Source organism: Curvibacter sp. GW821-FHT01G03 (genome assembly GCF_059422285.1).
In genome coordinates this window covers 1-111,829 of sequence record NZ_JBWKWP010000002.1, presented here as the reverse complement: position 1 = coordinate 111,829, position 111,829 = coordinate 1, and the positions used below count along the sequence as shown (strand labels likewise).

Sequence of the window (111,829 nt, the reverse complement as noted above, 5' to 3'; positions counted from 1 at the left end):
AGTCCCGAGTGGCTGGACGCGCCTGCAGGCCCCCTCCCGGGGGCCTGCAGGGTCAGAACGCCATCAGCCCGCCAGCAGCCCCGCCAGGTTGAAGCCCAGATCCGCCGCCTGCTCGGGCGTCGGCGACACGCCGGCCTCCAGCAGCTTGCGCGCCGTGAGGTGGTCCTTGGCGGCGTTCACCGAATCGACCGCCACCAGGCGCCCGGCGCGGTACTGGAAGACCGAGAACGGGCCGTCCTCCAGGCTCCCACGCAGCACCGCCTGGTCGGCCCCTTCGGACAGGCCGGCCATCTGCAGCTTGCGGTCGTACTGGTCGGACCAGAACCAGGGGGTGGCCGTGAAGGGTCGCTCCTGGCCCAGCAGCGCCGCCGCGGCCGATTTGCCTTGCTCGGAGGCGTTTTGCACCGACTCCAGGCGCAGCAGCCGACCGTCGGGCAGGCGGCGCGCCGCGCAATCGCCGGCCGCCACGATGAGCGGGTCCGACGTGCGCCCGCAGGCGTCCACCACGATGCCACGGTCCACCGCCAGGCCCGCCTCTCGGGCCAGGGCATCGTTGGGCTGCACGCCCACCCCCAGCACCACCAGACCACACGGCAGTTCGCGGCCATCGGCCAATTGCACGGCCCGGGCCTGGCCGTCTTGCAGCATCAGGCGTTCGATGGCGGCGCCTAACTCCAGCGCCACGCCATGGCGGCGGTGCAGTGCGGCGTACCACTCGGACAGCTGAGGGCTCAGCACCCGGCCCAGCAGGCGCGGTGCCGCCTCCAGCACGGTCACGGCCACGCCCTTCTTGCGCGCGGTGGCCGCCACCTCCAGGCCGATGAAGCCGCCGCCAATCACGACCAGGGGCAAGCCCTCGGCCTGGCACCGGGCCAGGCCGGCAGCGATGGCCACGGCGTCGTCTCGGCTGCGCAGGGTCAGCACATTCGCGGCCTCGGCGCCCGCCAGCGGCAATCGGCGCGGTGTGGCACCCGTGGCCAGCACCAGGCCGCTGTAGTGCAGCGCGCTGCCGTCGGCCAGCCGCACGCGTTGCGTCGCCCGGTCGATGGCCTGCACCGGGCTGCCGGTGCGCAGGGTGATCTGCTTGCGGGCCAGCATCTCGGGCGCGCGCATCAACAACTGAGCCGCCTCCACCTCGCCGGCCAGCCAGGCCTTGGACAGCGGCGGGCGGTGGTAAGGCGCATGGGGCTCGTCGCCGAGCAGGGTGATGGCGGCACTGAAGCCGCCGCTGCGCAGGGCCTCGGCCGCCATCAGCCCGGCCTGGCCGGCGCCGACGATGACGATGTGCGCCCCGGCGTCCGGTGCGCCCGCCTCGGGCCCGGCGCTCACTCCTGGACCTCGGGCAGGGTCAGGGTACCGCCCGCCAGGGCCGGGCTGGCCTTGATCTGGCAGGCCAGGCGGCTGTTGGGGCGCCGCTCGGCGGCCACGTTGTCCAGCATGTCGAGTTCGCCGGCGCTGGGTGCGGGCAAGGCGGCCATCAGCAGGTCATCCACATAGCAGTGGCAGGTGGCGCAGGCGCAGGAGCCGCCGCATTCGCCCAAAATGCCGTCAATGCCGTTGGCAATGGCGGCCTGCATCAGGCTCCAACCGTCAGGCACGTCGACGTCGGTGCGGCTGCCCGAGGCTTCGATGTAGGTGAGTGTGGTCATGGGTGGGCTCCAGGTTCAGCGGGTGCTCAGGTCCAGCACCAGGGGGCTGCGGAAAGTGGACGAAGGCATCCAGGCCAGTTGGTCCTGCATGCGGCGGTACTCGGGCACCACCTGGTGGAACTCTTCAAAGGCGGTTTTGACCGCCAGGCGCGCGATCGCCGTGCCCAGGCAAGCGTGCACCCCACCGCCAAAGCCCAGGTGACCCCGCGGCTTGCGCGTGATGTCGTAGGCATCCGGGTTGGGGTACTGGCGCTCGTCGCGGTTGCCCGAACCATAGGCCAGGCAGACAAAGTCGCCGGTCTTCATGGTCTGGCCGTGCAGGGTCACGTCCTTCATCAGACGGCGGCGGAAGCGCTGGGCCGAGGTGTTGAAGCGCAGCGACTCCTCGATGGCATCGGGCAGCAGGGCCGGGTTGGCCACCACGGCGCGGCGGGCCTCGTCGAAGGTGGCCAGGTTGTAGGCAAACATCATCATGAAACCGCCCAGCGACTCGACACCGGCCATGATCAAGGTCGTGGTGGTCAGCAGCACCTCGCGTTCGTCCAGGCGGTCGCCATCGATCTCGGCCATGGCAAAGTGGCTGATCAGGTCGTCACGCGGCTCGGCGCGGCGCATGGCAATCACCTTGGAGGCGTATTCCTGCATCCAGTTGTAGGCCGCGATGTGCTCGGGGCCCTTGGTGCGGGTGCGGGCATCGCTTTGCACCATCAGCACGGCGTTGTCGCGCACGGTCTGCTCGTCGACGATGGCCTCGTCGCCCATGGGCAGGCCCAGCGCCGCCATCAGCACCTTGACCGTGAACTGCGACGAAACCTCCTTGAAATCGAAGCGTTCCACCCCGCGCAGCTGGCCGAACACCTGGCGCGCCACGGCACGGATGGGCTCGTCCAGCGCCATCAGGTTGCGCTTCATGAAGGCGTGCTGGATCAGGCCGCGCAGGCGGTCATGGCGTGGTGGGTCGGAGCTGCCGAGCGTGGCGCCGGCGCGACCGGGCAGCTCGGTCATCAGGTTGCCGCTGGCCGAGGAATAGGTCTGCCAGTCCTGGCCCGCCGTCACGATGTCGGCATAGCGCGACAGCACCCACATCTGGGCCTCGGGGCTCCAGAAGCAAGGCTGCTCATCGCGCAGGATCTTGTAGTACGGGAAAGGGTCGGCATCGATGGCCGGTGAGTAGGGGTCGAAACTGAAGCTCATGTTGTCTCCTGGGGCACCCGCTGTGGGGCTGGACTGGATTCTGTTTTGACCTGGGGCAAAGCACAGTGGACGGAAGCCGGCCAATACTTGCACTTTTGACGCGCCCTGACTGACATGCCCAACTCGCCTCGCTCACCCGCGCCCGTGCGCCGCCGCTTCAACACGCTGCCGGCCTTTGCGCTGTATGGTGAAGCCGGCAGCCCTGGCGCAGCCTTGCTGCACATCGAATCCATCGAATCCCGCAGCCGCCTTTACGACTGGGAGATCGATGCCCATGTGCATCAGGGTTTGCACCAGGTGCTGTGGCTTCGCTCGGGCTGGGCCGAGGTCGTCTTGGACGAAAGCCGCAGCCGCTGCGTGGGCCCCACGGCGGTGCTGATCCCGCCTGGTGTGGCGCACGCCTTCCGTTTCTCGTCCGACAGCGATGGCCATGTGCTGACCGTCAACGCCCACCTGCTGGCCGAGGGCGAGGCCGCCGGCATGGGGCGGGCCCTGCAGCAATTGTTCGCCCGACCACGCGCCCTGCCGCTGGAGGCCGGCTCGCCCGATGTGTCTCGCCTGCAGCCCCTGTTCGAGGCCCTGCAGGCCGAAAACAGCGCTGACGATGCCGCGGATGCCCCGGTGCCGCTGTGGCTGGCGCGGGCCGTGGTCTGGCGCCTGGCGCAACTGGGCCAGCGCGGCCAGCCCGACCAGCCCGAGGTGGGCAGCCCCCAGGGCGGGCCAGGCGAGAACCGGCCCTCACGCCGGCAGGCCCTGTACACGCGCTGGGTGGTGCTGCTGGAGTCGCACTACCGCGAACACTGGCCGGTGTCGCGCTATGCCGAGCAACTGGGCCTGTCCACCGAGCGGCTGAACCGCATGGTGGCGGCCGAAACCGGGCGCAACGCGCAAGAACTGCTGCACGCCCGCCTGGCCCGCGAGGCCTGCCGCCGGCTGGTGCACATCGCCGCCCCGGTGCAGCGCATCGCCTTCGATCTGGGCTTTGAAGACCCGGCCTACTTCTGCCGCTTCTTCAAGCGCCACACCGGGCAGTCGCCCCGCGCTTATCGCCAGCAGGCTCAGGGCCTGACCGCTCCCGTGTCGGGCGGCTGAACCTCGCGGGCCACCCGCTCCAGGGCGGCGCGCAGCCACTGGTGCACCGGGTCGCTGTGATGGCGCAGGTGCCACACCTGGTACATGGGCATGGGCGGGGTGGCCAGGGGCACCGGGGCCATGGCCAGGCCCAGCAGGCTGTGGCGCGCCAGCAGTGAAGGGGCCGTGGCCAGCCAGTCGCTGCCGCGCAACATCGAGCCCAGCGCGGCCATGCCGGGCACGCTGGCCACGAAGCGACGCTCCAGGCCCTGGCCCAGCATCCATTGGTCGATGTCCAGGGCACGGCGGGGTTCGTACAGCACGGTCACATGGTTGGCTGCCAGGTAGGCCTCGCGGCTGCTGGGCGCGGCCCGCTGGCTGGGGTCGTAGAACACGCCGTAGCGGTCTTCGAACAGGCGCTTTTGCAGGATGTCAGAGCCCTGGGGGGGGCGTGGCGTGATGATCAACTGGCACACCTCGTCGCGCAGCAAGGCCGGGCCGGGCGCGCCCGACTTGATCACCCGCAAGGTGACACCCGGGGCCTGCTCGCGCAGGCTTCGCAGCAGGGGCGGCAGCAGCAGATCGCGCTGCAAGTCATTGGCGGCGATGGTGAAACAGGTGTTGAGCCGGGCCGGCTCGAAGCCGGCCGCCACGCTGAAGGCCTCGAGTTCATCCAGCAGGTGCCGGGCCCGCTGGGCCAGCAGGCCCGCCTGCGCCGTGGCCACGATGCCCCGCCCCGACTTGACGAACAGGGGGTCGCCCACGATGGCGCGCAGCCGGTCCAGGCCGTGGCTGACCGCCGACTGGGTCAGGCCCAGGCGCTGCGCCGCACCGGTCACGCTGCCGGCCTCCTGCACCGTCACCAGCAACTGCAGCAGACGGGCATCCAGGCTCAACCAATCGATTTTGTTCATGAGATGTATGAGTATCCATCTGTTTATCTTTGGCAATGGCCTCGGAATACTCCAGCCCTGACACAGATCAACCGCAGGAGACCCCGATGACCGCCACCAAGCCCCAGATTCCGGGCACCACCTTGTTCGACGGCGACCAGGCCCAGAAAGGCTACGCCTTGAACAAGATGTGCTTCTCGTTCAACAGCGCCGACCAGCGCAACGCCTTCAAGGCCAACGAAGCTGCCTACATGGCCGCCTACGGCCTGAACGAAGAACAGTCGCGAGCCATCCGTGAACGCGACGTGCTGGGCCTGCTGGCTGCCGGCGGCAACGTGTACTACCTGGCCAAGTTTGCCGGCATCCTGGGCCTGGACGTGCAAGACCTGGGCGCGGCCCAGACCGGCATGAGCAAGGACGCCTTCAAGGCCATGCTGGTGGCCCACAACCAGCAACCCGACACCCTGGCCGCCTGAGCCATCCCCCACAAGCACGATCACAACGACAACGGAGAAACAAAATGGCAAAGATTGTTGGTGGCATGACCACTTCCCACGTGCCCGCCATCGGTGGCGCCATGGCCAAGGGCATTCAGAACGAGCCTTACTGGAAGCCCTTTTTCGATGGCTTTCTGCCGGTGCGCCAGTGGCTGGACGACGTCAAGCCCGACATCGCCGTGGTGTTCTACAACGACCACGGCCTGAACTTCTTCCTGGACAAGATGCCCACCTTCGCCGTGGGGGCCGCGCCTCAGTACAACAATGCCGATGAAGGCTGGGGCATCCCCACCCTGCCGCCGTTCAAAGGCGCCACCGACCTGTCGTGGCACATCATCAACCACCTGGTGGAACAGGAGTTCGACATCACCACCTGCCAGGAAATGCTGGTGGACCACGCCTTCACCTTGCCGCTGAAGCTGTTCTGGCCAGAAGGCGAGTGCCCGGTGCTGACCGTGCCGATCTGCATCAACACCGTGCAGTTTCCCCTGCCCAGCGCCAAGCGCTGCCTGGCCCTGGGCAAGGCCGTGGGCCAGGCCATCACCAACTGGGACAGCGACAAGAAGGTGGTGGTGATCGGCACCGGTGGCCTGAGCCACCAGCTCGATGGCGAGCGTGCCGGCTTCATCAACAAGCCCTTCGACCTGAAGTTCATGGACAGCCTGTTCAATGACCCCGAGTGGGCCACCCAGTTCAGCATCCCCGAACTGGTCGAGAAGACCGGCACCCAGGGCGTGGAGCTGCTGATGTGGCTGGCCACCCGGGCCGCCGTACCGGGCCAGGTGCGCAAGGTGCACACCAACTACCACATCCCGATCTCCAACACCGCGGCCGGCACCATGGCCTTTGCCGCCGCGTAAAGCTCGCCGGCCTGCCCGCCGAGTGCGGGCGTTCTGCCTAGAATCGCGGCGACAACCCTCGTTGGAGACTCGAACATGACCGAACGCCAAGCCCGCCCAGGCACTGCGACCCCCAACCGCCGCCAGGCCCTCCTGCAGACCGCAGGGGCCCTGGCGGCGTTTTCATGCGGGCAGGCCGCCCAGGCCCAAGGCAGCTACCCGGCCAAACCGGTGCACTTGGTGGTCGGCTACCCCGCCGGGGGGGCGGTGGACATCGTGGGCCGCACCGTGGGCCAGGCCATGGCCACGCTGCTGGGCCAGCCGGTGATCGTCGACAACAAGCCCGGGGCGGGCAGCAACATCGCCATCAAGTCGGTGATCGACAGCCCGGCCGATGGCTACACCCTGCTGGTGGCCGCCAATGCGCTGGCCGCCAACATGGCGCTGTACCAACCGGCCCCCTTTGACGCCGAGCGCGACCTGGCCCCGGTGGGCCTGATTGGCCGCGTACCGGTGGTGCTGGCCGTCAACCCCGGTGCCGGCTTCGACACCCTGGCCCAATTGCTGAAAGCCGCCAAGGACAAGCCGGGCAGCGTGAACTACGCCACCCCGGGCAATGGCTCGACCCCGCATCTGGCGGTGGAACTGTTCGAGCGCGCTGCCGGCGTGCAATTGGCCCATGTGCCCTATCGCGGCGGCGGCCCGGCCATCACCGATGTGGTGGGCGGCCAGTTACCCCTGGTGGCGGTCAACGCGCTCGAAGCCGTGGCCCAGGTGCGCGCCGGCAGACTCAAGGTGCTGGCGGTGATGAGCGCCAAACGCAGCAGCCTGTTCCCTGAGGCCCCGACCCTGGCCGAATCGGGCTTTGCCGGTTTTGAAGCCTCGGTCTGGTATGGCCTGCTGGCCCCCGCCGCCACCCCCAAGCCCGTGCTGGCCCAGCTGAATGCAGCCCTGCAAAAGGCCCTGGCCCAGAAAGACGTGCGCGACAAACTGAGCGCCGCCGGCGGCGAGGTCGAACCCGGCAGCGCCGACGCCTTTGCCACCCTGCTGCACAACGAACGTGCCCGCTACGACAAGGCCGTCCGCGCCGGGAACATCAAGCCGGATTGAGGCTAGTGCCCATGGGCCAGGCCGCTGGCCCAGGTGACCAAGACGATGCCGAGCCCAAGCCAGAACACCTGGGCCAGGGTCTGGCGGGCCGTGAGGCGCTTTTGCAGTTGCGGGATCAGGTCGGCCAGGGCCACATAGATGAAGCTGCTGGAGGCCACGGTCAGAAAGTAAGGCAGCAGGTCTTCCAACTGCTCGACCAGGAAAAAGCCCACCAGCCCGCCCAGGGCCGTCACGGCGCCCGCCAGCGACACCTTCATCAGCGCCAGACGCCGGTTGCGGCTGGCGCGCCGCAGCACCACCAGGTCGCCCATGTGGTGCGGCACCTCGTGGGCCAGCACGGCCAGCGCCGACACCAGGCCCAGGCGCGGATCGGCCACGAAGGCCGAGGCGATCAGAATGCCGTCGCCGAAGCAGTGCACGCTGTCGCCCGTGATCAGCGACCAGCCGCCGGACAGGCTGGGGCTGGTGTCGTGTGCATGGGCGTTCGCATGGGCGTGAGAGTGGGCATGGGCATGGGCGTGGGAGGCGGCGTGCGCGTGGGCATGCCCTTCGTGGGCGTGCCCCTGCGGGAGCCCCCCTCCATGCGGGTCAGCCTGCGCCGGGTCCGTCGCAGCCGGCCCGTGGTCATGCCCATGTTCATGCCCGTGGTGCCACAGTTCGGCCTTGTCGAGCAGGAAAAAGAACACCACCCCGATCAGCAGGGTGGCAAACAAGGCGTGCGGGCTGGCCTGGCCCTCAAAGGCCTCGGGCAACAGGTGCATGAAGGCGGTGGCCAGCAGGGCACCGGCCGCCAGGCTCAGCAGGTGCTGGGCATTGATGCCGCCACGCCCCGAGTCCACGCCGGCACGCATCAGGAAAGCGGCCACCCAGACACTGCCGATGCCGGCAGTCAGGGTGGCAAGAATGATTTGGAGCAAAGTCATAAGCAATCGTCGGGCGGGGCCGGTCACGGGTCACGGCCGGGCCCTGCGCATCTGGGCCCGGCCCGCCGCATCAGGCAAACCGCTTGCCTGGGCCCGGCAGGCCAACCAGGCCTTGGGGCAGTTTAGCGGCTGGGCCGGCCGGGTTCAGGCCACCCCATGCTGTTTGAACCATTCCAGCATGCGTTTCCAGCCCTCTTCGGCGGCCTCCTTGCGATAGCTGGGGCGATAGTCAGCATGGAAGGCGTGCGGGGTGTCGGGGTAGACCACGAACTGCGAGGCGCGGGCGGCCTCCGGGCCCGCCGCCAGCGCGGTCTTCATGCGCTCCACGGTGTCCAGCGGGATGCCGGTATCGGCACCACCGTACAGGCCCAGCACCGGCGCCTTGAGGCTGGCCACACGGTCGATCGGGTGCTGTGGGGTCAGCTCGCTGGGCTGACCCACCAGGCGGCCGTACCAGGCCACCGCCGCCTTGACGGGTGCATGCGCCGCATACAGCCAGGTGATGCGGCCACCCCAGCAAAAGCCGGTGATGGCCGTCTTGTCGAGGTTGCCGCCGTTGGCACCGGCCCACTTCAGGGTGGCGTCCAGATCGGACAGCACCTGGGCATCCGGCACCTTGGACACCAGCTCGCTCATCAGCCGGGCCATGTCGGTGTACTTGGAGGCATCGCCCTGGCGGCTGTACAGCTCAGGGGCAATGGCCATGTAGCCATGGCGCGCCAGGCGTCGGCACACATCCGCGATGTACTCGTGCACCCCGAAGATCTCCTGCACCACCAGCACCACCGGCAGGTGGGTCTTGCCGGTGGGCGAGGCACAGTAGGCCGACAGGGAAAAACCGTTGACGTCGATGCTCACACGCCCGGCCTCCAGGCCTTCGGCGGTGGTGTGGATGGCCGTCTGGGCCTGCAGCGGCTGCGCTGCGGCCGCATAACCCAGCCCGATGCCCAGTGCCGCCTGCAGCGCAGTGCGCCGACTGGGGCCCGCCACGCCACTCTGGCCGGCCGGCAGCAAGGCCTCGAATTCAGTCTTCAGATCGTCAGACAGCATGAAACGCTCCAGGTGATGAGGTGCAGGTCGATGAGGCATGGCAGTGTAGGCAATTCGCGCCAACCCTGCCGACGATCGGCCTCGGGAAGACGTTCGGTGAGCCCCCTACCCCGGCTTTTTGTAACAATTAATGACAAAGACGTAGACTGAGACACCTGCCCCTCACGCCATGCCAGCCACCTCCAGCCCAGCCCCCACCCCCGACCCCCTGTTGCACCGCCTGGGCAGGCCCCTGATCCTGTGCACGGCCGGGGCCTTGCTGATCCTGGTGGCGCTGGCCCGCTCGGCCTGGCTGTTGGCGCTGGAACACGATGCCGCAGGCCTGGTCCTGTGCGTGCTGGCCATGGTCCTGCCCGGCATCGGGCTGATGTGGCTGTGGCAACACGTTCGGCAGGTGCGCGAGCACAGCCAACAGCAACAGACGGCATTGATCGAGGCCCAGGCGCGCAGTGAACGACTGGAGGGTGCGCTGCGCTGCTTTCCGGACGCAGTGGCCCTGTTCGACGCCCAAGACTGTCTGGTGCTGGCCAGCGACCGCTACCGCAGCATGAACCCGGCAGTGGCCCCTTTGCTGCAGTCCGGCGTGCCTTTTGAGCGCATCTTGCGTGCCGCCGCGGCTGCGGGTGAGGTCGTGGAGGCCGTGGGCAACGAAGAAAACTGGGTGCGCCAGCGCATGAGCCAGCACCAGAGCCTGCGGCAGGACTTTCTGCAGAGCCTGGCAGGCAACCGCTGGGTGCGGGTCAATGAATGCCGTACGCCGGACGGTGGGCTGATCGGCCTGCGCACCAATGTGACCGACTTCGTGCGCCAGCAACAGGCCCTGCAAGAAGCCCGCAGCGATGCGCAGCAGGCCCGCCGCCTGCTGGTGCGGGCCCTGGACGCCCTGCCTGCGGCGCTGGAGATCTTTGACGAGCAAGACCACCTGGTGATCTACAACCGGGCCTTGCAGAACATGTTCCCGCACATCGACTACCCGCGATCGGTGGGGCGCCCTTTTGCCGAGATGGCCGCCGAAAGCTTGCGCCACCATGCGGTGGTCGAGGCCGTGGGCCAGGAAGAACAATGGCTGGCGCAGCGCCTGCAGAACCGTGCCAGCATGAGCAACCGCAGCTTTCTGCAAGAGCTGTCGGGTGGGCGCTGGGTGCAGGCCTACGAGAGCCGCACGCCCGAGGGCTATGTGGTGGCGATCCGGCTGGACATGACCGAACAGGTGAAACAACGCGAGGCCTTGGAACAGGCCCAACTGGAGGGCCAGCGCGTTCGGCAACTGCTGATGGACGCACTGGAGGCCCTGCCCGAAGGCCTGGCCGTGTACGACACCGACGACCGCCTGCTGTTGTGCAACACCCAGTACCGGGTGATGTACAGCGGGCTGGCCCATCTGCTGCAAGCCGGCCGATCCTTCGACGAACTCATCGAATATTCAGTGGCTCACCAGCATTTCGGGCGGGCCCCGCAAAGCGGCGAAACGGCCGAAGATTGGGCTGCCCAGCGCCTGGCCTCACACCGCCAGCCCGGGCCCGCCATGCTGGTGCCGATGCACGATGGGCGCTGGTTCCGGGTGCACGAGCGCAAGACCGCCGAGAAGATGACCGTGGGCGTGCATGTGGACGTGACCGAGCTGGTGCTCAAAGAGCAGCAACTGGCCCATGCCAACCAATTGCTGGCCACGCTGTCGGCCACCGACGGCCTGACCGGACTGCACAACCGGCGCAGCTTTGACGAGGCCCTGGCGGCCGAGTGGCAGCGCTGTGCCCGCCACGAGTTGCCACTGGCCCTGCTGCTGGTCGATATCGACCACTTCAAGCTCTACAACGACCATTACGGCCACCTGGCGGGCGATGATTGCCTGCGGCGGGTGGCCCAGGTGCTGAATGCCGATTTCCGGCGCACCGGTGAGGTGGTGGCCCGCTATGGCGGCGAAGAATTTGTGCTGCTGCTGCCCGGCATCGCGCTGGAGGGCGCCCGCGAGGTGGCCCAGCGTTGCCTGGAGCGCATCCGCACCGAAAACATTCCCCATGCCGCCTCGCCCACCAGCCCCCGGCTGACGCTGAGCATCGGCGTGGCCGCCTGGGTGCCGGACGGCAAAGCCCATGTGCACCAGACGCACCGACTGATCAACGCGGCCGATGCCGCGCTCTACCACGCCAAGCAGAACGGACGAGCCCGTTATGTCCTGGCCAGCGACTTGAAGGACATGAGCGAACCGCCCACCTTGTCAGGCACCGATCACTGACAATGCGCCCCATGCACATCCTGATCACCGGTTCACGCGGCTTCATCGGTCGCACCTTCAAACAGGCGCTTGAGCGGGCGGGCCACACGGTGCTGGGCGGGATCTCGCCAGGCCGCCCACCCGGACCGGGCGAATGCACGATGGACTTTGCCCGCGACACCCGTGCCGAGGTGTGGCTGCCCCGGCTGCAAGGGGTGGATGCCGTCATCAACACCGTGGGTGTGCTGCGCGACAGCCGCAGCCGCCCGATCGATGCGGTGCACCGTGACACGCCCATGGCCCTGTTCAGCGCCTGCGCTCAGGCCGGTGTCCAGCGGGTGGTGCAGATCTCAGCGCTGGGCATCGAGGGCAGTCCGACCCGCTACGCCAGCACCAAACGCGCCGCCGACCAGCACCTGCTGGCCCTGGCCGCCGCCCCCGGTGGGCCCGGCGCGGTGGTGCTGCGCCCCAGCGTGGTGTTTGGCCACGGGGGGGCCAGCAGCGCGATGTTCATGGGCCTGGCGCGGCTGCCCGTGGCGGTGTTTCCGGGCCCCATGCTGACGGCGCGGGTGCAGCCGGTGTCGGTACACGACCTGGCCGAGGCCGTGGTAGCCCTGTTGGGCCCGGCGCTGGACCAGCGCGGCATCATTGAATGCACCGGGCCGGCCCCCCTGAGCCTGGGCGACCTGGTGGCCAGCCTGCGGGCCCAGTCGGGCCACCGACCGGCCTGGGTGCTGCGCCTGCCGGATGCGCTGACCGCACTGAGCGCCCGCCTGGGTGACCTGGCCCCGGCCTCGGTGCCTTGGTGCAGCGAGACCCTGGCCATGCTGGGCAGCGACAACGTGGGTGACCCTGCCCGCTTCGAGGCCCTGCTGGGCCATGCGGCCACCCCCAGCGGCGAGCTGGTGGCCCGGGCCTGGCGCGGCTGAAGAGGCCAGCAGCGCCCAGGGTCAAGGGCTGGTCAGGGACAGGTCATGCGCTGACGTCGGCCACGGGGTGCGACTGCACCCACTGCCGCCACATCTCGGCCATGGGCGCCGGGCGTCCGAACAGGTAGCCCTGCCCCAGGGTGCAGTTGAGCGACCTGAGCAGCTCGGCCTGCTCCTCGGTCTCCACCCCCTCGGCAATCGCCGGCACCTGCAAGCCGTGGGTGATGTCGATGAAGGCCTTGAGAATGGCCGCGCTGCGCGCATTTTGCTGGGCCGCCACCAGAAAGCTGCGGTCGATCTTGATCTCGGTGAAAGGAAACTTGTTCAGGTAGGACAGCGAGGAGTACCCGGTCCCGAAGTCGTCCAGGGCCAGGCCCACGCCCAGCGCCTGCAGTTCGCCCAGCGTGGCGCGCATCACCGGGTCGTCCTCGACCAGCAGGCTTTCAGTGATCTCGATCACCAAGGCCTGGGCCGGCAGGCTGCTGCGCGCCAGCACCTCGCGCACCCGATCGACGAAGTCGGCCTGCACCAGTTGCCGCTGGGACACATTGACGTGCACGATGAAGCCGTCGGCCAGCCGGTGCTCGCGCATCAACTGGGCCACCTCGACAGCCGACTGGCGCATCACCCAATGCCCCAGTTCGATGATCAGGCCAGACTCTTCGGCCAGTGGAATGAACTGGGCCGGGCCGATGGCACCACGCTGGGGGTGCTGCCAGCGCAGCAGGGCCTCCAGGCCGCACAGGGCGCCGGTGTCCAGGCTGACCAGCGGCTGAAAGTAAACCTGGAACTGGCCCTGCGCCAGGGCCACATGCATGTCAGCCGTCAATTCGGCGGCCAGGCGATTGCGCTCCAGCAACGATTCATCAAAATCGACCCGCTGGCCGCGCTCACCCGACTTGGCCTTTTGCAACGCGGCACTGGCAAAGCGCAGCAGGTCGCGCTCGAACGTCTGCCCGCTCGCCTGGGCACTGACCACACCCAGGCTGGCGCCCACCAGCACCTCGTCGGTGTCGGTCTGAAACGGCTCGTTGAAGCAGCCCCGCAGCAGGCGGATGAAAGACTCGGTGCGGCCCTCGTCTGCGGCCCCGAAAAGCACCACCAGGAACTCGTCACCCGAAACCCGCCCCACCAAGGCCTCGTCCGGGCAGATCGAACGCAACCGCATGCCGATCAGGCGCAGCAGTTCGTCACCCGCGCGCGGGCCCAGCGAGGCATTGACGGCCCGAAACCGGTCCACACCGAACAGCAACAGGGTCACGTCACGGTGTTCAGGCCAACGGCAGGCCGCCATCAAGCCTTCGCGGTTGGGCAGGCCGGTGACGGCGTCCAGCAAGGCCATGTCATGCAGCTTGTCCAACTGGGCCCGGATGCGTTGCGACATGGCATTGAAGGCATGGGTCAGGGTGGCAATCTCGTGCACGTGGCTGGCCTCGATCACGGCCGGCGGCGCCTCGGGGCCAGCCGCCAGCAGGGTGGCGGCCCGGGCGGCCTGGCGAATCGGATGGGCGATGCGGCGCAGCACCAGCAGCCCGACCAGCAGGCCAGCGCCCGAGATCGACAGCACCAGCACCAGCGCGAGTCGAGCGGTGTCACGCGCCTGCCCATTGAGGTCGGACTCGGCCACCAGGGCCACCAGGCGCCAGTTGAGACCGCGCTCATCGTGCAACTGGGTGCTGCGGCCAAAGTAGCGCTGCCCCTCCTGCACCACGCTGAACTCTGCCGCATCGGCCCCGCCCAGCGGGCCGAGCGCCTCAAAACTGGCCTTGACCAGGGGTTGATGGCTTTGCGTTGCGGTCAGGATCTGCCCCTTGACGCTCGGTCGGGCCTCCTCCACGTGCGAATAGGCCAGCATGCGCCCTTGCGGATCCACCACATAGGCCAAGGCCGAGGGATGCTCTTGCAACAAAGGCAGATGGCGCAGCAAGGCCGACAGATCGTTGAGGGACACGTCGGTGCCCAGCACCCCCAACAGGCGGCCATTGGCGCGGTACACCGGCGTGGTGGCCGAAATCGAGGTGGAGTCGCCAAAGCTGGAGACATAGACCTCCGTCCAGCGCGGCTGCCCCAGGCGGGCGGCTGGGGTGTACCAAGGGCGCTGACGCGGGTCGTAGCGCTGGATCACGGCCTGCTCAGTCCCGCTGTCGGTGTCGTAACTGATCAGGCGCTGGGCCGTTCGGCGGTCTTTGAGAAAGGTCTGCAGCCGACCGTCGGGGCCGATCTTGATGCCGAAGAAATCACCCTGCTCGGTGCCCAGCTGGATCATGCCGACCTGGGGAAAGTGGGGGCGGTAGATGGACTTGAAGTGACCGCTGAAAAGGGTCTGCACAGCGCTCATGTCGCCGCCGTGGACGAGGTCCTGGCGCGTCAGCAGGTCAGCCATGCTGAGTTGCAAGGTGTAGATGACGTTCAGGTGACTGATCACCTCGGCACGCATGTGATCACTGGTGGCAAACAGGAGGTTGCGGCCACTGGCCTCGATGAGTCGGGCCGAGGTAAGGCGCTGCGCACCGATCAGGATGCCGATCGTGGTCAGCAGCACGCCCCCGAAAGGCAGTGCCAGCGCGACCCACAGCGGCATCCTCCATCTGGACATGACAACTCCTGAAACCCAGTTTCAATCGGCGTCTGGTGCCGAATTGCCCGATAGCAGGCCCCGTTGACACTGATTGCGCCCGATGCGAAATCGATGTTAACAGGCCCTTACCAATGAAACGCGCCAAATGAGCATTTCTCTCATTTTTGCGCGCCCAGCGCCCACCCTGATCTCACTCAGTGGGCCTGGTCCCAGTTATGGCCCACGCCTACCTCGGCCAGCAGCGGCACCTGCAGGCTGGCCACACCGGCCATGACGGCCGGGATGGCCTGGCGCAACCAGTCCAGCTCGGACTCTGGCAGCTCGAACACCAATTCGTCGTGCACCTGCATGATCATGCGGGTGCCGCGCTGCTCGGCATCAAGCAATTTCTGCACCTGCACCATGCTCATCTTGATCAGATCGGCGGCCGTGCCCTGCATCGGCGCGTTGATGGCCGCGCGCTCGGCGCCAGCGCGGCGCGGGCCGTTGGGTGAGTTGATCTCAGGCAGGTACAGGCGACGGCCGAACACGGTTTCGACATAGCCCTGCGCCTTGGCCTGGGCGCGGGTGTCGTCCATGTAACGGCGCACGCCCGGGTAGCGCTGGAAGTAGCGGTCGATGTAGGCGGCAGCGGCCTTGGTCTCGATGCCCAGGCTTTTGGCCAGGCCAAAGCTGCTCATGCCGTAGATCAGGCCGAAGTTGATGGTCTTGGCATAGCGGCGCTGCTCGGTGCTGACCTGCTCCAGGGCCACGCCGAAGACCTCGGCCGCAGTGGCACGGTGCACGTCCAGGCCCTCGCGGAAGGCGTTCAGCAAGGCCTCGTCACCACTGAGGTGGGCCATGATGCGCAACTCGATCTGCGAATAGTCGGCACTGGCGATCAGGCGACCTGCCGGGGCCACGAAGGCCTCGCGCACCCGCCGGCCCTCAGCCGTGCGGATGGGGATGTTCTGCAGGTTGGGGTCGTTGCTGGACAGGCGTCCGGTCACGGCCACCGCCTGCGCATAGTGGGTGTGCACACGGCCGTCACGCGGCAGCGCCAGCAGGGCCAGCTTGTCGGTGTAGGTGCCCTTGAGCTTGGACAGGCTGCGGTGCTCCAGGATGCGCGCCGGCAGCGGGTAGTCTTCGGCCAGCTTCTCAAGCACCTCTTCGTCGGTGCTGCGGGCGCCGGTGGCGGTCTTCTTGATCACCGGCAGGCCCAGCTTGTCGAAGAAGATTTCGCCCAACTGTTTGGGGCTGCTCAGGTTGAAAGGCTGGCCGGCGATCTCGTAAGCCTCGGTTTCGAGCTGCAGGATGCGCTGCCCCAGGTCATGGCTTTGCTGCTGCAGGGTGGGGGCGTCGATCAGCACGCCGTTGCGTTCGATGCGGTAAAGCGCCTCGCTGCTGGCGATCTCCAGCTCGTAGATCTCGCGCAGGCGTGGCAGGGCCTGCAGCTGCGGCCACAACACCTGGTGCACGGCCAGGGTCAGATCGGCATCCTCGCAGGCGTACTGCGAGGCCCGGTCGATGGCCACCTGGCTGAACGGGATCTGGTGCACGCCTTTGCCGCACAGGTCTTCGTAGCTCAGGCCGCTGCGCCCCACATGGCGTTCGGCCAGGCTGCTCAGGCCGTGCGGTTTGTGCACTTCCAGCACGTAGCTTTGCAGCATGGTGTCGTGCACATAGCCCTGCACCTCGATGCCGTGGTTGGCAAACACATGGCGGTCGTACTTGATGTGCTGGCCCAGCTTGGGCCGGCTGGCGTCCTCCAGCCAGGGCTTGAGTCGGGCCAGCACCTCGTCGCGCGGCAACTGGGCCGGGGCATCGGGGTAGTCATGGCCCAGGGGCACATAGGCGGCGGCGCCCTCTTGCACACTGAGGCTGAGGCCCACGATCTCGGCGCGCATGGCATCCAGCGAGGAGGTCTCGGTGTCAATGGAGCACAGCTCGGCACTTTGCAGCAGGGTCAGCCAGCGCTCGAAGGCCGGCCAGTCGAGCACGGTTTCGTAGTGCTCGTTGGCCACGGCCACCGCATCGCCCTCGGCAGCCGGGGCCGGATCGGCGAACAAATCACCAGTGCCACCCTCATCGGCAGGCGCCGAGGCTGGTTTGGAGGATGCCTTGGCCTTGGCCAGGGCCGGCGCGGCCACAGCGGCCCCGCCCAGGTTGCGGGCCAGGCCCTTGAAGCCATATTGCTCGTAAAACGTGCGCAGGGGCTCGTTTTGCGGCGCCCGCAGGGCCAGGGTGGAGAAGTCGGGCAGGCCGGGCACCCAGGCCTGCAGATCACAGTCGGTCTTGATGGTGACCAGTTGACGCCCGGTGGGCAGCCAGCCCAGGGTGTTGCGCAGGTTTTCGCCCGCCACACCCTTGATCTCACCGGCCCGCGCCATCAGGGCCTCCAGCGAGCCGTACTCAGCCAGCCACTTGGCCGCCGTCTTGGGGCCCACCTTGGGGACGCCGGGCACGTTGTCCACGGTGTCGCCCACCAGGGCCTGAAAATCGATCATCAGCGACGGCGGCACGCCGAACTCGGCGGTGACACCAGCCACATCGCGCCTCTTGCCGTTCATCGTGTCAATGATGGTGATGTGCTCGTTCACCAACTGGGACAGGTCCTTGTCGCCGCTGGACACCACCACCGTCAGCCCCTGGCGGGCAGCGCCCACGGCCAGGGTGCCGATCACGTCATCGGCCTCGACGCCGGGCACATCGAGCACGGTCCAGCCCATCAGGCGCACCACCTCGTGGATGGGCTCGATCTGGCTGCGCAGATCGTCGGGCATGGGCGCGCGCTGGGCCTTGTACTCGGGGTAGATCTCGTCGCGAAAGGTGGGGCCCTTGGCATCGAAGATGCACACGGCGTAGTCGGCAGGCACCTCCTTGCGCAGGCTCTGCATCATGTTGATCATGCCGCGGATGGCCCCGGTGGCCGGGCTGCCCGGGTCACCTGGCACGGCACGCAGGTCGGGCATGGCGTGAAAGGCGCGGTAAAGGTAGCTGGAGCCGTCCACCAGCAGCAGGGTGGGCGGGGCGCTGGCGGCATTGCCAGCGGAACCGGTCTCGGCGGTGGCTTGTTCGGCGGGGTCGTGGGCTTCGTCTTGCATGGACGCGATTGTGCATTGCCTACAATCAAGTCCATGCGCGCCCTTACCCTTTCTCTCATTTACCCGCTGGCTGCTGCGGCAGCCCTCCTGTGCGGCCCGCTGGCGCGGGCCCAGGCCCAGGCCCAGGCCCCGGCCACGCCAGCGGCCGCCACGGCACCCGCCGCTCCCGCAGCCCAGAAGGGCGATCAGCGCATCCAGCACATCCATGTCGAAGACAGTGGCAGCAAAGTGGACGAAGTGCGCTACGGCGGCCACACCCAGAGCGTGACCGTGCAACCCAAGGGCAGCCAGTTGCCCGAGTACGAAGTGCTGTCCAACGACGGCTCGCGGGCCCGCCCCCTGACGCTGGAGGGCAACAACGGCCCGCTGGGTCAGCGCGTGTGGAACGTGTTCAAGTTCTGAAACCCATTTTTTCGACCGATGGCTGTATTTACCGAAGTCTCTCGCGAAGAGGCACAGAAACTCATGCGCCGCCTGAACCTGGGCGAGCTGACCGACCTGCGTGGCATCGAGGGCGGCATTGAAAACACCAATTACTTTGCCAGTGCCGAGCACGATGGCGTGGCGAATCACTATGTGCTGACCCTGTTCGAGCGCCTGACGGCCGAACAGTTGCCGTTCTACCTGTACCTGATGAAGCACCTGGCCCAGGCGGGTATCCCGGTGCCCGACCCGCAGGCCGACGCCCGCGGTGAGGTGCTGCATCAGGTGTGCAGCAAGCCGGCGGCCGTGGTCAACCGCCTGCAGGGCAAAAGCCAGTTGGCCCCCCAGGCGGTGCACTGTGCGGCGGTGGGCGACATGCTGGCCCGCATGCACCTGGCGGGGCGCGACTACGATCGCCAGCAGCCCAACCTGCGCGGCCTGCCCTGGTGGAACGAAACCGTGCCCGTGGTGCTGCCCTACCTGGAGCCCGCACAGGCCGACCTGTTGAAGGCCGAACTGGCGTTTCAGAACCACACCGCCGCGTCAGCTGACTTTGCGGCCTTGCCGCGTGGACCAGTGCATGCCGACCTGTTCCGCGACAACGTGATGTTCGACGGTGAGCGCCTGACCGGCTTTTTCGACTTCTACTTTGCAGGCGTGGACAGCTGGCTGTTCGATGTGGCGGTGTGCCTGAACGACTGGTGCATCGACCTGGCCAGCGGCCACCACGACACCGCTCGGGCGCAGGCCTTCGTCGAGGCTTATGCGGCGGTCCGCCCCTTCACGGCGGCCGAGCGGGCGTTGTTCCCGGCCCTGCTGCGGGCGGGTGCCTTGCGCTTCTGGATCTCACGCCTGTGGGACTATCACCTGCCACGCGAGGCCGCCATGCTCAAGCCGCACGACCCGACCCATTTCGAGCGGGTGCTGCGCGAGCGCATCGCTGCCCCTTGGCGCCCCTGAGCCTCAGAGCCCCCCATGAAACTCAACATCGTTCCTGCACGCACCGGCCTTTTGTGGGTCAAACAGGGCATGAGGGCTTTTTTCAAGCAGCCCATCGCCCTGTCTGGCCTGTTCTTCATGTTCATGGCCGTGATCTCGATGTGCACGATCCTGCCCTGGATCGGCAGCGTGCTGGCCCTGGTGCTGATCCCCGGTGCCACCCTGGGCATGATGGCGGCCAGCCATGAGGCCTCGCGCGGGCGCTTTCCGATGCCCACCATCCTGGTGACGGCATTTCGTGCCGGCCACCAGCAGATGCGCTCGATGCTGGTGCTGGGCGCCCTGTACGCGGCCGGCTTTGTGGGCCTGCTGGGGCTGACGGCCTTGCTCGATGGCGGGCAGTTCGCCCAGCTCTACCTGGTGGGTGGGCGCATCAGCGCCGACCTGCTCAATGACGATCGCTTTCTGGGCGCGATGTGGCTGTTCACCCTGGGCTACCTGCCGCTGTCGCTGCTGTTCTGGCATGCCCCGGCGCTGGTGCACTGGGACCACGTGCCCCCCGTGAAAAGCCTGTTCTTCAGCCTGGTGGCCTGCTGGCGCAACAAGGGGGCCTTCACGATGTTCGGGCTGGCCTGGATGGGCGTGCTGACCACCGGGCTGTTGCTGGCCAGTGTGGTGGGCGGCCTGCTGGGCCCGCTGATCGGCAGCACGCTGGTCATGGTGGCCATGCTGGTGCTGCTGGCCATGTTCTTTGCGTCGCTGGTGTTCACCTTCCGCGACTGCTTTGCGCTGCAGGCGCCGGTGGTCGACACCAGCGCCTGAGGCCAGGTCAAATCACGGTCAGCTTGGCCACGCTGAGCGCCAGCCACTTGACGCCGTGGCGCGGAAAGTTGACCTGGGCCCGGGCATCGGTGCCGCTGCCGTCCACCGTGAGCACCTGGCCCTCGCCGAACTTGTTGTGAAACACCCGCATGCCGGCGCGCAGGCCCTGAGGCGGTTCGGCCTTTTGCGGTGGCAGCGGGGCCGGTGCCGCCGCGGTGTAGGACGAAAAATCGGGCAGGCTGCTGCGCGAGCCCCCGAACGATGAACCACCGCCCGAACGGGCCCCTCCGCCAAAACCGCCCCCAACCCCCCCCCCAGAGGGTGCCGAGAACCCCTGCTGCTTGGGCGTGAGCCACTTGAGTGCGGTTTCGGGCAACTCTTCAAAAAAGCGGCTGCGCAGGTTGTAGCGGGTCTGGCCGTGCAGCATGCGGGTTTGCGAATGGCTCAGGTACAGGCGTTTGCGGGCCCGGGTGATGGCCACATACATCAGGCGTCGCTCTTCCTCCAGGCCCTCGTAATCGCTCATCGAGTTCTCGTGCGGGAACAGGCCTTCTTCGAGCCCGGTGATGAACACCGCATCAAATTCAAGCCCCTTGGACGAGTGCACGGTCATGAGCTGCACCGCATCCTGGCCGGCCTGGGCCTGGTTGTCGCCGGCCTCCAGGGCGGCGTGGGTCAGGAAGGCGGCCAAAGGCGACAGGGTTTCGCCCGTCTCGGCATCCGGCGGCAGCGGGTCGTCGGCCTGGATCAGCGGGCGGCTCAGGTCCAGGCCCTGGCTGGCCGGTGACTGGGTCAGGGACTGGCTGAGCGTGGCCACCTGCTGCTCGGCCGACATGGCCACGGCGTCGCGGCCAAAGCCTTCCTGGGTGACAAAGCTTTCGGCGGCGTTGACCAGTTCCTCCAGGTTTTCCAGCCGGTCAGCGCCTTCGCGGTCGGCCTTGTAGTGCTCGACCAGATCGCTCTGCGCCAGCACCAGCTCGATGATCTCGCGCAGGGTCTTGCCCTCGGTCTGCTCGCGCATCACGTCGATGCGGGCCACAAAGGCAGCGATGTTGGTGCCCGCCTTGCCACTCAGGGCGCTGACCGCATCGTGCAGGGAGCAACCGGCCGACCGGGCCGCGTCCTGCAACTGCTCGATGCTGCGCGCGCCAATGCCGCGGGGCGGAAAGTTGACCACGCGCAGAAAGCTGGTGTCGTCGTTGGGGTTCTCCAGCAGGCGCAGGTAGGCCAGGGCGTGCTTGATTTCGGCCCGCTCGAAGAAGCGCAGGCCGCCGTACACGCGGTAGGGGATGCCGTTGTTGAACAGGCCGGTTTCGATCACCCGGCTTTGCGCATTGCTGCGGTACAGCACCGCAATCTCCTTGCGCTCAAAACCGGGTTCGCTGCCCTGATCCCGGATCAGGTTCTTGATCTCGTCGATCATCCAGGTGGCCTCGGCGAAATCGCTGCTGGCCTCGAACACCCGCACCGGCTCGCCCGGGCCCTGGTTGGTGCGCAGGGTTTTGCCCAGGCGCTTCTTGTTGTGGCTGATCAGCTCGTTGGCCGAGTCGAGGATGTTGCTGTAGCTGCGGTAGTTCTGCTCGAGCTTGATCTGGTGGCGCACCTGGAACTCGCGCACAAAATCGGCCATGTTGCCCACGCGGGCGCCACGGAAGGCATAGATGCTCTGGTCGTCGTCGCCCACGGCCAGCACCGCATTGCCCTCGCCGCACAGCATCTTGATCCAGGCGTACTGCAGCTTGTTGGTGTCCTGGAACTCGTCGATCATGATGTGGCGGAAGCGCCGCTGGTAGTGCTCGCGCACGGGGTCGTTGTCGCGCAGCAACTCGTAGCTGCGCAGCATCAGTTCGCCAAAGTCGACCACGCCCTCGCGCTGGCACTGCTCTTCATAGAGTTGGTAGATCTCGACCTTCTTGCGGGTTTCTTCATCACGGGCCTCGACCATGGCCGGGCGCAGGCCATCTTCCTTGCAGCCCGAGATGAACCACTGGGTCTGCTTGGCCGGAAAACGCTCGTCGTCGACGTTGTATTGCTTCATCAGCCGCTTGATGGCCGAAAGCTGATCCTGCGTGTCGAGGATCTGGAAGCTCTGCGGCAGGTTGGCCAGCTTCCAGTGCGCACGCAGAAAGCGATTGCAAAGGCCGTGGAAAGTACCGATCCACATGCCGCGCACGTTCACGGGCAGCATGGCGCCCAGGCGCAGCAGCATCTCTTTGGCGGCCTTGTTGGTGAACGTGACCGCCATCAGCCCGCCCGGCGTGACCTGGCCGGTCTGCAGCAGCCAGGCGATGCGGGTGGTCAACACCCGGGTCTTGCCCGATCCGGCCCCGGCCAGGATCAGCGCGTGCTCAGGCGGCAGGGTGACGGCCTGGCGTTGTTCGTCATTGAGTTGGGCCAGCAGCGGCGAGGCCATCGCGGCGGGCGCAGGGGTGGCGGGCGCCGGCGCGTCGAACAGGGAATTTTGCGGGGACATGGCGTCATTGTAGAAAGCCGCACTCAGGTGGGCGGCGCCGCGCTCAACGGCCGGGGTTGGGCGGCCGGATCGGGTCGAGCACCAGGTCCTTCTGGAAGCCCTGCCAGAGCTCGTCGCGCCGCTGCAAGGCCTGGCTTACCGCCTCGCTGCGGCCCTGGGCCACGGCGCTGACCAGTGCATTGCACAAAAAGAAGGCCGCGGTGTACGAGTCGAAGGGCGAGGCATTGGCGGTGTGCACCTGCAACCAGTGGCTGGCGTGCTCAATCACCGGGGCGGCCGGGCCGTCGGTGAGGGCCAGCACCTCGCAGCCCTGGCGCCGGAAATGCCGGGCCGCGTGCAGCGCACTGGCGGAGTACCGGCGGATGGTGAACACCAGCAGCACATCGGGCGGCTCCACCCACAAGAGTTTGTCGACCACGGCCGGCGCCCCGGCGCTGAGGTCGTGCACGCCAGGGCGGCACATGTTGAGGTGGGCCACCAGGTAGGCGCCGATCGGGGCGCTGTTCTTTTCGGCCATCACGAACAGGCGCCCGCGGGGCTGGCTCAGGCATTCCACCACCTTGGCAAACACCGGCAAGTCAATGCCGTCACGGGTGGCGGCCAGGTTGTGCTGGTCGTGCAGCAAGGCGTCGTCGATGCACTCATGCAGGCTGCGGTGCGCGCCCAGGGTGGCGCTGGCCCGCTGTCCTGCCGAGTGCAGCCGCGTGCTGACCACACCACGCGCCTCGCGCCGCACCTCGGCCAGGCTGGCATAGCCCAGCTTGGCAAACAGGCGCACCACGGTCGAGGCGCTGGTGCCCACCGCGGCGGCCATGGCACTGGCCGAGTCCAGCACGCTGTCGGGGTAGCCGCGCATGAGGCCGTCGGCCAGGGCACGCTCGCTGGCGGTCAGGGTGTTGGCATGGCGCACCAGGCGCTCGGTCAGAAGCATGTCGGTCTCTCAAAAAACAACGGACGGCGGGGCCAAGCATAGCGATGGCATTGCAATAAATATTGCAGTGAATATGATTTGTGAAATATTTATTTCAAACACGCCATGACTCAAGTCCCTTCTACCCCGGCCCAAGCCCCTTCCAATGCCGAACAGCGCCGCCAGGTCTGCGATTGGCTGGCAAGCCAGCGCGGCGAGATGGAAGCCATGCTGGCGCGCATCGTCAACACCGACAGCGGCAGCCGCCAGAGCGCCGGCATTGAGCAAGTGGCCAGCCTGCTGCGTGCGCCGCTGGAGCAGGCCGGCTGGCGCACCGAATGGCTGACCCAGCCCGGCTACGGCGCCTGCCTGCAGGCCGAGCTGCCCGGGCAAGACCCCCAGGCCGCCCCGGTGCTGCTGCTGGGCCACATGGACACGGTGTTTCCGGCGGGCACCGCCGCCGCCCGCCCCTACCGGGTGGAAGACGGCAAGGCCTTCGGCCCCGGCGTGGCCGACATGAAATCAGGCCTGGTGCTGCACACCTGGGTGGCCCAGGCCCTGGCCCGCAGCGGCGGCGCGCCCCGGCCGCTGCGACTGTTCTTCTCGTGCGACGAAGAGATCGGCTCGCCCGCCACGCGCGGCGCCATCCGCCAGGCCGCCCAGGGCTGCCACGCAGTACTCAATGCCGAGCCCGGCCGCATCAGCGGCAATGTGGTGACCTCGCGCAAGGGCTCGTGCGTGACCGTGTTCGAGGTGGAGGGCGTGGCCGCCCACGCCGGCATCAACCCGGCCCAGGGCGCCAGTGCCATCGGCGCGCTGGCGCTCAAAATCGTGGCCCTGCACGCCCTCAATGGCCGGGAAGACGGTGTGACGACCAATGTGGGCCACATCGAGGGCGGCATGGCGGCCAATGTGGTGGCCCCGCTGGCCCGCGCCCAGCTCGACCTGCGCTACACCGCCGACACCAACCTGCCGCGTCTGCTGGAGACGGTGCGCCAGATCATCGAAGCCCCCAGCCTGGAACGCACCCGCGGCCGCATCATCGAACAACACAGCACCCTGCCCATGGCCCCCACCCCGGCGCCGTTGCTGCAGCTGTACCAGCGCAGTGCCGCCGAAGCCGGCTTTGTGGTCGAGGGCGAATTCACCGGGGGTGCGGCCGACAGCGGCATCACCTCGTCGATGGGCATCCCGACCCTGTGCGCACTGGGCCCCGTGGGGGGCTACGCCCACAGCGAACGCGAGTTCTGCCTGCTCGACACCCTGGTGCCCCGCGCCCAGGCCCTGGCACTGACGGTGCTCGGGCTGACCTGACCTGATTTTTAGCCTCTGAACTGGAGCCCACCCCATGAAGCACACCCCCCTGTCTGCACTGCCCCTGATGCCACGCCGCCGCCTGTTGGCCGGTGGCCTGGGCCTGGCCGCACTGTCCAACCCGCTGGCCAGCCTGGCCGACGGCGACAAATACCCCTCGCGCCCGATCAACCTGATCGTGCCCTTCCCGCCGGGCGGGTCGGTGGACGTGATGGCCCGCACCTATGCCGACCCGCTGGGGCGCCTGCTGGGCGTGCCCATCGTGATCGACCACAAACCGGGGGCCGGCGGCTCGATCGGCAGCCAGTTCGTGGCGCGCGCCAAGCCCGACGGCTACACCCTGGTGGTGTCTTCGCAGAGTAGCCACCTGGCCAACCCGCTGGTGCAGCCCAAGCTGGGCTACGACCCGATCAAGGATTTCGAATCGATCGCCATCCTGGGCCGCCAGCCCAATGTGCTGGTGGTACACCCCAGCCTGCCGGTGCGCACCTTCCAGGAGTTTCTGGCCTACGTGAAGGAACGCCCAGGCCAGCTCAACTTCTGCTCGGCAGGGGCCGGCAGCATGGGACAGTTGAACGTAGAGATGCTGATGCTCAACACCGGCATCAAGGCCACCCACGTGCCGTACAAGGGCGGCTCGCCGCTGATCACGGCCATTCTGAGCAACGAGGTGCAGTTTGCCCTGGACAACCTGGTGATCATGCTGCCCCACATCCAGGCCGGCAAGATGCGCGCCTTGGCCGTGGCCTCACCCACCCGACTGGCTCAGTTGCCTGACGTGCCCACCTTCACCGAACTGGGCCACGCCGGGCTGAACCAGACCTCCTGGACCGGGCTGGCCGCGCCGGCCAACACCCCGGCCCCGGTGGTGCAGGCCCTGTACAAGGCCGTGCGCGAGGTGGCCACCAGCGCTGCAATGCAGGACACCCTGAAGCAACGTGGCGTGATCGTCCCCGAGGAAATGTCGCCCAAGGACTTCGAGAAAATGATGGCCGATCGCCTGGTGGTGTATGGCGACGTGGTCCGCCGCGCGAACGTGAAACCCGAGTAAGCCCGGCCCGGCAAGGGCCGGACCGCCTGTGCGACCATCGGGCACTCACCCGACCTGGAGTTGCATCATGTTTCTTCGCGCCCCCGCCCTCGCCGGCCTGGCGGCCCTGACCACCCTGCTGGCGGGTGCCGCGGCCCAGGCTCAATCCACCTGCAGCAGCGATGACCAGGTCAGCCCGCGGGCTGTGCGCGAGCGCTTTCTGTCGGCCCAATGTGCCGACTGCTGGGGCGCGGCGGGATTGCCCATCCCGGCGGGCACCGTGGCGGTGGACTGGATCGTGCCCTCCGCCGAACAAGGCGACGAAGCTCCGCTGTCCGCCGCAGCCACCCGCGACAGCCTGGAGCGCTTGCCCAGTTGGGGCCTCACTGAAGAGGCCGTGCGGCAAAACACATCGGCTGCCCTTGAAAAATCACACGCCCCAGCCCCCCGGCAAGGCCGTCTGCGCGTGGCCCAGGGACAGGCCGTGAACGACTACATCGGAACGTCGGTGCAATGGCAATCGCACCACCGACAAGCAGGTCAAAGCCTTTGGCTGCTGCTGGTCGAAGCCCTGCCGGCGGGCACCGAGGGCTCACCCGTGGCCCGGCTTCTGGTGCGCAACAGCCTGAACCTCGAACTGCCCCGCGCAGGCCAAAAACCCTGGCGCGACCTGCGCGCCATGCGCATCCCTGAGGGAGCCAACCCCGAACGGCTGCGGCTGCTGGGCTGGGTACAGGATGCCCACGGGCGTATGCTGGCCATAAGCGAAACCGTATGCAAAAACGCCCCTGAAAGCGGGGCAGGTCGATAGAATCAATCACCGGGCCCAAGATTCTTGCGCCCGGTTTCTGCTGGCCGGCATCCACGATGCCTGCGCCCATCAGGCCGGTCTCAAGCCAAGCGCTCAATCGTTTTTCAACGACCCTTCTGGAGCTTGGTTTTCTCATGGAAATTTTCGACTACGACAACATCCTTCTGCTGCCGCGCCAATGCCGCGTGGAGAGCCGATCCGAGTGCGACGCCAGCGTCGAGCTGGGCGGACGCCGGTTCCGCCTGCCGGTGGTGCCAGCCAACATGAAGACGGTGGTCAATGAAAGCATCTGCCTGTGGCTGGCGCAGCACGGCTATTTCTACGTGATGCACCGCTTTGACATCGACAACGTGAAGTTCGTGCGGGAGATGCACGAGCAAGGCGCATTTGCCTCGATCTCGCTGGGCGTCAAGGCCCCGGACTACGAGACCGTCAACACCCTGGCTGCCGATGGTCTGGTGCCCGAATACATCACCATCGACATTGCGCACGGCCACGCCGAAAGCGTGAAGAACATGATCGGCCACATCAAGGCCAAACTGCCCACGGCCTTTGTGATCGCCGGCAATGTGGGCACACCCGAGGCCATCATCGACCTCGAGAACTGGGGTGCCGACGCCACCAAGGTCGGCATCGGCCCAGGCAAGGTGTGCATCACCAAGCTCAAGACCGGCTTTGGCACCGGCGGCTGGCAGCTCTCGGCACTGAAGTGGTGTGCCCGCGTGGCCACCAAACCCATCATTGCCGACGGGGGTATCCGCGAACATGGCGACATCGCCAAGAGCATCCGCTTTGGCGCCACCTTCGTGATGATCGGCTCGATGCTGGCCGGCCACGAAGAATCCCCGGGCGCCACCGTCGAGGTGGATGGCCGCCTCTACAAGGAATATTACGGCTCGGCCTCCGACTTCAACAAGGGCGAATACCGCCACGTGGAAGGCAAGCGCATCCTGGAGCCCGTCAAGGGCCAACTGGCCGACACCCTGATCGAGATGGAACAGGACGTGCAAAGCTCGATCAGCTACTCGGGTGGCAAGAAGCTGATGGACATCCGCAAGGTGAACTACGTGATCCTGGGCGGAGACAACGCAGGCGAACATCTGCTGATGTGACAGCGGGCCTGCACGGGCCCGGGCCACACCAAAGGGTAAACCCTTGTATGGGAGGGTGATGTTTGATCGTACTCTGTATACAGAATACATCATCATGCCGCAGCACCTCAGCCCTCTTGCCCCAAGCACCGATCTGGTCGATCAGGTGTACCGACGCCTGATCGACGCGATCGTCAGCGGCCACCTGCCCCCAGGTCAGCGAGTCACCCAAGAAGATCTGGCCAGCCAGTTGGCAGTCTCGCGCCAACCTGTGCTTCAGGCCATGCGCCTGCTCAAGAAGGAAAGTCTGCTGCTCGACGCACCCGGCCGGGGCTTGTTGGTGGCCCCCCTGGATGTACAGCGCGTGACCCAGGCTTACGAGGTACGCCAGGCGCTTGATGGTCTGGCCGCCGGGCTGGCCGCCCAGCGGCGGGCCATTCTGCCGCAGGTGCTTTTCGAGACTGGCCGGGCCGCCGTTGCAAGTGGCAGCATCCCGGCCATGATCGAGGCCGACTGGGCTTTTCACATGGCCTTGTACGAGGCCTCCGGCAACCCGATGATCGCCGACAGTGCCGCCCTGCACTGGCCTCATCTGCATCGCGCCATGGGCCAGGTCTTGCAAAGCGGCAGCCTGGCTGGCGGTGTGTGGGATGAACATCTGGCCATGGCTGAGGCCATCGCCGCGGGAGATGTCGACCGAGCCCAAGCGTTGATTCTTCAACACACCCAGCAAGCCCGCGACCACCTCACTGGACGACTGCACCAGGTGCTTCAACCCAGAGCGACCGAGTCCGTGCCATGAGCCCGCACCTTCGCGAGGCTGACCAAAGGCCACGTCGACAGCCCTTTGACAGCGAAGGTCGTTTCATTTCGTCGATCATCCCAGCTTGGACAACGATCCATGCGTCGATCGAGCCCCTCCCAGCATGAATGCCTCTTGACCCCATGACCTCAGCCCCAATGCCCCCCGTCCAAACCATTGCCGTGCTCGGCATCGGCCTCATGGGCTTCCCGTTGGCTCGCCGCCTTTGCGAAGCCGGCTATGCCGTCCACGTCTGGAATCGCAGCCGCGACAAGGCCGAGCGCGTACAACCCTTTGGCGCAACCGTGCACGACAGCCCTGGCGCCGCAGTGGCCCAGGCGGACCTCGTGGTCAGCATGCTGGAGAACGGCAGCGTGGTCGGCGACGTGCTTTTCCACCAAGGGGCGGCCGCCGCCATGCGCCCAGGCACCCTGGTGGTGGACATGGCCTCGATCAAGCCCGCCGAAGCACGCGACCATGCGGCCCGACTCAGCGAACGGGGCGTGGCCCACCTGGATGCGCCGGTCTCGGGCGGCACGGTCGGGGCGGAACAAGGCACGCTGGCCATCATGGCGGGCGGGCGCGCCGCCGACTACGAACGCGCCCTGCCCGTCTTCAAGGTGTTTGGCCGAGCCACCCATGTGGGCCCCCATGGCGCCGGCCAGTTGGCCAAGCTCGCCAACCAGATGATCGTCGGCATCACCATCGGCGCCGTGGCCGAAGCCCTGCTGTTTGCGGCCAAGGGCGGCGCCGACATGGCCAAGGTGCGCGAAGCCATCGGCGGCGGCTTTGCCGAGAGCCGCATCCTGCAACTGCACGGCCAGCGCATGGTCGAGCGCGACTTTGCCCCGCGTGCGCGCATGTCGGTGCAACTCAAGGACATGCGCAACGCCCTGGACACCGCCCAGGACATCGGCTTCGATGCCCCGGTCACCGCCCTGTTCGAATCGCTCTACGCCAGTGGCATCGAGCACGGCCTGACCGATCTGGACCACTCCGGCCTGTTCGTCGAACTGGCCAGCCGCAACGGCATGACCTGACCCGAATCGGCCCTGAACAAGATTTTTTAAAATTTTTGTTCAAAAGCTTGCAAAGCCCGAATTTTTCCATGCATAATAGAGGTCTTGGCGCAGTGCTGAACAGCAAAGCGGCAAGAAAACAAAGAGTGGGTTCTTAGCTCAGTTGGTAGAGCAGCGGACTCTTAATCCGTAGGTCGAGTGTTCGAGTCACTCAGGACCCACCACTCACAAGCCTTACAGGCACTACAAAGCCCGCTACGCAAACGCTAGCGGGCTTTGTTCTTTTCGGGATCGAAATGAGACACTTTATGAGACGCGTCTCATATCCAGTGTTTTGGGTGAACAAGATCCTTCCGCCCGTCAGATGCCACCCACCCCCATCGAGCCCACGTAAAAAGCCGTCAAATTCCGTGATCTGAAATGCACGAAAAACCGGCCACAGGGCCGCACCAGGGCTTGCGCTGCCCAGGGTAGGCAAGGCCGTCAAAAGAGGTCCATTAAGACCGAGGGCGCGGCGGGGTCTCGACCGCGCGCCGCAGAGTTAGCAAGACCCCATCCAACAAGATCTCGTCAAACCCAAGGGGCTGGCACCCTGCTTTTCAGCCTCGTGACGTTCGCGATCAATCGGCAACCGCCAGTGAGAGGCGCCAGACTCATGAACCCCTAAATTCCCAAACACATCATTTGATGTATAAAACAATATATTTGATGTGCTTTATAAATCAAACAATGTGTAAGATGTCATGTTTTCGCTATGATGGCGACCATGACCTACGAAGAATTCCGGAGGCAGCTTGGTAAGGCTGGGTTGAGCGTGAAAGCGTTTGCTGCGCTCATCAAGCAAACGCCCAACTCGATCACCAACCACGCGGCGCAGGGCGACGTACCGCCGCATTTGGCAATCATTGCTGCATTGATGGGCGATATGGCTGAGGGAAGTACAGATTTCCGAGGGACGCTCGAACGCATCGATTTCGAGTCCAGCAAGCCGCGTGGCGGCGCTACCAAGGGACGATTTGGCAGCAGCAAGCAGTCGGCCCTGGACCTAACATCTAACAACTCAGGTATCTGATGAGTCTCAAAAAATTTACCCGCCCAATCGGAATCGATCTTTTCTCAGGGGCCGGCGGCCTCAGTCTTGGTTTCGAGCAAGCGGGGTTTGACGTTGCGGCCTGTGTGGAAATTGATCCAATCCATGCCGCCGTACACAAGTACAACTTCCCCAAGTGCACGACACTTTGCCGTAGTGTTACGGAACTAAGCGGAGCGGAAATTCGGGCGGCAGCAGGCATCGGAAAGCAACCGGTCCACGTGGTATTTGGAGGCGCGCCGTGCCAGGGATTTTCCATGATTGGAAAACGCGCGCTCGATGACCCAAGGAATCAACTCGTCCATCACTTTGTTCGCCTTGTAGTGGAACTAAAGGCGGACTACTTCGTGTTCGAAAATGTGCGCGGGCTGACCGTTGGAAAACATAGGCAATTTCTTCAGGAAATCATCGAAGCATTCAAGACTCATGGCTACGATGTCCTTGAGCCGTACCAAGTATTAAATGCTGCCGATTATGGTGTGCCTCAAGACAGACGCCGACTTTTTCTGATTGGTTGCAAGAAGGGGCTTCAGCTACCAACGTACCCAAAGTCACGCACAGCCACTACGGTATGGGAAGCCATAGGCGACATCCCAAACGCAGATAACTTTGATGAATTGCTGTCTGGTGACAGCGTCAAGGCGAATTTTAAAAAAGGCTCCACGTATGCGCGTCAACTGCGTGGGCTTGAGTCGGACCCAGACAATTACGCATATGCTCGCAAGTATGAGCCAGGCATCTTGACATCTAGCGCAAGAACCGTCCACACGGAGCTATCGAAGAGTCGATTTCTTAATACCGAGCATGGCAAGACAGAGCCTGTCAGCCGCTTTCTGAAACTTGATCCCAAAGGTGTTTGCAACACGCTGCGTGCGGGTACTGATAGCGCACGTGGCGCGTTTACTTCGCCCCGGCCGATTCACCCATTCGAGCCACGGGTGATTACCGTACGCGAGGCTGCACGGTTGCACTCATATCCTGACTGGTTTCGATTTCATGCGACCAAATGGCATGGCTTCCGAGAGATCGGTAACTCGGTTCCACCGTTGCTTGGGCGCAGTGTGGCATCGTCGATCATCGCGGCGATGGGACATCAACCCGTCAAGCCAACTGAGGTTCTCGAGCGCGGTGACAACCGTCTGTTGAATCTTCTCATGACAGAAGCCGTATCGCTCTTCGGCTTGGAGAAGAGCCCTATCGCGAACCGTCAGAGGCTGGCATCATTGCCTTCTTCTATGGATAGGGATGAACGGATTGCTGCATGACAAGTTCGAAAAAGCGAAGACCAACAAGCAAAACTAGCGAGGACTCCCAAAAGAAGCGTGTGATCCGATCACTATTCGCCGCCCGTTGGGCGAGACGGAATGAGAGTCCACCACCGTCGATGGTGGTCACGCTTTCCGAAGTGCAAGAAGCAATTGAGCGTGCGAACAGAGTTTTGAAAAAACTCGACGCCAAACTGCTGAGCACTCGAAATCCAGCGAACTTCTTCAAGGACATTGTTCGTCGAGAAAAAGCTTACCGCTCCGCATGGCCCTCCAGTGCACTGAGAAGAGGCTTTATCGGCATGCAGGCTAAAGCTGGAAAAGAGGAAAAGGGCACACCAAAATTAGACAGTCCATGTTTCGAATTCGTGAAGGTGACGTCTAGTGATCCCATTGGAGACCTCTACCAAAAGGTTCCGGAATATCGGCGACCTGACGATATCGGTCTAGCTCGAATTTTCGATGTGCAGACTCTTGAGCTGCCAATTGAAGTACGGCGACTACAGCGAGATGATGAAACCTTCCTCTTGCAACTGATTGTCCGCCTGCGCGTAATTGAAACCCATCTGGGCATTGTTTCTCAGAAAAGGCTGGAAAGTCTTACCCACCTTCAAATGGGATTGAAACTGAGAGGAGCTGAGATCGATGCACTTTTTCTTGGCACCATCGGCAATGACTCTCAAAATAGCCAACGCGTTCTCGTTGCCCTCGAAGCAAAGGGAAAATCTGATGACATCCTAAAGAGTCAAATCGAGGATCAGGCACTCGCTGTTCTCAAGCTTGATGCCTTCAAAGAAGGTTTCGATCTAGTTGTGCCGATGGCGGCGAAACTTGTCGCGCCAAGTCGCATCTACGTCGTCGAGTACCGTTTTATCGAGCGGGACAACATCGTAGGTTTGGAGCAAGAATCCGAAGCGTTTTACGAATTCACGCCGCCACTGTCGGGTCTCGGATAGGTCAAGGCGCGCCGGCCGCCAAGTCCGCCTCGCCGCAAGCGCAGACGGTCGGTCTATGGGCACGATGGTCGCGAGAACTACCCTCCCCCACTAGGCCCGGCCGGGCTGACCGTCACCTCGTATTTCTCAAACTGCACCACCTCCTCGCCCAGCCAGTCATTCAGGGCCAGAAAGCGGGCCTGCAGGGGCTCGATCTCATTGGTGGCGAACACCTGGGCCGCGGGCACGATGGCGCCGAAGCCGCCCGTGTTGCTGGGCACGATGCCCAGCAGTTGGGGCGGGATGCGGTGAGCCGCCAGCACGTCGTCGCGGCTCACGTTTTTGATGTTGAAGAAGTCATCCTTGGCGGCCACCTCGCTGACCGGGATCAGCTGGATGCCGTCCTTCTTGCCATTGGGGCTGTACAGGAACAGGTTGCGGAAGTTGCCCGGCCCCTTGCTCTGTTTCAGCGCCTCGCGGATGCCGTCAATGTCACCCTGGCTCTGGGCCGGGTCGCTGATGTACAGAATGAAGCCGGCGTGGCTGCCGTTGTTGAAGTAGCGCCGGCGGAACAGCGTGGCCGACTCATTGAGCCAGGCCGCCTGCAGGGCGCTCAGGTATTCGGGCAGGCCGTACACCTCCTGCTCGATGTCGGCCTCCTGCTGGTGGAACACCCGGCCGGGGTTGAACTCGTGCTCGTCGGCGCCATTGCGCACGAAGAAGTACTTCTGCAGATCCACCCCGCGGCGGGTGTACTTGGCCATCGAATGCGACAGGCCCAGCGTGCCCCCCAGGCGGTTGACCTGGCGCTCCAGGTAAGCGTTGCCGAACACCAGGAAGTCGAGCGCGAAGCGACTAAACACCTCGGTGCTCAACAGGCGGTGCGGCTTGAAGGTCTTGGCCAGGATATTGCGCTTGAAGTAGATCGCGCTGCTGTGGTGGGTGCTCGCCCGAAACGACTTCGCCAAGCCCGCCCAGCTCATGGGCGGCTCGTACCAGCGCCCATTGCTCCAGCACTCCAGGTAGTCCAGCAGCTCGCGCCGATCCATCACCGGGGTGGGATCGCCGAAGGTGAAGGCCTCCATGTGACCGGCTTTGGCCTGGTCGGCGTGGGCGAGCTGCGCCGATGCCTGGGCCGGTATCACCTGTTTCGCCTGTATTTCGTCTTGCATCAAGAAATCTCCATGATCGATTGGGAGGAACTGGTCTCGCCATCCAGCGATTCGTTGTCCATGGCGTGCATGCAGGCCCAGGCCAAGTCGGCATGGCCGGTGACCTCATTGCGGCCCGCGTCGTAGGTGACTTGCCGGCCGCTGGCCGTCATCACCCGTTTGATGGCCATGAAGGCCTGGGCCAGATCCGTGAACCCGGCGTCGAACTCAAGGCGACCCTTGCGGATCACGCTTTGGGCCTTCAGCACCAGGCGCGACTTGACGTCCACGCTGTACTGGTAGCCCTTCACGGCCGGGAAGAACTTCTGCACGATCTGAAACACGCCCTGCCCCATGCCGGTGGTGTCCATGCCGATGAAGGCCACGTTGAAGCGCTGGGTGATCTTGCGGATCACCTCGGCCTGGGCCTCAAAGTCGTTGCCCTTGAATTGGTGGCGTTCCAGCACCCGGAATTTGCCCCCCGGCGTACTGGGCGGGGCCAGCACCACCAGGCCGGCCGAGTCGCCCGACAGTGCCGGGTCGTAGCCCACCCACACAGGCCGATAGCCAAAGGGGCGCACGCTGAAAGGTTTGACGTCCCCCCACTCGTCCCAACTGTCGACCATGCATCGCTGCAGCTCGGCCAGGGGGAACATGCTGAAGCTGTCGTCCAAAAACCCGCACATCAGCAGGTTCTCGAACTCTTCGGTGGAGTACTCCAGCCGCAGCTCGTCAATGTCGAACAGGTTGCAGCCGCCGCGCATGGCGTCGACGATGGTGCAGATCTGCCGCCAGATCTTGTCCTCGCCCGTGAAGCCACCGGCCAGCCGTTCGTGGCTCAAGTCCAGGCTGATCCGGTCTTCCTTGGCCTTCTTGCGGTTAAAGCGCGCACCGCTCCACAGCGCGTAGGCCTCATGCTGAATGCTCGACGGTGTGGAGAAATAGGTTTTCCTCCAATGCTTGTGCATGGCCATGCCCGAGGCGACTTTGTTGAGCTCGTCGAACTTGCGGGTCCAGAAGCACTCGTCGAAATAGAAGTTGCCGTGGTAGCCCTGAGCTGTCAGCGCGTTGGTGCCCAAAAAGTACAGCGTGGCGCCGTTGCTGAGCACGATCGGGTCGCCCGACAGCTCGATGCCGCAGGCCTCCTTGGCGAAGGCGATGATGTACTGCTTGAAGATGTGCGCCTGCGCCTTGCTGGCCGACAGGAAGATCTGGTTGCGGCCTGTTGCGATCGCATCAGCCAGGGCCTCGCGGGCGAAGTACCAGGTGGCACCGATCTGCCGGCTCTTGAGAATGAAGCGCGTGCGCGCCTCGCTGTTGCGAAACCACACCTTCTGGTAATCGAACAGCGAGTCGTGGAAGGCCTCCAGCAGTTGCTCGTGCTGCTCCTCGCTGAAGTGGTTGCGCTCGGGCTTCTTCTTGGGACGGTCGTTGCGCCGCTCAATGGCCGGGTTGAGGTCGGCCTCCTTGGCGGTCTCGGCGTATTTGTGCACCCGGGCCAGGCGTTCGATCTGGCGGCCCAGCAGGTCGATCTCTTTGAAGTCGCCGCCGGTCTTGGTGTCCTTCATGACCAGTTGCACCAGCCGGGTCTCCAGTGCGGCCTCCACGCGCTGCACGGGCTGGGCCTTGTCCCATTCCTCGGCATCTTTCCAGCCCTGCACCGTGCTGCGCGGCTCGCTCAGGTACTCGGCAATCGACGAGATCCGCCAGCCCTGCCAGTACAGGTGCCGGGCATTGCGGCGCTTGTCCGCATCCTGGCCCTGGGCAGGCTTTTGCGCATGCGCCAGGACGGCGATGGGCTTAGGAACGATGACGGCTTCAGGCATGCCGTCGAGGTTAGGCGGCGAACCACTTACTCAACGACTTTGGTTGACACCTCGTTGGTGTAAGGACCAGTTCTACACCCTGGGTTCATTGAACGGCCGACGTCGCCGCGCGACCATGGCAGCTACCCGCAACACACCTCGCAACCATTCCGGAGTAGCAGCCATCATGGCCCCAAAATCCAAACTTTTCCGCGTCGCCACTGAAGGCGCCACCACCGACGGCCGCGTGATCCAGAAGGACTGGATCACGCAGATGGCGGCCAACTTCGACCCCAAGAAGTACGGCGCCCGCGTCTGGCTGGAGCACTACCGCGGCATCGCGCCCGATGGCCTGTTCAAGGCCTACGGCGATGTGATCGCGGTGGAGGCGCGCCCGGTCGAAGACGGCAAGCTGGCCCTGTTCGCCCAGATCGAGCCTCTGCCCGAACTGGTGGCCATGACCAAGGCCAAGCAGAAGATCTACACCTCCATCGAGGTGAACCCCAAGTTCGCCGACACCGGCGAGGCCTACCTCACGGGCCTCGCCGTCACCGACAGCCCCGCCAGTCTGGGCACCGACATCCTGGCCTTCGCGGCGCAGAACCCCAAGGCCAGCCCCCTGGCCGGCCGCAAGAGTCACGCCGAAGCCCTGTTCTCCGAAGCCATCGAGGTCGCGCTGGAATTCGAGGAGGACAAGCCCGAGGACCAGGGCCTGGTCACCAAGTTCATCGCCTCGGTCAAAAGCGTGACCGAAAAATTCAACGGCAAGGCCAAGGGCGACGACGCCCGGTTCTCTGCCGTGCTCGAAGCATTGGAAGAGGCCGGCACGGTGATCGCCGACCAGGCCGAGAAGCACGCCACCCTGCAAGCCGACCACGACAAGCTGTCCAAAGCCTTCGCCACCCTGCAGGGCCAGCACGCCGAGCTGGTGACCAAGCTCGGCACCACGCCCGAGCAGCAACACAGCCAGCGCCCGCCGGCCACCGGCAACAGCGGCCGCATCCAGACCGACTGCTGATCAGCCGCAGCTTCCCCACCTCAATCGCATCAACCCGGAGCCCCTCCATGCGCAATGAAACCCGCCAGGCCTATGCCGAACTGCTGAGCCAGATCAGCCGCCTGAACGCCGTGGCCGATGCCACCAAGCAATTCACCGTCTCCCCCAGCGTCCAGCAGAAGCTGGAGAGCAAGATTCAGGAGTCTTCGGACTTCCTGAGCCGCATCAACATCTCGCCCGTCACCGAGATGCAGGGCGACAAGCTGGGCCTGGGTGTGTCCGGCCCGGCTGCCAGCCGCACCGACACCACCAATAAGGACCGCCAGACCCGCGACATCAGCGGCCTGGATAGCCGCGGCTACCAGTGCGTGAAGACCAACTCGGACACGCACATCACCTATGCCAAGCTGGATGCCTGGGCCAAGTTCCCCGACTTCCAAACCCGTGTGCGCGACTTGATCGTGCGCCGCCAGGCGCTGGACCGCATGCTGATCGGCTGGCATGGCATGAGCATTGCCGCCGACACGGACCTGGCCGCCCACCCGCTGCTGCAGGACGTGAACAAGGGCTGGCTGCAGCACCTGCGCGAAGATGCCCCGGCCCGGGTGATGGGCAGCGGTGCCGCCAACGGCGTGATCAAGATCGGTGCCGGCGCGGGCTCCGACTACAAGAACCTGGACGCGGCCGTGTTCGATGCCGTCAACCTGCTGGACCCGTGGCACCAGCAAGACCCCGACCTGGTGGTGATCATGGGCCGCGCGCTGCTGGCCGACAAATACTTCCCCTTGGTCAACGTCAACCAGGCGCCCAGCGAAACCCTGGCGGCCGACATCGTGATCAGCCAGAAGCGCGTGGGCGGCCTGCAGGCCGCGACAGTGCCTTACTTCCCCGATCACGCCATGCTGATCACCACCTACGACAACCTGTCGATCTACTGGCAGGAGGGCGCACGGCGCCGCCGCATGGAAGAAAACCCGAAGCGCGACCGCATCGAGAACTACGAATCCTCGAACGACGCCTATGTGGTCGAAGACAACGGCCGCGCCGCGCTGGTGGAAAACATCCAGCTCGTGGCCTGAACCCGGGGAGGCACCGCACCATGACGACGCCCGCCCGCCGCCATCAGATGCGCGTGCTCGCCGAGCAGGCCGCTCTGGCCACCCCCAACGGGGGCCAGGTCGAAGGCTCAGCCTACGAGCTGATGCTGGCCCAGCTCTACGAGCACCGCCGCACCCTCAAAGCCATCCAGTCGGTGGAGCGCAAGATCGAGGCCAAGCGCACCATGCTGGCCGACTTTGACGCCTGGATCGATGGCGCACTCGCCGGTGGCCAGGGTGGCCAGGACCTGGTGCTCACCAGCGTCATGGTCTGGCACTTGGACGTGGGCAACTGGACGCGCGGCCTGCAGATCGCCGAATACGTGCTGCAGCATGGCCTGGCCCTGCCCGACCAGTACAACCGCGACACGGCCACGCTGCTGATCGACGAGACCAGCACCGCCGCCCTGGCCGGGTCCCTGACCGGCCCCGACGCCCTGGTGGTGCTGGCCCGGGTCGACCAGATGACGGCCGAGCGCGATGCCCCCGACCAGGCGCGCGCCAAGCTGCACAAGGCCATCGGCTACGCCCTGATGGGCAAGACGCCCACCACCGAGCCCGACATCACCACGCTGGACCCGGCCCTGGCGCGCCGCGCCATGGACCAGCTGCAACGCGCCCACCAGCTCTTCGGCCAGGTGGGCGTCAAAAAAGACATGGAACGCCTGGAGCGAAGGCTGAAGGCCTCGCCCGGCCCCGACTGAGCGTACCCCGCACCCTGGCGGCTCGGGGTGCCGTTGGAGCTGGCCCAGGCCCACCCCTGAAGCACCCCGACCACCGCCACCTATTTCTGAATGCCCACCATGAGCTTTCTGGCCACCACATCCCCACCCACGCCCACCAATGAGCCCAAAGTCGAGAACGACCCGTGGTTTCCGGAGATCGACCTGGGCGCGCTGCGCGCCGCCTGCCGGCTCGATGGCACGGTCACCGTGGCCCGCCTGCGCGAGGCCGCCACAGCGGCCATGCTGAGTGTCAACCGCGAACTGGCCGCATTCAAGCTGGGGCACATCGCCTGCGGCCACGGCACGTTGGCGGACATCCCGGCTGATCAGATCGGCCGATCCAGCGTGCTGGTGCTGCACTACCGCCGCGCCGTGTACAGCGCGGTGCAGGCCGAGCTGGTGGAGGAATACCGCGACATGGACACCACGGGCAAGGGCGACAAGAACGCCGACGCCATGGAGCCCCGCGCCGACACCCACCGCCGAAACATGCGCTGGGCCCTGAGTGACCTGTTGGGCCAGCCGCGCACCACCGTAGAGCTGATCTAGAACATGTCTACCCCCACGCTCCCTCACTCCGTGTGGTCGCTGCCCCCCAAGGGGGCCCAGCCTTGCTTGGGGCGGCCCGGCGCCGCGGCTGTATGACCACCACGCTGCAAGTCATGGCCCGCGACGGCGACACGGTCGACCAGCTCTGTTGGCGGCACCTGGGGCGCACTGCGGGTGTCACAGAAGCCACGCTGGCCGCCAACCCGGGCCTGGCAGCGCTGGGGCCGCGCCTGAGCGCCGGCACGCTGGTCGACCTGGTCATCGTGGCCACCCCCACCCAAGAGACCGTCTCGCTTTGGGACTGAACACCATGAACGATCCGAAGGCCCCGCGCCTCATCTTTGACCCGACCATCAACCTCGGCCACGTGCTCACGTTCGCCGGGTTCATCGCCACCGGCTTCGGTGCCTACAGCACGCTGGACAAGCGGGTGGCCATGCAAGAGCAGAAGGCCCTGATCGCCGAACAAAAGGCGTCTGAGCAAGACCAGCGCAACAGCGAAGTGCTGCGCGAGATCAAGGCCGATCTGAAAGACGTCCGCCGCTCGGTGGACGACGTCAACCGCAACCTGTCCCGGAGCCGCCCATGAGCCTCAACAACCACCTTCACCACCACCCGCGCCTGCGCGCCATCTTCAACCTCGACGCCTGGCTGCTGATCGTCATCGGCCTGGTGCTCTTCGGCGCCCGCACCCCGCTGCAGGCCTCGGCCGCCGGCATCAACCTGCCGCTGCTGGCCACCGTGCTGCAGCTCTCGGGCTTCATGTTCTGCATGGCCGGCCTGCAGGTGCTGCTGAGCCTGCTGGTCTGGCCCCAGATCAGTGTGGGCGAGCTGCTGCAGCACGCTGTGCAGCAAGGCGACTTCGCGGCCGGCGTGATCCTGCTGGGCCTGTTCATCTACAACGGGCTGTGCATGCTGGCCTTTGTGCTGTGGGTGGGGGCCAGCATGGGTGGCGCTGTGGGCTTGGGGGTCGCTGGATGATTCCGCCCAATGCCCCCGCCATCCTGGCGCTGCTGCAGGCCCTGCTGCCAGCGTACTGGCCCGCCATGCCTGCACCCAGCTTCCTGGCGGCCCAGATCGAGCAGGAGACCTGCCCCAGCCCGCAGCACCGCATGTGCTTCAGCGAGCGGGCCGAGCTGCGCACGGCGCGCGAGTACGGCTTCGGCTTGGGCCAGGTCACGATCACCTCGCGATTCAACGTGTTCGAGGAGGTCAAGCGCATGCACCGTGACCTGGCCGACTGGCGCTTCGAGGACCGCTTTGACCGCCGCCGGCAGTTGATCGCCCTGGTGGTCAAGGACCGGGCGCATTTTCGGAGCTGCAGCGCCCTGATGGCCGACGCGCCGGCGGCGCTGGCCTGCACCGCGGCCCAGTACAACGGCGGCGCTGGGGGATTCCTGGCAGATCGGCGCCTGTGCAGCAACACCTCGGGCTGCGACCCGCGCCAGTGGTTTGGCCACATCGAGCACACCAGCACCAAGGCCAAGACCGCAGTGGCCGGCTACGGCAAGAGCTTTTTTGAGATCAACCGCGAGTACGTGCGCAACGTGATGCAGGTGCGCCGGGCCAAGTACTCCCCCTTGATGGATGCCACATGAACGACTTCAAACAGAACGCCCTGGCTTTGGCCCTGTCCACCCTGCTGGTGGTGGGCCTGAGCCTGCTGACCTACCAGCTCGGCTTTCAGCGCGGCGAGATCCGGGCCCAGAACGAAGCGCAAGCCCGTGAAGCCCAGATCAACGCCGACCACGCCGAGGCCCTGGTGCGCGCCACTGCCCGCGAGCAGGCCACCGAGCGAAGCCTTCGGACCGAGCTGTCCGAGCTGCAAACCCGCCTTAACCTGGATGCCCAAAATGCAAAACAAATCAGTGATCGCTCTGCTGCTGCCGTGCGCTCTGGCGCTGTGCGCCTGTCAATCCCCGTCGCAAGTTGCCCTTCGGACGGTGGAAGCCACCCGGGCACAGGTGCCGGATCTGCCAGCGGAGATCGGAACCAAGCGCGTGCCCAACTTGCGCCTGAGTATGGACTTGCTCTTACAGCCATCGCCGACGATGGAGACGACAGCATCCGGCAGCTCAACGCCTGCATCGACGCCTACAACGCCGTGAAGGTGCGCCTGAACGCAAAGCCCGAAGGTTCGTCCCATGCTCAAGCCCGGTAGCCTGCGCGCCCACATCGAGGCAGCCGTGCCCGATCTGCGCACCAATCCCGACAAGCTGTCGGTGATGGTGCGCTCGGGCCGCTTGATCTGCACCGGAACCGGCTCGCTGTCGTTTGAGTACGCCTACACCCTGCAACTGGTGGTGCTGGACTACGCCGGCCACGCCGACGCCGTCATGGTCCCCATCCTGGCCTGGCTGGCCCTCAACCAGCCCGAGGTGCTGGACAACCCGGATCTGCGCGACAAGGCGGTGCGATTCGAGGTCGAATTCCTGAATGCCAGCACGGTGGATCTGTCGATTGAGCTGGACCTGACCGAGCGCGTCCTCGTCAAGCCCAGGACCAGCCAGCCCGGTGCCTACGACATCCGCCACGTTGGGGAACCACCCCACCCTGCCTGGCCACAGCAGCGCGAAGAGTGGAGCCTGTACGTGCGCGACGAGTTGGTGGCGCAATGGGACCATGACCCCCGGCCGGTGATCTGACCATGAGCGAACTGAAAGCCCTGGAAGGCTGGGTAGCCCCGCTGCTTGATCGGCTTTCTGATGGAGAGCGGCGCAAGCTGGCCATGGCTGTGGCGCGAGATCTGCGCGCAGCCAATGCCGCCAGCATCCGAGCCCAACAAACCCCAGATGGAGAAGCCTGGGAAGCCCGCAAACAGCCCGCTAGGAACAAGCGGGGGGAGATCCGTCGCAAGGCCCAGGCAGGCAAGGCGGGCATGCGGATGTTTCAGAAGATGGGGGCGGCCAAGAACCTCAAGGCCATGGCCACGCCTACCGAGGCCGTGGTGGGATTTGTGGGGCGGGCCGAGCGGATCGCTCGGGTGCATCAGTTTGGTTTGAGCGACCAGGTGATGCCTGGAGGACCTATGTACCATTACCCTACTCGGGAGTTGCTTGGTATCAATGCAGCTCAAATTCAGCGTATTCAGAACCTGCTAATTTCGCACCTAGGAGCGACGTGATCTTCGAATTTCTTTCAGGGGCTTTCAGAGAGCTAATCCCGGGCGCCACGCTTGTTGGCCTCGCAGTTTTCTTATTCAGAAACTGGATAATTGAACGACTCAAGGCGAATCTGAAAAACATCTACGACAAAGACCTTGAAGACCACAAGGCAGAGATTTCAAAAGACATTGCAGCCATTTCACACAAAAATGCAGAAGAACTGCAAAAAATAAAACTCAATCTCGACAGAGAGCTAGAGAAAGTCAAACATCAACACGGCATAGACCAATTAAGAACCTCTCTATATTTTGAAAATCAGAGAAATGCACTGAGCGAAATTCTAGTAAAGATCATTCACATCAATGAAACATGGTGGAAGGAAGGATATTACGAAGAAGTTGGCTTGACGCATGGAGCTCCAGAAGATCGAAATGATTTAAAAGATCTTTATGCAAAGCACAGGCTTTTCCTGGATGAAGAATGCTGCATGGCTATTGAAATAGCCATGCAAACATACCAAGAATCCCTTCCCTTCGGAAACGATGGCGAGCCCAACTTACGCTACCCCAACCCTCAAGACTCATACGAATACATTCAATATGCAACACCACGAATAGCCGCACTATTTCAAAAAAAGCTTGGTTTGGCATCCGACACCAGATCCATAAGGCAGTTAGCGCTATTAGACGCCATACGCATCTTAAATCAATACCATTTCAAAGCACTTGATTTACCAACCCAAGGCTCTTTGAGTCACAACACTGCCGACGGTCCAGCCGAAGCAGTGAGAAAAGGTGAGCAGCACTATGATTTTTTACTCGAAAAATGCATTCAATTTCAAAGCCTACTACAGAATAATGCGACCTTCTTCCACGAAGCAGAAGGAAGACTAACCCGTCTCATAGCGATACTCAAAGACAATTAGAAATTCAACTGGGTGTAACGAACAAAAATACACCCTGATTCTCGTGCATTAAATACCGCACCCCGGCACCATCAACCGGGTGCAAAAACCCCTCACCCAACCCGAATCTCCCTACGAGCTCAATCGCAAGATTGAGAACATCGTGCGCCTTGGCTCCGTCGAGCTGGTGCGCCTGGGCAAGCCCGCGCGCTGCCGTGTGCGCACCGGCGGGCTGCTGAGCAACTGGGTGCCGTTTTTCTCGCTGCGCGCCGGCGGCCAGGCCGGGCGCACTTGGTGGCCGCCGGTGGTGGGCGAGCAGTGCGTTCTGCTGTGCCCCGGTGGCGATCTGCTGCAGGGCGTGGCCCTGGCCGGCCTGTTCAGTGACGATGCCCCCCAGGGCAGCGAAGACCCCCACCAGTTCCTGCAGGAATGGTCGGGTGACGACTTCATGAGCTGGCTCGATGGTGAGCTGCTCATCCAATGCGCCACCGCCATCACCCTGCAGGTGGGCGACCAGCGCCTGCGCATCACTCCCGAATCCATCCGGGCCACGCCCGACATCCTGGCCGACACCATCAGCCTACGCCATCACCACCACGGTGGCGTGCGGGCGGGTGACCAGGTTTCTGGGGAGCCGCAATGAACCGCACCACCGGCGCCGCCATCACCGGCATCGAGCACCTGCGCCAGTCCGTGACCGACATCCTGACCACGGCCATCGGCACCCGCGTCATGCGCCGCGAATACGGCTCGCTGGTCCCCGAGTTGGTGGACCACCCCGACAACCCGGCCACCCAGGTGCGCCTGTTCGCGGCCATCGCCAGCGCCCTGATGCGCTGGGAGCCCCGCCTGCGCCTGACCCAGTTGCACTACACGCGCACCGAGCCCGGCAAGGCCGTGATCACGCTGGACGGCCTGTACCTGGAGCCCAGCACCAAGCAGCCCCAGGTGCTGAGTCTGAGCGTTCCCCTCACCCTCGTTTCTGGAGCTGCGGTATGAACGCCCAGGACCTCACCACCTTGCCGGCCCCCAATGTGGTCGAAGCACTGTCCTTCGAGGCCATCCTGGCGGCTGAGCGCGCCGACCTGCTGCAGCGCTACCCGGGCGTGGCCGATGTGATCGACCTGGAGAGCGAGCCGCTGCAGAAGCTGCTGCAGGCCCACGCCTACCGCGAGCTGCTGTACCGCCAACGCGTCAACGAAGCCACCCGGGCCTCCCTGCTGGCCTTTGCCACCAAGGGCGACCTGGACCACAAGGGCGCCTTCTACGGCCTGGAGCGCCTGGCCGGCGAGACCGACGAGCGCCTTCGCCTGCGCATTGGCCTGCGCATCCGCGCCCTGGCCGGCAATGGCACTCGCGAGCATTACGAGCTGATCGCGCTGAGCACCTCGCTCAACGTGCGTGACGCCCTGGCCACCCAGCCCCAGCCGGGGCGGGTGCAGGTGCTGCTGTGGATTGACGATGCCAGCCTGGCCGACGTCACCGCGCTGGCTGTGCTCAACGCCGAGAACGCCGAAGGTGCCCGGCCGCTGGGCGTGCCCGTCACGGTGGCCGTAGCCCAGCCCCGGCCGGTCAACATCAGCGCCCGGATCTGGCGCGAGGCCTCGGCCCCGTCCGACCTGGTGGCTCAACTGCGCACCAGCCTGCCGCTGGCCATGGCCACCTATGCCCGCCTGGGCCGTTCCGTGCCCCGGTCCTGGATCACCACCCAGTTGCACGTCTCAGGCGTGGCCGCGGTGCGCTACGTGGACAACCTGCGCCCGACTGAGACCACCACCCTGGCCGCCGATGAATACCCGGTGGTGGGCGTGCTCGAACTCACCGACGAGGGGATTTCCTGATGGCCACCACGACAACAACCGCGATCACCACCGTGCTGCCACCGGCCTCCACGGCCCTGGAGCGGGCCATCGACCAGGGCATGCCGGCCTGGGATGGGCTGGCCGAGGCCATGGCGCCCACCGGGCCCCGCTTGGTCGACGCCTACCCGGTGGCCTTCTACCCTTGGCTGGCCGCCGAATGGGGGCTGGCCGACTTCGCCCGCTACTTCGACAGCCTGGCCTCCTTGCTGGAAGCCGGCCGTCCCTGGCTGCTGGAGCGCGGCACCGCCGCGGCTGTGCGCCGGGTGCTGGGCTGGCTGGGCTTCGACCAGGTGCTGATCGAAGAGGACGCCGCCTACCTGCACATCGATCTGGGCCGGGCCGCCAGCCCCGCCGAGATGGGCGAGATCGCCCGCGTGGTGCGTTCCAGCATTCCGGCTCAAATCCGCTTCTATCGGGTGTTCCACAGCTACGACCTGCGCCCCATCACCTTCGACGGTGGCCAGGCCCTGGACGTGGGCCTGCTGGACAACGATTCGGGCGTCTGGGTCAGCACCGACACCGGGCCCGACCTGAAGGCGAGCTTCGCCACCCTGCAGGCCCGGGGGGTGAACCCTTGGCCCCATGGACAGATCGAGGCCTCGGCCACATCCGTGCACGCCCTGACCATGCCCCGCGGCGACCGGGTCGAGCTGGACTCGTGGCGCCTGGACAGCTACGTGGTGGTCGACACCTACAGCGGGGTTGGCGCCATGTTCACCGGCACCTGCGCGGCGCCGGTGCGAGGCGTTCCGCACGGGGTCGCCGGCACCGTGCACCTTGAATCGCTGGCTTGGCCTGCCATTGACCCGCTCGACAACCGTACCGACGCCCACGCCATCGAGATCTCGAGCCCCATGCCAGCCCCGCGCCGCTGGGTCGGGCCTTGGGACGCCAGGCCCTGGCGCACCTCCATTGATTCCAAGCACACACAGGACTGACCACCATCATGGCAACCCTTCAAGAATCCGGCCGCATCGCCCTGGCCATCGCCGTCGCCGGCCAGCCCATCCACCTGGCCTGGGGCCACGGCTCACCCGCCTGGGATGACGCCCCCCAGCCCGAGGGCAACACCAACGCTGGCCTGGTCGATGAGATCGGCCGCCGGGCCTCCACCCAGGTGGGCTACTGCCGACCCGACGCCAATGGCGAGATTGAGCTAGCCACCGGCCGCTACACCTTGTCGGCCGAGCCGACTACCTACGTCTACGTGAAGTTCGTCTTCGCGTTTGCCGAGGCCGCCGGCGAGACCATCCGCGAGCAAGGGATCTTCCTGGGCACCCAGGTCAAGGCCGGCCTGCCTGCGGGGCAGCGCTACTTCCTGCCCCCAGATCTCGCCAGCCCCGGCCGCCTGTATGCGCTGGAGCGTGTGCCCGCCTTCCCCCGCAATGGCGCCACCCGCCAGATGTTCGAGTACGTCCTTCCTTTCTGACCATGATCATTTACAACCGATTCGACCCGGCCAAGCGCTACAACCGTGTGCTGTTCAACGCCGAGCGCGTGCTGCAGTCGGCCGAGCTCAACGATCTGCAAGACGCCCTGATCCACCGGGCCAAGTCCGTGTCCGATGTGCTGTTCAAGGATGGCGGCATCGTCGAAGGTGCCGGCATCGTCGTGAACTCAGGCACTGGCGCCACGCTGTGCGAAGCCGGCAGTGTCTACGTTGACGGCACGGTGCGCCCGGTGCCCGCCGGCCAGCTCCAGATCGCCACCGTGGGCATCGTCAATGTGGGCGTGTACCTGCAGGTGGCGGTGGTGACCGAAGAGCAGGACCCAACACTGCTCAACCCCGCCGTGGGCACCAGGGGCTATCAAGAGCCCGGCGCCTGGCGCGAGCAGGTGACCCTGGCGTGGGGCTTCAAGGGCGACGGCCAGACCGGCACCTTCTATCCCATCTGGGCGGTGGAGGATGGCTCGGTGCGCGCTCGTGAGGCGCCGCCCAACCTCGACGCCATCACCCAGGCTCTCTCGCGCTACGACCGCGACAGCACCGGCGGCACCTACGTGGTGCGCGGCCTGGAGGTGGTGGCGGGCCCGGATCTGCCCACCGGCCAGCAGGTCTACACCCTGGCCGAGGGCGCGGCCCGCATCAGCGGCCGGGGCCTGGAACTGCCCGCCTCGCGCCGCGTGGTGTACGACGCCACGCCCGAACTGCTGGCGATCGAGGACGAGCCCCACGCCTCGACCACCGAAGCGCTGCAGCACATTGCGTTCGATCGCACCCCGGCCGTCGGCACGCTGACGGTCAAGATCACCGTGCGTAGCACCCACGACATCATTCACGGCGGCTTCAACGGCGCGGCCGACCCGCTGCCCGACACCAGCGTGCTGCTGGTGGAGTCGGTCAAGCAGGGTGCGACCACATTCAACAAGGACGTGAGCTGGAAGCTCACCGCCGGCCAGATTGACTGGAGCCTGGCCGGGGCCGAGCCCAATCCGGGCAGCACCTACCAGGTCACCTACCAGCACATCATCACCGCCCAGGTGCAGAACCTGACCAGCACGGGCTTTGACGTGGCCGGCGCCCTGGCTGGCTCTCTGATCCTGGTCAGCTACCAGCAGGCCCTGCGCCGCTACGACCGCCTGTGCATGGACAGCGACGGCAACATCACCTGGATTCGGGGCGTGCCGGCCGAATGGAGCCCGGTGGCCCCCACCGTGCCGCAGAACTGCCTGAGCCTGGCCACCGTGTACCAGAGCTGGGACAGCAACCGCCGCATCGACCAGGATGCCGTGCACATGGTGTCCATGCAGGAGCAGGCCGGCTACAGAGCGCTGCTGCGCCGCCTGTTCGAGGATCAGGCCGAGCTGCGCCTTGCGCTGGACATCTCAGGCCGCAACAGCGGCATCAAGAAAGGGCTGTTTGCCGACCCCTTCCTGAACAACAGCATGCGCGACGCGGGCGTGGCCCAGACCGCCGCCATCTCGGGTGGCGCGCTGCGCCTGCCGATCGCCATCACCGTGCACCAGTTGGGCCTGGGCATCATCGAGCGCCAGGCGCTGCCTCATGGACACCGGCCGGCCCTCTCGCAGACCATGCGCACCGGACAGATGCTGGTGAACCCCTATTCGGCGTTTGACCCCCTGCCCACGGACCTGGTGCTGAAGCCCGCGGTGGACCGCTGGACCGACGTACAGACCCTTTGGGCCAAGCCCCTGGAGCGTCAGTTCTATCTCAGCGGCATCGGGGTGGGCTCGGTGACCAGCGTCAGCAGCGAGATCGACACGCTGCAAGAGACATCGACCGAGCTGGAAACCCTGCGCCAGATCGAGGTGCAGTTCGAGAGCCACTTCGGCCCCGGCGAGACCGTGACCGCCATGACCTTCGACGGCATCGCGGTGCACCCGACCGCCCTGAACGGTGGCGCGCTGGCGGCCAATGCCCAAGGGCTGCTGCAGGGTAAGTTCACGATTCCTGCCAACGTGCCCGCCGGCACCAAGGAAGTGACGCTCACGGGCTCGGGCGGCAACCACGCCACGGCCTTGTTCACAGGCCAGGGCACCCTGGTGCAGCGCGAGTTGCAGCAGGTCACCAAATACTGGTACCAGGCCTTTGTTGACCCGCTGGCCCAAACGCTCACGCTGTCGACCACGACGCATTTGACCGGGGTGGACCTGCAGTTTGTGGCCAAGGGCACCAGCACCGTGCTGGTCCAGTTGCGTGAGGCCGAGAACGGCTTTCCCACGCCTCGCATCCTGGTGGAGAAGCGCCTGCAGCCGGCGGACATCGTGCTCGACGGCCGCACCCGCGTCACCTGGTCGCCCGTGCTGGCCGAGGCCGGCCGGGAGTACTGCCTGGTGCTGCTGTGCGACGACGCCAGCACTGCGGTGGCCGTGGCCGAGCTGGGCAAGTGGGACACCACGGCCGGGCGCATCGTCACCAGCCAGCCCTACCAGGTGGGCGTGCTGCTTTCCAGCAGCAATGCCAGCACCTGGACCGCGCACCAAGACCGCGACCTCACGTTCGAGCTGCTGGCGGCCGACTACAGCCAGACCGAGAGCCTGATCGACCTGGGCACCGTGGATGTGGTCGACACCACCGACTTGCTGGTGCAGGCCTGCGTGCACCAACCCTCGGCCGCCTCGAGCTGCGTGTTCCGACTCACGCTGGACAACGCCAGCGTGATCGAGGCCGCGCCTGGCCAGGTGGTGACCTTGGCGACCCGGTACACAGGGCACGTTCAGGTGTCTGCGCGCCTGCGCGGTGCGGGTTCGCTCGGCGCCATCCTGGAGCCCGGCATCCAGTTGGTGGTGGGCTCATTGCAGACCGCTGGCAGCTACATCAGCCCCCTGGTCAATGGCGGCGGCCAGGTCAGCGTGCGCGTGGTGCTCGAGGCGGATCTGCCCGCCGGCAGCTCGCTCACGCTGCACGCCCAAACCCAGAACCAGACCCAGGCCGCCGGCGCCTGGACGCCTGTGCCCTTTGTGAGCAGCAGCCCCCAAACCGCCGGCGTGATGGAGCTGGTCTACCAGCTCGACAACTACGCCGCCGACAAGGCCCGCCTGCGCCTGAGCCTGACGGGCACCCACGCGGCCCGCCCGGCCATCACCAACCTGCGCGCCGTGGTGCTGTGACACAGGCAAGAGAGACCCAGAAATGAGCCAACCCATCAACGACATCACGCCCAACCTGGGCCTGGCGCTGCCGCACCCGGCCAACGACGCCGACGTGGACATCATCCGGCTGCGCAACATGATCCAGACGCTGGACGCGGCCATTCCGGCCTTGCTGACCAACGCCATGGGCAATGTGCTGACCAGCCTGCATGCCGAGCTGCAGACCGTCATTGGCGCCCTGAACACCGTGGCGCCGGCCGGCAGCGCACTGAGCACCGCCCAGTGGACCAATGCGCGCGCCGTGCTGCTCGATCGCCTTGATGCGGCCATCACCAGCCGCGCGCCGGCCGCCACAGCCCTGTCCACCGAGGTCTGGACCAATGCCCTGGCCCAGCGGGTGGCCGCCATCCCGACCAAGAACGGCGGGGCGCTCCGGTACCAGGAGTTCACCAGCTCGGCCCTGTTCACGCCCAGCGCCGCGCTGCTGGCCAATGGGGGGCAGGTATGGGTACAGGCCCTCGTTGGTGGAGGCGCAGGGGGGGAAGCTGGCTACGCCGGTTATGACGCTTACAGCAACCCCTATGGAAGCGCTGGTCGCAGCGGTGGCGGTGGCGAGGTACTGCTGAATCGCCTGGTCACGGTAACAGGGCCGGTCAACGTGACCATTGGATCGGGCGGCGCGGCTGGCACTGGCGTGACGAACAACATTGGCAATCGAGGAGCCGACGGGGGAGCGTCGTCTTTCGGCGCTTTGCTGACTGCAGCAGGCGGTCGCGCAGACGGCACATCGGGCAACGGCAATGGTCCCATTAACTCCAATATTGGCATGCCTGGCCTGCCGCTGGCGGGCTTTGGGGGAAGCATGAAAGGTCCCGGCGCCATGGGTGGCGCTGCTGGAGGACCTCCCTTCTATTTGTCCGGTGCATCCCTCTATAGCGGGGACAACACGCCCACCCGACCCAACCAGGGATGGGGTGGCAAAGGGGGCAACTCGACCCAGCCCTGGGCCGCAGGCCTCGCCGGGCAAGCCGGCTACTGCCTCATCTGGTGGCTGGAGTAACAGGACCATGCAATACGCACTCATCAAATCTGACAGCACCGGCCTGGGCCGGGTGCACAACGTGATCGTGGCCGATGCCGAGTTCATTGCCCACATTGCCCCCGACTGGGATCACATCGAGGCCCTGGACACGCTCCACGAGCAGGGCCTGGGGGTGGGCATTGGCTGGGGCTATGACCTGGCTGCAGGGGAGTTCATCGCCCCACCGGCGGCTGCTGCGCTCGAGGACCAGCGCCCCACCATCGTGGTGACCGGTATCACGGCCGACGCTGGCCATTCCGCGCACCTGGTGCTCAAGGGCCTGCGCGAGGTCACCTGCCTGGTGGGCACCGAACTGCAGGCCGAGGCCGAACTACGGGTGGGGCTGGCGGGCGCATTGCTGCCCCTGGATGACACCTTTCGCATGCCGCTGCGCTCACGCGACGGCCGCGAGCGGGTGCTGCTGGGCACCATGACCCAGGGGCGGATCCGGTTTCGGGTGACGCTGCCCGAGTCGGGTGTCTGGAGCGTCACCGAGGACGCCATCAATGAGGCCATCCCGCCCGAGCACCGCATGGCATTTGCCGGTCTGACCATCTACGTGGTGGAGGCCTGACATGGGTGGCTGGATCTTGAGCATCCTGATCGGCCTGGACCAGCTCGCCAACACCGTACTGGCAGGCGAACCCGACGAAACCTTGTCATCGCGCGCCCACCGCATGCGCGAGAAGGGCCTGCCCGTCTGGGGCTGGACGGCCCGCGCCATCAACACCCTGTTTTTTTGGCAGACCGACCACTGCCGAGAAGCCTTCGAGGCCGAGCAGCGCCGCCTGCAACAGCCCCCGGCGCTGCGCAACTGACCGCCGGATCTCCCTCTTTCAAAGTTTTTCAACCTGGAGCCATCAATGTCTTCTGCCAACTACCACCACGGCGTACGCGTTACGGAAATCTCTGCCGGCCTGCAGGCCATCACCATGATCTCGACGGCCATCATTGGCCTGGTGGCCACCGCGCCCGACGCCGACGCTACCGTGTTCCCCCTGAACACCCCGGTGCTGGTCACCAAGATCAACACCGCCATCGACAAGGCCGGCGTGCATGGCACCCTGGCCCCGGCCCTCACCGCTATCAGCGAGCAGACCCGCCCCATCCTGGTGGTGGTGCGCGTGGCCGAGGGCCAGGGCGCCGACCCCCAGGCCAAGCAGGCCGACCAAGACGCCAAGGTGATCGGCACCAGCGTGGGCGGGCACTACACCGGCCTGCAGGCCCTGCTGGCGGCCCAGGCCCAGCTCGGCGTGAAGCCCCGCATCCTGGGCGCGCCAGGCCTGGACAGCGAGCCCGTGGCCGACGCCTTGGTGTCGGTGGCCCAGAAGCTGCGCGGCTTTGGCTATGCCGCAGCCCACGGCGAGGATGTGAGCGGCGCCACGGCCTACCGCGACCTGTTCGGCGCCCGCGAGCTCATGCTGCTGTGGCCCAACTGGAAGAAGTTCGACGTCAATGCCGCCGGCATCGTCGAAGCCCCGGCCGTGGCCTATGCCATGGGCCTGCGCGCGCGCATCGACCAGGAATATGGCTGGCACAAGACCCTGTCCAACGTGCCGATCAACGGCGTGCAGGGCATCAGCCGCGACGTGCATTGGGACCTGCAGAGCCCCGACACCGACGCGGGCCTGCTCAATGCCGCCGGCGTCACCACGCTGATCCAATCCAGCGGCTACCGCTTCTGGGGCAGCCGAACCACCAGCAGTGAGGAGCTGTTCGCCTTCGAGAGCGCCACGCGCACGGCCCAGGTGCTGGCCGACACCATGGCCGAGGGCCACATGTGGGCGGTGGACAAGCCGCTGCACCCCAGCCTGGTGAAGGACATCCTGGAGGGCATCAACGCCAAGTTCCGCGAGCTCAAGAGCGGCGGCTACATCCTCGACGGCAAGGCCTGGTACGACGAAGAAGTCAACACCACCGCCACCTTGAAGGTCGGCAAGCTGCGCATCGACTACGACTACACCCCGGTGCCGCCCCTGGAAGACCTGGGCTTCCAGCAGCGCATCACCGACAGCTATTTCAGCGACTTCGCCGTGCGCGTCGGCACGGGTCTGTAAGCCCGCAGCACCTTTTCAACCCCTGATCACTGGAGAACCTCATGGGACTGCCCAAGAAACTCAAGAACTTTGCCCTGTTCGTCGACGGCGTGAGCTATGTCGGCGAGACCGAAGAGGTCACCCTGCCCAAGCTCACCCGCAAGATGGAGAAGTACCGCTCGGGCGGCATGAACGGCGAGATCGAGCTGGATCTCGGCTCGGAAGCCATGGAGATGGACTGGAAGGCCGCCGGCTGGATCTCCGACATCCTCAAGCAGTGGGGCGTCACAACCCACAACGGTGTGCTGTTGCGCTTCGCCGGCATGCTCCAGTCGGATGATTCCGAATCCGTCGACTCGTTGGAGGTCGTGGTGCGCGGCCGCCACAAGGAATTTGACCCGGGGAAGGCCAAGGGCGGAGACAAGACCGAGATCAGCATCAAGTCGGCGATCAGCTACTACAAGCTCACGGTCAATGGCACCGCACTGATCGAGATCGACGTGGTGAACATGATCGAGCTGGTCAATGGCGTGGACCGCATGCAGCAGGTGCGCGCCGCACTGGGCATTTGATCCGGGCATCTGATGCCCATCCCGGGCGGCCCCTGGCGGGCCGCCTAGCCAACCATCACCCAATCTCCGAAAATCCCATGACCACCCCTGAATCCACCACCGCCGCCACCCCCACCGCCATCCCTGCAGCCCAAACCGACACCGCCGTGGTGCCCCTGGACACTCCGATCCAGCGAGGCGAGCAGACCATCAGCTCCGTCACCCTGCGCAAGCCCAAGGCCGGCGAGTTGCGCGGCCTGTCGCTGTCGGCCCTGATGCGCGTCGACGTCGACTCGCTGCAGGTGCTGCTGCCGCGCATCAGCTCGCCCACCCTCACCAAGTTCGACGTGGCCAACCTCGACCCGGTCGACCTGGTGGCCCTGGGCGGGGAGGTGCTCGCTTTTTTGCTGCCGAAGGGTCAGGTGCAGGCCTTCCTGAACGCATAGAGGGCGCCATGGCCGATCTGGCCGTGGCATTCCACTGGCCGCTGTCGGAGATGACCCCGATGACGGTGTCCGAGCTGATGGCCTGGCGCGAGCTGGCCATCGAGCGCCTGACCCCTGAAGACTGACCCCAAGGAAAACTCAACATGGCTGCAGACATGCTGCGCCTGCGCGTGGTGCTTGACCTGGCAGACCGCGCCCTGGCCCCCCTCAAACGCATCACCCAGGGCAGCAAGGCCACGGCCCAGGCCCTGAGTGCAACACGCAAGGAACTGCGCGACCTGAACGCCCAGCAAGGCGCCATCGACCGCATGCGCGCCCTGCAGCAGCAGCTCGCGGCCACTGGCCAGCAGACCAAGGTGGCCACCGTGATGCTCGGCCAGTTGCGCCAGGAAACCCCGGCCACGGCTACCGAGCAGCGCAAGCTGGCCCAGCAGATCGCCACCGCCGAGAAAGAGCTGCAGCGCCTGAACGCCACCAGCGACACCCAACGCCAGCGCCTGATCGCCGTGCGCCGGGCCATGAAAGAGATGGGCATCGGCAACGTCACCGAGGCCGAGGCCCGGCTGCGCGGCCAGATCGACGCCACCACCCGCTCGGTGGAACGCCAGCAGGCCCAGCTCTCGCGCCTGGCCAAGATCCGCGAGACCACCGCCAGCCAGGGCATGAAGGCCGGCCTGGTGGTGGGCGCCGGCGTGGCCATGAACGCAGCCGGCCGCAAGGGGATCGACATCGGCATGGCGCCCGTCAAGGACTTCGCGACCCATGAGGACGCCATGCTGGGCATTGCCCGCCAGGTGCCGGGCGCCCGAGATGAGATGGGCCGGCTCACCGAGGTGTACCGCCAGGCCGAGCTCCAAGTGCGCGAGCTGTCGGGCCAGGTGCCCCTGGCCACCACCCAGATCGCGGCCATGATGACGGCCGCGGCCCGCATGGAGGTGCCCACCGACCAGCTCAAAGAATTCACGCTGATGGCCAGCGAGATGGCCACCGCCTTCGACGCGGTGCCCGACCAGGTGACCGAGTCCATGGGCAAGGTGGCGAAGAACTTCAAAATCCCGCTCACCGAGATCCGGGGCCTGGCCGACTCGATCAACTACCTGGACGACAACGCCATCAGCAAGGGGGCCGACATCATCGGCTTCCTGAACCGCACCTCGGGCGTGGTGTCCACCGTGGCCATGTCGGCCAAGGATGCCGCCGCCCTGGGCAGCACCTTGCTGACCCTGGGTGAGCGCGAAGAGACCGCCAGCACGGCCACCAATGCCATCGTGCAAAAGCTGGCTGCGGCCACCAAGGGCACCAAGAAGTTCCACGCGGCCCTGGCCGAGATCGGGCTGAAGGACACCGCCATCCAGAAGGGCATGGCCACCGACGCCATGGGTACCCTGACCCAGGTGCTGAGCGCCATCCAAGCCTTGCCCCAGGACAAGCGCATCGGCGTGATGGTCGAGCTGGTGGGCCTGGAGCACAGCGACACCCTGGCCAAGCTGGTTGACAAGCCAGAGGAGCTGACCCGCCAGCGCGAGCTGGCCAACGGTGATGCCGGCAAGGGCTCGATGGCGCGCGAGGCCGCCGCCCGCAACGCCACTCTGTCGGCGCAGTGGAAGATGGCCGAGAACCGGGCTTTCAACCTGAAGGCGCAGATCGGAGAGGGGCTGAAGCCGGCGCTGATCGAGCTGATGGATGGCATCAACCCCGTGCTCGAGCGCACCTCGGCCTGGGTTTCTGAAAACCGCTCCCTCGTCTCTGGCGTGCTCAAGGTGGTACTGGCCGGTTCTGCTCTGCTGGCCGTGCTGGGCGCCGTGCTGATTCCGGTCGGCCTACTGGCTGGCAAGTTCATCCTGATGCGCTACCTGGTCACCACGCTGGGTGTGAAGCTGTTCGGCCTGGGGCCGGGCATGGGCCTGCTGTACAAGGTCGGCTTCATGGCTGGGCGGGCATTTGGTGTGCTGGGCCCCATCCTGACTGGCGCCGGCTCGGCCATCGCGCGACTGGGGGCCCTGATGCTGGCCAACCCAATCGGCATCGCCCTCACGCTGATCGCCGTGGCCGCCTTCATGGTCTGGCGCAACTGGGACGGCATCAAGGGCGGGCTGATCGCGATCTGGGAGACCCTGTCGGGGGCCGTGAGCGGCTGGTGGAACAGCATCAGCACCGGTGGCCAGGCTGCGTGGCAGTACGTGGTGGACCTGAAGAGCCGCTTCCTGCAGGCCGGCGCCGACCTGATGGCGGGCCTGACCGATGGCATCACCAGCCGGCTGGCGGCCGTGCGCGACACGATTGCCGGCGCGGCCGACTCGGTGGCTCAGTGGTTCCGCGACCGCCTGGGCATCAAGAGCCCCAGCCGGGTGTTCATGGAGGCCGGCGGCTTCATCAGCGAGGGCACCGCCCTGGGAATCACCGGTCGCCAGGACCTGGTGCGCCGCGCTGTGCTGGCCATGGCGGGCACGGCCGTGGCCGGTGCCTCCATGGCGGCCGATAGCCTTGGCGCTGACGCTCAGCCCCTGGTGCTGGCCCAGCGCCCAGTGATGGCAGCCCGCCAGGCAGGTGCGGGTGGATCTGCAGCAGCCGCACCGCCCAGCAGCCACCAGATCACGATCAACGCCACCCCGGGCATGGACCCGCAGGCCATCGCCCGCGCCGTGTCGGCCGAGCTGGACCGGCGCGATCGGGCGGCCCGGTCGCGGGTGCTGTCCAGCATGAGCGATATCGATTGAGGAAGCCACCATGATGATGAGCCTCGGCCAGTTCGTGTTCAGCCTGAACACCCTGGCCTTTGAAGAACTGAAGCGACAGACCACCTGGCGCCACCCCAGCAACGCGCGAGTCGGCCAGCGCCCGGCCCGGCAGTTTGTGGGGCCAGGCGATGACCTGATCAACCTGACCGGCGTGCAGGTGCCCGAATTCATGGGCAAGCGCCAGTCGCTGCCCCAGTTGCGCGACATGGCCGACAGCGGCCGGGCCTGGGCCATGGTGGACGGCGCCGGCGGCGTGTACGGCGCCTGGGTGATTGAGGGCATCAGTGAGACCAGCTCGGTGTTTGTGGCCCAGGGCGTGCCGCGGCGCGTTTCGTTTGACCTGAGCCTGGCCCGGGTCGACGACTGGATGGCCGACGCCAGCGGGGGCGTGAACCCAGACGAGACCTGGCCCGTGGATTGGTGGATCTGATGGCGGCCATCCCTTACAAAGACCGGGCGCCCTACCGCGCGCCAGACTTCAGCCTGACGATTGACGGGCGCGACATCACGCCCACCATCGACGCCCGCCTGATCAGCCTAGCCTTGAGCGAATGCCGGGGCAATGAAAGCGACCAGCTTGATCTGGTGCTGAACGACAGTGACGGCGCCGTGCGCCTGCCCCCGCGCGGTGCCGAGATCGCGCTGCGCATCGGCTGGGCCGGCCAGGCCCTGGTCGACAAAGGCCTGTTCATCGTGGATGAAGTGGAGCACAGCGGCTCGCCCGACCAGGTGCACATCCGTGCCCGTGCCGCCGACATGCGCAAGAGCCTGCGCATTCGCCGCGACCAGAGCTGGCATGCCACCACCCTGGGCGACATCGTAGGCACCATCGCAAAGCGCCACGACCTGCAGGGCCGTGTAGACGAGGCCCTGGCGAGCGTGAAGATCGCCCACATCGACCAGACCGGTGAAAGCGACCTGCACTTCTTGACCCGGCTTGCCACCCAGCACGACGCCGTGGCCACCGTCAAAAAGGAGCGCCTGGTGTTCCTGCCCATCAACGGCACGCGCAGCAGCTCAGGCCAGCCCCTGGTCAAGGTCACGATCACGCGCCAGGACGGCGACCAACACCGCTTTCACATCAGCGACCGCGACAGCTACAGCGGTGTGCGGGCCTACTGGCACGACGCGGGTCGGGCCCGCCGGCGTGGTGTGCTTGTGGGCAAGCAGGGTCATGAGAAACGGTTGAAGGACACCTACGGCAGCGAGGCCGATGCGCTGGCCGCCGCGCGTGCTGAGATGAATCGCATTGCGCGCGGCGCCGCCAACCTGGAGCTGAGCCTGGCCGTGGGGCGGCCTGAGTTGATGCCTCAGACGCCTGTCACCGTGAAAGGGTTCAAGGGCGATATTGATGCGACGGATTGGCTGGTGGTGCGGCTTGTGCACCAGCTGGGAGATGGGGGGCTTACCACGCGGGTGGAGATGGAGACAGGAACAATACCTAAGGATGCTGTCGAAATGGAACTTGACTCTGAACTCAAAGCGGCGACAGATAACAACTGATCAGACCTCAATCCTAGACTAAGCGTCCCCAGCTGATTCTTAGTTGTGCTGCGCAAGATCCAACGTTGAACCGCACCCTGAGACGTTTCGACCGCTTTAAAGATCACACACGTTGCGGCGGCAAGTCTAGCGTGTAGGCTATAGTGTTTGAAAAAAATGGACTCACAGATCACCATGTGAAGAAAGAGAAGCACACGGCATTCCATTGGCGGAGGAAAAACGATATGGCATTCAGCAACGACAACGGTGGATTTTCTTTTTCTTGCGAAGACGCAAAAATGTCAATTTGCGCGAGTACATGGAATACTCGCCTATCTCAGATTGGAAGCGATACAGGCCCAATTTACATAATGACTGGAGCCCTTCCTGATGTTGAGTACATCTCGCGAATAGTCGGCAAACGACCCAGAGACATTTCCATCATTGCAAATACACGTGCTTCTTTAGAAGCACAGCAATTAAAGTCTAGGTTTCAGCTAATACGTATCGCTTTACACCAAAAGACAAATGCAAAGGTTGTACTAGTTGCACCAGGGACTGTCTGGGTTGCCAGCGCCGACTTCGGCAAGACAGATCAAATTGAGTCAGCAGTTGGCCTCCATTCGACAACCGCCTACAAAATGACTCTGGAGTCTCTCTTCAACCCGATGTGGGCACAAGCGACCGAGATTTCCTGAGTATTTAACCTCGTCAATCGATCAGCGCCCCAAACAAGGCCGACCTTGACTCGAATACGGGGCGAACGTCATCTATCACACATAAATAAATTATCGCATGCCGGAATCTTTTTTTGATCTACCAAGACGCCTAGCTTCCAGAGTCGGAGAATTTTTCTCATCCAAACTCACGTCAGGAGAGCAGCGCTTCATTTCATCATTTTCCAATCGATGGCTTTCGGTCGCATGGATTTTTATCGCTGCATCTGTTCCAATTTTGATTATTCAAGAAGTCGTATCTGCGCAACAGTATGCCAATGGATTGCCTCAATCCGAGAGCTCGGGATACCTAAAAGACAATCTAACCACACGGCTAAACTTCAACCCAACACTCGACAAGGCCATAGACAGTCGCCTTATACACTCAACCTTGCTAGCAGAATACCTAATTAAAATAACAGCACATCGCACCGAAGACGGAATATCATTCGATTACGAGAATTTAGTAACGTATCGCTACGATACAATGATTGCACTATCAGGATTATGGTTAGTACTTCTCTACGCCTTAAGAATCATTGGAGCAAATAGAGAAGGCCATTCCAGAAAAACAGACCCCCAAAGCCTCGCAAATTCAAAAGAAATATCTCAATTAAATAAAGACACAATCTCACTCTCCAAGGCCACCGACAATACATCCGTCTTAAAAGATGAGGTGCAGTTTGCAAGAGATCGCGCACTAGATATCTATCAGCGCTCCTCAATAATGCTAGTTTCCGGTATAGCCATGGCATTTGTAGGTGTAGGAGCCTTCTACGCCTCTCTTCCTACAATTGGAGCCGACACAAAGACAGAAGCGTTCTTTATGCAAAGTCTTAGGCCGACGGCGATGCTAATTTTCGTGGAGGCAGTCGCTTGGTTTTTGCTTAGGCAATATAGGTCACTTTCAGATGACTATAGGCGCTTCCATCGTATGGCTCAACGTCGAGCAGATTTTCTTGCTGCATTTATGACAATCAATCAACCGAATACATCTGATGCAGCCGTACTCGTTTTAACTACCCTTTTGCAAGAACCCACAACCCTTGTATTGAAGAGCGGGGAATCAACCGAAATGCTTGAGGAAAGCAAAGCGGCCACCATTAATCCAATTTTCGAACTTGCAAACTCCGTCCTGCAGCGTGTCCCAATGCCCAGCGCAAACGACAAAAGAGACCCGACCTAAATACACAAACCTTCCGAAATCCCATAGCAATGTTCTAGTATTGATCGATTAAAGATCGAGGAATTCGTGATGCAACAGTTAACCGGATTTCTACTTAACGCAACAGCGCAAATTAAGCCGGCATACTTTCAGATAGAACTCGATGGCGGAGATCCAGTCTACCGAGAGCGTGTCTATTGCTACGAACTCTATCATCAGATTCGATGCCAATGGCCCACCGATACCCCGTTCTATTTGAACGGCGAACTCGATAAGGTGGCCCACCCTATCCTCCGAATGCTTGGTGCAGACTACGCCAAACCTGACTTATTAGTTCATTGTCCTGGAGACATGGGCAGTAATAACACAATCATCGAGGTCAAGTCTGCAAACGCTCAACGACGCGAGATCAGAAAAGATCTAAAAACACTTGCACTCTTTCGCACCGAGGTCAATTACAGACGAGCGATCTATCTAATATTTGGATTTGAGGCTCTAGCAGCTGCAGATCGGGTCTGCCAAGTTGCAAAGAAAATGGGTGATCTTCCTCTGATCGAACTATGGATACACACCAATCCTGGCGAACCCGCTCAAATCTTGCATTCCGATATTTCGTCAGTTCAATAGAAAATTCAATCTAAACGCCGAATTATCCTACGGCTCAGAAATATCCATGGTTAACTCAAATTTAGCACGGACACATTTCACAAAGCGAGGCATTAATTAACAACCCATCCCGCCTACAGCCCACATGTCATTTCATAAAACCTGATTTGCGGCCATGCAAATCAATCACAAAAGAATAAGACATGTAGACTCCCAAACAAATCAATTTCAAAATACCAAAATCAAATAAATCTCACGAGAGACCACACCATGCGAGAGCCACTAATACGAATGGATTTTTTTGAAACATACTACTATGCCAACATTATTCACAACGTGCTCAACGACATCACACCATATTTGCGCAATTTAAACAATTGGCATGAAGACAGAGAGTCATGGGTATTCCTTCAAGCTTTCCCCAAGTGGAGTGTTTTACACGATTTTGCGAATTATGTTATTGAAAATTTAATATACGAACACCTTGAGAAATCCACTATTGACACGACCCCCTATAATTCTCGGTCAAAATTATGGATTGATCAAGCGCTAAAGCACCATGAAATTGACACCCAAGGATTTCACGCTTGGCTAAAAAAAGAAGGCATTGATATTTCAGACTCAACAGAAGATATTGTTCACGACTATTATGCAGAACTAAGGCTTACAGGTGAACTTGATGCCCTACTGGAGCGCCTGACTCAAGAGGTTTTCCATATTTTATTTGGGAATCGAACCCTTCTTTCAAACCTAAACAGCTATATCGCCAACATCGTTGGACAAATAACAAAAATGGATTTAGCAGCAGAGGAGCAGGATTGGCTCCAAAGCGATGGTATTCCGACCAGAGTTCACATTCCAGAATGGGCAAAAAAAGCGGTATTCTTCAGAGATCGAGGAATGTGTTCGGCATGCAATACGGACCTCACCGGGATCGTTTCAATCAACAAAACCGAGCACTACGATCACATGATTCCGCTGGCCGAAGGAGGCATCAATGACGTCACAAACCTTCAGTTACTTTGCAGTACATGCAATTTGAGGAAGGGCCGCCGCATGATTCCAACATCTTCTAGATATCAGTCGTGGTACTCCAGTGACGAGTAAATCCGCATAAAACCACACTACTCCGTGGTCCCTCTCGCTGAAGATCGTCAGCGAAAATCCCTCCACCTTGCCCTCTGACGCGGCTTTACCAAGGGCCCTGAACATCTGGATCTACTTCCAGCTTTCACCAAGCTCTGCCTCACAGACGAACGGCCAGCCTTGATCGGGACTACCGATCCCACACAGGCACCCCATCCACCAACCGACACGCCTTCGCCACGTCATTGACCATCTCGATCACGCTGCCTAGTGAGTAAGCCTCGCCTTGGTAGTGACACAGCCATGGATCGGCGCCGCCATCTCGCTCAGCAGCCAGATGCCATCCAAAGCCCCCCACAGACAGCAGCAAGCCGACGCTCAGAGCGCCCAAAAAAAAGCATGCGCGTCACCCTGACTTCGGGCCGACATCGGTATCACCAACTTTTGAATGTTGGTGACAGCATCCCCCGTCACCACCTGGCCGGCATCCCGGCGAATCTCAACGCTCCGACTCAAAATCGTCTCCCAGCTCGAAGCGAGCGCCATCGGCCCGCTGCACCAGAAGATCATCTGATCATTTGCGCTTCTTTGCAGAGCTGAAACTGAAGCTGACGGGGGCGCTGAAGGTGGCACCGCCTTCGATCTGTTGGTGAACGTCACCACCGATGACCACGCGGGGTCCATCGGATCGAGACGAATCACCGCCGGTCTGGGCGAGAACGGAAACAACGTCTCGAACGCTCATCTGCCGACTGGGATTGGCGCGTCGGTAGTTCTCGACCAATGCGACCTCCTCATCGGACATCGTCGTCTCGAACGGGGTCGACCTACGGCCAGTGAGCACGTAAAGCACATCAACCCCGGCAGCAGCAGCACGAGCCAGAAAGTCCCCCTTGGGAGCGGAAACACCGCGCTCCCAATCTTGGGCGGTGCGCGCAGACGCCTCCCCTAGATCTGCAAATGCAGGTTGGGAAAGCCCGAGACGCTCACGCTCTTCGCGCAAGCGGGCGCCGATGTTCACACGGATTTCTTCGCTCATCTATTGCAACACGCAGATTTCTGCCTTAGACTTCGGCTCACAGTGAAATTCTTCCTTACACAAAGGATATCGCACGCAATGTCCTCCCAAGTCCAAGCAGCACGCCGCGCCCCGCGAGGCGTCGTCACCGAAAAACCTATCCCCATTCGCTTGCTGCCCGCAGAGCGTGCTGAGGTTGAGGCCTTCGCCCAAAGTGAGTCGCGGTCGCTGGCCTCGTTCTCGCGCCTGATGTTGCTGCGCGGCCTGGCCGACTTTCGCAACAAGAACGCCGCAACCTCGAACTGACCAAAGGTTTCGCGTGCCCAACGACTGGTTCACCCTTAACTCGGCGCCGATGCTTTCGGTTGACTGGGTTTTACCTCTTGCGGAGATGGCCTCATGAGGATGCGTTGCCCCCATTGCAAAAGCAAAGCCTACATCCGCAACAGCGCTCAGGTGACCGAGCTGACACGCAGCGCTGTGGCGGTGTGCACCAACTGGGAATGTGGCCATACCTTCGCGGCCATCATTTCGGTGTCGCACACCATCAGCCCGAGTGCGATTCCAGACCCCTCGGTGATGCTGCCGATCAGTCGGCACGCCCGCAGATCGCTCATTCAGCATCAGCTGAACACCATGCCCTCGGCTGACTACAAGCCCACCCTCACCCCGCCGACCACGCGCGACTTGTTCGAGCTCGACCCGAGCCCCGGCTAAGCCCTAGCCGCCCCGCCCCCTTCCTGTTGTTTCGCCCCTGCGGTGCCTGTTCGGAGGCCCTGCGGGACTTGCTCACCCTGAAGAAAGGAAAAGTCATGTCCATTGCCCCCATCGAGGCCCCTTGCGCCTCGCCAGGCGCCCAGTCGTTTGGCCGCGCCGTGGCCCACGGGTCTGTCTTGCGCCCCCATGAGAAGCCCGCAGAGAAGAGCCTGCTGCAGGTGGCCGCGTTCAAGAGCAGCCTGCCAGACGTGCCGGCCAGCGTGCAGCTAAATGCCTGGGGTGGTGCGTTCTCGGCCATTTACGTGGTGACGGCCGACGAGGCTGAAGAGATCGCCTCGCAATTGCGGGCCGCTGCCGGCCGGGTGCGCGGCATGAATGCCGGGCTGGGTGTGCGGAGGGCAGCATGAATACATCCGCACAAGATCCACTGGCGGCACTTGATCGCCTGTGGCAAACAGCCCAGGGATGCCATGGGGGCGCGAAGGTGTGCGCGGCCCTGTTGCTGGGCCTGTACAACGGCCAGCGCTTCCGCTTCGATTTGACCGACCTGCGGCTGCTGGACGAGCGCCACCTGAATGACTGCCTGGCGGTGCTGCGCATGGATGCGCGCCCGAGGGCCGAGGTGCACGACCTGCTGAACCGCCTGCATGGCGTGAGCGACATGGGCGCCCGGTTTGAGCACCTGGCCTACGACTGGTGCATGAAGGGTGCCGTGAAAAAGGCGGCACTGCCCCCGCTGGAACGGAGGGCGTCATGACCTTTCGCGTGACCCACTTCGACATGCACCACCGCCGGCGGCGTCTGATGGTGCGCGGCGCTGGCAACCGGCTGCAGGCCCTGGCCTGGGTGGAGCAGCTTTACGGTGATGCCTGGTATGTGGCGGCAGTTCGGGTGCTGGGGGCCGCCTGATGGGCACTGTGGCTTCACCCTCGGCGGAAAGCGCCGGCGCGACGCCGGCGCCCAGGGCGCTGCCCCACCGCCGCCGCTTGAACGAACTGCGCGACGAGTTTGTGCAGCGGGCCAGCCAGCAGCGCTGGTCGGATGCCGAGTCGCGGGAGTGGGCTCGGCTGGAGCATGGCCTGCGCATGTCGCTGCTGTTGCTGGCCGGGGTGGATGGCGAACTGTCCGACCTGTCGCACCGCGACTGGCGTGAGCTGCCCGAGGCCGAGCGCATGGCGATCAAGCGCGAAGCGCGGGCCGCCCGGCAGGGCTTTCAGACGCTGCACGCACTGACGGGGCTTTGGTGATGGCTCGGCATGTGTACATGGACTGGTATGCCGTGGAGCAGCAGCAGGCTCGGCATCTGTCCGCCCGCATCAAGGCCGAGGTACCAGCCCAGTGGGGCCGCAGCATCGACGCGATGGCGATCCGACCGCCATCGGACCCGGTTTGGCAGCGCTACTCGGGCTGGCTGGATCGCCTTCAGAAGTTCCGCACCGACCACCGCGAGGTCATCACCTGGAACATGCCCGACGTGGAGGTGTGCCAGCGCGCCGAGACCGTGGCCAATGAAATCGGCGAGCTGCTGAGCCTGTGGCCCACACCGCTGAGCATGCCCGAGCAGGCCCAGTTGGTGCGCCAGGTGTGCAAGGCGCTGGGCGTGGAGCCGCCAGCAGGCGACACAGCGGCTAGCCTGGTGGAGCGCGGTAAGTCGCTGTTCTGGTGGCGGCAGGTGTTGCGCAAGAAAGTGGCGCGGCTCTTAGAGCACGGCTTCATCAAGCAGGGCCTGGTCAACTTCCGCGACGGGGCCTATGTGTCGAACGAGGCGGTGGAGCGTCGCCTGCTGCAGCTCAAGCGCAATGAAGCGCTGCTGGCCAAGTGCCTGGTGCGCAATGAGGCAGGCCAGGTGTACACGCTGAAAGAGCTGGCGGCCGTGTCGGTGGCCAACCCCGAGGTGCGGCGCGGTGAGCTGATGGCGCGCATCCGGGGCTGCGAAGAGTTTGCCGATACAACCGGCCACGTGGGCACGTTTGCCACGCTGACCTGCCCGAGCCGGTTTCACTCGGCGCTGTTCCCGGCCAAGGGCAGCCGCCAGCCGCCGCGGCGCAACCCCAAGTACGAAGGGGCCAGCCCCCGGGATGCCCAGCTTTGGCTGCGCACGATGTGGGCCAGGTCGCGGGCTGAGTTTCAGCGCGAGGGGCTGCAGGTGTATGGCTTCAGGGTGGCCGAGCCGCACCACGACGGCTGCCCGCACTGGCATGCCCTGCTGTGGACAGACAGCCCCCAGGCCATGGAGCGGGTGCAGTTCATCCTGCGCAAGCATTGGCTGAGCGAAGACGGCACCCAGCCTGGCGCCCGAAAGAACCGAGCCCACTTCAAGCCCATGACCCGGGGCGGCGCGGCCGGCTACATGGTCAAGTACGTGGCCAAGAACGTGGTGGGCGGCCAGCTTGGCGAAGACGGCCAGCACCTGGACGCACCTGGTGGCGACCAGCTCGACATGTTCAACGTGGACTCGGGCGCCGTGACCGGTGCGCAGCGGGTGGAGGCCTGGGCCTCGCTGTGGCGCATTCGGCAGTTCCAAGCCATCGGGCAGCCCCCGGTGACGGTGTGGCGCGAGATGCGCCGGGTGACGAAGGACCAAGTGGAGCACGCCCGGATGACGGGCGAGCCGGTGGCTTGGCGCACCTGGGGCGCTGTGCACCGCCACGGCGAAGAGCAGGCCAGTTGGAGCCGCTACATGCATTGCATGGGCGGGGTATGCCGCAAGCGCACCGAGTGGACCCTGCAGGTGGCCAAGCGCTGCACCGAGGCCGTCAACCAGTACGGCGAGACCGTGCCCAAGAAGGTGGCCGTGGGAGTTGAGATGCCCTCGGGCCGCTGGCTGGTGTCTCGCAGGCAGCTGTGGAAGCGCGTGGTGGAGGGGCGTCAAAACCCCGAAAGCCGCGCCAGCATGGCGCGGCCTTGGACTGGTTTCAATAACTGTACGGCCCGCCTCACCGGCGAGCTGCGCCGGGCCTTTTTGGGCTGCGGGCGCCACGAAATCGAGGACTGGACCACCCCTGCGGTGCCGATCCAGCCCGCCACCGGCCTCGGCCGGGCCCCTTCCCTGAGTTTCTGAACGACGAATCCATCACAGGAGGTATGACCATGCCCGCAAAACCGACCCTGCCCCGCCTGGGCATTGCCGACAAGGCCTTCCGGTACCGCCCCGCCGTGGCGACGGACATCCGCAAGACCTTTGCCCGCCTGAAGCGCGAAGCGGCCGAAGCCCAGCGCCTGGCCACGACAGCCCTGGCGCTTGAGCTACCCGACACCGTGGTGGCCCTGCCCGCCCGTGCCAGTCGAGGTGCTGCATGAGCCGCGCCACTGCCATCCCCCGCCCCCATTCAACCTAACGCTCTGTGGAGAAGAACATGAGCCCTCAAACTGCGACGGCCACCAGGCCGCTGATCATTGCCCTGACGGGGCGCCCCGACGTGGGCAAAGACACCGTGGCCGAAGTGCTGGCCCCGGCGCATGGCTTTGCCCGCATCGCCTTTGCCGACGCCCTGCGCCGCGAGGTGGCCGAAGCCTGGCGCATCGACATGCGCCTGCTAACGCACCGCCCCACCAAAGAAACCCCGCTGCCGGCCCTGGCCGCCGGCATGTGCAGCGACCCGGCCTTCATGCGCTGGGTGGCCGATGGCGGCGACAGCCTGACCGAGCCACGCAGCCCCCGCTGGGTGATGCAACGCTGGGCCAGCTACAAGCGCCGGTTTGTGCCCTGCTACTACGCCACCATCGTGAAACGCTGGATCGAGCGCCAGGTGGGCACGGGCTGGACCCGCATCGTGGTGACAGACCTGCGCGACGTGGTGGAGGAGCACATGCTGCGCAACCTGGGCGCCAAGGTGGTTCGTGTGCACCGCCCGCAGGTGGCCACGCTGGCGGCCGACACGGCCAGCCATGTGAGCGAGCGGCACTACACCATTCCGGCGGATGCGGACATCGTGAACGATGGGTCGCTGCAGGCGCTGGCGGAGAGCACGCTGGAGCTGGTCAAGACCCTGACCCACTACGAAACAACCGCAGCTCAGGGGGAGTTCTGATGTGGCTCCATACCCCCTTCACTCCATCGAGCTCTGTGCAGGCGTCGGCATGCTCGGAGAAGGCGTCCGCGCCGCATTCGCTCATCTTGGGATCGAGCACCGAACCGTTTGCTACGTGGAGCGGGAAGCCCCTGCCGCCAGCCAGCTTGTCACGCTTATGGAAGCGGGAGCCCTTGATCCGGCGCCTGTCTGGTCTGACCTGCTCACCTTCGACGGCGCAGCTTGGCGCGACTGCGTGGATCTCGTCATTGCGGGCTTCCCGTGCCAGGACCTCTCCATTGCTGGCCGCCGGGCTGGCCTGGACGGGAAGCGCTCAGGGCTCTTCTTCCGGGTTCTCGACATCGCCGACGCTTGCGGTGCGCGGGGCCTCGTTCTGGAGAACGTCGCAGGCATCGCTACTGCCACCGCCTCCGTTGTGGACGAAGCCGAAGGGGCTCTCGAAGAACGCGCCGCCGCCCGCGTCCTGGGAGAACTGGCCGACCGCGGGTGGCATGCGGAATGGATCACTTTGTCAGCAGCCGATGTGGGTGCCAGCCATGGGCGGGCCCGGTGGTTCTGCTTTGCCTGGCGCATGGAGCACCCCTTGTGCGCACGATGGGCGCAGACCCGGGCCGGATCTGAGGTCCACCCAGGGTGCCAATCTGAACCGGGAGGCGTCGACCTGGATGACGCCCAGTGTTTCAAATTCTCAAGGGAACCAGTACACGCGAGACCAGGGGGCTGCAGGTGCCGAGCGGCTGACGCTGACGGGCCAGGCAATGAACTGGACCACGCCTTCAGCGTCGGACGGCGATCGAGGCGGCCGGATGACGCCGGCCATGACGGGCAGCTCGCTGACCCAGCAGGTGGGGTCATGGCCCACGCCAACGGCGCAGGACTGCGAGCAATCCGGCGGGGCGATGTGCACGGCAACCGGGAGACGGGGGCAGTCACTGTGGCACGCCGCGACCGCAGAATGGCCGACCCCGGCCAGCAGGGATTTCCGGACGCCAAACAGCCAGGAAAGCCAGGCGCGCCGCCAGCACTCCGGCGGCGAGCAGCTTCCGAACTTCGTGGAGCACCACTTTTCGCACCCGGTCCTATCGACCCTCGATGGCCGTCCATTGTCGCCAACAGGCCGGACCTTGCCCCGGCGGTTGAACCCGGCGTTCGCATGCTGGCTCATGGGATGGCCTATCTGGTGGACGAATCCCGCACTCACCAGCTCCGTCAGGTCGGAAATGGCGTCGTACCGCTGCAGGCTGCAGCAGCACTTGTGCAGCTTCTTCGGCGCGCAGGATTGGGAGCCAACTCATGACTAGCTCCACCCTGCCCTTTCTCACAGATGCGGAGATCGCCCAAATCTGCGAACCACTCCGCCTTCCTGGGGCTCAGTGCCGGTATTTGAAGAAACTCGGACTGATGGTCAACACCAAACCAAACGGGCGAGCTTTGATCGCCCGCAGCGAGTTTGAACGAGTCCTCGGTGCGGCTCGCTTCGGCGAGCCGCAGGGCAACGCCCAACTGGGCCCCAACCCTGCAGCATTGAAAAACTACCTGGAGAGCCGAAAGAATGGGCCGCAAGCGCAAAGACGGTGATCCACTGGGGCTGGCAGGAACGCGGCTGACCTTCAAAAACAGTGCTTTCTACTATCGGCACCGCGATGGGCGCTGGGAGCGCGTTGGCACCGACCTGAAGACCGCAAAGGAGCGAGCGGTCCTCTATAACGATCCGGCGGGGGTGTACGGAACATTGGGGTATTGGCTGGATCGCTTCCTGGTCGAGTGTGCCGAACGCGTCAAAGCCGGCACCCTCGCGCCGCGCACGCTCTCGGACTACAAAAAGAACTGCGAGCCACTGAAGGCCTTCTTCGGCACCATGCTGCCGGAGCACGTCCAGCCGGTCCATGTGCAGAACTACCTGGACATCGGCCAAAAGGAGGGGCGGCCCGTTCGGGCAAACAGAGAAAAGGCCTGCTTGAGCTCTTGCCTGAGCTGGCTCATGCGCAATGGGCACTCGACGCTGCAGGTGAATCCTTGCATGCAGGCCAGCGGAACGAAGGGCAACCCCGAATCAAAGCGCGAGCGCTACGTGACGGGTGAGGAGTACATGGCAGTCTTCAATGCGGCCGGCATCCAGGTGCGGCTCTTGATGGAGCTGACATATCGGACGCTCCAGCGGCCAGAGAGCGACATCATCCTTTGGACGCCCGCCATCCTGGCGCGAGACCCGCACTCCAAGCAACGCATGCTGGACTTTGAGCAGGGAAAGACAGGGCGCCGGATCAAGATTCGCCTGAGCGAGCGCCTGGAGATGCTCATCCTGTCGGCAGCGGGCGCAATTCCGCGCCTGGATCAACCCCTTGTGCACAACCGCCGGGGAGAGGCCTATGGGTACAGCGGAATCATGTCGATGCTGACTGCGGCCATCAAGCGGGCCAACAAGGCACGAGCAGCAAATGGCCTGAGCCTGATCCCTGCCTTCGGGTTCCGGGATCTGAAGGGCAAAGGGGCCACGGACATGTGGCGTGCAGGAACGCCCATCGAGCAAATTCAAATGCTGTGCGGCCACGCCGACAAGGGCACCACCGAAAAGTACATCAAAGCACGGTGGAGCGAACTGGCCGAGCCTAACGAAGTGGCCATCTTGTGAGTCTCATATACAGTGTTTTCAAAAAATTCTCCGCAGGCAAAACCGAACAGGGTGAACTTGGCGAATATGAGACAAACGGGATTGGAAACCTAGAATTCATGCGGCCTGGCGGCCCGTTTAGGCTGGGGCCTCTTAATCCGTAGGTCGAGTGTTCGAGTCACTCAGGACCCACCACTCACAAGCCTCACAGGTAACCTCAAAGCCCGCTTCGGAAACGACAGCGGGCTTTGTTCATTCTGGCTTTGCCGCAAGACCAGAATGCGATCCCCCCACCCAATGACAACCGATCTTGCGTGCTGCAAACGCTCACAGTGGGTTCGCCAAGTCACAAAAACATTACATGCCGTTACCACGATCGTCATTGAAAAGCAGCCGTTCACGACGATGATTTCGGCTCTCCCTGCTTCAACGAAACCCACTTTCAAGGAGCATGTCCATGAGCTTGAACACTGAGCCAACGCTGGTGCCAGCCGGCCTCCCCACTGTTGTACTGGCACGCCAGGTCGGCGGCCCCGAGCTGGCCCGCGCCGTGACGGCTGAATCGCCCGAAGAGCAAGGCAAGGCCTTGTCCCTGTTGATCGGTCAGGTGTATGAATCCGCCAGCCCGCCGCTGAAGGCACGCCTGCTGCAGCGCATGATCGCCCCGCTGGGCGTGCTGGCCACCGTGGCGGTGGCGCATGGGGCGTTTGCGCGCCTCAAACTGCAGACAGGCTGGCAGGATCTGCAAAGCCTGGGCCCGGAGTTGCAGAAAATCAGCGCGGATGACGTGGTGGCCCTGGCTGACCGCGTGCAGCTGGTGGGCACCGACGCCCTGCTGCGCCTGGCCGATGTGATCGGCAAATCGCCGGTGCTGGCCTCCTCGGCCGCGGCCGCGCTGCTGATGACCTTGCTGATCCGCAAGGCGCAGAACACCTCACTGCTTGAAGACTAGGGCCTGTTAACAGGCCCTAGACTCAGCCCCACCTCGCCCCAAGGCCCGAGCCGGCCCTGGACAGTCACCCCACCTTCCGGCGCCCACAGCAGCCCTGTGCAGGAGCCCGCGGTCACGATCTGGCCAGCCCGCAGTGGCAGCCCCCGCCGGGCCGTGTGCCCGATCAGCCAATCCACCAGCCGGCGCAGGTCTTGCGCCGGGTTGCCGCCCACCGTGCGGGCCACCGTCTGGTCGTTCCAGCACAGGGTGGCGCTCAGGGTCCGCAGATCGGGCTCGGGGTCGGCCGGGCCCAGTGCACATGCCGGCCCCAGGATCAAAGCGCCGTGGCTTTGCAGGTCGGCCAGCCGCACCAAGGCCGGGCTGGCCTGCCCCAGGGCCAAGCGCGAGTCCACCCACTCGATGGCCGGCAGCACCGCATCGAACACCGTATTCAAAGGGGCATCACCCAGCCCCTGCTGCTGGGGTGGCAGGTCGCGCGCCACGCGCAGGGCCAGTTCCAGCTCCAGGCCGCGCAAGGCGCCTCGGGGTGGGCTCAGGGCCAGGCCTGAAGCCAACAGGCCGGCGGCGGGCAGGGGTGCACAGATGGGGTTCTGGGTCGGGCCGGCTGCGCCCACTTTCCAGCCCCCTACCGGGCCGAGCCAGCGCAGGCTCTGGTCCTGCACGGCATAGGCAGCGGCCGCGTCGGGCAAAGCCGAGGCATCGCAGACCGGGCCACTGACCCGGGGCTGGCCGGGCTGACGGGCCTGCCACAAAGCCTGGGCCAGGGCCGCTGGCGTCATGCCGGGACCTCGGCGGGTTCGGGCTCCAGGCCCGGCGGCCAGAGGGGCCCTTGCCGCAGATGGGGCTCCAGTCGAGCAGACAGGGCCAGCAGCGCGGCATCAGCACCGGCCGGGCCGATCAATTGCAGGCCACAGGGCAGCCCATCCACCAGCCCTGCCGGCAGGCTGATGGCGGGCAGGCCGGCGGCATTGGCCAGGGCGGTGAACACCGCATGCCCGCGCGGGCCCACGGGCTGCCCATCGATCTGTTCGGGGTGGCTGACGCCCAGCGGCCAGGCCACGCAGGCAGTGCTCGGGGTGAGCACAAAGTCGACCTGCTCGAACAGCGCCCGCATCGTCTGCTGCAGCACATGGATGGCCGCCAGCAAGCGAAACAGGCTTTGCGCCGTGCCCTGGCGCCCGGCCGCCAAGGCAGCCTGCGCCACCGGGCCGGCCAGGCTCAGGTCCGCCGGTGCCGGCTGCCCGGTGCCCAGCCGGGCCCAGGCCACAGGTGTGTCCAGCAGCCAGGCCAGGCCCACCCCATTGAGGCTGGGCCAGTGTTGGTTCAGATCGTCGGCCAGGTCGAACGACGTGGGCTGCACCAGCTCATGACCCAGCGCCTGCAAGCCCTCGGCCACCTGGCCCAGGCGCTCACGCACCCCGGCCTGTACCGGATGCTGGCCAAAACGGGGCAATACCAGGATGCGGGCTGGTCGGGCGGGCGGCTCAGGCACAGCGGCCTTCACGCCACCGGCCAGCACCTCCAGCAGGGCCTGCAGGTCGCGGCTGCTGCGTGCCAGCCCGCCCACCACCTCGTAGTCCAGAAAGATCTCGGGCAGGCCGCCTGCCCGCGGCACCCGGCCCGCCGAGGGTTTGAAGCCCAGCACCCCGCAGTGGGCGGCCGGCCGGCGGATCGAGCCACCGCCGTCGGTGGCCAGCGCCAGCGGGCCCACGCCGGCCGCCACGGCGGCCGCAGCGCCGCCCGACGAGCCGCCAGGCGTTCGGCCCAGGTCCCAGGGGTTGTGGCAGGGGCCGTGCAGCAGGTTGTCAGTGATGCCTTGCATGGCAAATTCGGGCAGGTGGGTCTTGGCCCATAGCACGGCACCGGCGGCGCGCAGCCGGGCCACGGGCAGTTCGTCGGCCGGGCGTGGCAGCTCGGGCAACAGGCGACTGCCCCAGCGGGTGGGCCAGCCCTGCACATGCAGGTTGTCCTTCACCGTGACCGGCACACCGTCGAGCTCACTCAGAGGCTGGCCCCGGGCCCAGCGCCGGGTGCTGGCCCGGGCTGCGGCCAGCGCGCCTTCAGGATCACGCCAGATCAGCGCATTGAGGCGATCGCGGGTGGCCGCATCCCGCGCCAGGCAGGCCAGCAAGGCCTGCTCGGGCGTGAAGTGACCCGCCCGGTAACCCGCCACCAGCGCGGTCGCGTCCAGGCGCCAGAGCGCTTCGCCAGCCATCAGAGCCAGCTTGTTCGGATGGGGCCGCTCATTGCGGCAGATCGCCCGCGGGGCGGCCCAGCCACTTCACGGCCAGGCGGTCCAAGTCACCGCTCTTCTTGGCCTCCAGCAGGATCTCGTTGACGCGCAGGCGCAGCTTGTCTTCGCCCTTGGCCAGACCGATGTAGTTGGGTGAATCCTTGAGCACGAACTTGTATTCGGTGCCCAGTTGCGGGTTGCGCGCCATCATGGCGCCGGCCACCTGGGCACTGGTGGCAATGAACTGGGTCTGGCCGGCCACAAAAGCCGAGATGGTGGCGGTGTTGTCCTCGAAGCGGCGCACTTCGGCGCTGGCCGGGGCCACCTTGGTGAGTTCGGTGTCGTCCACCGAACCCCGGGTCACGCCGATGGATTTGCCGGCCAGGTCGGCAGGCGCCTTCAAGGCCTGGGTCTTGGGACCGAAGACGGCGATGAAGAAGGGCGAATAGGCCACGGTGAAGTCGATCACCTTTTCGCGCTCGGCGTTCTTGCCCAGGGTGGAGATCACCAGATCGGCCTTGTGGGTCTGCAGGTAGGGCACGCGGTTGGAGCTGGTGACGGGCAGCAGCTCGGCCTTCACGCCCAACTTGTCGGCAATCAGCAGGCCCACATCAATGTCCAGGCCCTGGGGCTTGAGGTCGGTGCCCACAAAGCCATAGGGCGGAAAGTCGGTCGGAATGGCCAGGCGCAGGGTCTTGTTCTTCAGCACCTCGTCGAGGGCGTTCTGGGCGTGGGCGCCTTGCAGCAGGCCCAGGGACAGGGCCAGCGCGGAGCCGGCCAGTGTGATCAGCGATTGGCGTTTGCAGGGAATCATGACGGGTCCTGTGGTGGTGGGTCTCAAAAGATCACCGCCATGCAAGATGTCTGCCTGCCCTGACAGGCCTGTCCAGATGCCCTGGTTTGGTGCAAAACCGGGCCACCCAGGCTGGCCGCGCCACAAAACAGGGCGATCCCTGGGCCTTGCCAACCCGCCGCGCTCAGAGCGCCAGCAAGGTCTCGCTGCCGTCCAACGCCACCACCGTGGGGGCCGCCCCGGGTCGGATCTCGATCGGCGCGCCATGGTATTGGTCACGCGGAAACTCCAGGGCCGAGGGGCCGAACACCTCGCGAACCACGGCAATCTCGTGCATCAGCGAGGCATGGTCTTCAGGCGACAGGATGAATCGGGGGTACTGGTTCTGGTGCTGCTTCCAGTGCGACTGAAGAGCAGAGTTCATGGCTTCGTAAAGGCTGGGCATCCGTGTATTGTGCCCGCCCATCAAGTCTGTGCCGGCGGCCTGGCGCTCGTCCAAGCGGCACAAGGTTGCCAATGGGCCAGCCACACCAGAAAGTCGGCCGCGGGCATCGGGCGCGCAATCACGTAGCCTTGGGCCAGCTCACAGCCCATGTCGATCAGGCGGCGGCCCTGCTCGATGTGCTCCACCCCTTCGGCCACCACCTGGCGGTTGAAGGCCTTGGCCAGGCTGATCACCCCTTGCACGATGGCCAGGTCCTCCTCGTCCACCAGCATGTCACGCACAAAGCTCTGATCGATCTTGAGGGTTTCGGCCGGCAGGCGCTTGAGGTAGGTGAGCGAGGAGTAGCCGGTGCCAAAGTCGTCCACCGCAAAGTGCACCCCCATGTCGCGGCACTCGCGCATGACCCGAGAGGCCTGGTGGATGTCCTCCAGCGCGCTGCTCTCCAGCACTTCCAGCTCCAGCCGGCTGGGGTCGACCTGCGGAAAGTCGGCCAGGCAGGCCCGCAGATGGGCGGCAAAGCCGCCTTGCAGCATCTGACGGGCCCCGACATTGACGCTCAGGCCCAGGACCAGGCCCTGGCGCGACCACTCGTCCAGTTGGCGCAGCGCCTCGCGCAGCACCCAGTCACCCAGGGCGTCCTCCAGGTCCTGGCCGATGACCAAGGGCAGAAAAGCCGGCGGGTGCAGCAGGCCGCTGCTGGGGTGGTGCCAGCGCAGCAAGGCCTCCACGCCCACCACCGCGCCGCTGCGCATGTTGACCTTGGGCTGGTAATGCAACTCAAGCTGGTGCTGGTCCAGGCCCAGGCGCAAGGCCGCCAGCACCCCGGCGCGGCTGCGCATGCGGGCGTCGTGCACCGGGTCGAACAGGTGGTAGCGGTTCTTGCCCATCTGTTTGGCCTGGTACATGGCCTGGTCGGCATGGCGAAGCAGCTGATCGACATCGGAGTCGTCCTGCGGGAACAAGGTGATGCCGACGCTGGCCGACACCTGCAGCAACCACTCACCCACCCGCAAGGGGGTGGCACAGGCCAGCAGCAGGCGATCCACCAAGGGCAGGCAAGCCTCGGCCCCGGGCAATTGGCCCAGCACCACCACGAATTCATCGCCCCCCATGCGCGCCAGGGTGTCGGACTCGCGCAGGGCCATCTTCATCTGGGCCGCCACCGCCACCAGCAGCGCGTCGCCCACATCGTGGCCATGGCTGTCGTTGATGGCCTTGAAACCGTCCAGATCCAGGTACAGCACCGCCAGCGCCTGGCTGTGGCGACGGCTGTGGGCCATGCTCTGGCGCAGGCGGTCGGACAGCAACAGGCGGTTGGGCAGGCCGGTCAGGGCATCGAAATGGGCCAGGTGCTCCAGCCTCTCCTGCTGGACCCGCATCGAGGTCACATCGGCAAACAGCGCCACGTAGTTCTGAGGCTGGCCAGCGGCATCGTCGACCCGGCTCACGGTGAGCAGGCCGGCATAGGCCTCACCTGTCTTGCGCCGGCTCCACACCTCGCCCTGGCATCGGCCCTGGGCCTGCAGATCGGACAGCAGACGCAGCACCACGTCCGGACCATCCCGCCCGGAGCGCAGAAATTGGGCCGTGCGGCCCAGGGCCTCCTCACGCGCGTAGCCGGTGATGCGCTCAAACGCCTGATTCACGTCCACCATGCGCCCCTGCGGGTCGGTGATGACCACCCCCTCATTGGCATGGGTGAACACGCTGGCCGTCAAGCGCAGTTGCTCCTCCAGGCGCTGCTGGTGCGAGATGTCGCGCACGATGGTGGAGGCCCCCGAGACGCGGCCCAGGTGATCGCGCACCGGCGAGATGGTGACGGACACGGCCAGGCGGCGCCCGTCGCGGTGGCAGCGCTGGGTCTGGAAATGCGCGATGCGCTGACCCGCCGCGATGCGCCGCAGGAACTCGGCCTCTTCGCCCTGGCGGTCGGGGGGCAGCAGGCGCAGCATGGGCTGGCCAATCATCTCGTCGGCCCGGTAGCCAAACAGTTGCTCGGCCGACGCGTTCCAACTGGTGACAATGCCTTGGGTGGTCTTGCTGATCACCGCGTCGTCGGTGGACTCGACAATCGCCTGGAACAGTTGGGAGCGGTGCCACAGCTCGACGCGCTCGCTGATGTCGCGTGCAATCTTCGAAGCCCCCACGATGCGCCCCTCAGCATCGCGGATCGGCGAGATGGTGACCGACACCTGCAAGCGGCGCCCGCTCTTGTGCAGGCGCACGGTCTCGAAGTGGTCCACCCACTCGCCCTGCACGATCTTCTCGAGAATGAAGCTTTCTTCGTTCTGGCGCTCGGGCGGAAACAGGCGCAACAGCGGCTGGCCCAGCATCTCGTGGGCCGCATACCCGAACAGGCGTTGCGCCGCGGGGTTCCAACTGGTCACGATCCCATCGAGGGTCTTGGTGATGATGGCGTCGTCGCAACAGCGCAGCACGGCCTCATAAAAAAGGGCCGGGTCGTCGGATCGGGTATCGCAGGAAGGCATGCACGCTCCCTCAAGCAGAGTGACAAAAGCGCCAGCCCGGCTCCAGCTTTTCTGCGGATACCTGTCCGCCAGAATAAGCCAGCCCTCCCAAGCTACGCATTGCAAGGCCGCTAACACGTCAACATGTGCCGGCCATTCTTTCAACACCCCATTGTGAGCGCAAATCGGTTTTTGTGGGCAGGGGCTAGGCCCTGCCCCAGGCGCGCCAGAAGCCTCAACTGCCGAGCGCAAAGCCCGTGTCGAAGGTGCTCCTGGTGTCCAGGCGTTGGCGGATCAGGCCGGCCTCAAAGTAGAAATCGGCGGTGCGCTGCTGCTCAGCCACCACGGTCGCGTCGATGGCCTGCCAGCGGGTCTGGCGGCGTTCGAACTGCAGGCGGGCGGCTTCGGCCGGAATGCCGATGATGCGCGCCAGGGTGTCGCCAAATTCGGCCGGGTGCTGGCTGGCCCAGCGCTGCGCCCGGGCAGAGCGCTGGGCAAAGTCCAGCAGCACGGCGCGCTTGTCGCGCAGTGCGGTGTCGGTGGCGGCCAGAAAGCTCAGGCCGCTCCACAGGCCGCGCCCGCTCACCAGCACGCGGGCGTGGCCGCCCGTCTCGGCCAGGGCGGTGTAGGGCTCCCAGGTGGCCCAGGCATCCACCGCCCCGGTGCTGAGCGCCAGCTTGGCTTCGGCCGGCGGCAGAAAGCGCCATTGCACGTCCTCGCTTTTCAGGCCCACCGAGGCCAGGGCCTTCAGGGTGACAAAGTGCCCGATCGAACCACGGTTGGTGGCCACGCTGCGGCCCTTGAGGTCGCGCGCATCTTTGAGCGCTGAGTTGGGCGCCACCAGCACCGCCGTGCCGTAGGCGTCCGAGCGGTTCACAGCAAAGGCCTTGACGCGGCTGCCCGCGGCCAGCGAGAAGATCAGCGGTGCATCGCCAATCGGCCCCAGGTCCACCGCCTGGGCATTCAGGGCTTCGGCCAGGGGCGCCGCGGCCGGGAACTCGGTCCACTGAATGTCATAGCCCAGGCCCTTGAGTTCGCCTGCGGCCTCCAGCAAGGCGTGCAACCCGCCCTTCTGGTCACCGGCCTTGAGCAGCGGGCGGCTTTGCGCGCGCACCGGCAGGGCCGGGCCCGTCAACAGCCCAGCGGTACCCGCCAGGCCCAGCCACTGGTGAAAACGACGACGATGCATGGTGAGCTTCCTCTGACAAAGAAAGCCTGGATTGCAGCAGTGCCCTGGACGATGCACAACGACGCGTTTCGCACAACGATATGCAGGCCGTTCAGGCCGGCGCGCCCGGGATGGGCAGCGACTCGAAGCCCCGGAACTCCTCCAGCGAAAAGCTGGTCTGCACCTGCCGCACGCCGGGCAGGCGGTGCAGGCGGCGCTGCAACAGGGCCGAGTAGGCGTCCAGGTCAGGGGCCACCACCATCAGCAGAAAATCGGCCGAGCCCGTGACGCCATGGAACATCACCACCTCGGGGATGCTCAGCACCGCCTGCACAAACTCGGCCGAGCGTTGCTCGTTCTGGAAGTCGATGCTGATGCTGACAAAGGCCACCACGCCATAGCCCAGCTTGCGGCGCTGCAGGCGGGCGTGGTAGCCCTCGATCAGGCCCAGTTCCTCCAGCCGGCGGATGCGGCGCCAGCAGGGCGACTGCGACAAACCCGTCAGTTGGGCCAGGTCACTGGTGGTCAGGCGGGCATTGCCCTGCAGGGCACGAAGCAACTGCCGGTCGGTTTCATCGAGCTCAATTTGCATGAATATTCCACCAATCAATTATTAACGGGTATTTTTATCCACAAATCAAATTTTTGTTGGATTGAACAAAGAGCGGCAACACAATTGACGCACAAAGCAACTTTCAACCAAGACAAACTGCCATGAACCCAAGCCAGTCCGCCCTGATGTCCCATGTGCCCGCTTTCCCGGGCGACCCCATCCTCTCGTTGATGGAGGGCTTCCAGGCCGACCCGCGCCCCAACAAGGTCAGTCTGAGCATCGGCCTGTACTTCGACGAAAACGGCCAGGTGCCGCTGCTGCCCTCGGTGCGCCGAGCCGAAGCCGCGTTGATGCAGCACAACGGCCCCCGCTCCTACCTGCCCATCGACGGTCTGCCCACCTACCGTGCGGCGGTGCAACGCCTGATCTTCGGTGCCGCCCACGAGGCGGTGCTCAGCCAGCGCATCGCCACCCTGCAAAGCCCGGGCGGTTCGGGCGCCTTGAAGGTGGGTGGCGACTTTCTGCGCCGCTACTTTCCGGACAGCGGCCTGTGGCTCAGCGACCCCAGCTGGGAAAACCACCGCACCATTTTCGAAGGCTGCGGCTTCACGGTGCAGAACTACCCCTACTTTGACGCACTCACAGGCTCGGTTCGCATCGAAGACATGCTGGCCAGCCTGAAATCCCTGCCTGAGCGCAGCATCGTGCTGTTGCATGGCAGCTGCCACAACCCCACCGGCGTCGACCTGACTCAAAGCCAATGGCGGGCGGTGATCGAGGTCCTGCAAAGTCGCAACCTGATCCCCTTCATCGACCTGGCCTACCAAGGCTTTGGTGACGGCCTGGACGAAGACGCCTTCGCTCCCCGTGCCATGGCCGAGGCCGGCCTGACCTGCCTGGTGGCCAACTCGTTCTCGAAGAACTTCTCACTGTACGGCGAGCGCTGCGGCGCCCTGAGCGTGGTCTGCCCCGATGCGGCCACCGCCGAGCGGGTGCTGGGCCAGCTCAAGGCCACGGTGCGGGCCAACTACTCGACCCCCCCGATGCACGGGGCCCAGGTGATTGCCCAGGTGCTCAACGAACCTGAGCTGCTGGCCCTGTGGACGGCCGAGACCACGGCCATGCGCACCCGCATCCGTCGCATGCGCGAACACCTGCACGCCGCGCTGAACCAGCGCTTCCAGGGCCGCCGCTCGTTTGACTACCTGCTGAGCCAGCGCGGCATGTTCAGCTACACCGGGCTGAGCGCCGAGCAGGTGGACCGCCTGCGCGCCGAGCATGCGGTGTACCTGGTGCGCTCGGGTCGTCTGTGTGTCTCGGGCCTGACCGATGGCAACCTGGCCCACGTGGCCAACGCCATCGCCGCCGTGCTGGAAGCCGCATGATCCAGCCCAGCGTCGACGTCAACGCCGACACCGCCCCGGCAACGGCCTGCCTGGCCGAACTGCTCACCGCGCTCGGCCCTCAGGGCGTGCGCCTGGGTGATGAGGTCGAGCTGCCGCGCTGCACCGACTGGAGTGGTCACCCGCCCGTGCGCCCGCTGGCCCTGCTGCGCCCCGCCAGCACGGCCGAGGTGTCGGCGGCCCTGGCCATCTGCCACCGCCACCGCATCGCGGTGGTACCGCAAGGCGGGCTGACCGGCCTGGCCGGTGCAGCCGTGCCGGTGGCCGGCGGGGTGACGCTGTCTCTGGAACGCATGAAAGGCATCGATGAGGTGGACAGGCGGGCCGCGACGATGACTGTGCAGGCCGGCGCCACGCTGCAGGCCGTGCAGGAAGCGGCGGCCGAAGCCGGTCTGGCCTTCGGGGTGGACCTGGGTGCGCGCGGCAGTTGCCAGATTGGTGGCAACCTGGCCACCAACGCCGGTGGCAACGGCGTGATCCAGTTTGGCATGATGCGCGAACAAGCCCTGGGGCTGGAGGTGGTGCTGGCCGACGGCACCGTGCTCGACATGCTGCGCCCCATGATCAAGAACAACACGGGCTACGACCTCAAGCAACTGTTCATCGGCTCCGAGGGCACGCTGGGGGTGATCACACGCGCCATGCTGCGCCTGCGCCCGGCCCCGTTGGCGCGCGCCACCGTGCTGCTGGCCCTGCCCGATTTCGAGGCGGCCATGGCCCTGCTGGGCCGCTTGCAGGCGGCCTTCCCGGGGGCCCTGGCGGCTTTCGAGCTGATGTGGCGTGACTTTGTCGAGCTGTCGCTCGCCTGGAAAACGGCGCCCCCACCCTTTGCCGAGCCGCACGCCTTTCTGGCCCTGGCCGAGGTCACAGGCGCAGACGAAGCCCTTCTGCAGCAGGCACTGGAAGAACTGCTGGCCCAGGCCCTCGATGAGGGCCTGGTGGTGGACGCGGTGCTGCCGCCCTCGCGCGCCCAAGCGGCAGCGCTGTGGCGCATCCGTGAAGCCACGGCCGAGTTTCCGACCCGCATGCAGCCCATCAATTTCGACATCAGCCTGCCCCTGGCGGTGATCGGCGAATTTGCCCAGGCCTGCGTGGACGCCCTGACGTTGCGCTGGCCCGGGCAACACAGTGTGCGCTTCGGCCACCTGGGCGACGGCAACCTGCACCTGAGCACCGACGCGCGCTCGCTGGGCGGGCTGCCGTTTGCCGAGGCCGAGGCGGCGGTCGAAGAACTGGTCTACGGCTTGCTAGCCACCTACGGGGGCAGCGTGTCGGCCGAGCATGGCATCGGCCTGCACAAAACGCCCTACCTGGGCCTGAGCCGCAGCCCGGCCGAACTGACCGCGATGCGGCAGATCAAGCAGGCCCTGGACCCACTGGGCCTGATGAACCCCGGCAAGATTTTCTAGGAGCGTGTTCAATGCCTCCCTCGTGCGAGACATTGAACACGCTCTAACAACAAAAGCACCCACCCCCTCGAAAGGAAATCCATGAACCGCCACCACTTCCTGCTCGGCGCCCTGGCACTGGCCCTGACCAGCACCACCGGCGCGGCCCTGGCCCAGAGCAATGCCAGCATCCGCATCCTGGTCGGCTTTGCCGCTGGCGGCAGCTCGGACATGATTGCGCGCCAGTTGGCTCAGGGCCTGCAACAGGAGCTGGGCCAGCCGGTGGTGGTGGACAACAAGCCCGGAGCGGGCGGCCAGATCGCGGCCCAGTTGCTCAAGGCCGCCAAGCCCGACGGGCAGACCCTGTACCTGTCGAACAGCCACACCATGGCCATGATCCCGTTGACCGTGCTCAACCCGGGCTACGACGCCGCCAAGGACTTCGCCCCCATCGGCCTGGTGGCCGTCAACCCCGATGTGTTCGTGATCAACCCCAGTGTGGTCGGCAACCCCAAGGCGGGCTTGAAAGAGTACGCGCAATGGGCCAAGGGCGGCCCCGACCGTGGCAGCGTGGGCGTGCCGGCCCCTGCGAGTGCGCCCGACTTTGCGGTGGGTATCGTGGCCAAGGCCCTGGACGCCGACCTGCGCTCGGTGCCCTACCGCGGCGATGCCCCCGTGGCCCAGGACGTGATGGCCGGCCAGATCAGCGCCGGCATCGGCTCGGTGGGCGCCATGCTGCAACCGGCCAAGGCGGGCAAGGTGCGCATCGTGGCGGTCAACGGCACCAGCCGGCTGGCCCTGCTGCCCGACGTGCCCACCTATGCGGAACTGGGCATCAAAGGCTACGAAGAAATGATCTACACCGGCCTGTTCGCCCCAGCCGGCCTGCCGGCCGATCTGGTGCAGCGCTACAGCACCGCCCTGGCCAAGGTGGTCAAGTCGGAGGTGTTTGCCGAGAAGCTGGCGGCCCTGGGCATCAGCGCCGCCAGCAGCAGCCCGGCCGAGCTGGCCGCCCGCGTGGCCCACACCCACAAGGACTGGACGGTGATGGTCAAGAACGCTGGCTACAAGGCCCAGTGATCGCCCCCGTGAACGACCAGCCCTTCCCCCCACGACTGGCAGCCCCCGAACTGGGGCTGGCCGAGCGCGAGCAGGCGTATTCGCCCAGCTCGTGCATCGGCGGCGACTACCGCCCCTTTCTGCAGCAGTACCAGCAGCGCAGCGACACAGCCCGGGCCCTGCCCCACCAGGAGCATGCCTACGGCGGCCTGCCGCGCCAGCGCCTGGACCTGTTCCTGCCGCCGCTCACCCAGCCGGGCAACCAGCCGGGCAGCCGAGCGCCCGCCCTGCTGGTGTTCATCCATGGCGGCTATTGGCAGGAGCTGTCCAAGCACAGCGCCTGCTTTGCCGCCCCGGCCTGCCTGGCCGCGGGCCATGCCTTTGCGGCCGTGGGCTACACCCTGGCGCCGGAAGCCACGGTCGAGCAGATCGTCCAGGAGTGCCGCACAGCCCTGGTCTGGCTGCACCAGCATGCGGACCGACTGGGCTTTGACCCGGCCCGCATCGTGGTGGCCGGAAGCTCGGCCGGTGCGCACCTGGCCGCCATGTGCGCGCTGCGCAGCTGGCCGCACGAGGCCGGCCTGCCCGCCGGGGCCGTGCTGGTGTCGGGGGTGTACGAATTGGCCCCGCTGGTGGGCACCTCGATCAACACCGCGCTAAGCCTGACGCCCGACAGCGCCAGCCGCGTGAGCCCGCTGCACTACAGCCTGGCAGGCTTTGCCCACACCGTGCTGGCCTGGGGCGAGATCGAGACCACGGAGTTCAAACGTCAAAGCCGCGCCTTCGGGCAGGCGCTGCAGGCCCAGGGCCTGCCCGAGGTGCCCAGCCTGGAGGTACCGGCCCGCAACCACTTCGACGTGGTGCTCGACCTGTGCGAACCCGGCACGCCACTGGGCGACGCCACGCTGTCCCTGCTGGCCCGGGTCTGAGCCCCTTCAATTCCCCTTCACCACTCCGAACCTGCCATGAGCAAACAAGTCATCGACATCGGCCTGCCGCCGCTGAAGCAACCTTTTTCGTGGGCCGTGCAAGGCGCCGGCATCGTGTTCACCGCACACGGACCGGTGCAGGCCGACGGCAGTGTGTTCACTGGCGACATTGAAACCCAGACCCGCCTGACCTTCGGCAACCTGAAAAAGGCCGCCGAAGCCGCAGGTGCCACCCTGGCCGATGTGGCCCAGGTGCTGATCTACATGACCGACGTGAAAGACATGCCGGTGATCGACAGCATCTACCGCGAGTTTTTCGAAGCCCCCTACCCCAACCGCTCCAGCATGGGCGTGAACGCCCTGGTGGTGCCGGGCATGAAGATCGAGATCGTGGCCTACGTGCTGGCGCCGCCCAAGGCGTGAGCACTGAGCGCATGGGCCACTCTGTCGCGGAACTCCTCTTCGCTGACCACGCTCAGGCTGGCCGATCCACACCCCACTTCCCTCGCCAGGGCCTGTCGCCAGCGCTGCTGCAGGCCTGTCGGCTCACGACCCCGCTCGGCCTCCAGCCACCAAAGGCCGGCGACCGCGCCATCCACCCCGGGGCGCACCACGGCCTCCACCCCGGCTGCCCTCAAGGGCGGGGCCAATTGCCACCAGTCGTCTGACAGCAGCACGTCCAGCGGCACAGCCTCCAGCCTCGGCAAAGGGCTTTGAACCTCGCTCAAGAGCAAAACCTGGCCTTGCAGGCTCCACTGGCACCCCGAATCGTGGAACAAGGCCTGTGCCTGTGACGGGTCGGTGCTGTTGGTCCAGCGTGGCAACACAGGCCCGCGCCAGGCCCGGGGAAGGAGATGAGCCCAAGCGCTGCGCCCCGGGTGATCATGAAAGAGGTACTCCAGCCGGGCCACGCCCACCCAAACACGCGCCAGCAGTTGCTGGACCGGCTGGGGCACACCGCCCTCCAGGCCGGGCTCTCGGCACGCCCAGCCCAACAGCTCGAGGGTGCCCTGTCTGGGCGGCAGCAGACCCAGCTGCCAGTCGGAGGACAGGGGGTTCTCACAGATCAGGAGGTGGGTCATGGTCAGTGCGGGGGCCAAGGGCCGGAGGTGGGATGCGGGTGTCGACTGCACAGAATCAGGCGCACCCATGAACATCACACTCTAGGCACTGAAATGCCCCCACCAAGCCCAAGTCCCCATGACAAACGACCTTCGGTCACATCTGTCGCCCTGAATGCACTCACGTGGCGCCCCAGGGCACTGGCGCACTCAGGCAGCACCACGGCCCACGGGCTCAGTAGGTCCCGGGGTAGGCCCCGCCATCGGGCAGGATGTTCTGCCCCGTGAGGTAGCCCGCGTGCACGCTGCAGAGGAAGGCGCAAATGGCACCGAACTCAGCCGGGTTGCCGTAGCGCCCGGCCGGGATCTGGGCTTGCTGGGCGGCACGGATGGCCTCGATGGGCTTGCCGCTTTTCTTGGCGGCAGCGCCCAGGGTGCCGGCCAGGCGGTCGGTGTCGAACTTGCCGGGCAGCAGGTTGTTGAGGGTGACGCCGCGGGCCGCGATCGAACTGCGCGCCACCCCCGCCACAAAACCGGTCAGGCCGCTGCGAGCCCCATTGGACAGGCCCAGGATGTCGATGGGCGACTTGACCGAGCTGGAGGTGATGTTGACGATGCGGCCAAAGCCGCGCTCGGCCATGCCGTCGATGGTGGCCTTGATGAGCTCGATGGGCGTGAGCATGTTGGCATCCACCGCCTTGATCCAGGCCTCGCGGTCCCAGTCGCGGAAGTCGCCGGGGGGTGGGCCGCCGGCATTGGTGACCACGATGTCGAAGTTGACCCCGGGGCCGCCGGGCACGGCAAACAGCGCGGCGCGGCCTTCGGGCGTGGTGACGTCGCTGGCCACGCTCAGCACCTGGGTGGCCGATGGCCGCAACGAATCGCCCAGCAGGCCCGCCGTGGCCACCTGCAGGCCTTCGGCACCACGCGCAGCGATCACGACGTTGACGCCCTCGCGCACCAGGGCCTGTGCGCAGCCCAGGCCCAAGCCTTTGCTGGCCCCGCAGACCAGGGCCCATTTGCCGGCAATTCCGAGATCCATGTCTTGCTCCAATGAGGTGAGTGTTCAGTTGGAGGCCGATGATACGGCTGGTAACCATCTCCGCGCTGGCCAGGGTGATCCGCCCTGGCAGCGCAGGCTGTCATCAGCCCCGGCGCTGTGCGCCCCGGGTCACGACAAAGATGCCCGCCATCACCAGCACCGTGCCCGCCGCCACCCAGGCCGTGAAGGGCTCGCCCAGGATCAGCACGCCCATGAGGATGGTGGACAGCGGCCCAATCATGCCGGTCTGTGCGGTGAGGCCGGCGCCGATGCGCTCAATGGCCATCATCACGATCAACACGGGCACCGCGGTGCACACGGTGGCATTGAGCACCGACAGCCACAGCACCTCGGGCGCCACCAGGGCGGCCGACCAAGGGCGCAGCACGGCAAACTGGAGCAGGCAGCACAGGCAGGCCACCGAGGTGGCCAAACCCACCAGGCGCAGCGAGCCGATGCGCTTCACCATCTCGCCGCTGTAGACCAGGTACAGCGCATAGCTGACCGCACTGAGAAACACCAGCAGGGTGCCCCAGGCGATCTGGCCGCCTTGCAGGTTGACCTCGTGGCCAAACACCAGCAGCACACCGCAATAGCTGACGCCCATCGCCACCACCTGGCGCACCGTGATGGGCTTGCCATACAACACCCGCCCCAACAGCAGCACCAGGGTGGGGTTGAGGTAGAGGATGAGCCGCTCCAGGCTGGCACTGACATAGGCCAGGCCGGCAAAGTCAAGAAAGCTGGCCAGGTAGTAGCCGCTGATGCCCAGCCCCAGGACACCGAGCCAGTCGCGCCCGCTGAGGGCGGCTGGGCGCACGGCCTGGCGGTAGGTGGCCCACCAGGCCATGGCCAGGAAGATGGGCAGCGCAAACAGCATGCGGTACATGATCAGGGTGACCGCATCGACACCGTGCCGGTAGGCCAGCTTGACGATGATGGCCTTGCCGCTGAAGGCGATGGCGCCCAGGCTGGCCAGGGCCAGGCCGCTCGCCATGCGGCGCGAGGCATCGGGGGCATGGGAACGCGTCATGGCCGGCCCAGCCGTGCACCTGCGTCACCATGCAGGATCGAATCAGGCCCGGCCCTCAAAAGCCAGCCGCCAGACCGTCGCGGCGCGGGTCGCTGGCCACCACGTAGCCTTCCACCTTGGGGTCGCCCGCACGCCAGATGAACTGGCCGGCACCGAAGTCCTGGTAGGAGTCGTTGATGACTTCCATCACATGGCCGCGCTCGGACAGGCCCTGCACCGTGTCGGCCCGCATGGCGGCCTCGACGTTGATCTCCAGGCCGGCGTTGTAGCGCCAGCGCGGGGCGTCGCAGGCGGCCTGCGGGTTCTGGCGATAGTCCAGCATGCGCACCAGGGTTTGCATGTGGCCCTGGGGTTGCATGTTGGCGCCCATCACGCCATAGCTCATGACCGGCTGGCCATCCCGGGTCAGGAAAGCCGGGATGATGGTGTGGAAAGGCCGCTTGCCGGGTGCCACCAGGTTGGCCGGGTTGAGGGCCGAGGCGTCGAGGCTGAAGCCATGGCCGCGGTTTTGCAGGCTGATGCCGAACTCGGGTTCGACGCAGCCCGAACCGAAGCCCATGTAATTGCTCTGGATGAAGCTGACCATCATGCCGTCTTCGTCGGCCGCCGTCAGGTAGATGGTGCCGCCCTTGACCGGGTTGCCCGCGCCAAAGTCTTGCGCCTTCTTCATGTCGATCAGCCGGGCGCGCGAGGCCAGGTAGGCCGGGTCGAGCATCTGCTGGGGCGTGACCTCCATGGCCGAGGGTTCGGCCACGTAGCGGTACACATCGGCGAAGGCCAGCTTCATGGCTTCGATCTGCAGATGCTGGGAGTCAATGCCGTCCACCGCCAACGAGGCGATGTCGAAGTTCTCCAGGATGCCCAGGGCGATCAGGGCCGCGATGCCCTGGCCGTTGGGCGGGATCTCATGCAGGGTGTAACCACGGTAGTTCTGGGCGATGGGCTTCACCCATTCAGGCCGGTACTCGGCAAAGTCGCGCGCCGTGATGCTGCCGCCATGGCGGGCCGAGAAGCGTTCGATGGCCTCGGCGATCTGGCCGCCGTAAAAGGCCTGACCCTTGGTTTCGGCAATCGCGCGCAGGCCGCGGGCCGCCGATTGAAAGCGGAACAGCTCGCCCACCTGCGGTGCCCGGCCCCAGGGCAGGAAGGCATCGGCAAAGCCGGGCAGGCCACGCAACTCAGGGGTGGCGGCGGCCCACTTCTGCTGTACCACGGTGGGCAGCAGGTAGCCACGCTCGGCGATCTCGATGGCAGGCTCCATGAGGTCGGCAAAGGGCAGTTTGCCGAAGCGCTCGCTCATGGCCACCCAACTGCTGACCGCGCCGGGCACGGTGACGGCATCGAAGCCGCGCTTGGGCGGGTTCTTGGCCTCGGCGCCGTACTTGGCCTTGAAATAGTCGGGGGTCCAGGTCTGGGGCGCGCGGCCCGAGGCATTGAGGCCGTGCAGTTCCTTGCCGTCCCACAGGATGCAGAAGGCATCGCTGCCCAGGCCGTTGCTGACCGGCTCGACGATGGTCATCGCGGCGGCGGCCGCCACCGCAGCGTCCACCGCATTGCCGCCCTTCCAGAGCATGCGCAGGCCGGCCTGGGCCGCCAGCGGATGCGAGGTGGACACCACGTTGCGGGCAAACACCGGCAGACGGGTGCTGAGGTAGGGGTTGGCGTAATCGAAGTTCATGGGTTCGCGCCTTCAGGCAGGTGGCAGGGGTTGAGGAATCGGGGTGCGATGCGGGCCGACCCGGCTTGACCGGGCAGTCAAAAATTATCGCACCGCCGGAGGGTTCATGCCGCTGACGGGGGATCGCGCCACTGCGGCGCCAGCAGGCGCGTGGCCTGGCGTGCCGCCTGCAGGTGGGCGCGCATTTCGCGGTGGGCGGCCAGCGCGTCGTGCGCGAGGATGGCCTCCACCACGCGGCTGTGCTCCTCGTACGACTGCACCAGGCGATCGAAGCGGGTGAACTGGCCGCGCCGAAAGGGCTTGACCCGGGTGCGCAAGGCGCGCGCGGCCTCGGTCAGATGGGCGTTGTGGGCCCCCTCAAGCACCAACTGGTGCAGCCGCAGATTGGCCTGATCGTAGGCTTCCATGTCGTGAGCCTGCATGGCCAGGCGTCCCTGGGCATGGGCCTCGGCCAGGGCCTGGCGTTGCGCCTCGTCCATGCGCAGGGCGGCATACCGGGCGCAGGCCGACTCCAGTTCGGCGATGGCCTCGAACATCAGGTCCAGCTCGGCCGCGTCCAGCCGGCGCACCATGGAGCCGCGGTTGGGTCGGTAATCGGCCAGGCCAGTGGCCACCAACTGTTTGAGGGCTTCCCGCACCGGAGTGCGCGAGACCTGGTAGCGCGCGGCCATGGCCTGTTCGTCCAGGTGCTGGCCCGGTTGCAAGTGGCCGAGCACGATGTCATCGGCCAGCCGCCGGAAGACCTGTTCAGCCAGGCGCCCACGCGGCACGCCGGACAAGGCGGCTACCGGCTCGGTGTGGGCCTCGGGCAAGGCTTCAGACATGGCGTGAAGCCCGGCTCAGTAGCCGATGGTGGTGAGGTCCTGGAACCAGTGCTGGGCCTGCACAAAGTGCTTGATCCTGGGCGAGTGGGCATGCGGATTGGTGTCGTGTACCACCCACAGCATCAGGGCCTGGTCGACCAGGGTCTCATGCAGGGAGGCCAATAGCTTGTCCTGCGTCTTGGTGTCAAACGTGGTACGGATCTTGTCGATCGTGGCGTCCACCTGCGGATCATTCAGGCCGCCCCAGTTGACGCCGTTGGGCGCGATGTAACGGCTGTCCATGAAGCGCGTCAGGGCATAGAACGGGTCGGCCGTGACATAACCCAGGTTGATGGCGCTGATGCCCTTGCCGGCGTTCATGTCGGCCTTGGCACCGCTGCGCCAGTGCAGGTAGAGGTTCTCCAGTTCGACCACCTCGAACTCGATCTGTACCCCGATTTCGGCCAGGCTTTGCTGGATGAACTCGTTCATGGGCAGCGACAGCATCTGCCCGCTGCCCCCCTGCGCAATGATGACCTTGGCCTTGAGCGGCCGGTTCTTGCCATAGCCGGCCTGAGCCATGAGAGCACGGGCCTGCGGCAGGTCGTACTTGATGTCGAAGTGAGGTTTGCCGAACCAGGGGCTGCTGGGGTCGAGTTGCCCCCGGGCCACCGAAGCCTGGCCGTTGAGCAGTTGCACGATGGCCTCGCGGTCGATCGCCAGGTTGACGGCCTTGCGCACACGCACATCGCCCCAGGGCGAGCCGGGGTAGGTGCTGAAGTGGTAGGGCCAGACGTGGGGGGTGACATTGCTCACCACCTTGAAGCCCCCCTTCCGGAGCTGGTCCAGCGCATCGGGCGGCGGCGTTTCGATGACGTCGACCTGGCCGTTGATGAGGGCGTTGGCGCGGGTCAGTGCGTCGGGGATGGGCATCAGCACGATGCGGTCGGCATGGGCCAAGCGGGTCTTGTCCCAGTAGCCCGGGTTGCGCACCAGCTCGGCGCGTTCACGCGGCACCAGTTTGTCGAGACGGAACGGACCGGTGCCCGAGGGCTGACTGGCCACCTTGTTCCAGTCGCGGCCCAGTTTGTCCCATTGCGTGGGGCTGCCAATCAGGAACCAGGGCAACTGGTAGGGGAACAGGGCATCCACGTCCTTGGTGGTGATTTCGACCGCGTAGTCACCCACCTTGCGCCAACTGGCCACCGAGGGGATGCGCGGGCGCACCTGCGCGGCCTGCTTGGCATCGTATTGAGGCGATTTGTCGCTGAGCACCTTGTCGAGGTTCCAGACCACCGCGTCGGCGTTGAACTCGGAGCCATCGTGAAACTTGACACCCCGGCGCAAGGTGAAAACCCATTTGCGAGAGTCCTTGGCATCGACCTTCCATTCGGTGGCCAGGCCAGGGATCAGCTTGCCTGGTCGGCTGCCGATGTTGGCCTCCCAGGCAATCAGCGGGTCATACAGGGTGTGCCCGGTGAACTGATAGGCCCCGGCCCCACGGTCAGGCTGGCCGGTGGTGAGCGGAATGTCGGCCATCGACATGCCGTAACGGACCACGGTTTCAGCCCATGACCCGAAACACGCGCTGCCTGCGCTCAAGGCCACGGCGGTGTTCACGGCCAGACGGCGCCAGCGCGCCCAGACATGGGGACGGCCGGCAGGGGATGCGGATGGCATGGAAGGCACTCCTCAAGTGTTGGGAATGCAGAGGTTCAGCATGCACCGTGCCAGGCCGGCCCAGCCCGCCCATGTATTTGAAACAAGCCGGCGGCAAGCGGCTTGCAGGGCATTTGTACGCCGATTGCCAAACCGGCGTCGCTGCACCGGCCGCAGACCGGGTCACCCCCGCGGTGCATGCACCGGATTCAGGCGATGCCGGCGGCGGACCCTGCACGGCCCTGGCGCCGGATCGACCTCAATCGGTGCTGATGCGTCGCTCGACGATGATCTTCTTCCACTTGGCGGTGTCAGCCGCCACCATGGTGGCCAACTGTTGCGGTGAACCGGTGACGGCCTCGATGCCCATGCGTTGCAGCTTGTCCTTGACCTCGGGGTCGGCCAGGGTCTGAGCGGCTGCGGCGTTGATCCGTTGCAGCAGGTCGGCCGGCAGGCCCTTGGGGCCGTACAGACCAAACCAGGTCGTGGACTCGTACCCAGGGAGCACGTCGGCAATCGGCGGCAGCTCGGGCGCCAATGGGCTGCGTTTGAGCGTGGTGATGCCCAGCGCACGCAGGCGCCCGTCACGCACATGGGGCATGCCGGTGGGCAAGGAATCAAACAACACGTCGAGCTTGCCGCTGACCAGGTCAGGGATCGCCAGGGCAGTGCCTTTGTAGGGAATGTGCACGATGAACAGCCCGGCCTGCGCCTTGAACAACTCGGTGGTGAGCTGCACGATGGTGCCGTTGCCGCTGGAGGCGTAGTTGAGCTTGCCCGGGTTCTTGCGCGCCAGCTCGATCCACTCTTTGATGTTGCGGGCGGGAGAGCTGTTGGGCACCAGCATCACGCTGGGCGCGTTGCCGACCTGCGCGATGGGCGTGAAATCACGCACCGTGTCATAAGGCAGGCGGGCCCCCAGGGCAGGGCCGATCGAGTGCGTGCTGGAGGTGGCCAGCAACAGGGTGTAGCCGTCGGGGGCCGCCTTGGCGACCAGATCTGAGCCGATCGCACCGCCTGCGCCGGGGCGGTTCTCGATCACCAGCGAGCCGCCCAGGCGCTCACCGAGTTTCTGCGACAGGGCCCGGGCAAAAAGATCGGTGGCACCGCCGGCCGGAAAAGGCACCACCAGGCGCACCGGCTTGTGGGGATAGCCCGTCTGAGCCCAGGCGCCCGAAGCGCCCAAACCAGTGGTGGCCAGGGCTGCCGCCTGGCCGATCAGGTGTCGTCGTTGCAAGAAAAGCTCCCGATGGAATGATGAACCCGGCCCGAGGCGGTCCGACTCAATGGCCGTCGCTGCCCACGATGCGGTGGTGCAGCCGCCGCAGCGACCACCATACTGCCAGCAACACCACGGGAATGGCCAGCGCGGTGGTGGACTCCACGCTCCAGGGCCAGCCCACCTTGGTGGCGCCCTTGGCCACGTAGCCCAGCAGACCAACGATGTAGTAGCTGATGGCGGCCACCGACAAGCCCTCCACCGTGGACTGCAGCTTGAGCTGCAGGCCCTGCCGCTGATTCATGGTGGTGAGCAGGTCCTGGCTGCTTTGTTGCTGCTCGATCTCGACCCGGGTGCGCAACAGGTTGCTGATGCGCGAAACCCGCTGTGACAGCGCATCCTGACGGCGTGCGGCCCATTCGCAGGTGCTGCGGGCCGGGGTCAGGCGGCGCTCCATGAATTCGCCAATGGTCTGCATGCCCGCCAGCCGTGATTCGGCGATGTCCTGGATGCGCTTGTCGACCAGCTCGAAATACGCGGCACTGGCCGAAAAGCGGCTGTGGGTGAGCGCGTACTGGCTCTCCACCTGGCCGGCCAGGCGGGTCAGGCGGTCCAGCAGTTCAGGCTCGTCCTGGCGGGCTGCCACCCGGATCGATTCGGCCAGGGCGGCCAGTTCGCGGTCGACCACCGACAAGGCAGCCCCTGCCTCACGGGCCACCGGCAGGCCCAGCAGGGCCGCCATGCGGTAGGTCTCGATCTCCAACAAGCGCTGCACCAGGCGACCCAAGCGGCGCGGCGACAGACTGCCGGCCAGCAGCAGCATGCGCGAAAAGCCGTCAGGGTGGATCGCAAAGTCGGTATAGACCTCGCCATGCCCATCGGCCACCTGAGAGGCCACCAGCGAATCCTCATGGAACAAGCGGCGCACCCGCTCCTCGGGGTCGCCCGCCGAGGCGGGTTGCACGATCAGGTGCACGGCACAGAAAGAACGCCCAGGCAAGCCAGCCAGCCACTCCTGCGGCGCCAGCCCGACCGCCGTGGGAGGCTCGGTGCGGTCCAGATCGGCCAACTCCAGGCTGCGGCTGAAGCTCCAGCTGACAAATTCGGTGTGCAGCTCCCAGCGCAACCGCCAGGGGCCCAGATCGGTGCGCAAGTGGGTGGTACTGGCGTCGGGCAAGGCCTGGTGGTGGTTGCGCAGCAGGGCCGCCAGGTGCTCACGGCTGGCCTCGCGTTCGCGGGCATCACAGGCCATGACCAGGTGCGAGATTACCAGCGGCGCCTGCAAAGCCTCCGGCGGGCGAGCGTGGATCTCGTTGTGCAGCGCCACGCGCTGGGGATGTTGCGAAATGGGAAAGGGCAGCTTCATGCGTCTCTCAGGGTTGGCCGGCCCGGCCGGGACAGCCGGCATTGTGACGCATGCCAAAGGCTGGCCTTCCACGATCCGCCCCGCCCAGAAAAAACGGCACCCGAAGGTGCCGTTTGAACTTGAGGCCCGGAAGCCGCCAAAGGCGGGCTCGCCGAAGCAGCCGGGGTCAGTCTTCGACGAAGGCTTCCTCGCGCTTGTTCTTGACCGCAGGCAGCAGCACGATGATCAGCAGCAGCAGGGCAGCGGCCAGCAGACCAGCCGACAACGGACGGGTCACGAACACGCTCCAGTCGCCACGCGACAGCAGCAGCGCACGGCGCAGGTTTTCTTCCATCATCGGGCCCAGGATGAAGCCCAGCAGCAAGGGGGCAGGCTCCACACCCAGCTTGTTGAACAGGTAGCCGATGAAGCCGAAGCCGCCCACCATCCAGATGTCGAAAGTGTTGTTGTTGGTGGAGTACACGCCGATCGCGCAGAACAGCACGATGGAGGGGAACAACCAACGGTAAGGCACGGTCAACAGCTTGATCCAGATGCCGATCAGCGGCAGGTTCAAGATGATCAGCATGGCGTTGCCGATCCACATCGAGGCAATCAGGCCCCAGAACAGTTCGGGGTTGCTGGTCATCACCTGCGGGCCCGGCTGGATGTTGTGGATGGTCATGGCACCCACCATCAGCGCCATCACGGCGTTGGGCGGGATGCCCAGCGTCAGCAGCGGGATGAAGGAGGTTTGTGCACCGGCATTGTTGGCGGCCTCAGGGGCTGCCACACCGCGGATGTTGCCTTGGCCGAAGGGCACTTCACCCGGGCGCAGCTTGGTCTTCTTCTCGATGGTGTAGGCGGCAAAAGCAGCCAGCAGCGCACCGCCGCCGGGCAGGATGCCCAGGGCAGAACCCAGCGCCGTGCCACGCAGCACAGCCGGGATCATGTTCTTGAAGTCTTCCTTGTTCGGGAACAGGCCTTCGACCTTGGCGGTGAACACTTCACGGTCTTCGTCCGACTGGGCGAGGTTGGTGATGATTTCGCCGTAGCCGAACACACCCATGGCGATGGCCACGAAGCCGATGCCGTCGGTCAATTCAGGGATGTCGAAGCTGAAGCGGGCCACGCCCGAGTTCACGTCGGTACCGACCAGACCCATCAACAGGCCCAGCACGATCATGGCCACCGCCTTGAGCAAAGAGCCCGAGGCCAGCACCACGGCGCCGATCAGGCCCAGGATCATCAGCGAGAAGTATTCGGCCGGGCCGAACTTGAAGGCAACTTCGGTCAGCGGCGGCGCGAAGGCGGCCAGGATCAAGGTGCCCACGCAACCGGCAAAGAACGAGCCCAGGCCCGCCGCAGCCAGCGCCGGCCCCGCACGGCCCTTGCGAGCCATCTGGTAGCCGTCGATCACGGTCACCACCGACGAGGATTCGCCCGGCAGGTTGACCAGAATCGCGGTGGTGGAGCCACCGTATTGAGCACCGTAGTAAATGCCGGCCAGCATGATCAGCGCAGCCACCGGGGGCAGCGCGTAGGTGGCGGGCAGCAGCATGGCGATGGTCGCCACGGGGCCGATGCCAGGCAGCACACCGATCAGGGTGCCCAGCAGACAGCCGACGAAAGCGTAGATCAGGTTTTGGCCCGTGAAGGCAACGCCAAAACCGAGCGCCAGGTTATTCATCAAATCCATTTTTTGTACTCCTCAATGCTCAGCCGGTGATGAAGCTGGGCCACACCGGGAACTGCAGCTTGAGCAGGACCACGAAAGCCAGGTAGCTGCCAATCGCCAGGATGGTGGACAGACCGAGCACACCCTTGAGGCTGAACTCATTGCCCGCCAGGCTGGAGATGATGACCAGGGCGTAGATGCCGAGGATCATGCCCATGGCCGGCAAACCAATGCTGGGCAGACCGCCGAGCAGGATGCCGAACACGAAGTTGGCGGCCAGGATGAAGAACAGGGGCTTCCAGGCCCAGGCACCGATCTTGTCGCCACCTTCGGTCTCGACCACCATCGCCTTGAAGGTGATGACAGATCCGATCAAAGCCAGCAGGATGCCCAGCATGAGGGGAAAGTACCCAGGACCCATGCGCGCACCAGACCCCACGCTGTAAGTCGTGGCACCCCATGCGAACGCGACACCGACCCCCATGAACATGAGGCCGGAAAAAAAGTCTTTTTGACTTTTGATTTTCACGAAGTATCTCCTCGAAAGAATTTTTCGACTGGGCGATTGTGGTGGCTTTCACGAAGCTGTCAGATGTGGATATCACCTACCAAGTCACTGACGCAGCGCAAATCTGGAGCAGCGGCAGCCCAGAAAAGCACAAATCCAAGGGAAAACCCAAATTGACTAAACAAGCGTCACCACAACGCTCCATCCAAACAAAGGAAAACCCTGCTACCAGGGAGTAGCAGAGCACGATGCGCAGGCTTGTGGGGGCGGTCATGGCCCCGACCGGCCCCTCAATCCAGAGGGGGGGTGGTGCTGAGCACTTCTTCGAGCGTGGTCAGGCCTTCGGCCACGCGCAGCGCTCCGGCCAGGCGCAGCGGCCGCATGCCATCGCTGACGCCCTGGCGGCGCAGCGCATCCAGGCTGGGCTCACGGTTGACGCGATCCTTGAAGGCTTCGCTGATGGAGAGCAGTTCGTACAGGCCCATGCGCCCCATGAATCCCGTCATGCGGCAGTCCACGCAGCCCACGGGCTTGTAGGGGCGGTAGCCACCGCTGGCATTGATCTTCCAGGGCTTGACGAAGTCGGCCAGGGTCTCGGCGCTGAAGGCCTCGTCGGGCACCTTGCACTGGCGGCACAAGGTGCGCACCAGGCGCTGGGCCAGCACCCCCAGCACCGTGGCGTTGAGCAGGTAGGGCGGCACGCCCAACTCCATGAGCCGGGTGATGGCCGAGGGCGCGTCATTGGTGTGCAGGGTGGAAAACACCAGGTGGCCGGTGAGGGCCGCCTGGACCGCCATGTCGGCGGTCTCCAGGTCACGGATTTCGCCCACCATGATGATGTCCGGGTCTTGCCGCATGAGCGAGCGCAGGCCCTCGGCAAAGCTGAAGTCGAGCTGGGGCTGCACCTGGGTCTGGTTGAAGGCAGGCTCGATCATTTCGATCGGGTCTTCAACGGTGCAGACGTTGACCTCGTCGGTGGCCATCCGCTTGAGCGTGGAATACAGCGTGGTGGTCTTGCCCGAACCCGTGGGCCCGGTCACCAAGATGATGCCGTAAGGCCGGCGCGTGAGCTGCTCCCAGCGTTGGGCGTCGTGGGCCGAAAAGCCCAGGGCGTCCAGGTCTTTGACCGCCGTGTCAGGGTCGAAGATGCGCATCACCATCTTCTCGCCGAAGGCGGTGGGCAGGGTGGACAGGCGCATTTCCACCTCATCACCCCGCGGGTTGCGGGTCTTGATGCGACCGTCCTGCGGGCGTCGGCGCTCGACCACGTCCATGCGACCCAGCAGCTTGACGCGAGCCACCATGGCGTTGAGAACGCCCATGGGCATCTGGTAGACGGAGTGCAGCACGCCATCGATGCGAAAGCGGATCACGCCCTGCTCGCGCCGGGGTTCCAGGTGGATGTCGCTGGCACGCTGGTCGAAGGCGTATTGCCACAGCCAGTCGACCACCCGCACCACGCCCTGATCGTTGGCATCAAGCTGCTTGTTGCTGCGGCCAAGTTCGACCAGTTGCTCGAAGCTCGCCGCGTTGTTGCTGGCCCCCGCCTTCTGCGCGGCACGCACCGATTTGGCCAAGGCGAAAAACTCGGCGGTGTAGCGGTGAATCTCCAGCGGGTTGGCCACCACACGCCGAACCCGGCGCCGGGACTGGCGTTCGACTTCGCTGATCCAATCGGTCACAAAGGGCTCGGCCGTGGCCACGACCACCTCGCTGGCAGTGATCTGCACCGGCAGCACGCGGTGGCGCTCGGCGTAGGCGGCGCTCATGGTCTCGGCCACCTTGCCCACGTCGACGCGCAGGGGATCGATGCGAAGGTACTCAACCCCGGCGCGCCCGGCGATGTACTGGGTGAGCTCCTCCAGGTCCAACGGCCGGCCGTTGGAGGCCCTCAGCATGGCCACGCTGGCCAGACGCACCAGAGGATGCTGTGCGCTTTCAGCCTGCGAACAGCGTGCCACGGTGCGCTCGGCCTGCTCGGCCGAGATCACGCCGTCGGCCCGCAGCCAATCGACCACCCGCCGCCAGTCGAGCAGACCGATGTAGGGAATGGTGAGGCCGGCGGACGGGGGGACGCTGGAAGGTGGGGTGGCGCTGGCGGAAGGGGGCGCGGTGGCACTCATGACGGCTGGGTTCCGGTGATTCCGCCAGGTTTGGCGGCGCAACCGCCAGCATAACGCGCCCGGCGGCCACGCGGGCCCTGGCACGGCACCGGTTCACCAAGCTGATTCGAAGCCTTTGCAAAGGCGTTGTCGCGGGCCTGCACCGGCAGGTGCCAGGCCCAGGCCAAGACGCTCAGGCAGAGCGGCGTGACACCAGCGGCTTGAACACGCGCAGCCACTTGGTGGCCGGCAGGCCCCAGCGGCTCTGGATCAGCTCGGCGCGCTCCAGCAAGACTTCGCGCTTGGGGCGCGACGGCGTGCGCTGGGCCAGCACCACGGTGTTGCCTTCGCGGGTGGGCTTGAAGGCCCAGATGGCGTCAGCCCCAAAGGCCTCGACCATTTTCTCGACGCTGCGCTCGTAGCTGGAGGAGCGACCGAACAGGTTCACGGTCATGCAGGCGTCTTCGCTGAGCAACTGACGGCAATCGGCATAGAACTCGGCGCTGTCAAGGACCGGAGCGGCCGCCTCATGGTCATACAGGTCGACCTGAAGGGCATCGACCACGCCGTGCCACATGGGGTTGCGGATTTCCTCGGCGGCGTCGGCGATCACCACGCGCAGCTTGCTGTCGTCGGGCGGCAGCTTAAACCAGCCGCGGCAGGCATGCAACACCTGAGGGTTGAGTTCGATGGCCGTGGTGGTGACCTTGAGCTTTTTGCGGCAGAACTTGGTCAGCGTGCCGGCGCCCAGGCCCAGTTGCATGGCATGGAAGCGCGTCAAGCGGGCCGGGTCGGTGAACAGCAGCCAGGCCATCATGCGTTGCACGTACTCCAGTTCGATGTCGTACGGGGCGTCCATGAGCATGGTGCCCTGGATCCATTCGGTGCCCAGGTGCAGACTGCGCACACCGTCCCAGTCCGAGAAATTGACTTCAGGCAGTTCGACGGGGGTGGGGGTGGATTTGCTGCGGGCCATGGCTGTGCGGGTGAAAAACGGTGCAGCACTGTAGCAGGCCCGCCCAGCGCATGAAGCGCAGGCAGCCGGCACTCAGAGCAGACCGGCCGACTCGAAGGCCTCGCGCCAGGCGGCCAGCTTGTGCGCCAGGGTCTGGGACGCATTGGCCGGGCTGGTGGACGGCAGGCGCCACACCGGCAGCCCCAGCGCCAGGGTGTGCCGGGCATGGCGGTAGCTTTCGCCGCCGTTGTGGGCGATGGCGCACAGGCAGGGGCAACGCTGACGCAGGCTGGCCAGGTCATTGACCAAGGGCTTGCGGATGGCGCTGTCCAGGCTGCCTTCGCGTTCACACGAGGCATAAACATCCCACAGCCCCAGGCCGCGCCGCTGCAGTTGCTGCAGCCGATCGGGGTAATCCAGTGCGACCAGGTCGCATTGCCACAAAGTGGACAGGATCTTCCAGAACTGGTTTTGCGGGTGCCCGTAATACTGCTGCTGGGCCAGTGAGCGGGCACCCGGAAAACTTCCCAGCACCAGCAGGCGGGTTTCTGGCCCCAGCACCGGGGGCAGGCCTGTGAGGCGCTCGCTCATGGCGCGGCCCCGGCCAGCAGGGCTTCGAGTCGGGGCAAGGCCGAGCAGGCATTGCGCGTGGTGGCCGCGGCCAGTTCGGCCAGGGGCAGGCCCCGCAGGCCGGCCAGCACCTCCGCGATGCGGGGCAGTTCGGCCGGCGTATTGCGGCCCTGCGGCAGGCCGGCCGCACGCTCGGCCGCCGTGCGGTACAGCCAGTGCGGCGGAATGTCGGGCGCGTCAGTCTCCAGCACCAGCGAATCCAGCGGCAGTTCGGTGGCCAGGCGTCTCAGTTGCAACGCCCGGTCGTAGGTGAGCGCCCCGCCGAAGCCCAGCTTGAAGCCCAGGTGAACAAAGGCCTCGGCTTGCTGGAAGCTGCCATTGAAGGCATGGGCAATGCCCCGCCAGGCCCCCGCACCGGGCCCCCCGATCGAGCGCAGGGCGGCCAGCAGTGCGTCTGCCGACCGGCGCACGTGCAGGATCACCGGCAGATCGAACTGCCGCGCCAGGCGCAACTGAGCCCGGTAGAAATGCTGCTGGCGCGCCATGTCCAGGCCCGGCACAAAGCCGTCCAGGCCGATCTCGCCCACGGCCACCAGGCGCGGGTCGGCCTGCGCGACCTGCAGGGCCTGGGCCAGGCGGTCCAGGTCAGAGTCGGCCGCCCGTGGGGTGTAAAGGGGGTGGATGCCCAGGGCATAGCTGTCGCCGTGCCGGTGGGCCAGGCAGCGCACCGCCTCGAAATGGGCCACCTCGACCGCCGGCAGCACGCAGTGCCCGACCCCGGCGGCCCGGGCCTGCTGGCGCACCTGGTCGACATCGGCGGCCAGTTCGGGGGCGTCAAGGTGGCAATGGGTGTCTAGCCAGAACAACATGGACCCGATGATGCCTGAAGCGCCAGGGCTGCACGGCCTCCCCGGGCCGTGCAGCCGACGGCAAACCATGCTAAGGTTTTGCCCAGGCGTCGGCACCGTGCCCATGCCCCAGGACACAGGTGACCCCATGCGCAGGCCCGCCTTGTACATCCCACCCCGCCCTCCCGCCGCCGCCACGGCCCGGGAGCCCGTGCCGGTCGACGCGCCCCCCTCTCCACAAGAGCCTTCGAGCCAGGCCCCCCAGGCCACCGATACGACCGCACAACACCCAGACCCCCCCGCCAACCCAGCCACCCCATCCGCCCCTGCGCGACAAGCCCATTGGCGCACCCGGGCGCCGGCCTGGATCAGCGCCGCCGCCCTGCTGTTTGCCGGCCTGTTGCTGGGCTGGCAACTGGCACCCCGGCCTCGCCCATTGACGCAGCAGGACATCGATGCCGCGGTGCGGCACAGCCTCGAAACCCAGCCGCTGCGTTCAGCCGTGGCACTGGCCGCAGAGCGGGTGGCGCCCTCGGTGGTTCGGGTCGTGGGTTTTGGCCACGAACGGGCCGAACGCCCCGCCCACCAAGGCAATACGCGAGGCCGTGAAGAACGCGAAGGACATGAGACCAGCGTCGGCACCGGCGTGGTGCTGGTGGACAGCGGCCTGATCCTGACCAACCTGCATGTGGTCAAAGGGGCCGAACGCATCGGCCTGGTGTTCAGCGATGGCTTGCGCGCCAGCGCCACCCTGGTGGCCACCCGACCCGCGCAGGATCTGGCGGTGCTGCAGGCCAGCCGCGTGCCCGATGACCTGGTGGCCGCCACCCTGGCCAGCAGCGGCAGCCTGCACCCGGGCGACACCGTGGGGGTGATCGGCTTTCCGTACGGCATCGGGCCATCGGTGTCCGCAGGCGTGGTGTCGGGGCTGGACCGCGAATTTGATTCGCCTCAGGGACGCCAGACACTGAACCACATGATTCAGTTCGATGCGGCAGCCAACCCGGGCAACTCAGGTGGGCCCCTGTTCACGGCCCAAGGTGAGGTGGTGGGCATCGTGACGGCCATCCTCAACCCCGGTGCGGCCAAAACCTTCATCGGCATCGGCTTTGCCGTACCGATCGAGAGCGCCGCCACGGCGGCCGGCATGCCCCCTTTCTGAAGCCCCCTGCCAGAACAAGGAACCCGCCCATGGATGCCCCGCCCCCAACGCAGACCGCGCCCGGCGCCGACACCGCCGCCCTGATGGAGCAGATCCTCTACGAGATCAAGCGCGTGGTGGTCGGGCAGGACCGGTTTCTGGAGCGCGTGATGGTGGCGCTGCTGGCGCAGGGGCACTTGCTGGTGGAGGGCGTGCCCGGGCTGGCCAAGACCCTCACGGTGAAGACACTGGCGCAGACACTGCATGGCCAGTTCAAGCGCATCCAGTTCACGCCTGACCTGATGCCAGCCGACCTGGTGGGCACACGTCTGTTCAACCCGCGCAACGGGGAATTCAGCACCGCCCTGGGCCCCGTGTTCACCCACCTGCTGCTGGCCGATGAGATCAACCGCGCGCCGGCCAAGGTGCAAAGTGCACTGCTGGAGGTGATGCAAGAGCGCCAGGTGACCCTGGCCGGCGAAACCCACCGGGTGCCCAGCCCCTTTCTGGTGATGGCCACCCAGAACCCGATCGAGACCGAGGGCACTTACCCCCTGCCCGAGGCCCAGTTGGACCGGTTCATGATGAAGGTGCACATCGGCTATCCGAGCGACGAGGAGGAGCTGGCGATCGTTCAGCGGGCGATCGCCCCGCCGGTGGCCGTGCGGCCAGTCGCCAGCATGGAGGCCCTGGTCGCGTTGCAAGCCTGCTGCCGGCAGGTGTACCTGGACCCAGCTTTGCTGCAGTACGCCGTGCGACTGGTGTCGGCCACACGGCAGCCGGCCCAACACGGTCTGCCCGAGCTGCAGGGGTGGCTGAACGCCGGGGCCAGCCCCCGGGCCACGATCGCGCTGGCCGAGGGCGCACGGGCACTGGCGCTGATGCGTGGCCGGCGCTACGCACTGCCTGAAGACCTGACGGACCTGGCACCCGAAGTGCTGCGCCACCGGCTGACCTTGTCCTATGAAGCCCTGGCCGAGGGGCACAGCCCCGACAGCCTGATCAACCGGCTGATGGGCCGCATCAGCCCGCCACCCCGAGCCCTGCAGCATGACGACCCACGCCCTGGATCGATCTGACACGGCTGCGCCCTTCGGGCCCCGGCCAGCCCAGATGAAGCTGGACTGGCCTGCGCTCAAGCGGCTGCAGGGCTGGCGGCCCGGGCCGTATCTCAGCCTGCTGCGCGGCAGCGGCCTGGATCTGGCGGACCTGCGCGAATACCAGCCGCACGACGAGGTACGGCACATCGACTGGAACGCCACGGCCCGCCTGCACACCCCCCACGTGCGCCTGTTCCACGAAGAGCGCGACATGAGCGCGTGGTTTGTGCTGGACCAGAGCCGCTCCATGCATTTCGGCTCGGGCCGCCACAGCAAAGCCCGCCTGGCGCAAGAGCTGATCTGGGGTTTGGCCCTGACCTGGCTGGAGCACGGCCACCGGGTGGGCACACTGACTTTCAATGAGTTCGGCCCTCAGGGCCTGCGACAAAGCCCTCGCGCTCTGGGCGGACGCCAGGGGGCCGCGCAGTTGCGCCATGCCTTGGACCAGGGGCCAGACAGCCGCCGCCCTGCAGGCCCACCCGCCAGCGCTGCAACGCGCCCCCAGGCCCTGGCCCGAGCGCTGCACCGGGCCGGCGCCACGCTGCACCGGCGGAGCACGGTGCTGGTGCTGAGCGATTTCCAGGAGCAGATCGACTGGGAGCGCCCTCTGGGACGCCTGGCCCAAAAGCACGATGTGGTGGCCCTGCAGCTGCTGGACCCACTGGAGCAAGCGCTGCCGGATCTGGGCCTGCTGCACCTGCGGGATCCTGAAAGCGGCATGGCCTTGTGGGTGGACAGCCACGACCGTGCCCTGCGCGAGCGCTTTGCCCAGGCCGCGGCAGAACGCGGTGTGCGCCTGCGCGAGGCTTTTGGCCGCGCCGGGGTCGACGCCCTGGCGTTGAGCACGGCCGCTGATTGGGCGGCCGAGTTGCGGCGCTTTGTGCGCTTGCGCAGAGGCCTGACTGCCGAGGCCCCCAGACCTCAGAACCGATGGCCTCAGGCGGAGGCCCCCACATGAGCTTTCTGTGGCCCCAGATGCTGTGGCTGCTGGCCTTGTGCCCGGTGGCCGTGGCGGCTTACGTGTTGCTGCTGCGCCGCCGGCGTGCAGCCACCCTCTACCCGGGGCTGGGCCTGCTGCAACAGGCCATGGGGCCGGGCCGGCGCTGGCGGCGGCACTTGCCACCCGCCCTGCTCTTGCTGGCCTGGGGTTTGTTGCTGCTGGCCGCCGCCCGTCCGGTGGCGCGGATCAGCCTGCCCAGCGAACAACAGACCCTGTTGCTGGTGATGGATGTGTCGGGCAGCATGCGCGCCACCGACGTCAAACCCAACCGGCTGGTGGCGGCCCAGGAGGCGGCCAAGGCCTTCATCCGCAGCCTGCCAAGGCCCGTGCGCGTGGGCATCGTGGCCTTTGCCGGCAGCGCCCAGCTGGCCCAGGCCCCGACCCGCAACCACGAGGACTTGTTTCAGGCGATCGATGGCTTTCAACTGCAACGGGGCACGGCCACCGGCAATGGCTTGGTGGTGGCGCTGGCCACTTTGTTTCCCCAGGCCGGCATCGATTTGGCCCATTGGGGGGCCGGCACCATCACCGCAGCCCCACTGGGCAGCCCGGAGGCCACCAGACCACAGCCCTGGCAGCCTGTACCCGCAGGCTCTTACACCACGGCGGCAATCATCATGTTGACGGACGGCCAGAGGACCACGGGGGTCGATCCCCTGGAGGCCGCCCGCCTGGCCGCAGAGCGCGGGGTGCGCGTATACACCGTGGGGGTGGGGACGGTGGATGGCGATACCGTGGGATTTGAAGGCTGGTCAATGCGGGTGCGACTGGACGAGGAGACGCTGAAGGCGGTGGCAGCGCGCACCCAGGGCGAGTACTTTCATGCGGCTTCGGCCGAGGCCCTGCATCAGGTCTACGAAACCCTGGGCTCACGGCTGGCCCTGGAAACCCACGAGACCGAGATCAGTGCCTTGCTGGCCCTGGCAGCGGCGGCACTGGTCTTGCTGGCCTCGGGTTTGTCCTTAAGCTGGTTCGGCCGCGTGGCTTGAAACCCACTGTTCCTGACTGAGGCAACGCAAGCCGCACTGCGAAACCGGTGCCAGGCCCCACTCTGACGCCCCATAGCGCGAAGTTGGGGCTAGACTGTGTTTTTCTTTGTCACAAGTGGAATCCGCCATGACCTCAGAAGCCCAACGAGAGATCGACGAGCGCACCAACCTGACCAGCACCAACAAATTTGAACTGCTGTTGTTCCGCCTGGGCAAGGATGCTCATGGGGACAGGTCTGAGCTGTTTGGCATCAACGTGTTCAAGGTCAGAGAGATCGTGGAGATGCCCAAGATCACCGCCATCATCGGGGCCGCCAAGGGTGTGCTCGGGGTGGTGAACCTGCGCGGCCAGGTGATCCAGGTGATCGACCTTCCGTTCATCGTGGGATGCCAGCCGGTGACCGGTTTGAACATCATGCTGGTGGCCGAGTTTGCACGCCACACCATCGCGTTTGCGGTGGAAGCGGTGGAAGAGATCGTGCGCCTGGACTGGACGCAGGTGCTGGCGGCCGAGGGCAACGCGGCCTCGGGCATGGTGACCAGCATTGCCCGCCTGGACGGCGATGTGGACAACACCCGCCTGGTGCAGGTGCTGGATGTGGAAGCCATCCAGCGTCGCGTCAGCCCCACCCCCGATCAGGAAGTGAACCCGGGCACCATTGGCCCCTCGCTCAACCTGCGCCCTGGCAGCGTGGTGCTGGCAGCCGACGACTCGCCCATGGCCCGCACGCTGATGGAAAAGAGCCTCGAAGCCATGGGAGCCCCCTTTGTGATGACCCGCAGCGGCAAAGAGGCCTGGGAGACGCTGCAACGCATCGAGGCCGATGCGCGCAAGGAAGGCCTGACGATCCGCGACAAGGTGGCCCTGGTGCTGACTGACCTGGAGATGCCCGAGATGGACGGCTTCACCCTGACGCGAAACATCAAGCAAGACGTGCGTTTCAGCGGGCTGCCGGTGGTGATCCACTCCTCGCTGTCAGGCACGACCAACGAGGATCACGTGAAGAGCGTGGGCGCCGATGCCTATGTGGCCAAGTTTGCCCCGGCCGAACTGGCCCAGGTGTTGCGCTCCGTGATGAGCCGCTGACCCTCACGAAAGGGCCAACGGTCGCACCCTTGCATCAGACTGTTTGAATCTTGCCGATCTGACCCAGGTTACCGGGGGTTGGTATCTACCTTGTCGCGGCTGCCACAACAGCCGCCCCACGCCCATCCTGGCGCGGGCTCTCACCGACACTGAGGACTTGGCCCATGCCCCCCGCAAAAAAAGCTGCAAAAAAACATGTCTGGCCCTTGTGGGGCCTTTGCCTTTTGAGCAGCGCTCTCTTGAGCGCCTGCAATGACCAGGGCTCCGACGCCCCGATTGGTGGCACGCTGAGCGGGCTGCCCAGTGGCCAGCAACTTGTGCTGCAAAACAATGCCGACGACGATCTGACGCTGACGCGCAACGGTGAATTCCGCTTTGACACGCGACTGAAGGCTGACGAACGCTACAACGTCAGCGTTCTCACCCAGCCTGCCGGCGTGAACTGCAGTGTGAGCAGTGGCAGTGGCAAGGTGAACAGCCGAGGCGATGGGGTATTTGCCGTGAAAGTGGCCTGCGATACCGGCCTTTCGCTGGGCGGCACCCTGGCCGGGCTGCAAGCGGGCACCAGCGTGACGCTGAGCACCAACGGTCTGTCGCTGTTGCTGGCGCAGAACGGCTTCTTCCAATTCAAGAACTCACTGCCCGCGGGGACACCTTATCAGGTGGTGGTGGCTCAGCAACCGCTGCAAGGCAAGTGCAGCGTGAGCAATGGCAGCGGCAACATTGTCGCGGGCAAGCTGTCGCTGGTGAATGTGGATTGCCAGTGACGGTCTGAGAAAAAGAGGTCAAGCCCCACGTTCAACGGTCGATAACCGTGACAGGCGCCAAGCCGGTCGGCAGCTTTGATGCCCCGAAATGCGGGGTGATTGCCCCTCTTTTCAGAAGATCCCGCGGAGGCGAAGAGCAGACCATGGAGGCACGTGTTCCTGCGTCATGACCGCGCTCACCCGGGGGTGACGGGTGAAGCAGACCCCACGGTCAATGCCATGAATATTCTGAGACTTCGTATCCGGCCTGATGCTCCTATCAACCTACATGCCCCACTGATCCGACAGGCACCCTCCGTGGTCACGGTCAGCCACCGCGTTCAAGCCTCAGCCAACCAGGTTCAAGGCCAAGAGGTGAGCGAACCGTCGCCAGCAGCGCCGTCTGTGAGCGCCCATGGCGGGCCCGACGCCCTGTCCGCAGCCGCCTGAGGCCCCGTACCGGACCGGGTCAAACTCACCCTGGCCCACGGCGCTCGCACCCATGACCCGTGACCAGCGGCAGTTGCGATGCGACTTAAAGTGCGAATCGCTCGCGCATGGCCTCAGCGAAGGTGACGCTGCCACAGAGTGAAAGGGTGACGGTGCGACGCACCCGCTCTTCGCCGGGGGCCTCTTCTGAAACCACCAGTCCTGGGGTGTGAAGGTTCACGGTCAGGCTGTGCACGGGCTGGGTCTCGCACCAGGCCTGCAGATCCACGTCCCAGTCACCGCCATGGTCCAGAGGCCTTTCAGGGCCAAAGTGGTCTCGCGCCCATTTCAGCACCGCGGCGATCTCGGCCAGTACCAGGGGCAGTTGCTCGGGCCAGACCGATGCCATGGCGTCGAAGGTGCCCCCTTCATCGGTGTCTTCGCTGCAATCGAAATCCAACCAGTCCAGCGTCATGCGGGCACCTTGGTGGCCTGGCCCGTGCGCTCCTCGGCCAGGCAACCCCGAACCAGGCGCATTTGGCGGGCACAGCGTGCCGCCAGGGTTTCGTCGTGGGTGACCATGACAAAGGCGGTGCCCTGATCGCGGGCCAATTGCAGCATCAGCTGGAACACCTGCTCGGCCGTACCCCGGTCAAGGTTGCCTGTGGGTTCGTCCGCCAGCACACAGGCGGGTTGGGCTACGAGGGCGCGGGCGATGGCCACGCGCTGTCTCTCGCCGCCAGAAAGCTCCGCCGGTCGGTGGTGCAAGCGATCGGCCAAGCCCACCGCCTCAAGCATGCGGCGCGCCGCCTCGGAGGAGACGGCTGCGGCTTCACGGCGGATGCGCAGGGGCATGGCCACGTTGTCCAGCGCGCTGAACTCAGGCAGCAAGTGGTGGAACTGGTAAACAAAGCCCAGGTGCCGGTTACGCAATCGCCCCTGGGTGGCAGGGTCGAGTTGCGACAGGGGTTGGCCCATGAGGCTGACCTCACCGGCGCTGGGCGCATCGAGCCCGCCCAGCAAGTGCAACAGCGTGCTTTTGCCCGAACCGGACGCGCCGACGATGGCCACGGTGTCGCCAGCGCGGATGCTGAGGTCCACGCCCTGCAGCACCGACACATCCAGCCGGCCTTCGGTGAAACGCTTGCTCAGGCCCCGGGCTTGCAGCACGGTGTTGGAGAGGGTTGGATCACTCATAGCGCAGGGCCTCGGCAGGGTTGACCCGGCTGGCACGCCAACTGGGATAGAGGGTGGCCACAAATGCCAGCATCAGCGAGATCAGGGTAATGGGCAGGATGTCGCCCTGCTGCGGGTCACTGGGCATGCGGCTGATGAGATAGATGTCCTTGGGCAAAAAGCTGGCGTGGAAGGCTTGCTCGATGGCAGGTACGATCACATCAATGTTGCAGGCAATGGCCAGGCCCAGCACCAGCCCCGCCAAGGTGCCGATCACACCCACCATCGCGCCCTGCACGACAAAGATGCCCATGATGCTGGCCGGACTGGCGCCCAGCGTGCGCAAGATGGCGATGTCGGCGCGCTTGTCGGTGACGGTCATGACCAGGGTGCTGACCAGGTTGAAGGCGGCCACGGCCACGATCAGGGTCAGGATGATGAACATCATGCGTTTTTCAAGCTGAACGGCCGCGAACCAGCTCTTGTTCTGGCGCGTCCAATCGCTGATCAGCAGATCCCCACTCAGGCTGCCGGCCAGTTGCTGGGCCACCTCGCGGGCCTGGTGAAGATCGCGAATGCGAAGGCGAATGCCGGTGGGCCCCTCCAGGCGAAAGATGCGCTGGGCATCTTCCATGTGCAACATGGCCAGGGTGGAGTCGTACTCATAGTGACCGGAGTCGAAGGTGCCGACCACGGTCATCTGTTTGAGGCGGGGCACCACACCCGCGGGCGTGACCTGGCCTGAGGGGGCGATCAAGGTCACCGGATCGCCTGTACGCACGCCCAGGCTGCGGGCCAGGTCGGCGCCAAGCACGATGCCGAATTGCCCAGGCACCAGGCGTTGCAGCACGTCTTGCTTGAGGGCGGAGTCCATGTCCGCGACTTCCGGTTCACGCGCGGGGTCGATGCCGCGCACGATGGCCCCTTTCATGGTGTCGCCCCGGGCGAGCAAGGCCTGCACAGCGATGAAGGGTGCTGCGCCCAGCACCTCAGGATGGCGTCTCGCCTCCTGGAGCGTCAGCGACGGATCGGGCAGCGCGTCACCCTGGGGGGTGAAGATCTCGATGTGTGCCACCACGCTGAGCATGCGGTCACGGACTTCCTTCTGGAAACCGTTCATGACCGACAGGACAATGATCAGGGCCGCCACGCCCAGCGCAATGCCCAGCATGGAGACCCCGGAGATGAATGAGATGAAGCCGTTGCGCCGTGTGGCACGGCCGGCGCGGGTGTATCGCCAGCCCAAGGCCAATTCGTAAGGGATTTGCATGGAGCCGAGATTGTGGCATCCCGGACAATACACCCCATGTCAGAACAGAATATCGCTAGCCGTATGGTGCGGCTCATCGTGCCCTATGCGCATTGCTCCGCCGAAGGCGCCCAACAGGCGCTTGGCCCCAGGGAGTTACCCAACCTCTATCAGTTGAGCCGACTGCTGAGCCCAGGCACCCGCCACGCTCCAAGTGAAGACAGCCCCACACTGCCTCATGAATGGGCCTTGGCCCAGGCGATGGGCTTGCCCGAAGGCACCTCGCTGGATGCAGCGCCCACACCGTGGGCCGCCTGGGACGCCCTGCAGTGGCTGGGGCCAGCCACCATGGAACATGCCTGGAGCTGGATCACCCCTTGTCATTGGCAGGTTGGGAGCAGCCACATCGCCATGAGCGACCCGCAGGCCTTGGGGCTGGGCGAGGCCGAGTCGCGTGCCCTGCTTGACATCTTGGCGCCGTTTTTCAAAGACGACGGCATCGAACTGCACTACAAGAGCCCAGAGCGGTGGTTGGCCTGTGGTGAAGTTTTTCGAAAGTTGCATGCGCCCAGCCTGGATCGGGTGATCGGACGCTCGATTGACGCATGGATGCCTCAGGGCCCCTCTGCAAACCTGCTAAGGCGCTTGCAAACAGAAACCCAGATGCTGCTGTACACGCACGCGTTCAGCGAGGCACGCCAGGCGCAAGGTGCGCCAAGCATCAACTCCTTCTGGATCAGTGGCTGTGGCGCCCTGCCCCAGGGATGGCAGGCGCCGCAGGCTGCGCCACAGGTATTGGATGACTTGCGCAGGCCCGCGCTGGCAGGGGACTGGAACGCCTGGACAGACGCCTGGAGGCAATTGGACGCCGGACCGATGGCCCAATGCCTCCGCATCGCAAGCCAGGGTATACCGATAGAACTGACGCTGTGCGGCGAGCTGGCTCTGCAAAGCTGGCATGGCCCGCGCAATGGTCTGCTGTCCAGGTTGGCAGCTCGCTGGCAAGGCACAACTGCATTCAGGCAGGCGCTGGAGTCACTATGAAAATACTCGAACGAGATATCCCTCCTCGCGCCTGCTGGGCCCTGGAGCAAGCCGGCATCCACCCACTTTTGGCACGCCTTTATGCGGCCCGGGGTGTGCAGAACAAGGAAGAACTGGACGATGGGCTGGCCCATCTGCTGCCGCCGCATACCCTCAAAGGGGCTCAAGAGGCCGCACAACTTCTGGCTGACGCCATCGCAGCGAACATGAGCCTGTGCATCGTGGCCGATTACGATTGTGACGGCGCCACGGCTTGTGCGGTAGCCCTGCGTGGCTTGCGTGCTTTGGGGGCGCAACGCGTGGATTACCTGGTGCCCGACCGGGTCATTGATGGTTATGGCCTGACCGCGCCGATTGCGGAGCGGGTGAAGGCCATGGGCGCCGATGTGCTGATCACGGTCGACAACGGGATTGCCAGCATGGAAGGGGTCGCCCGCGCCCGAGAACTAGGGCTTCAGGTCTTGATCACCGACCATCACCTGCCGGCCGCCGAAACGCCGGATGCCCATGTCATCGTCAATCCAAACCAGCCCGGATGCGACTTCGGCAGCAAATCCATGGCGGGTGTTGGCGTCATGTTTTATGTGCTGTTGGCCTTGCGAGCTGAACTCCGCCGCCGTGGCGCGTATGTGGAGCGTCCTCAACCCAAACTGGATGACCTGCTCCCCCTTGTGGCGCTCGGCACCGTGGCCGATGTGGTCAAGTTGGACGAAAACAACCGGCGATTGGTCGCCCAAGGTCTCAAGCGGATTCGTGCAGGGGTCATGCCAGCGGGCGTCGAGGCCTTGTTTCGCGCCGCAGTGCGTGATGCGCGCAAAGCAACAACCTTTGATTTCGGATTTGCACTGGGCCCCCGCATCAATGCGGCGGGCAGGCTGTCCGACATGACGGTTGGCATCGAATGCCTGGTGACAGACAACGCCGGTCGAGCCGACGAACTGGCAAAATTGCTCGATAGCATCAACCGCGAGAGGCGTGACATCGAGGGTGGCATGCGTGAACAGGCCTTCGCAATCGCTGAAACTCTTTTTGAAGAAGGCCAGGCCGCCCCTTCAGCCATCAGCGTGTTCGACCCCGACTTCCACGAAGGCGTGGTGGGCATCGTGGCCTCTCGCATCAAAGACAAACTGCATCGCCCAACGTTCGTGTTTGCGGCGAGCGCGGCGCCAGGCCGGGAGCACGAACTCAAGGGATCAGGGCGGTCGATCCCCGGCTTTCACTTGCGCGATGCACTGGATTTGGTGGCCAAACGCCACCCTGGTGTCTTGTTGAAATTTGGCGGTCATGCAATGGCGGCCGGGTGCTCAATCCCCCGATCCCACTTCGACACCTTTTCACAGGCGCTGGCCCAAGTGGCAGATGAGTGGCTTGACGCAGCCACCTTGACCCGCCGTCTGGATACCGATGGCCCGTTGGCGCCGGAATACCGACGCACCGATGTCGTCGACACCTTGCACCGTGAAGTATGGGGTCAAGGATTTGCACCCCCTACTTTCAGCGAAGAACTGGAGGTGGTGTCACAAAGGCTGGTGGGGGAGAAGCACCTGGCCCTGAAATTGAAGCACCAGGGTGATGCCGTGGATGGCATTTGGTTTGGGCATACCGAGCCATTGCCCAAACGAGTCAAGCTCGCGTTTCGGCTGGACGCCGATGAATGGCAAGGCGTTCGCAGGGTTCGCTTTCTGGTCGAAGGCGCGGAGTTCTGACTGCGCCGCGTCTCGGGCTCATTCAGCCTCAACAGGCCTGCGCCATAGCTGGGTGGCCTGCATGGAGCGAGATCAGCGCTCCACATCACAGGCAGGATAAAGAGGCCACACCAGTTGCATTGGCCATGAATACCTAATGGCACCAGGATCGGCTGCGGGGCGAGCCAATTGATGCACGTTCGCCCCAGAAGGCCGTCTGCTGGGCCGAGGGTACGTGGAGCTGACGGGGTACGCGCAGGCGCTGAGGCTGTGATCGGAGAGGACAGCGGCAAGCGTTGGCCCT

The 111,829-nt window shown here is 65.3% G+C and carries 113 protein-coding genes and 1 tRNA gene; 77 read left to right on the top strand and 37 right to left on the bottom strand.

From position 1 onward, the window contains the following. Positions 1-63 precede the first annotated feature (63 nt). From AC07VS_RS02705 to AC07VS_RS02695, 3 genes are read right to left on the bottom strand one after another with little or no spacing between them, the layout of a single operon-like run. Positions 64-1,329, bottom strand: coding sequence for an NAD(P)/FAD-dependent oxidoreductase (locus AC07VS_RS02705; protein ID WP_494750176.1), 1,266 nt, complete (start codon positions 1,327-1,329; stop codon positions 64-66). After that, positions 1,326-1,649: a 2Fe-2S iron-sulfur cluster-binding protein gene (locus AC07VS_RS02700; protein WP_492346734.1), complete on the bottom strand. Its 324-nt coding sequence runs from the start codon at positions 1,647-1,649 to the stop codon at positions 1,326-1,328. The genes AC07VS_RS02705 and AC07VS_RS02700 overlap by 4 nt, the downstream gene beginning before the upstream one ends. Before the next feature lie 15 nt (positions 1,650-1,664). Then, positions 1,665-2,843 (bottom strand): cytochrome P450, encoded by a 1,179-nt coding sequence (locus AC07VS_RS02695; RefSeq protein WP_492346733.1) that lies wholly within the window; start codon positions 2,841-2,843, stop codon positions 1,665-1,667. 114 nt (positions 2,844-2,957) lie between these two features. Between AC07VS_RS02695 and AC07VS_RS02690 the strand changes: the two genes are divergently transcribed. Next, the gene (locus AC07VS_RS02690; RefSeq protein ID WP_494750175.1) at positions 2,958-3,935 is read left to right on the top strand and encodes a helix-turn-helix domain-containing protein; all 978 of its coding nucleotides are present in this window, start codon (positions 2,958-2,960) and stop codon (positions 3,933-3,935) included. Here AC07VS_RS02690 and AC07VS_RS02685 read toward each other — a convergent pair. Then, positions 3,902-4,828 (bottom strand): LysR family transcriptional regulator, encoded by a 927-nt coding sequence (locus AC07VS_RS02685; protein WP_492346731.1) that lies wholly within the window; start codon positions 4,826-4,828, stop codon positions 3,902-3,904. The two genes, AC07VS_RS02690 and AC07VS_RS02685, sit on opposite strands and share 34 nt — an antisense overlap. An 86-nt stretch (positions 4,829-4,914) precedes the next feature. On the opposite strand from AC07VS_RS02685, the gene AC07VS_RS02680 reads away from it, so the two are divergent. From AC07VS_RS02680 to AC07VS_RS02670, 3 genes are all read left to right on the top strand, one after another. Then, entirely contained in the window at positions 4,915-5,283 is a 369-nt protein-coding gene (locus tag AC07VS_RS02680) for a protocatechuate 4,5-dioxygenase subunit alpha (RefSeq protein ID WP_492346730.1), read from the top strand. 44 nt (positions 5,284-5,327) lie between these two features. Beyond that, a complete protein-coding gene (locus AC07VS_RS02675) occupies positions 5,328-6,164 on the top strand; it encodes a class III extradiol dioxygenase family protein (RefSeq protein WP_494750174.1) in 837 nt (278 codons plus the stop codon). 75 nt (positions 6,165-6,239) lie between these two features. Then, positions 6,240-7,253, top strand: a complete 1,014-nt coding sequence (locus tag AC07VS_RS02670) for a Bug family tripartite tricarboxylate transporter substrate binding protein (RefSeq protein ID WP_494656321.1) — start codon at positions 6,240-6,242, stop codon at positions 7,251-7,253. 2 nt (positions 7,254-7,255) lie between these two features. Here the strand turns inward: AC07VS_RS02670 and AC07VS_RS02665 are convergent, their stop codons facing one another. Both AC07VS_RS02665 and AC07VS_RS02660 read right to left on the bottom strand, forming a co-directional pair. After that, entirely contained in the window at positions 7,256-8,176 is a 921-nt protein-coding gene (locus tag AC07VS_RS02665) for a ZIP family metal transporter (RefSeq protein WP_494750173.1), read from the bottom strand. 144 nt (positions 8,177-8,320) lie between these two features. After that, positions 8,321-9,226: a dienelactone hydrolase family protein gene (locus tag AC07VS_RS02660; RefSeq protein ID WP_494750172.1), complete on the bottom strand. Its 906-nt coding sequence runs from the start codon at positions 9,224-9,226 to the stop codon at positions 8,321-8,323. A gap of 169 nt (positions 9,227-9,395) precedes the next feature. Between AC07VS_RS02660 and AC07VS_RS02655 the strand changes: the two genes are divergently transcribed. Together AC07VS_RS02655 and AC07VS_RS02650 are read left to right on the top strand one after the other, a co-directional pair. After that, the gene (locus tag AC07VS_RS02655) at positions 9,396-11,462 is read left to right on the top strand and encodes a sensor domain-containing diguanylate cyclase (RefSeq protein WP_494750171.1); all 2,067 of its coding nucleotides are present in this window, start codon (positions 9,396-9,398) and stop codon (positions 11,460-11,462) included. Between the two features lie 11 nt (positions 11,463-11,473). Then, positions 11,474-12,370, top strand: a complete 897-nt coding sequence (locus tag AC07VS_RS02650) for an NAD-dependent epimerase/dehydratase family protein (protein ID WP_494750170.1) — start codon at positions 11,474-11,476, stop codon at positions 12,368-12,370. 43 nt (positions 12,371-12,413) lie between these two features. Here the strand turns inward: AC07VS_RS02650 and AC07VS_RS02645 are convergent, their stop codons facing one another. Next, the gene (locus AC07VS_RS02645; protein ID WP_494750169.1) at positions 12,414-14,966 is read right to left on the bottom strand and encodes a bifunctional diguanylate cyclase/phosphodiesterase; all 2,553 of its coding nucleotides are present in this window, start codon (positions 14,964-14,966) and stop codon (positions 12,414-12,416) included. A gap of 176 nt (positions 14,967-15,142) precedes the next feature. Next, positions 15,143-18,031, bottom strand: coding sequence for a DNA polymerase I (polA, locus tag AC07VS_RS02640; protein WP_494750168.1), 2,889 nt, complete (start codon positions 18,029-18,031; stop codon positions 15,143-15,145). A 33-nt stretch (positions 18,032-18,064) separates the two neighbouring features. On the opposite strand from polA, the gene AC07VS_RS02635 reads away from it, so the two are divergent. From AC07VS_RS02635 to AC07VS_RS02625, 3 genes are read left to right on the top strand one after another with little or no spacing between them, the layout of a single operon-like run. Then, positions 18,065-18,433, top strand: a complete 369-nt coding sequence (locus AC07VS_RS02635; RefSeq protein WP_494750167.1) for a hypothetical protein — start codon at positions 18,065-18,067, stop codon at positions 18,431-18,433. 18 nt (positions 18,434-18,451) lie between these two features. Next, entirely contained in the window at positions 18,452-19,414 is a 963-nt protein-coding gene (locus tag AC07VS_RS02630) for a homoserine kinase (RefSeq protein WP_492346720.1), read from the top strand. Between the two features lie 15 nt (positions 19,415-19,429). After that, a complete protein-coding gene (locus AC07VS_RS02625; protein WP_492346719.1) occupies positions 19,430-20,215 on the top strand; it encodes a BPSS1780 family membrane protein in 786 nt (261 codons plus the stop codon). 7 nt (positions 20,216-20,222) lie between these two features. Here the strand turns inward: AC07VS_RS02625 and AC07VS_RS02620 are convergent, their stop codons facing one another. Both AC07VS_RS02620 and AC07VS_RS02615 read right to left on the bottom strand, forming a co-directional pair. Then, positions 20,223-22,688 carry a UvrD-helicase domain-containing protein gene (locus AC07VS_RS02620; RefSeq protein ID WP_494750166.1) on the bottom strand — a complete coding sequence of 822 codons (2,466 nt, stop codon included), beginning with the start codon at positions 22,686-22,688 and terminating at the stop codon, positions 20,223-20,225. A gap of 43 nt (positions 22,689-22,731) precedes the next feature. Beyond that, a complete protein-coding gene (locus AC07VS_RS02615; protein WP_494656311.1) occupies positions 22,732-23,619 on the bottom strand; it encodes a MurR/RpiR family transcriptional regulator in 888 nt (295 codons plus the stop codon). Between the two features lie 105 nt (positions 23,620-23,724). Here AC07VS_RS02615 and AC07VS_RS02610 point away from each other — a divergent pair, with 105 nt between their 5' ends. The 10 genes from AC07VS_RS02610 (at position 23,725) to AC07VS_RS02565 (ending at position 32,976) form a co-directional block, all read left to right on the top strand. Further along, on the top strand, positions 23,725-24,912 hold the full coding sequence (locus AC07VS_RS02610) for a M20 family metallopeptidase (RefSeq protein ID WP_494750165.1): 1,188 nt from the start codon (positions 23,725-23,727) through the stop codon (positions 24,910-24,912). 34 nt (positions 24,913-24,946) lie between these two features. Then, positions 24,947-25,963 (top strand): Bug family tripartite tricarboxylate transporter substrate binding protein, encoded by a 1,017-nt coding sequence (locus tag AC07VS_RS02605; protein WP_492346715.1) that lies wholly within the window; start codon positions 24,947-24,949, stop codon positions 25,961-25,963. 67 nt (positions 25,964-26,030) lie between these two features. After that, a complete protein-coding gene (locus AC07VS_RS02600; protein ID WP_494750164.1) occupies positions 26,031-26,753 on the top strand; it encodes a hypothetical protein in 723 nt (240 codons plus the stop codon). Positions 26,754-26,887: 134 nt separating this feature from the next. Beyond that, positions 26,888-27,865: a GMP reductase gene (locus AC07VS_RS02595; RefSeq protein WP_494656308.1), complete on the top strand. Its 978-nt coding sequence runs from the start codon at positions 26,888-26,890 to the stop codon at positions 27,863-27,865. 94 nt (positions 27,866-27,959) lie between these two features. Beyond that, positions 27,960-28,646 (top strand): GntR family transcriptional regulator, encoded by a 687-nt coding sequence (locus tag AC07VS_RS02590; protein WP_492346712.1) that lies wholly within the window; start codon positions 27,960-27,962, stop codon positions 28,644-28,646. Between the two features lie 158 nt (positions 28,647-28,804). After that, positions 28,805-29,686, top strand: coding sequence for an NAD(P)-dependent oxidoreductase (locus AC07VS_RS02585; protein WP_492346711.1), 882 nt, complete (start codon positions 28,805-28,807; stop codon positions 29,684-29,686). Positions 29,687-29,813: 127 nt separating this feature from the next. Then, positions 29,814-29,889, top strand: a tRNA-Lys gene (locus AC07VS_RS02580). Between the two features lie 542 nt (positions 29,890-30,431). Next, positions 30,432-30,737, top strand: coding sequence for an XRE family transcriptional regulator (locus tag AC07VS_RS02575; protein ID WP_494750163.1), 306 nt, complete (start codon positions 30,432-30,434; stop codon positions 30,735-30,737). Further along, positions 30,737-32,020, top strand: a complete 1,284-nt coding sequence (locus AC07VS_RS02570) for a DNA cytosine methyltransferase (RefSeq protein ID WP_494750162.1) — start codon at positions 30,737-30,739, stop codon at positions 32,018-32,020. The genes AC07VS_RS02575 and AC07VS_RS02570 overlap by 1 nt, the downstream gene beginning before the upstream one ends. Positions 32,021-32,139: 119 nt before the next feature. Further along, on the top strand, positions 32,140-32,976 hold the full coding sequence (locus tag AC07VS_RS02565) for a hypothetical protein (RefSeq protein ID WP_494750161.1): 837 nt from the start codon (positions 32,140-32,142) through the stop codon (positions 32,974-32,976). A gap of 77 nt (positions 32,977-33,053) precedes the next feature. On the opposite strand, the gene AC07VS_RS02560 is transcribed toward AC07VS_RS02565, so the two are convergent. Together AC07VS_RS02560 and AC07VS_RS02555 are read right to left on the bottom strand one after the other, a co-directional pair. Then, a complete protein-coding gene (locus tag AC07VS_RS02560; RefSeq protein ID WP_494750160.1) occupies positions 33,054-34,127 on the bottom strand; it encodes a phage portal protein in 1,074 nt (357 codons plus the stop codon). Then, entirely contained in the window at positions 34,127-35,932 is a 1,806-nt protein-coding gene (locus tag AC07VS_RS02555; protein ID WP_494750159.1) for a terminase ATPase subunit family protein, read from the bottom strand. Before AC07VS_RS02555 ends, AC07VS_RS02560 begins: the two co-directional genes overlap by 1 nt. Positions 35,933-36,098: 166 nt before the next feature. Between AC07VS_RS02555 and AC07VS_RS02550 the strand changes: the two genes are divergently transcribed. From AC07VS_RS02550 to AC07VS_RS02395, 32 genes are all read left to right on the top strand, one after another. Continuing rightward, entirely contained in the window at positions 36,099-36,929 is an 831-nt protein-coding gene (locus tag AC07VS_RS02550) for a GPO family capsid scaffolding protein (RefSeq protein ID WP_494750158.1), read from the top strand. A gap of 47 nt (positions 36,930-36,976) precedes the next feature. Beyond that, positions 36,977-37,987 carry a phage major capsid protein, P2 family gene (locus tag AC07VS_RS02545; protein WP_494750157.1) on the top strand — a complete coding sequence of 337 codons (1,011 nt, stop codon included), beginning with the start codon at positions 36,977-36,979 and terminating at the stop codon, positions 37,985-37,987. 20 nt (positions 37,988-38,007) lie between these two features. After that, positions 38,008-38,709 (top strand): phage terminase small subunit, encoded by a 702-nt coding sequence (gene gpM / locus AC07VS_RS02540; RefSeq protein ID WP_494750156.1) that lies wholly within the window; start codon positions 38,008-38,010, stop codon positions 38,707-38,709. Between the two features lie 99 nt (positions 38,710-38,808). Continuing rightward, complete coding sequence (locus tag AC07VS_RS02535; RefSeq protein ID WP_494750155.1) at positions 38,809-39,279, top strand: head completion/stabilization protein; 471 nt, start codon at positions 38,809-38,811, stop codon at positions 39,277-39,279. A 92-nt stretch (positions 39,280-39,371) separates the two neighbouring features. Then, on the top strand, positions 39,372-39,584 hold the full coding sequence (locus tag AC07VS_RS02530) for a tail protein X (RefSeq protein WP_494750154.1): 213 nt from the start codon (positions 39,372-39,374) through the stop codon (positions 39,582-39,584). A 5-nt stretch (positions 39,585-39,589) separates the two neighbouring features. Then, on the top strand, positions 39,590-39,868 hold the full coding sequence (locus AC07VS_RS02525; protein ID WP_494750153.1) for a hypothetical protein: 279 nt from the start codon (positions 39,590-39,592) through the stop codon (positions 39,866-39,868). Further along, positions 39,865-40,260: a hypothetical protein gene (locus AC07VS_RS02520; protein ID WP_494750152.1), complete on the top strand. Its 396-nt coding sequence runs from the start codon at positions 39,865-39,867 to the stop codon at positions 40,258-40,260. Before AC07VS_RS02525 ends, AC07VS_RS02520 begins: the two co-directional genes overlap by 4 nt. Continuing rightward, positions 40,257-40,877 carry a hypothetical protein gene (locus AC07VS_RS02515; RefSeq protein ID WP_494750151.1) on the top strand — a complete coding sequence of 207 codons (621 nt, stop codon included), beginning with the start codon at positions 40,257-40,259 and terminating at the stop codon, positions 40,875-40,877. The genes AC07VS_RS02520 and AC07VS_RS02515 overlap by 4 nt, the downstream gene beginning before the upstream one ends. Further along, positions 40,874-41,440 (top strand): lysis system spanin subunit, encoded by a 567-nt coding sequence (locus tag AC07VS_RS02510; protein WP_494750150.1) that lies wholly within the window; start codon positions 40,874-40,876, stop codon positions 41,438-41,440. The genes AC07VS_RS02515 and AC07VS_RS02510 overlap by 4 nt, the downstream gene beginning before the upstream one ends. Further along, the gene (locus AC07VS_RS02505; RefSeq protein ID WP_494750149.1) at positions 41,424-41,924 is read left to right on the top strand and encodes a phage tail protein; all 501 of its coding nucleotides are present in this window, start codon (positions 41,424-41,426) and stop codon (positions 41,922-41,924) included. Before AC07VS_RS02510 ends, AC07VS_RS02505 begins: the two co-directional genes overlap by 17 nt. 2 nt (positions 41,925-41,926) lie before the next feature. Beyond that, positions 41,927-42,403: a phage virion morphogenesis protein gene (locus AC07VS_RS02500; RefSeq protein ID WP_494750148.1), complete on the top strand. Its 477-nt coding sequence runs from the start codon at positions 41,927-41,929 to the stop codon at positions 42,401-42,403. Beyond that, complete coding sequence (locus tag AC07VS_RS02495) at positions 42,400-43,308, top strand: hypothetical protein (protein ID WP_494750147.1); 909 nt, start codon at positions 42,400-42,402, stop codon at positions 43,306-43,308. Before AC07VS_RS02500 ends, AC07VS_RS02495 begins: the two co-directional genes overlap by 4 nt. Positions 43,309-43,387: 79 nt before the next feature. Next, a complete protein-coding gene (locus AC07VS_RS02490; RefSeq protein WP_494750146.1) occupies positions 43,388-43,930 on the top strand; it encodes a phage baseplate assembly protein V in 543 nt (180 codons plus the stop codon). After that, a complete protein-coding gene (locus tag AC07VS_RS02485) occupies positions 43,927-44,286 on the top strand; it encodes a GPW/gp25 family protein (protein WP_494750145.1) in 360 nt (119 codons plus the stop codon). The genes AC07VS_RS02490 and AC07VS_RS02485 overlap by 4 nt, the downstream gene beginning before the upstream one ends. Continuing rightward, positions 44,283-45,128, top strand: a complete 846-nt coding sequence (locus AC07VS_RS02480; protein WP_494750144.1) for a baseplate J protein — start codon at positions 44,283-44,285, stop codon at positions 45,126-45,128. Before AC07VS_RS02485 ends, AC07VS_RS02480 begins: the two co-directional genes overlap by 4 nt. Further along, positions 45,128-46,087, top strand: a complete 960-nt coding sequence (locus AC07VS_RS02475) for a phage tail protein (protein WP_494750143.1) — start codon at positions 45,128-45,130, stop codon at positions 46,085-46,087. Before AC07VS_RS02480 ends, AC07VS_RS02475 begins: the two co-directional genes overlap by 1 nt. Before the next feature lie 8 nt (positions 46,088-46,095). Next, positions 46,096-46,578 carry a BW3TFN family phage tail fiber component gene (locus AC07VS_RS02470; RefSeq protein WP_494750142.1) on the top strand — a complete coding sequence of 161 codons (483 nt, stop codon included), beginning with the start codon at positions 46,096-46,098 and terminating at the stop codon, positions 46,576-46,578. Positions 46,579-46,580: 2 nt separating this feature from the next. Next, a complete protein-coding gene (locus AC07VS_RS02465) occupies positions 46,581-49,721 on the top strand; it encodes a DUF4815 domain-containing protein (RefSeq protein WP_494750141.1) in 3,141 nt (1,046 codons plus the stop codon). Between the two features lie 22 nt (positions 49,722-49,743). After that, positions 49,744-50,763 carry a hypothetical protein gene (locus tag AC07VS_RS02460; protein WP_494750140.1) on the top strand — a complete coding sequence of 340 codons (1,020 nt, stop codon included), beginning with the start codon at positions 49,744-49,746 and terminating at the stop codon, positions 50,761-50,763. A gap of 7 nt (positions 50,764-50,770) precedes the next feature. Next, entirely contained in the window at positions 50,771-51,358 is a 588-nt protein-coding gene (locus AC07VS_RS02455; RefSeq protein WP_494750139.1) for a hypothetical protein, read from the top strand. A 1-nt stretch (position 51,359) separates the two neighbouring features. Then, positions 51,360-51,602 carry a hypothetical protein gene (locus AC07VS_RS02450; protein ID WP_494750138.1) on the top strand — a complete coding sequence of 81 codons (243 nt, stop codon included), beginning with the start codon at positions 51,360-51,362 and terminating at the stop codon, positions 51,600-51,602. 45 nt (positions 51,603-51,647) lie between these two features. Then, a complete protein-coding gene (locus tag AC07VS_RS02445; RefSeq protein ID WP_494750137.1) occupies positions 51,648-52,841 on the top strand; it encodes a phage tail sheath protein in 1,194 nt (397 codons plus the stop codon). Between the two features lie 41 nt (positions 52,842-52,882). Then, complete coding sequence (locus tag AC07VS_RS02440) at positions 52,883-53,392, top strand: phage major tail tube protein (RefSeq protein ID WP_494750136.1); 510 nt, start codon at positions 52,883-52,885, stop codon at positions 53,390-53,392. 77 nt (positions 53,393-53,469) lie between these two features. Then, positions 53,470-53,817 carry a phage tail assembly protein gene (locus AC07VS_RS02435; protein WP_494750135.1) on the top strand — a complete coding sequence of 116 codons (348 nt, stop codon included), beginning with the start codon at positions 53,470-53,472 and terminating at the stop codon, positions 53,815-53,817. Between the two features lie 8 nt (positions 53,818-53,825). Then, entirely contained in the window at positions 53,826-53,942 is a 117-nt protein-coding gene (locus tag AC07VS_RS02430; RefSeq protein WP_494750134.1) for a GpE family phage tail protein, read from the top strand. Between the two features lie 18 nt (positions 53,943-53,960). Next, the gene (locus AC07VS_RS02425) at positions 53,961-56,534 is read left to right on the top strand and encodes a phage tail tape measure protein (protein ID WP_494750133.1); all 2,574 of its coding nucleotides are present in this window, start codon (positions 53,961-53,963) and stop codon (positions 56,532-56,534) included. Between the two features lie 10 nt (positions 56,535-56,544). Then, complete coding sequence (locus tag AC07VS_RS02420) at positions 56,545-56,985, top strand: phage tail protein (RefSeq protein ID WP_494750132.1); 441 nt, start codon at positions 56,545-56,547, stop codon at positions 56,983-56,985. After that, the gene (locus AC07VS_RS02415) at positions 56,985-58,058 is read left to right on the top strand and encodes a phage late control D family protein (RefSeq protein WP_494750131.1); all 1,074 of its coding nucleotides are present in this window, start codon (positions 56,985-56,987) and stop codon (positions 58,056-58,058) included. Before AC07VS_RS02420 ends, AC07VS_RS02415 begins: the two co-directional genes overlap by 1 nt. 224 nt (positions 58,059-58,282) lie before the next feature. After that, entirely contained in the window at positions 58,283-58,735 is a 453-nt protein-coding gene (locus AC07VS_RS02410) for a hypothetical protein (protein WP_494750130.1), read from the top strand. 97 nt (positions 58,736-58,832) lie between these two features. Beyond that, positions 58,833-59,939, top strand: a complete 1,107-nt coding sequence (locus AC07VS_RS02405; RefSeq protein ID WP_494750129.1) for a hypothetical protein — start codon at positions 58,833-58,835, stop codon at positions 59,937-59,939. A gap of 69 nt (positions 59,940-60,008) precedes the next feature. Further along, complete coding sequence (locus AC07VS_RS02400) at positions 60,009-60,545, top strand: hypothetical protein (RefSeq protein WP_494750128.1); 537 nt, start codon at positions 60,009-60,011, stop codon at positions 60,543-60,545. 249 nt (positions 60,546-60,794) lie between these two features. Then, the gene (locus AC07VS_RS02395) at positions 60,795-61,631 is read left to right on the top strand and encodes an HNH endonuclease (protein ID WP_494750127.1); all 837 of its coding nucleotides are present in this window, start codon (positions 60,795-60,797) and stop codon (positions 61,629-61,631) included. 553 nt (positions 61,632-62,184) lie between these two features. Here the strand turns inward: AC07VS_RS02395 and AC07VS_RS02390 are convergent. Continuing rightward, complete coding sequence (locus AC07VS_RS02390; protein ID WP_494750126.1) at positions 62,185-62,649, bottom strand: helix-turn-helix domain-containing protein; 465 nt, start codon at positions 62,647-62,649, stop codon at positions 62,185-62,187. 78 nt (positions 62,650-62,727) lie between these two features. Between AC07VS_RS02390 and AC07VS_RS02385 the strand changes: the two genes are divergently transcribed. The 13 genes from AC07VS_RS02385 (at position 62,728) to AC07VS_RS02325 (ending at position 70,939) form a co-directional block, all read left to right on the top strand. Continuing rightward, positions 62,728-62,934 (top strand): hypothetical protein, encoded by a 207-nt coding sequence (locus AC07VS_RS02385; RefSeq protein ID WP_494750125.1) that lies wholly within the window; start codon positions 62,728-62,730, stop codon positions 62,932-62,934. 93 nt (positions 62,935-63,027) lie between these two features. Further along, positions 63,028-63,345, top strand: a complete 318-nt coding sequence (locus AC07VS_RS02380; protein WP_494750124.1) for an Ogr/Delta-like zinc finger protein — start codon at positions 63,028-63,030, stop codon at positions 63,343-63,345. A 95-nt stretch (positions 63,346-63,440) separates the two neighbouring features. Beyond that, complete coding sequence (locus AC07VS_RS02375) at positions 63,441-63,752, top strand: hypothetical protein (RefSeq protein ID WP_494750123.1); 312 nt, start codon at positions 63,441-63,443, stop codon at positions 63,750-63,752. Continuing rightward, positions 63,749-64,102 (top strand): DUF7673 family protein, encoded by a 354-nt coding sequence (locus tag AC07VS_RS02370; protein ID WP_494750122.1) that lies wholly within the window; start codon positions 63,749-63,751, stop codon positions 64,100-64,102. Before AC07VS_RS02375 ends, AC07VS_RS02370 begins: the two co-directional genes overlap by 4 nt. Next, positions 64,099-64,254, top strand: coding sequence for a hypothetical protein (locus tag AC07VS_RS02365; RefSeq protein ID WP_494750121.1), 156 nt, complete (start codon positions 64,099-64,101; stop codon positions 64,252-64,254). The genes AC07VS_RS02370 and AC07VS_RS02365 overlap by 4 nt, the downstream gene beginning before the upstream one ends. Continuing rightward, positions 64,254-64,592 (top strand): hypothetical protein, encoded by a 339-nt coding sequence (locus AC07VS_RS02360; RefSeq protein WP_494750120.1) that lies wholly within the window; start codon positions 64,254-64,256, stop codon positions 64,590-64,592. Before AC07VS_RS02365 ends, AC07VS_RS02360 begins: the two co-directional genes overlap by 1 nt. Further along, positions 64,592-66,406 (top strand): replication endonuclease, encoded by a 1,815-nt coding sequence (locus AC07VS_RS02355; protein ID WP_494750119.1) that lies wholly within the window; start codon positions 64,592-64,594, stop codon positions 66,404-66,406. Before AC07VS_RS02360 ends, AC07VS_RS02355 begins: the two co-directional genes overlap by 1 nt. Positions 66,407-66,435: 29 nt before the next feature. After that, positions 66,436-66,645 (top strand): hypothetical protein, encoded by a 210-nt coding sequence (locus AC07VS_RS02350; protein WP_494750118.1) that lies wholly within the window; start codon positions 66,436-66,438, stop codon positions 66,643-66,645. A 56-nt stretch (positions 66,646-66,701) separates the two neighbouring features. Continuing rightward, positions 66,702-67,376 (top strand): deoxynucleotide monophosphate kinase family protein, encoded by a 675-nt coding sequence (locus tag AC07VS_RS02345; protein WP_494750117.1) that lies wholly within the window; start codon positions 66,702-66,704, stop codon positions 67,374-67,376. Positions 67,377-67,425: 49 nt separating this feature from the next. After that, entirely contained in the window at positions 67,426-68,673 is a 1,248-nt protein-coding gene (locus AC07VS_RS02340) for a DNA cytosine methyltransferase (RefSeq protein WP_494750116.1), read from the top strand. Continuing rightward, complete coding sequence (locus AC07VS_RS02335) at positions 68,670-68,954, top strand: hypothetical protein (protein ID WP_494750115.1); 285 nt, start codon at positions 68,670-68,672, stop codon at positions 68,952-68,954. Before AC07VS_RS02340 ends, AC07VS_RS02335 begins: the two co-directional genes overlap by 4 nt. After that, positions 68,929-70,008, top strand: coding sequence for a site-specific integrase (locus tag AC07VS_RS02330; RefSeq protein ID WP_494750114.1), 1,080 nt, complete (start codon positions 68,929-68,931; stop codon positions 70,006-70,008). Before AC07VS_RS02335 ends, AC07VS_RS02330 begins: the two co-directional genes overlap by 26 nt. A 436-nt stretch (positions 70,009-70,444) precedes the next feature. Beyond that, the gene (locus tag AC07VS_RS02325; protein WP_492346710.1) at positions 70,445-70,939 is read left to right on the top strand and encodes a hypothetical protein; all 495 of its coding nucleotides are present in this window, start codon (positions 70,445-70,447) and stop codon (positions 70,937-70,939) included. Here AC07VS_RS02325 and AC07VS_RS02320 read toward each other — a convergent pair. From AC07VS_RS02320 to AC07VS_RS02290, 7 genes are all read right to left on the bottom strand, one after another. Continuing rightward, entirely contained in the window at positions 70,936-71,718 is a 783-nt protein-coding gene (locus AC07VS_RS02320) for a hydratase (protein ID WP_494750113.1), read from the bottom strand. The two genes, AC07VS_RS02325 and AC07VS_RS02320, sit on opposite strands and share 4 nt — an antisense overlap. Beyond that, positions 71,715-73,154 carry an amidase gene (locus AC07VS_RS02315; RefSeq protein WP_494750112.1) on the bottom strand — a complete coding sequence of 480 codons (1,440 nt, stop codon included), beginning with the start codon at positions 73,152-73,154 and terminating at the stop codon, positions 71,715-71,717. Before AC07VS_RS02315 ends, AC07VS_RS02320 begins: the two co-directional genes overlap by 4 nt. Positions 73,155-73,182: 28 nt before the next feature. Then, complete coding sequence (locus AC07VS_RS02310) at positions 73,183-73,986, bottom strand: transporter substrate-binding domain-containing protein (protein ID WP_492346707.1); 804 nt, start codon at positions 73,984-73,986, stop codon at positions 73,183-73,185. Between the two features lie 163 nt (positions 73,987-74,149). Next, entirely contained in the window at positions 74,150-74,389 is a 240-nt protein-coding gene (locus tag AC07VS_RS02305; RefSeq protein ID WP_492346706.1) for a hypothetical protein, read from the bottom strand. 41 nt (positions 74,390-74,430) lie between these two features. Next, positions 74,431-76,899, bottom strand: a complete 2,469-nt coding sequence (locus tag AC07VS_RS02300) for a sensor domain-containing protein (protein WP_494750111.1) — start codon at positions 76,897-76,899, stop codon at positions 74,431-74,433. 214 nt (positions 76,900-77,113) lie between these two features. Beyond that, positions 77,114-78,067, bottom strand: coding sequence for an ABC transporter substrate-binding protein (locus AC07VS_RS02295; RefSeq protein ID WP_494750110.1), 954 nt, complete (start codon positions 78,065-78,067; stop codon positions 77,114-77,116). Between the two features lie 91 nt (positions 78,068-78,158). Beyond that, a complete protein-coding gene (locus AC07VS_RS02290; RefSeq protein WP_492346703.1) occupies positions 78,159-78,638 on the bottom strand; it encodes an Lrp/AsnC family transcriptional regulator in 480 nt (159 codons plus the stop codon). 143 nt (positions 78,639-78,781) lie between these two features. Here AC07VS_RS02290 and AC07VS_RS02285 point away from each other — a divergent pair, with 143 nt between their 5' ends. From AC07VS_RS02285 to AC07VS_RS02265, 5 genes are all read left to right on the top strand, one after another. After that, complete coding sequence (locus tag AC07VS_RS02285) at positions 78,782-79,984, top strand: amino acid aminotransferase (protein WP_494750278.1); 1,203 nt, start codon at positions 78,782-78,784, stop codon at positions 79,982-79,984. Further along, positions 79,981-81,411 carry an FAD-binding oxidoreductase gene (locus AC07VS_RS02280; protein WP_494750109.1) on the top strand — a complete coding sequence of 477 codons (1,431 nt, stop codon included), beginning with the start codon at positions 79,981-79,983 and terminating at the stop codon, positions 81,409-81,411. The genes AC07VS_RS02285 and AC07VS_RS02280 overlap by 4 nt, the downstream gene beginning before the upstream one ends. An 81-nt stretch (positions 81,412-81,492) precedes the next feature. Next, positions 81,493-82,470: a tripartite tricarboxylate transporter substrate-binding protein gene (locus AC07VS_RS02275; RefSeq protein ID WP_494750108.1), complete on the top strand. Its 978-nt coding sequence runs from the start codon at positions 81,493-81,495 to the stop codon at positions 82,468-82,470. A gap of 8 nt (positions 82,471-82,478) precedes the next feature. After that, positions 82,479-83,378 (top strand): alpha/beta hydrolase, encoded by a 900-nt coding sequence (locus AC07VS_RS02270; RefSeq protein WP_494750107.1) that lies wholly within the window; start codon positions 82,479-82,481, stop codon positions 83,376-83,378. 36 nt (positions 83,379-83,414) lie between these two features. Continuing rightward, the gene (locus AC07VS_RS02265) at positions 83,415-83,801 is read left to right on the top strand and encodes a RidA family protein (RefSeq protein ID WP_027476765.1); all 387 of its coding nucleotides are present in this window, start codon (positions 83,415-83,417) and stop codon (positions 83,799-83,801) included. On the opposite strand, the gene AC07VS_RS02260 is transcribed toward AC07VS_RS02265, so the two are convergent. The 14 genes from AC07VS_RS02260 to AC07VS_RS02195 all read right to left on the bottom strand — a co-directional run bounded on the left by AC07VS_RS02260 (position 83,774) and on the right by AC07VS_RS02195 (position 99,900). Continuing rightward, positions 83,774-84,460: a hypothetical protein gene (locus tag AC07VS_RS02260; protein WP_494750106.1), complete on the bottom strand. Its 687-nt coding sequence runs from the start codon at positions 84,458-84,460 to the stop codon at positions 83,774-83,776. The genes AC07VS_RS02265 and AC07VS_RS02260 overlap by 28 nt on opposite strands. 214 nt (positions 84,461-84,674) lie before the next feature. Then, a complete protein-coding gene (locus AC07VS_RS02255; protein WP_492346697.1) occupies positions 84,675-85,481 on the bottom strand; it encodes an SDR family oxidoreductase in 807 nt (268 codons plus the stop codon). A gap of 103 nt (positions 85,482-85,584) precedes the next feature. Next, the gene (locus AC07VS_RS02250; protein ID WP_492346696.1) at positions 85,585-86,514 is read right to left on the bottom strand and encodes a DMT family transporter; all 930 of its coding nucleotides are present in this window, start codon (positions 86,512-86,514) and stop codon (positions 85,585-85,587) included. Positions 86,515-86,569: 55 nt separating this feature from the next. Next, positions 86,570-88,192 carry a gamma-glutamyltransferase family protein gene (locus tag AC07VS_RS02245; RefSeq protein ID WP_494750105.1) on the bottom strand — a complete coding sequence of 541 codons (1,623 nt, stop codon included), beginning with the start codon at positions 88,190-88,192 and terminating at the stop codon, positions 86,570-86,572. Positions 88,193-88,296: 104 nt separating this feature from the next. Further along, positions 88,297-89,016, bottom strand: coding sequence for a GntR family transcriptional regulator (locus AC07VS_RS02240; RefSeq protein ID WP_494750104.1), 720 nt, complete (start codon positions 89,014-89,016; stop codon positions 88,297-88,299). 15 nt (positions 89,017-89,031) lie between these two features. Further along, complete coding sequence (locus AC07VS_RS02235) at positions 89,032-90,675, bottom strand: ABC transporter substrate-binding protein (RefSeq protein WP_492346693.1); 1,644 nt, start codon at positions 90,673-90,675, stop codon at positions 89,032-89,034. A 238-nt stretch (positions 90,676-90,913) separates the two neighbouring features. Beyond that, positions 90,914-91,891 (bottom strand): Bug family tripartite tricarboxylate transporter substrate binding protein, encoded by a 978-nt coding sequence (locus AC07VS_RS02230; protein WP_494656296.1) that lies wholly within the window; start codon positions 91,889-91,891, stop codon positions 90,914-90,916. A 46-nt stretch (positions 91,892-91,937) separates the two neighbouring features. Beyond that, positions 91,938-93,239: a DUF3422 family protein gene (locus AC07VS_RS02225; protein ID WP_492346691.1), complete on the bottom strand. Its 1,302-nt coding sequence runs from the start codon at positions 93,237-93,239 to the stop codon at positions 91,938-91,940. 166 nt (positions 93,240-93,405) lie between these two features. Next, a complete protein-coding gene (locus tag AC07VS_RS02220; protein WP_494656294.1) occupies positions 93,406-94,917 on the bottom strand; it encodes a tripartite tricarboxylate transporter permease in 1,512 nt (503 codons plus the stop codon). Between the two features lie 19 nt (positions 94,918-94,936). Further along, entirely contained in the window at positions 94,937-95,425 is a 489-nt protein-coding gene (locus AC07VS_RS02215; protein ID WP_492346689.1) for a tripartite tricarboxylate transporter TctB family protein, read from the bottom strand. A 269-nt stretch (positions 95,426-95,694) separates the two neighbouring features. Continuing rightward, positions 95,695-97,527, bottom strand: a complete 1,833-nt coding sequence (gene tfpB, locus AC07VS_RS02210) for a type IV pilus assembly ATPase TfpB (protein WP_494750103.1) — start codon at positions 97,525-97,527, stop codon at positions 95,695-95,697. 172 nt (positions 97,528-97,699) lie between these two features. Then, positions 97,700-98,482, bottom strand: coding sequence for a class I SAM-dependent methyltransferase (locus tag AC07VS_RS02205; protein WP_492346687.1), 783 nt, complete (start codon positions 98,480-98,482; stop codon positions 97,700-97,702). 72 nt (positions 98,483-98,554) lie between these two features. Continuing rightward, a complete protein-coding gene (locus AC07VS_RS02200) occupies positions 98,555-99,052 on the bottom strand; it encodes a DNA-deoxyinosine glycosylase (RefSeq protein ID WP_494656292.1) in 498 nt (165 codons plus the stop codon). Then, entirely contained in the window at positions 99,049-99,900 is an 852-nt protein-coding gene (locus AC07VS_RS02195) for a TatD family hydrolase (RefSeq protein WP_492346685.1), read from the bottom strand. Before AC07VS_RS02195 ends, AC07VS_RS02200 begins: the two co-directional genes overlap by 4 nt. Positions 99,901-100,027: 127 nt before the next feature. Between AC07VS_RS02195 and AC07VS_RS02190 the strand changes: the two genes are divergently transcribed. The 6 genes from AC07VS_RS02190 to AC07VS_RS02165 all read left to right on the top strand — a co-directional run bounded on the left by AC07VS_RS02190 (position 100,028) and on the right by AC07VS_RS02165 (position 105,963). Further along, entirely contained in the window at positions 100,028-101,041 is a 1,014-nt protein-coding gene (locus tag AC07VS_RS02190) for a S1C family serine protease (RefSeq protein ID WP_494750102.1), read from the top strand. A 29-nt stretch (positions 101,042-101,070) separates the two neighbouring features. Next, on the top strand, positions 101,071-102,099 hold the full coding sequence (locus AC07VS_RS02185; RefSeq protein ID WP_492346683.1) for an AAA family ATPase: 1,029 nt from the start codon (positions 101,071-101,073) through the stop codon (positions 102,097-102,099). Beyond that, the gene (locus tag AC07VS_RS02180; protein ID WP_494750101.1) at positions 102,071-103,078 is read left to right on the top strand and encodes a DUF58 domain-containing protein; all 1,008 of its coding nucleotides are present in this window, start codon (positions 102,071-102,073) and stop codon (positions 103,076-103,078) included. Before AC07VS_RS02185 ends, AC07VS_RS02180 begins: the two co-directional genes overlap by 29 nt. After that, positions 103,075-104,109: a VWA domain-containing protein gene (locus AC07VS_RS02175; protein ID WP_492346681.1), complete on the top strand. Its 1,035-nt coding sequence runs from the start codon at positions 103,075-103,077 to the stop codon at positions 104,107-104,109. The genes AC07VS_RS02180 and AC07VS_RS02175 overlap by 4 nt, the downstream gene beginning before the upstream one ends. Positions 104,110-104,236: 127 nt before the next feature. Beyond that, positions 104,237-105,196, top strand: a complete 960-nt coding sequence (locus AC07VS_RS02170; protein ID WP_492346680.1) for a chemotaxis protein — start codon at positions 104,237-104,239, stop codon at positions 105,194-105,196. A 239-nt stretch (positions 105,197-105,435) separates the two neighbouring features. Continuing rightward, positions 105,436-105,963, top strand: coding sequence for a hypothetical protein (locus tag AC07VS_RS02165; RefSeq protein WP_494656289.1), 528 nt, complete (start codon positions 105,436-105,438; stop codon positions 105,961-105,963). A gap of 514 nt (positions 105,964-106,477) precedes the next feature. Here the strand turns inward: AC07VS_RS02165 and AC07VS_RS02160 are convergent. The 3 genes from AC07VS_RS02160 to AC07VS_RS02150 are packed head-to-tail and all read right to left on the bottom strand — an operon-like array spanning position 106,478 to position 108,817. After that, positions 106,478-106,846 (bottom strand): hypothetical protein, encoded by a 369-nt coding sequence (locus tag AC07VS_RS02160; protein WP_494656288.1) that lies wholly within the window; start codon positions 106,844-106,846, stop codon positions 106,478-106,480. Further along, the gene (gene lolD, locus AC07VS_RS02155; RefSeq protein ID WP_494750100.1) at positions 106,843-107,568 is read right to left on the bottom strand and encodes a lipoprotein-releasing ABC transporter ATP-binding protein LolD; all 726 of its coding nucleotides are present in this window, start codon (positions 107,566-107,568) and stop codon (positions 106,843-106,845) included. Before lolD ends, AC07VS_RS02160 begins: the two co-directional genes overlap by 4 nt. Further along, positions 107,561-108,817 (bottom strand): lipoprotein-releasing ABC transporter permease subunit, encoded by a 1,257-nt coding sequence (locus AC07VS_RS02150; protein ID WP_494750099.1) that lies wholly within the window; start codon positions 108,815-108,817, stop codon positions 107,561-107,563. Before AC07VS_RS02150 ends, lolD begins: the two co-directional genes overlap by 8 nt. 36 nt (positions 108,818-108,853) lie before the next feature. Here AC07VS_RS02150 and AC07VS_RS02145 point away from each other — a divergent pair, with 36 nt between their 5' ends. Then, a complete protein-coding gene (locus AC07VS_RS02145; RefSeq protein ID WP_494750098.1) occupies positions 108,854-109,840 on the top strand; it encodes a phosphoglycerate mutase in 987 nt (328 codons plus the stop codon). Next, positions 109,837-111,546: a single-stranded-DNA-specific exonuclease RecJ gene (recJ, locus tag AC07VS_RS02140; protein WP_494750097.1), complete on the top strand. Its 1,710-nt coding sequence runs from the start codon at positions 109,837-109,839 to the stop codon at positions 111,544-111,546. The genes AC07VS_RS02145 and recJ overlap by 4 nt, the downstream gene beginning before the upstream one ends. The last annotated feature ends 283 nt before the right edge of the window (positions 111,547-111,829 follow it).

Excerpts from the sequence above, each read along its gene's own strand:
- AC07VS_RS02505 (WP_494750149.1), top strand. The coding sequence starts at position 41,424 with ATGCTCAAGCCCGGTAGCCTGCGCGCCCACATCGAGGCAGCCGTGCCC.
- AC07VS_RS02605 (WP_492346715.1), top strand. The coding sequence starts at position 24,947 with ATGAAGCACACCCCCCTGTCTGCACTGCCCCTGATGCCACGCCGCCGC.
- AC07VS_RS02330 (WP_494750114.1), top strand. The coding sequence starts at position 68,929 with ATGGGCCGCAAGCGCAAAGACGGTGATCCACTGGGGCTGGCAGGAACG.
- AC07VS_RS02160 (WP_494656288.1), bottom strand. The coding sequence starts at position 106,846 with ATGACGCTGGACTGGTTGGATTTCGATTGCAGCGAAGACACCGATGAA.
- AC07VS_RS02620 (WP_494750166.1), bottom strand. The coding sequence starts at position 22,688 with ATGTCCCCGCAAAATTCCCTGTTCGACGCGCCGGCGCCCGCCACCCCT.
- AC07VS_RS02570 (WP_494750162.1), top strand. The coding sequence starts at position 30,737 with ATGAGTCTCAAAAAATTTACCCGCCCAATCGGAATCGATCTTTTCTCA.
- AC07VS_RS02480 (WP_494750144.1), top strand. The coding sequence starts at position 44,283 with ATGAACGCCCAGGACCTCACCACCTTGCCGGCCCCCAATGTGGTCGAA.
- AC07VS_RS02320 (WP_494750113.1), bottom strand. The coding sequence starts at position 71,718 with ATGACGCCAGCGGCCCTGGCCCAGGCTTTGTGGCAGGCCCGTCAGCCC.
- AC07VS_RS02425 (WP_494750133.1), top strand. The coding sequence starts at position 53,961 with ATGGCTGCAGACATGCTGCGCCTGCGCGTGGTGCTTGACCTGGCAGAC.
- AC07VS_RS02360 (WP_494750120.1), top strand. The coding sequence starts at position 64,254 with ATGGGCACTGTGGCTTCACCCTCGGCGGAAAGCGCCGGCGCGACGCCG.
- AC07VS_RS02515 (WP_494750151.1), top strand. The coding sequence starts at position 40,257 with ATGATTCCGCCCAATGCCCCCGCCATCCTGGCGCTGCTGCAGGCCCTG.
- AC07VS_RS02555 (WP_494750159.1), bottom strand. The coding sequence starts at position 35,932 with ATGCCTGAAGCCGTCATCGTTCCTAAGCCCATCGCCGTCCTGGCGCAT.
- AC07VS_RS02455 (WP_494750139.1), top strand. The coding sequence starts at position 50,771 with ATGCAATACGCACTCATCAAATCTGACAGCACCGGCCTGGGCCGGGTG.
- lolD (WP_494750100.1), bottom strand. The coding sequence starts at position 107,568 with ATGAGTGATCCAACCCTCTCCAACACCGTGCTGCAAGCCCGGGGCCTG.
- AC07VS_RS02250 (WP_492346696.1), bottom strand. The coding sequence starts at position 86,514 with ATGACGCGTTCCCATGCCCCCGATGCCTCGCGCCGCATGGCGAGCGGC.
- AC07VS_RS02695 (WP_492346733.1), bottom strand. The coding sequence starts at position 2,843 with ATGAGCTTCAGTTTCGACCCCTACTCACCGGCCATCGATGCCGACCCT.
- AC07VS_RS02260 (WP_494750106.1), bottom strand. The coding sequence starts at position 84,460 with ATGACCCACCTCCTGATCTGTGAGAACCCCCTGTCCTCCGACTGGCAG.
- AC07VS_RS02500 (WP_494750148.1), top strand. The coding sequence starts at position 41,927 with ATGAGCGAACTGAAAGCCCTGGAAGGCTGGGTAGCCCCGCTGCTTGAT.
- AC07VS_RS02290 (WP_492346703.1), bottom strand. The coding sequence starts at position 78,638 with ATGCAAATTGAGCTCGATGAAACCGACCGGCAGTTGCTTCGTGCCCTG.
- AC07VS_RS02585 (WP_492346711.1), top strand. The coding sequence starts at position 28,805 with ATGCCCCCCGTCCAAACCATTGCCGTGCTCGGCATCGGCCTCATGGGC.
- AC07VS_RS02535 (WP_494750155.1), top strand. The coding sequence starts at position 38,809 with ATGAGCTTTCTGGCCACCACATCCCCACCCACGCCCACCAATGAGCCC.
- AC07VS_RS02675 (WP_494750174.1), top strand. The coding sequence starts at position 5,328 with ATGGCAAAGATTGTTGGTGGCATGACCACTTCCCACGTGCCCGCCATC.
- AC07VS_RS02275 (WP_494750108.1), top strand. The coding sequence starts at position 81,493 with ATGAACCGCCACCACTTCCTGCTCGGCGCCCTGGCACTGGCCCTGACC.
- AC07VS_RS02345 (WP_494750117.1), top strand. The coding sequence starts at position 66,702 with ATGAGCCCTCAAACTGCGACGGCCACCAGGCCGCTGATCATTGCCCTG.
- AC07VS_RS02235 (WP_492346693.1), bottom strand. The coding sequence starts at position 90,675 with ATGCCATCCGCATCCCCTGCCGGCCGTCCCCATGTCTGGGCGCGCTGG.
- AC07VS_RS02370 (WP_494750122.1), top strand. The coding sequence starts at position 63,749 with ATGAATACATCCGCACAAGATCCACTGGCGGCACTTGATCGCCTGTGG.
- AC07VS_RS02550 (WP_494750158.1), top strand. The coding sequence starts at position 36,099 with ATGGCCCCAAAATCCAAACTTTTCCGCGTCGCCACTGAAGGCGCCACC.
- AC07VS_RS02395 (WP_494750127.1), top strand. The coding sequence starts at position 60,795 with ATGCGAGAGCCACTAATACGAATGGATTTTTTTGAAACATACTACTAT.
- AC07VS_RS02625 (WP_492346719.1), top strand. The coding sequence starts at position 19,430 with ATGAAACTCAACATCGTTCCTGCACGCACCGGCCTTTTGTGGGTCAAA.
- AC07VS_RS02240 (WP_494750104.1), bottom strand. The coding sequence starts at position 89,016 with ATGTCTGAAGCCTTGCCCGAGGCCCACACCGAGCCGGTAGCCGCCTTG.
- AC07VS_RS02510 (WP_494750150.1), top strand. The coding sequence starts at position 40,874 with ATGAACGACTTCAAACAGAACGCCCTGGCTTTGGCCCTGTCCACCCTG.
- gpM (WP_494750156.1), top strand. The coding sequence starts at position 38,008 with ATGACGACGCCCGCCCGCCGCCATCAGATGCGCGTGCTCGCCGAGCAG.
- AC07VS_RS02310 (WP_492346707.1), bottom strand. The coding sequence starts at position 73,986 with ATGATTCCCTGCAAACGCCAATCGCTGATCACACTGGCCGGCTCCGCG.
- AC07VS_RS02630 (WP_492346720.1), top strand. The coding sequence starts at position 18,452 with ATGGCTGTATTTACCGAAGTCTCTCGCGAAGAGGCACAGAAACTCATG.
- AC07VS_RS02335 (WP_494750115.1), top strand. The coding sequence starts at position 68,670 with ATGACTAGCTCCACCCTGCCCTTTCTCACAGATGCGGAGATCGCCCAA.
- AC07VS_RS02245 (WP_494750105.1), bottom strand. The coding sequence starts at position 88,192 with ATGAACTTCGATTACGCCAACCCCTACCTCAGCACCCGTCTGCCGGTG.
- AC07VS_RS02670 (WP_494656321.1), top strand. The coding sequence starts at position 6,240 with ATGACCGAACGCCAAGCCCGCCCAGGCACTGCGACCCCCAACCGCCGC.
- AC07VS_RS02350 (WP_494750118.1), top strand. The coding sequence starts at position 66,436 with ATGCCCGCAAAACCGACCCTGCCCCGCCTGGGCATTGCCGACAAGGCC.
- AC07VS_RS02190 (WP_494750102.1), top strand. The coding sequence starts at position 100,028 with ATGCGCAGGCCCGCCTTGTACATCCCACCCCGCCCTCCCGCCGCCGCC.
- AC07VS_RS02340 (WP_494750116.1), top strand. The coding sequence starts at position 67,426 with ATGCTCGGAGAAGGCGTCCGCGCCGCATTCGCTCATCTTGGGATCGAG.
- AC07VS_RS02700 (WP_492346734.1), bottom strand. The coding sequence starts at position 1,649 with ATGACCACACTCACCTACATCGAAGCCTCGGGCAGCCGCACCGACGTC.
- AC07VS_RS02325 (WP_492346710.1), top strand. The coding sequence starts at position 70,445 with ATGAGCTTGAACACTGAGCCAACGCTGGTGCCAGCCGGCCTCCCCACT.
- AC07VS_RS02385 (WP_494750125.1), top strand. The coding sequence starts at position 62,728 with ATGTCCTCCCAAGTCCAAGCAGCACGCCGCGCCCCGCGAGGCGTCGTC.
- polA (WP_494750168.1), bottom strand. The coding sequence starts at position 18,031 with ATGCAAGACGAAGCCCACGACCCCGCCGAACAAGCCACCGCCGAGACC.
- AC07VS_RS02175 (WP_492346681.1), top strand. The coding sequence starts at position 103,075 with ATGAGCTTTCTGTGGCCCCAGATGCTGTGGCTGCTGGCCTTGTGCCCG.
- AC07VS_RS02300 (WP_494750111.1), bottom strand. The coding sequence starts at position 76,899 with ATGCCTTCCTGCGATACCCGATCCGACGACCCGGCCCTTTTTTATGAG.
- AC07VS_RS02220 (WP_494656294.1), bottom strand. The coding sequence starts at position 94,917 with ATGGATTTGATGAATAACCTGGCGCTCGGTTTTGGCGTTGCCTTCACG.
- AC07VS_RS02180 (WP_494750101.1), top strand. The coding sequence starts at position 102,071 with ATGACGACCCACGCCCTGGATCGATCTGACACGGCTGCGCCCTTCGGG.
- AC07VS_RS02195 (WP_492346685.1), bottom strand. The coding sequence starts at position 99,900 with ATGTTGTTCTGGCTAGACACCCATTGCCACCTTGACGCCCCCGAACTG.
- AC07VS_RS02660 (WP_494750172.1), bottom strand. The coding sequence starts at position 9,226 with ATGCTGTCTGACGATCTGAAGACTGAATTCGAGGCCTTGCTGCCGGCC.
- AC07VS_RS02365 (WP_494750121.1), top strand. The coding sequence starts at position 64,099 with ATGACCTTTCGCGTGACCCACTTCGACATGCACCACCGCCGGCGGCGT.
- AC07VS_RS02430 (WP_494750134.1), top strand. The coding sequence starts at position 53,826 with ATGGCCGATCTGGCCGTGGCATTCCACTGGCCGCTGTCGGAGATGACC.
- AC07VS_RS02295 (WP_494750110.1), bottom strand. The coding sequence starts at position 78,067 with ATGCATCGTCGTCGTTTTCACCAGTGGCTGGGCCTGGCGGGTACCGCT.
- recJ (WP_494750097.1), top strand. The coding sequence starts at position 109,837 with ATGAAAATACTCGAACGAGATATCCCTCCTCGCGCCTGCTGGGCCCTG.
- AC07VS_RS02410 (WP_494750130.1), top strand. The coding sequence starts at position 58,283 with ATGGCATTCAGCAACGACAACGGTGGATTTTCTTTTTCTTGCGAAGAC.
- AC07VS_RS02380 (WP_494750124.1), top strand. The coding sequence starts at position 63,028 with ATGAGGATGCGTTGCCCCCATTGCAAAAGCAAAGCCTACATCCGCAAC.
- AC07VS_RS02615 (WP_494656311.1), bottom strand. The coding sequence starts at position 23,619 with ATGCTTCTGACCGAGCGCCTGGTGCGCCATGCCAACACCCTGACCGCC.
- AC07VS_RS02265 (WP_027476765.1), top strand. The coding sequence starts at position 83,415 with ATGAGCAAACAAGTCATCGACATCGGCCTGCCGCCGCTGAAGCAACCT.
- AC07VS_RS02685 (WP_492346731.1), bottom strand. The coding sequence starts at position 4,828 with ATGAACAAAATCGATTGGTTGAGCCTGGATGCCCGTCTGCTGCAGTTG.
- AC07VS_RS02545 (WP_494750157.1), top strand. The coding sequence starts at position 36,977 with ATGCGCAATGAAACCCGCCAGGCCTATGCCGAACTGCTGAGCCAGATC.
- AC07VS_RS02440 (WP_494750136.1), top strand. The coding sequence starts at position 52,883 with ATGGGACTGCCCAAGAAACTCAAGAACTTTGCCCTGTTCGTCGACGGC.
- AC07VS_RS02650 (WP_494750170.1), top strand. The coding sequence starts at position 11,474 with ATGCACATCCTGATCACCGGTTCACGCGGCTTCATCGGTCGCACCTTC.
- AC07VS_RS02420 (WP_494750132.1), top strand. The coding sequence starts at position 56,545 with ATGATGATGAGCCTCGGCCAGTTCGTGTTCAGCCTGAACACCCTGGCC.
- AC07VS_RS02465 (WP_494750141.1), top strand. The coding sequence starts at position 46,581 with ATGATCATTTACAACCGATTCGACCCGGCCAAGCGCTACAACCGTGTG.
- AC07VS_RS02665 (WP_494750173.1), bottom strand. The coding sequence starts at position 8,176 with ATGACTTTGCTCCAAATCATTCTTGCCACCCTGACTGCCGGCATCGGC.
- AC07VS_RS02645 (WP_494750169.1), bottom strand. The coding sequence starts at position 14,966 with ATGTCCAGATGGAGGATGCCGCTGTGGGTCGCGCTGGCACTGCCTTTC.
- AC07VS_RS02560 (WP_494750160.1), bottom strand. The coding sequence starts at position 34,127 with ATGCAAGACGAAATACAGGCGAAACAGGTGATACCGGCCCAGGCATCG.
- AC07VS_RS02565 (WP_494750161.1), top strand. The coding sequence starts at position 32,140 with ATGGTGGTCACGCTTTCCGAAGTGCAAGAAGCAATTGAGCGTGCGAAC.
- AC07VS_RS02225 (WP_492346691.1), bottom strand. The coding sequence starts at position 93,239 with ATGAAGCTGCCCTTTCCCATTTCGCAACATCCCCAGCGCGTGGCGCTG.
- AC07VS_RS02375 (WP_494750123.1), top strand. The coding sequence starts at position 63,441 with ATGTCCATTGCCCCCATCGAGGCCCCTTGCGCCTCGCCAGGCGCCCAG.
- AC07VS_RS02145 (WP_494750098.1), top strand. The coding sequence starts at position 108,854 with ATGTCAGAACAGAATATCGCTAGCCGTATGGTGCGGCTCATCGTGCCC.
- AC07VS_RS02150 (WP_494750099.1), bottom strand. The coding sequence starts at position 108,817 with ATGCAAATCCCTTACGAATTGGCCTTGGGCTGGCGATACACCCGCGCC.
- AC07VS_RS02475 (WP_494750143.1), top strand. The coding sequence starts at position 45,128 with ATGGCCACCACGACAACAACCGCGATCACCACCGTGCTGCCACCGGCC.
- AC07VS_RS02200 (WP_494656292.1), bottom strand. The coding sequence starts at position 99,052 with ATGAGCGAGCGCCTCACAGGCCTGCCCCCGGTGCTGGGGCCAGAAACC.
- AC07VS_RS02445 (WP_494750137.1), top strand. The coding sequence starts at position 51,648 with ATGTCTTCTGCCAACTACCACCACGGCGTACGCGTTACGGAAATCTCT.
- AC07VS_RS02400 (WP_494750128.1), top strand. The coding sequence starts at position 60,009 with ATGCAACAGTTAACCGGATTTCTACTTAACGCAACAGCGCAAATTAAG.
- AC07VS_RS02170 (WP_492346680.1), top strand. The coding sequence starts at position 104,237 with ATGACCTCAGAAGCCCAACGAGAGATCGACGAGCGCACCAACCTGACC.
- AC07VS_RS02390 (WP_494750126.1), bottom strand. The coding sequence starts at position 62,649 with ATGAGCGAAGAAATCCGTGTGAACATCGGCGCCCGCTTGCGCGAAGAG.
- AC07VS_RS02255 (WP_492346697.1), bottom strand. The coding sequence starts at position 85,481 with ATGGATCTCGGAATTGCCGGCAAATGGGCCCTGGTCTGCGGGGCCAGC.
- AC07VS_RS02415 (WP_494750131.1), top strand. The coding sequence starts at position 56,985 with ATGGCGGCCATCCCTTACAAAGACCGGGCGCCCTACCGCGCGCCAGAC.
- tfpB (WP_494750103.1), bottom strand. The coding sequence starts at position 97,527 with ATGAGTGCCACCGCGCCCCCTTCCGCCAGCGCCACCCCACCTTCCAGC.
- AC07VS_RS02655 (WP_494750171.1), top strand. The coding sequence starts at position 9,396 with ATGCCAGCCACCTCCAGCCCAGCCCCCACCCCCGACCCCCTGTTGCAC.
- AC07VS_RS02305 (WP_492346706.1), bottom strand. The coding sequence starts at position 74,389 with ATGAACTCTGCTCTTCAGTCGCACTGGAAGCAGCACCAGAACCAGTAC.
- AC07VS_RS02575 (WP_494750163.1), top strand. The coding sequence starts at position 30,432 with ATGACCTACGAAGAATTCCGGAGGCAGCTTGGTAAGGCTGGGTTGAGC.
- AC07VS_RS02280 (WP_494750109.1), top strand. The coding sequence starts at position 79,981 with ATGATCCAGCCCAGCGTCGACGTCAACGCCGACACCGCCCCGGCAACG.
- AC07VS_RS02205 (WP_492346687.1), bottom strand. The coding sequence starts at position 98,482 with ATGGCCCGCAGCAAATCCACCCCCACCCCCGTCGAACTGCCTGAAGTC.
- AC07VS_RS02460 (WP_494750140.1), top strand. The coding sequence starts at position 49,744 with ATGAGCCAACCCATCAACGACATCACGCCCAACCTGGGCCTGGCGCTG.
- AC07VS_RS02680 (WP_492346730.1), top strand. The coding sequence starts at position 4,915 with ATGACCGCCACCAAGCCCCAGATTCCGGGCACCACCTTGTTCGACGGC.
- AC07VS_RS02600 (WP_494750164.1), top strand. The coding sequence starts at position 26,031 with ATGTTTCTTCGCGCCCCCGCCCTCGCCGGCCTGGCGGCCCTGACCACC.
- AC07VS_RS02355 (WP_494750119.1), top strand. The coding sequence starts at position 64,592 with ATGGCTCGGCATGTGTACATGGACTGGTATGCCGTGGAGCAGCAGCAG.
- AC07VS_RS02635 (WP_494750167.1), top strand. The coding sequence starts at position 18,065 with ATGCGCGCCCTTACCCTTTCTCTCATTTACCCGCTGGCTGCTGCGGCA.
- AC07VS_RS02530 (WP_494750154.1), top strand. The coding sequence starts at position 39,372 with ATGACCACCACGCTGCAAGTCATGGCCCGCGACGGCGACACGGTCGAC.
- AC07VS_RS02185 (WP_492346683.1), top strand. The coding sequence starts at position 101,071 with ATGGATGCCCCGCCCCCAACGCAGACCGCGCCCGGCGCCGACACCGCC.
- AC07VS_RS02485 (WP_494750145.1), top strand. The coding sequence starts at position 43,927 with ATGAACCGCACCACCGGCGCCGCCATCACCGGCATCGAGCACCTGCGC.
- AC07VS_RS02405 (WP_494750129.1), top strand. The coding sequence starts at position 58,833 with ATGCCGGAATCTTTTTTTGATCTACCAAGACGCCTAGCTTCCAGAGTC.
- AC07VS_RS02435 (WP_494750135.1), top strand. The coding sequence starts at position 53,470 with ATGACCACCCCTGAATCCACCACCGCCGCCACCCCCACCGCCATCCCT.
- AC07VS_RS02315 (WP_494750112.1), bottom strand. The coding sequence starts at position 73,154 with ATGGCTGGCGAAGCGCTCTGGCGCCTGGACGCGACCGCGCTGGTGGCG.
- AC07VS_RS02595 (WP_494656308.1), top strand. The coding sequence starts at position 26,888 with ATGGAAATTTTCGACTACGACAACATCCTTCTGCTGCCGCGCCAATGC.
- AC07VS_RS02690 (WP_494750175.1), top strand. The coding sequence starts at position 2,958 with ATGCCCAACTCGCCTCGCTCACCCGCGCCCGTGCGCCGCCGCTTCAAC.
- AC07VS_RS02525 (WP_494750153.1), top strand. The coding sequence starts at position 39,590 with ATGAACGATCCGAAGGCCCCGCGCCTCATCTTTGACCCGACCATCAAC.
- AC07VS_RS02450 (WP_494750138.1), top strand. The coding sequence starts at position 51,360 with ATGGGTGGCTGGATCTTGAGCATCCTGATCGGCCTGGACCAGCTCGCC.
- AC07VS_RS02520 (WP_494750152.1), top strand. The coding sequence starts at position 39,865 with ATGAGCCTCAACAACCACCTTCACCACCACCCGCGCCTGCGCGCCATC.
- AC07VS_RS02590 (WP_492346712.1), top strand. The coding sequence starts at position 27,960 with ATGCCGCAGCACCTCAGCCCTCTTGCCCCAAGCACCGATCTGGTCGAT.
- AC07VS_RS02470 (WP_494750142.1), top strand. The coding sequence starts at position 46,096 with ATGGCAACCCTTCAAGAATCCGGCCGCATCGCCCTGGCCATCGCCGTC.
- AC07VS_RS02610 (WP_494750165.1), top strand. The coding sequence starts at position 23,725 with ATGACTCAAGTCCCTTCTACCCCGGCCCAAGCCCCTTCCAATGCCGAA.